The organism is Streptomyces sp. 378 (genome assembly GCF_030124145.1).
Lineage (GTDB): Bacteria > Actinomycetota > Actinomycetes > Streptomycetales > Streptomycetaceae > Streptomyces.
Genome location: NZ_JASKMS010000012.1, coordinates 1 through 115,343, shown reverse-complemented (window position 1 = coordinate 115,343; position 115,343 = coordinate 1). Strand labels below are relative to the sequence as shown.

Below are 115,343 nucleotides of genomic sequence, written 5' to 3'. Positions count from 1 at the left end.
CCAAGAAGGCGCTGCTGCCCACCCCGCAGAAAGCCCTGCCGAAGGTCAAGACGGACGGCACCATCGCCTCCCCGAAGGTCTCCAAGGACCCGGCCAAGGACCAGCAGGCCAAGAAGAAGGACCCCAACGCCCCGGCCGACCCGCTCCAGCCGGCGACGGCGGCCCCGCCGACGCCGGAGAACCGTGACACCCGAAAGCGGCGCCGCCGGGGAAGCCGGAGGTTGCCAGCATGACCGGCGGTGTGAACAGCTTCCAGGTCTCCGGCTACGGGCCCGAGCGCTCCGGCTGGACGCGACTGCTGGCCCGTGACTCGGTGGCGCGGCGGCTCGACTGGCCGATCCTGCTGTCGGCGACGGCCCTGTCGCTGCTCGGCACGCTCCTCGTCTACTCGGCGACCCGCAACCGCACGGAGCTCAACCAGGGCGACCCGTACTACTTCCTCGTCCGGCACCTGCTGAACACCGGCATCGGCCTCGCCCTGATGGCCGCCACGATCTGGCTCGGCCACCGCGGCCTGCGCACCGCCGTGCCGGTCCTGTACGGCCTCTCGGTCCTGCTGGTCCTGCTGGTGCTGACCCCGCTCGGCTCCACCATCAACGGCGCCCACTCCTGGATCCAGCTGCCCGGCGGCTTCTCGCTCCAGCCCTCGGAATTCGTGAAGGTCACGATCATCCTCGGCATGGCCATGCTGCTGGCGGCCCGGGTCGACGCCGGCGACAAGCAGTACCCCGACCACCGCACGGTCCTCCAGGCGCTCGGGCTGGCCGCCGTGCCGATGCTGATCGTGATGCTGATGCCCGACCTCGGGTCGGTCATGGTGATGGTCATCATCGTGCTCGGCGTGCTGCTGGCCTCCGGGGCATCCAACCGCTGGGTCTTCGGCCTGCTCGGCGCGGGCACGCTCGGCGCGGTCACCGTCTGGCAGCTCGGCGTGCTCGACGACTACCAGATCGCCCGCTTCGCCGCCTTCGCCAACCCCGAGCTCGACCCCGCCGGCGTCGGCTACAACACCAACCAGGCCCGTATCGCCATCGGATCGGGCGGCCTGACCGGCTCCGGCCTCTTCCACGGCTCGCAGACCACCGGCCAGTTCGTACCGGAACAGCAGACGGACTTCGTCTTCACCGTGGCGGGAGAGGAGCTCGGCTTCCTCGGCGGCGGACTGATCATCGCCCTCCTCGGCATCGTCCTGTGGCGGGCCTGCCGCATCGCCCGGGAGACCACCGACCTGTACGGCACGATCGTGGCCGCGGGCATCGTCGCCTGGTTCGCCTTCCAGACGTTCGAGAACATCGGCATGACACTCGGCATCATGCCGGTCACCGGCCTGCCGCTGCCGTTCGTGTCGTACGGCGGATCGTCGATGTTCGCCGTGTGGATAGCGGTGGGCTTGTTGCAGTCGATCCGGGTGCAACGACCGATGTCGGCATGACACCGCGCGGGGTGGCCCTCTGCCGCCCCGCGCCCCGGCCGACTAGATTCGGTGCATGGCGGACAGCAAGCGCGAGATCGAGCGGAAGTACGAATCGGCCGACAGCGGGCCACCCGACCTCACCGGAGCGGCCGGGGTCGCGGCCGTCGTCGACCAGGGGGTGTCCCACCTCGACGCCACCTACTACGACACTCTCGACGAACGCCTCGCCGCGTCGTCCGTCACCCTGCGCCGCCGCACGGGCGGTTCCGACGCGGGCTGGCACCTCAAGTTCCCGGTCGCCCAAGACGTCCGCGACGAGATCCACGCCCCCCTCTCCGACACTCTCCCCGACGAACTCACCTCACTGGTCCGCTCCCGAGTCCGCGGCGGCGAGCTGCTCCCGGTGGTCCGGCTGCGCTCCGACCGCGACGTTCGCCATCTGCTCGACGCCGACGGCCGGCTCCTCGCCGAGATGAGCGTGGACACCGTGCACGCCGAGCGGCTCACCGGCCGCGGCGGCGAAGCACGCTGGACCGAGATCGAGGTGGAACTCGCCGACGGAACGGACCCGGCCCTCCTCGACAAGCTGGAGAAGCGGCTGCGCAAGGCGGGCGTACGGCCCTCGGCGTCGTCGTCGAAGCTGGCCCGCGCCCTGCAGGAGACGGCACCGGTCGCTCGGCGCGCGACCGCCCCCGGTAAACCGGTGACCGCCGGAGACCATGTGCTCGCCTACGTGCGCACCCAGCGCGACGCGATCGTCGAGCTCGACCCCGCCGTCCGCCGGGACGCCGAGGACTCCGTGCACAGCATGCGCGTGGCCACCCGCCGGCTGCGCAGCACCTTCAAGTCGTTCGGCGAGATCCTCGACCGGACCGTCACGGACCCCGTCGCCGACGAGCTGAAGTGGCTCGCCGGCGAGCTGGGCCTGGACCGCGACCGCGAGGTGCTGACCGAACGGCTGACGGCGGCCGTCGACGAGGTGCCCGCCGGCCTGATCCGCGGCCCGGTCGCCGAGCGCCTGCGCTCCTGGTCCGGCGCCGAGCACAAAGGGGCCCGCGGCCGCCTCCTCGGCGTCCTCGACTCCCGCCGCTACCTCACCCTGCTGGACACCCTGGACGCGCTGATCGCCGACCCGCCGCTGCTGAAGGCGGCCGGCAAGGAGCCCCGCAAGCCGATCGCCAAGGCCGTACGGAAGGACTTCCGGAAGGTGTCCCGGCTGATCGAGCAGGGCACGGACCTGGGACCCGGCACCGACCGGGACATCGCGCTGCACGAGGCCCGCAAGAAGGCCAAGCGCACCCGCTACGCCGCGGAGGCGGCCGAACCCGTCCTCGGCAAGGCGGCCAAGACCATGGTCAAGTCCATGAAGTCGCTGCAAAACCTGCTCGGCGAACACCAGGACAGCGTGATGGCCCGCCGGACCCTCCGCGAGCTGTCGGCGGTCGCCCACGCCGCGGGGGAGAGCGCCTTCACCTACGGCCTGCTCCATGAACGCGAGGAGCAGCGGGCCGCACGCGTGGAGACCGAACTGCCCGGGTTCTGGGACGGGATCAAGGACGGTGCGGCGGACCTCTGACCTTCGGGCGTACGAAGGCCCCGCGCGATCGCGTTAGTCTGGATGGTCACCCCTGTCAGTTCAGTCCAGCTCACGAAGGTGCGCGACATGCCTGCCGAAGTCGCTGCGTCGGTTTTCCCGCAGCTCGAAGCTCTGCTCCCGCATGTGCAGAAGCCGATCCAGTACGTCGGCGGAGAGCTCAACTCCACGGTCAAGGCCTGGGACTCCTGCGACGTCCGCTGGGCGCTCATGTACCCGGACGCCTACGAGGTCGGTCTGCCCAACCAGGGCGTCATGATCCTGTACGAGGTGCTCAACGAGCAGCAGGGCGTCCTCGCCGAGCGCACGTACAGCGTGTGGCCCGACCTCGAGGAGCTCATGCGGGAGCACCACGTCCCGCAGTTCACGGTGGACAGCCACCGGCCCGTGAAGGCCTTCGACGTGTTCGGCCTGTCCTTCTCCACGGAGCTGGGCTACACGAACATGCTGGCCGCCCTCGACCTCGCCGGCATCCCCCTGGAGGCCAAGGACCGCGGCCTGGACGACCCGATCGTCCTGGCCGGCGGCCACGCCGCGTTCAACCCCGAGCCGATCGCCGACTTCATCGACTGCGCCGTGATCGGGGACGGTGAGCAGGCGGTCCTGGAGATCACCGCCATCGTCCGCGCCTGGAAGGCCGAGGGCCGCCCCGGAGGCCGCGAGGAGCTGCTGTTCCGCCTGGCGAAGACGGGCGGGGTGTACGTCCCGGGCTTCTACGACGTCGAGTACCTGCCCGACGGCCGTATCGCCCGTGTCGTACCCAAGCGCAGCGGCGTGCCGTGGCGGGTCTCCAAGCACACCGTCATGGACCTCGACGAGTGGCCGTACCCCAAGCAGCCCCTCGTCCCGCTGGCCGAGACGGTCCACGAGCGCATGTCGGTGGAGATCTTCCGCGGCTGCACCCGCGGCTGCCGTTTCTGCCAGGCCGGCATGATCACGCGCCCGGTGCGCGAGCGCTCCATCACCGGCATCGGCGACATGGTCGAGCAGGGACTGAAGGCCACGGGCTTCGAGGAGGTGGGCCTGCTGTCCCTCTCCTCGGCCGACCACACGGAGATCGGCGACATCGCCAAGGGCCTCGCCGACCGCTACGAGGACGACAAGATCGGCCTCTCGCTGCCCTCCACCCGCGTGGACGCCTTCAACATCGACCTGGCGAACGAGCTGACCAGGAACGGCCGACGCTCGGGCCTCACCTTCGCCCCCGAGGGCGGCTCGGAACGCATCCGCAAGGTCATCAACAAGATGGTCTCGGAAGAGGACCTGATCCGCACGGTCGCCACCGCGTACGGCAACGGCTGGCGCCAGGTGAAGCTGTACTTCATGTGCGGCCTGCCGACGGAGACCGACGACGACGTCCTCCAGATCGCCGACATGGCGACCCGGGTGATCGCCAAGGGCCGCGAGGTCTCCCGCTCGAACGACATCCGCTGCACGGTCTCGATCGGCGGCTTCGTCCCCAAGCCGCACACGCCCTTCCAGTGGGCCCCGCAGCTCTCCGCGGAGGAGACGGACGCCCGTCTGCAGAAGCTGCGGGACAAGATCCGCGGCGACAAGAAGTACGGCCGCTCCATCGGCTTCCGCTACCACGACGGCAAGCCGGGCATCGTCGAGGGCCTCCTCTCCCGGGGCGACCGCCGTATCGGTGCGGTCATCCGCGCGGTGTACGACGACGGCGGCCGCTTCGACGGCTGGCGCGAGCACTTCTCGTACGACCGCTGGATGGCCTGCGCCGACAAGGCCCTCGCGCCGTTCGGTGTCGACGTCGACTGGTACACCACCCGCGAGCGCACCTACGAGGAGGTCCTCCCCTGGGACCACCTCGACTCCGGCCTGGACAAGGAATGGCTCTGGGAGGACTGGCAGGACGCCCTCGACGAGACCGAGGTCGACGACTGCCGCTGGACGCCGTGCTTCGACTGTGGGGTGTGTCCGCAGATGGACACGGCCATCCAGATCGGTCCGACCGGGAAGAAGCTGCTGCCTCTGACGGTCAAGAACGTGGCGCCGGAGCCGAGCGGTCACTCGCACTGAGGTGAGCCACGCTCGCTGAAGCGTTTCTGGCGACTACTGAGCCCCCTCTGACCCGGAGGGGGCTCAGTGGCGTCGGCGGTCGCGCCTCACGCGCGGTCGTGGCGGGAGGTGAGAGACCCGTCTCGCGGGGGACCCGCTGGGCAGGTCGGGTTGGCGACGCTCCCCCGGGGGGCCCACCCGGCCAGGTTCCCCCGGTTCAGACGGTGTGCTGGGGGAGCCGTCCGATCATGGGATGCCCGTGTCGGCGTCTCCGGGTTCTCCTCCTGCGACGTGCGACGTGCGACGTGCGACGTTCGACGGGCGGCGGGCGGATGTCGGCCGCGTCGCAGCCGCCCCGCCGTCGTCCGGCCGTTCCGGTGCGGGTGCTCCAGCGTCATCGCCTCGACCGGGCGCACACCTTGATGTGTGCGCCCGGTGGTCCGCCTCTTGTGTCGTCTATCGAATCTCGATAGATTTCCATCGTGACTCGATCGAAGGAGTGGTGATGGGGAAGCTGGCCGTGGCGGCGTTGCGTGGGGTGCTCGTGGTGCTGATCGCCGGGTCGTTGTTCGTGCAGGGGGTGATGGTGCCGCTGCTGGCCGTCGACATGAACGGGCTCAAGCCCGAGTACGCCTATCTGCGGATCCCGATCCTGGTCATCACGGTCCTCGGTGTCGTGACCGCCCAGGTCGTCGTGGTGTGCGTGTGGCGTCTGGTGACGATGGTGCGGCGAGGCACGGTGTTCTCCACCGCCGCCTTCCGCTATGTGCACATCGTGATCGGGGCCTTCGTGGCGGCCGCCCTGCTGGTCTTCGCGCTCGCGGTCGTGCTCGCGCCGGGCGAGGCGGTCGCTCCCGGGGTGGTCCTGCTGCTGTGCGGGGTCGTCGTGGCGGTGCTGGGCGTCGCGCTCATCGTGCTCGTGCTGCGGATGCTGCTCGCGCAGGCCGTCGCACGCGACATCGAGGCGGCCCGGATGCAGGCCGAGCTGGAAGAGGTCATCTGATGCCGATCGCCGTCGACATCGACGTGATGTTGGCCAAGCGGAAGATGTCCGTGGGCGAACTGGCGGAACGCGTCGGCATCACCCCCGCCAACCTGGCGGTCCTCAAGAACGGCCGCGCCAAGGCGGTCCGCTTCTCCACCCTCGCCGCGCTCTGCGAGGTGCTGGAGTGCCAGCCGGGAGATCTGCTGCGCTGGGAGACGGACGGGGCCGCGGATCCGACAATGCCCTGATGGAGAACATCAGCATCCGCCCCGCCCGGCCCGCCGAACTGGCCACTGTGGCCGCCCTCCGATGGGAGTGGTTCGTCGAGAACGGCTCGGCGGACCTCGGTGAACGCGACGACTTCGTCCGGCACTTCGTCGCCTGGGCCGGGGAGAACGCCGGCTCACACCGTTGCATGGTCCTCGTCCGGGACGAGCAGGTCATCGGCATGGCCTGGCTCGCGGTGGTGCAGCGGGTGCCCACGCCCCGGGCACCGCGGCGGGCCTCCGGAGACCTCCAGTGCGTGTATGTCGTCCCCGAGGCGCGGGACGGCGGGCTGGGCGGGCGGCTCATCCGGGCCGTGCTGGACGGAGCCCGCGAGCTCGGGCTGGAGCGCGTGACCGTGCACTCCAGTCCGCGTGCCGTCCCCGCGTACGCCCGCAGCGGCTTCCAGGAGTCACCGCGGCTGCTCCAGGCGCAGGTCGGCCGCGCGTGAGCCGTATGACCACGCGGCCGAGCCGAAGGACTGCGGGCGAACGGGGCGGGACTGTGCGGTGCTGCATCCGAACGAGGCGCTGAGGCGTCTACGACGGTATGGATCTGGAGAAGCGTCCCCGCGAGAGTTCCGGCACGCGGGTCGGCCCGCTCGAGCGGCGCGCCGCCGAGTCGCCTGTCCGGCGGGAGCCGGAGGCGTCCGGGGGTTGCCTCGCCGTCGCGATCCGGATTCCCGTACGGATCATCGTGTTCGTGCTGGTCGTCCCGGTGCGGATGTTGTGGGACGCGCTCGTCGTGATCGGGCGGTTTCTGAACGACGTGCTGCTGCGGCCGCTCGGCCGGGCGCTGCTGTGGCTCGCGCGGGCGGTGTTCGTCTGGCCCTTCGTCGGACTGTGGCGCTACGTCGTCGTCCCCGTGGGCAAGGCCCTCGGATGGCTCGGGAACGTCCTGGTCGTCGTGCCCCTGGTGTGGTTGTACCGGCATGTGCTGACCCCGGTGGGGCAGGCGATCGCGTGGGTCGCCCGGGGGTTCGGGGCCGTACTCGGCTGGATCGCGCGGGGTGTGGGAGCCGCGCTCGGCTGGGTGTACACGCACCTGCTCACTCCCTTCGGGCACGCGGTGAGCTGGGTCCTGAAAGGGCTCGGCGCCGGGCTGGCAGCGCTGGGCATCGGTGTCTGGGCGGTCGTTGCCTGGCTGGCGAAGTACCTCGTCGCCGTACCCGCCGTCTGGCTGTACACCTGGGTGCTCGAACCTCTCGGCCGCGGGATCTCCTGGTGCGGCAAGGGCCTCGTGTGGCTGGTGAGCATGATCGTCACCGGGGTCGGCACGGCTCTTCACTGGATCGCCCGCGTCGTGCTCGTCCTGCCCGCGCTCGCCCTCTGGCGCTGGATCCTCACCCCCGTCGGACGAGTGCTCGCCGTCATCGGGAGGGAGGTGTGGGACGCCCTCGGCCACGCCTGGCGCGTCGCCGGGTACATCTCGCTCGCCGTCGGGCGGTTCCTCGGCACCCTCCTCAGGTGGATCTTCGTCGAACCGGTCCGGTGGGTGTACCGCAGCGTGCTGACGCCCGTCGGACACGTCGTGCGGGACACCGTCCTGCGGCCGGCCGCTCAGGCCGCCCGCGGTGTGGGGCGGGCCACCCGGCAGGCGCTGGCCGCCGCGCGGGAGTCCGTGCGGCAGACCCGCGCCGACATCCGCCGGATGCTCTTCGGTGAACCGCGGCAGCCGCTGCCGGCCGACCGGAGGGAACCTTCCGGGCGCGAGGCACGTACTCTTGGTAGGAGTACGACCGCTCTCACGAAGGACTGAACGACACTGGGCAAGCGACAGCCCGAAGGCCCGCCGCCCGCACCCGCGGTGCAGCGCATCCGACTGCGCTACACCAAGCGCGGCCGCCTCCGGTTCACCAGCCACCGTGACTTCCAGCGCGCCTTCGAGCGTGCGTTGCGCCGTGCCGAGGTGCCGATGGCCTACTCGGCGGGCTTCACACCGCACCCGAAGGTGTCGTACGCCAATGCCGCACCCACCGGTACGGGCAGTGAGGCGGAATACCTGGAGATCGCGCTCACCGCGCCCCGCGACCCGGAGCAGCTCAGGGCCCTTCTCGACGAGTCGCTGCCCACCGGGCTCGACATCATCGAGGCGGTCGAGGCCCGCACCTCGGGACTCGCCGACCGGCTGACGGCTTCCGTCTGGGAGCTCCGGCTGGACGGAGTGCCGCCGGAGGAGGCCCGCCGAGCGGCGGACGCCTTCAACGCGGCCGGGACCGTCGAGGTGCAGCGTCTCGCCAAGAACGGCGTGCGCACGTTCGACGCCCGCTCCGCCGTCGCGAGCCTGGAGGTTCGCGGGCTCGAGGAAACACACAGTTCGCAGGCTGATAGGCCGACCGACCAGCCCTGTGCGATACTGCGGCTGGTTGTTCGGCACGTGACGCCTGCCGTACGACCCGACGACGTCCTGTCCGGTCTTCGCGCCGTGGCCGACCTGGCGCCGCCGGTCCCCGCAGCGGTGACCAGGCTGGCGCAGGGGCTGTTCGATGAAGAGACCGGCACGGTGACCGACCCGCTCGCGCCCGACCGCGAGGCAGTCGAGGCCCTCACAACGGCCGAACCGACTGCCGCCGCGACGGCGCCGGCGTAAGGAAGGTCCCGCGAAGGGACGGACGTCGTAACGCCGCCCTCGGACTCGGGAGCCACCTGGGTCGGGCAGCGTACCGACCAGAAGACTTTCGCCAGGCCGTGCGCATTCGGCGTACGGAACCGGCGAGACAGGACACAGCGAGCTCCCGTGCGGCGCCCGCGCCCCGGACGGCGGCGAACGCGCACTGCGCGCGCCGCGGACGTCACCGGCATCGCCGGGCCAGGCGCGGCGCCCGGGAGCCTGACGGGAGATAAGCCCGCATGCTCGAACCGACCGAACCCACAGAGGGTTCCGAACAGAACACTCCGAGCGACACGCTGCCGCCGCGCCGGCGGCGCCGTGCCGCGTCCCGCCCGGCGGGTCCGCCCGTCGGCGGTTCCTCCGACGCGTCGGCGGAGACCGTCGCGCCGGCCGTACCGGCCGCTGATGCGGAGGAACTCGCGGCTGAGGCCGTGGAGACCGACGAGGTCGAAGAAACCGTCGCCGAGACGCCCCAGGCCGCCGCACCGTCGCCCGAGGCCGTGGAAAGCGACGAGGACGCCGTGCCCGCCGGGCGCAAGCGGCGTCGCGCCGTGCGCCGCGCTTCAGCGCCGGTCGGCGCTCCCGCGGACGCGGAGGCCGCCGAGACCGTGGTCCCGGTGACCGCCGGCGCTCCCACCGACTCCGGGGCGACCGAGCCGGCCCAGGCCGGCGCGCCCGCCGAGACGCCTGCGCCCGCCGAGACGCCCGAGGTCGCCGCCCCCAAGCGCACTCGGCGCCGTGCCACGCGCACCGTGACTTCGCCCGCCGCCACCGCGGCCGAGACGGTTGAGGCACCGGCCGAGGCCCGAGCCCCGGAAGCGTCGGTCGTGACCGACAGTGCCACCGCGGCCGAGGGCGCCGAGGCCGTTGAAGAGGCTGCTCCGCGTCGGACTCGCCGACGTGCCTCACGACGGGCGTCCACGCCCGCCGGGGCGCCTTCCGTCGCGGACGCGGTGGAGGGCGACGCCGAGGAGGCGAAGGCACCCGTGACCGAGAATTCCGCCGCCGAGTCCGCCCGCGCGTCCGAGGCCATGGCGTCGGAGACCCCCGCCGAGACCGCCCCCGCCGACGAGTCGGCCGAGGAGGCCGGTCCGCGTCGCCGTCGTCGAGTCGTGCGCCGGGCCGCCAGTGGCTTCGCCGAGCCCGCCCAGCCCGCCAAGGGCGCGAAGGCCTCGAAGGCCGCCGACCGGGCGACCGCGAGTGCGGCCGACAGCGACAGCGAGACGCCGTCGCGTCCGAGGCGGCCCGCCGTCGCGCTGTTCCAGGCGCCCGTCTTCACCGAGCCCCAGTTCCAGACGCCGGAGCGGGCCGCCGCGGCCGCCGCCGAGGCGGGCGGGGCGACGGAGCCCGAGGAGATCGAGGAGATCGAGGAGTCCGCGCCGGCCGAGGCCCAGCGCGAGGAGCCGACCGGTGGTTCGCGTCGCCGTCGCCGGCGCCGGGGTGCCGGCGACGAGTCCGAGGCCCCGGCCCCCGAGACCATTGCCGTCGACACCGCCGCCGACGAGCCGGAGGACGCCGACGAGTCCGCCGAGGACCAGGCCGACGGCGACGACCAGGAGGACGAGTCCGAGGGCACCGGCTCGCGCCGCCGCCGTCGCCGGGGCGGTCGCCGCCGTCGGCGTGGCGAGTCGGCCGAGTCCGACGGCGAGGACGCCGAGTCCGAGCAGAGCGCCGCGCAGGACCAGGACACCGAGGACGGCGCCGAGGAGGACGACGAGGACTCCGAGGACGCCGCCGACCGTGACGAGTCCGGCGGTGGCTCCAGCAGCAGCCGCCGTCGCCGTCGCCGCCGACGCCGTGCCGGGGACTCCGGCACCGACCCCGAGCCGTCCGACGACGACCCGGAGCGCACGGTCGTCAAGGTCCGCGAGCCCCGCCCCAAGGCCGAGCCGTCCGACGAGGTGCAGTCCATCAAGGGCTCGACCCGCCTGGAGGCCAAGAAGCAGCGCCGCCGCGAAGGCCGCGAGCAGGGCCGCCGACGGGTGCCGATCATCACCGAGGCCGAGTTCCTGGCCCGCCGCGAGGCCGTCGAGCGCGTGATGGTCGTGCGCCAGCACGGCGACCGCACGCAGATCGGCGTCCTCGAGGACGACGTGCTCGTCGAGCACTACGTCAACAAGGAGCAGTCGACCTCGTACGTCGGCAACGTCTACCTCGGCAAGGTGCAGAACGTACTGCCGTCGATGGAGGCCGCCTTCATCGACATCGGCAAGGGCCGCAACGCCGTGCTGTACGCGGGTGAGGTCAACTTCGAGGCGCTGGGCATGGCCCACGGGCCGCGGCGCATCGAGTCCGCCCTCAAGTCCGGACAGTCGGTGCTCGTCCAGGTGACGAAGGACCCGATCGGTCACAAGGGTGCCCGCCTGACCAGCCAGGTCTCCCTGCCGGGCCGTTACCTCGTGTACGTGCCCGAGGGCTCCATGACCGGTATCAGCCGCAAGCTGCCCGACACCGAGCGGGCCCGGCTGAAGACCATCCTCAAGAAGATCGTCCCCGAGGACGCGGGCGTCATCGTGCGCACCGCCGCCGAGGGCGCGAGCGAGGACGAGCTGCGCCGGGACGTCGAGCGGCTGCAGCAGCAGTGGGAGGACATCCAGAAGAAGGCCAAGAACGGCAACGCTCCGACGCTGCTGTACGGCGAGCCGGACATGACCGTCCGAGTCGTGCGCGACATCTTCAACGAGGACTTCTCCAAGGTCGTCGTCAGCGGTGACGAGGCGTGGTCGACCATCCACGGCTACGTCGCGCACGTCGCGCCGGACCTCGCCGAGCGGCTGTCGAAGTGGACCTCCGAGGTCGACGTCTTCGCCACGTACCGGATCGACGAGCAGCTCGCCAAGGCCCTCGACCGCAAGGTCTGGCTGCCCAGCGGCGGTTCGCTGGTGATCGACCGGACCGAGGCGATGGTCGTCGTCGACGTCAACACCGGAAAGTTCACCGGTCAGGGCGGCAACCTCGAGGAGACCGTCACCAGGAACAACCTGGAGGCGGCCGAGGAGATCGTGCGTCAGCTGCGGCTGCGCGACCTCGGCGGCATCATCGTCATCGACTTCATCGACATGGTGCTGGAGTCCAACCGGGACCTGGTGCTGCGGCGCCTGTTGGAGTGCCTGGGCCGGGACCGTACGAAGCACCAGGTTGCCGAGGTGACCTCGCTGGGGCTCGTGCAGATGACCCGCAAGCGGGTCGGACAGGGCCTGCTGGAGTCCTTCTCCGAGACCTGCGTCCACTGCAACGGGCGCGGTGTCATCGTGCACATGGAGCAGCCGGCGGCCCCCGGTGGCGGTGGCAAGCGCAAGAAACGCGCGCGTGCCGGTGCCGCCGAGCAGCCTCACGTCCACGAGGCCGTCGTCGAGACCGCCGAGGAGGAGGCCGAGACGGAGGCCGAGATCGGAGCCGAGGCCGCCGAGCCGATCGCGCTGCCCGAACCGGTCTTCGAGCCCGACGAGGAGCTGTACAGCAGCGTCGCCGAGGCGGAGGCCGCGGCCGGCCGCGGGCGGACGCGACGCCGGGTGAGCCGGCGGGCGTCGGCTCCGGCGGGTTCCCCGCGCGGTGAGGCGGCGGAGCCCAAGGCCGAGCAGGGCAGGGACAGGGCCCGGCGCGGCAGGGGCAGGGCCGAGCAGGCCGAGGCCGAGGTGCCGACGGCTCAGGACGTGACCGTCGCGCAGGAGGTCGCCCGTCCGGTGCAGCCGGAGTCGGCCGTCGAGGCGCAGGCCGAGCCGATGGCCGTCGAGGACCCGGTGGTCGAGGCGGCGCAGGCCGCTCCTGCCGCTCCGGCTGAGGAGGTCGCGCCCACGGGCCGTACCCGGCGGCGGGCCACCCGCAAGGTGTCCGCCCCGGCCGGTTCTCCGGCGGGTGCCGAGGCGGCCGTGGTGACGGTCGCCGAGACCGCGCCCGCGGTGTCCCAGGCCGCTGAGGTGCCCGAGCCGGCCGGACAGCCCGAGCCGGCGGCCGAGGCGCCCGCCGAGAGCGCCGCCCCGGCCCGCCCGCGGCGCCGTGCCGTGCGCAAGCCCACGGTGTCCACCGCCTCCGAGGAGACGGCCGTCGTGGTGGTCCCGTCTGCCCCGTCGGAGGCCGCGTCCGAGCAGGTCGCGTCCGACGCCCCGCAGGCGCCCGCGCCGGACGGTGCCGTCCCGCAGGAGGCCGCCGAGGAGCCGGCGCCCGCCAAGAAGACGGCCCGCAAGACGGCCAAGAAGGCCACGGCGAAGAAGGCCGCCACCACCAAGAAGACGGCGGCGAAGAAGACCGCCGCCAAGAAGACGACGGCCAAGAAGGCGGCTACCAAGACCGCCGCCAAGAAGGCCACGTCGAAGAAGACCGTGGCGGCGGAGCAGTCCGGGTCCTCCGGGTCCTCCGTCTCGGCCTCCACCGACGAGGGCTGACCGGCTTCGATGCCCCCGGGGCGTGCGCGAACCCCGCGTGCGCCCCGGGGGCGCGACCGGCGTGACCGGTCGCACAGGTGGCGGGCCCGGCTCGGTTTGACCCCTTCGGCCGCGGCCCCGTAACCTTGACCGTCGGCGTGTCGACTGACACGTCACATCCCCGTAAACCTCATCCTCCGGGCGCCGGGCGCCCAGGAGAGGCCGCTCGCTGAGCGGGCGGCTGGCCTGCGGGGGTGCCGTTTCCCGAGCTAGAGAGTGAGTTCCGCGTGTACGCCATCGTGCGCAGCGGTGGTCGCCAGCACAAGGTTGCTGTCGGCGACATCGTTGAGGTTGACAAGATTTCCACTGCCAAGGTTGGCGACTCGGTCGAGCTCTCGACCCTGCTCGTTGTCGACGGCGACGCCGTGACCAGCGACCCGTGGGTGCTGGCCGGCATCAAGGTCCAGGCCGAGGTCGTGGACCACCACAAGGGCCAGAAGATCGACATTCTGCGCTACAAGAACAAGACCGGCTACCGCCGTCGCCAGGGCCACCGCCAGCAGTACACGGCGATCAAGGTCACTGAGATCCCCGCGGCTGCGAAGTAAGGGACTGAGGAGAAATGGCACACAAGAAGGGCGCATCGTCCACCCGGAACGGTCGCGACTCCAATGCCCAGCGGCTCGGCGTGAAGCGCTTCGGCGGTCAGGTCGTCAACGCGGGTGAGATCCTGGTCCGTCAGCGTGGCACCCACTTCCACCCGGGCTCCGGCGTCGGCCGTGGTGGCGACGACACGCTGTTCGCGCTCTCGGCGGGTGCGGTGCAGTTCGGCACCCACCGTGGCCGCAAGGTCGTGAACATCGTTCCGGTCGCCTGATCGGAAACTTTCGCGAGGCGGACCTCACTTCCCTCACGGGAAGCGGGTCCGCCTTTCGCGTGTTACCCCAAGACATTCCCGCAGTAACTGGAGGCACATCCCATGACCACCTTCGTGGACCGCGTCGAGCTGCACGTCGCCGCGGGTAGCGGAGGCCACGGCTGTGCCTCCGTCCACCGTGAGAAGTTCAAGCCCCTGGGCGGGCCGGACGGCGGCAACGGCGGACGTGGCGGGGACGTGATCCTCACCGTCGACCAGTCGGTCACCACGCTGCTCGACTACCACCACTCCCCGCACCGCAAGGCCACCAACGGCAAGCCCGGCGAGGGCGGCAACCGCTCCGGCAAGGACGGGCAGGACCTCGTCCTGCCGGTGCCGGACGGCACCGTCGTGCTGGACAAGGCGGGCAACGTCCTCGCGGACCTCGTCGGGCACGGCACGTCCTACGTCGCCGCGCAGGGCGGCCGGGGCGGCCTCGGCAACGCCGCACTGGCCTCCGCGCGGCGCAAGGCGCCCGGGTTCGCGCTGCTCGGTGAGCCGGGAGACCTGCGGGACGTCGTCCTGGAGCTGAAGACCGTCGCCGACGTGGCGCTCGTCGGATATCCGAGTGCCGGCAAGTCGTCGCTGATCTCGGTGCTGAGCGCCGCCAAGCCGAAGATCGCCGACTACCCCTTCACCACCCTCGTGCCGAACCTCGGTGTCGTCACGGCCGGCTCGACGGTGTACACCATCGCCGACGTGCCCGGCCTCATCCCCGGGGCCAGCCAGGGCAAGGGCCTGGGGCTGGAGTTCCTGCGGCACGTGGAGCGGTGCAGTGTGCTCGTGCACGTCCTGGACACCGCGACGCTGGAATCGGACCGCGATCCGGCCTCCGACCTCGACATCATCGAGGAGGAGCTGCGGCAGTACGGCGGGCTGGACAACCGGCCGCGGATCGTCGTCCTGAACAAGATCGACGTACCGGACGGCAAGGATCTGGCCGAGATGGTGCGGCCCGACCTGGAGGCGCGGGGTTACCGCGTGTTCGAGGTGTCGGCCGTGGCGCACATGGGCCTGAAGGAGCTGTCGTACGCGCTCGCGGAGATCGTGGCGCAGTCGCGGGCCGCGAAGCCGAAGGAAGAGGCCACCCGGATCGTGATCCGGCCCAAGGCCGTGGACGACACCGGCTTCACCGTGACGCAGGAAGCCGACGGTCTGTTCCGGGTGCGCGGTGAGAAGCCCGAACGCTGGGTGCGTCAGACCGACTTCAACAACGACGAGGCCGTCGGATACCTCGCGGACCGGCTCAACCGGCTCGGTGTCGAGGCGGAGCTGATGAAGGCCGGCGCCCGAGGCGGCGACGGCGTGGCCATCGGCCCCGAGGACAACGCGGTCGTCTTCGACTGGGAGCCGTCCGTGACAGCGGGGGCCGAGATGCTCGGACGCCGCGGTGAGGACCACCGGCTCGAGGGGGAGCGGCCGGCCGCGCAGCGCCGCAAGGACCGGCAGGCCGAGCGGGACGAGGCCCAGCAGGAGTTCGACGACTTCGAGCCGTTCTGAGCGGTGTGAGGCAACGGAAAGCACCTGCGCAACGGACTGCGGCGCGGCCAAGTCGTCCTCGGGCAGAGCGAGTCGTATGGGGCGGGCGGAACGGATCTCGTTCCGCCTGCCCCAACCGCGTAGCGGGTCACCGGAGTCCACGTGCCTGATTCCATGAGCAGGGGCGGCCTCGTCACCCGGACGTGGTGACCGGCGTGCCCGGCGAGGATCTGGGCACGGTGTCGGGCGCGGGCGCGGTCGTCGTGCCGCGCGGCGGCGCGGACTGACTCACCGGCGCCGGTGCCCAGGCGGTCACGCAGGACATGCCCGACGTGCCGGGTGCCGCCGAGGCGGGCGACGCGTTCGGCAGGGCCGTGCACCTCGCGGACGCGAACGGTGACGGCCTGGCCGCCGGAGCGCCGGGGGAGAACGGCAACGCCGGATTCGTGTGGTACTTCAGGTCCGGCCCCACGACGGTCGTGAGCCGCAACGCCACCACGGCCTTCGGCAACTCGCTCCTCGGCACGACCGCCACAGGCGCATGGCTCGGCGCCGGATTCGCTCACTGAGCATCTGTCAGACTCGCCCCGGCAACGGCTTGTTCTCGTGCTGGCGGCGGGTCTCTCTTTGTCTGCTTAGTTGTCATGTACGCGAACCCCGGCGTTCAGCGGGCGGGCCGCCCGCGAGCGTGAAGCTTCCCCGTGTCCACGTGGCCAGCGAGGTAAGGGAGTCAGCCGATGACCGGAGCAGCATCCCCCGACAGACGCCGCTTTCTGACCGCCGGTGCCGCGGTGCTCGGCGCGGCGGCCTCCGCCCAGCTGTTGCTGCCGGACGCCGCCCGCGCGGCCGAGACGCCGCTGCCCGACGGAGTGTTCAGCCTCGGCGTCGCCTCCGGGGACCCACTCCCGGACGGCGTCGTGCTGTGGACCCGGCTCGCTCCCGACCCCCTCGCCGGTGGCGGCATGCCCGACCGGGTGGTGCCGGTGGAGTGGCAGCTGGCGGAGGACCCCCGGTGCAAGAAGGTCGTCCGCGCGGGGATCGCCCAGGCCCGGCCCGAGTACGGGCACAGCGTTCACGTGGACGTACGCGGGCTGCGCGCGGACCGTACGTACTGGTACCGCTTCCGCACCGGCGGGCAGCTCTCCCCCGTGGGCCGCACCCGCACCGCACCCCACCCCCACAGCTCCGGCGGCTCCCTGCGCATGGCCCTCGCCTCCTGTCAGAACTGGCAGCACGGTTACTTCACGCCCTACGCGGACATGCTCGACCAGGACCCGGACGTCGTGGTGTTCGTCGGCGACTACATCTACGAGTCCACGCCCTCGGCGACGGCCCTGCGGCGGCACGAGGGCACCGGCGAGCCGTTCGGCCTCGTGCAGTACCGCAACCGGTACGCCCAGTACCGCACCGACCCGGACCTCGCGGCGATGCACGCGAACGCGCCCTTCGTGGTCACCTTCGACGACCACGAGGTGGACAACGATTTCGCCGGCGAGATCCCGCAGGACCCGGGCAAGCAGCCGCACGACGCGTTCGTGGCCCGGCTGACCGCGGCCTACCAGGCGTTCTACGAGCACATGCCGGTCCGTGCCACCGCCGTCCCCACGGGTCCGCACATCAGGATGTACCGCCGCCTGGAGTTCGGCCGCCTGGCCCGGCTCAACGTGCTGGACACCCGCCAGTACCGCAGCGACCAGGCCACCAGCCAGACCGGCGCCCAGGACCCGTCGCTGACCATGCTCGGCGCGCGGCAGAAGCGGTGGCTGCTGAACGGGCTCCAGGGCTCGCCGGCCCGCTGGAACCTCATCGCCTCCCAGATCATGATGGCCGAGACGGACCTCCGGGTCGGCGACGGCAAGCTCTGGTTCTACGACGCCTGGGACGGCTACCAGGCCGAACGCAACCGGTTCCTCCAGGAGTTCAGGCAGGTCCGCAACCCGGTGGTGCTCTCCGGCGACCGGCACCTGACGATGATCAGCGACCTCAAGGAGGACTACGCCGACCCGGGCTCCCGGGTCGTCGGCGCCGAGTTCGTCGGCACCTCCATCTCCAGCAACGGTGACCAGGACCAGGATGCCTTCCGCAGGGAGTGGGACCCGCGGCGCCCGGACAACCCGCACTGGAAGCTGCTCGACGCACACCGCGGCTACCACCTCTTCGACGTGCGCCGCGATCGCATCGACGCGCAGGTCAGGGTGGTCGACACCGTCCGGCGGCCCACCGCGACCCCGAGCACGCTGGCCCGGCTGAGGGTCGAAGCCGGCCGCCCGGGCGTCGAGGTCGTCTGACCCCGTCCGCGAGAGGCGTGAGCCCGGGCTTCCCGCAGTCTCGGGCTCTTCGCCGTCCCGGGCTTCCCGTAGTCTCGGGCTCTTCGCCGTCCCGGGCTCCTCACGGTCCCCCGGGGGGGTATTTGAGCCGTGTGAGAAGTCCGACCCGCTCTCGCGGCGTATGACTCTCGCCGAGGCCGAAACGCCGCGAAATCTTGGCCGGGAATTCAGCGGCAATGAGCGGACGGGCGGGCCGTATTCGCGGCCGGACCGATGAAGAACGCGTACGGTGCCGCGTCCCGGGGCGTGCGGGTCCGCGCATCGAGGCCCTCGTGCCCGGCGCCGCGAGCGGCGGGCATGGTGCGCGGGGCACCCCCAAAGCGCGTACCGTGCACGGGACATCGTCCAAGGAACCGGTGAGGGTCCTCGGTCACCGCGGTCCCGGGCGCCTCGGCCGTCGCTGAACTTCTGTGCAGTTACTCACAGCGCATTTCCCGGGGAACGCACCGCAAGTCTCACCAATCACCAGGAGCGGGAGGTGAATGACAGGTGGCGCGCACATATGCGGCAGAGGTCGCTCACCTTGCAATGCGGTAACCACAAGTGGGACCATTTCGAGGTTCCCTGTCGTCCCAAGGTAGGTCACCTGTGTCCCAGCACATAGCCAAGCCCCGTACCACCGCAGTGATCCTGGCCGGTGGCACCGGTCAGCGGGTGGGTCTGTCGATCCCCAAGCAGCTGCTGAAGATCGCCGGCAAGGCAGTCATCGAGCACACGCTGGCCACCTTCGAGAACACCGACTCGATCGACGACATCATCGTGCTGATGGCGCCGGGTTACGTGCCCGACATCGAGAAGATCATCGCTAAGGCCGGATTCCAGAAGGTCTCGAAGGTCATCGAGGGCGGCTCCACGAGGAACGAGACCACCGAGCGCGCCATCGCCGCGCTGGGCGAGGGTTTGGCGGAGGGTGAGGACGCCAACGTCCTCTTCCACGACGCCGTGCGCCCCCTGCTCTCGCAGCGCGTCATCGACGACTGCGTCGTCGCGCTGGAGCGCTACCAGGCCGTCGACGTGGCCATCCCGTCCGCGGACACCATCATCGTCACGCGCACGCACGGCGAGGACGGCGAGTTCATCACCGAGATCCCGGACCGCTCCCGGCTGCGCCGCGGCCAGACTCCGCAGGCCTTCAAGCTGTCCACGATCCGGCGGGCCTACGAGGTCGCCGCCGGCGACCCCAACTTCCAGGCCACCGACGACTGTTCGGTCGTGCTCAAGTACCTGCCGGACGTGCCGATCCACGTCGTCGCGGGTGACGAGTACAACATGAAGGTCACCCAGCCCGTCGACGTCTTCATCGCCGACAAGCTCTTCCAGCTCGCCTCCACGGCTGCGCCCGAGCAGGTCTCCGAGGAGGCCTACCGTGAGCTGCTGACCGGCAAGACCATGGTCGTCTTCGGCGGCAGCTACGGCATCGGCAAGGACATCGCCGAACTCGCCGAGTCCTACGGCGCCAAGGTCTACGCCCTGGGCCGCTCCACCACCGGCACCCACGTGGAGAATCCGGAAGAGGTCGACGACGCCCTGTCCAAGGCGTACGCCGAGACCGGCCGCATCGACTATGTGGTCAACACCGCCGGCGTGCTGCGCATAGGCAAGCTCGCGGAGACCGACAACGCCACCATCGAGGAGGCGCTGAAGGTCAACTACCTGGCCCCGGTGCAGATCGCCCGGTCCTCGTACAAGTACCTGTCCGAGACCAAGGGCCAGTTGCTGCTCTACACCTCCAGCAGCTACACCCGCGGCCGTGCCGAGTACAGCCTGTACTCCTCCACCAAGGCCGCCATGGTGAACCTCACCCAGGCCCTGTCCGACGAGTGGGCCGGCGACGGCGTCCGCGTCAACTGCATCAACCCCGAGCGCACCGCCACCCCGATGCGCACCAAGGCGTTCGGCCAGGAGCCTTCGGGCTCCCTGCTGTCCTCCGAGGCCGTGGCCCGCACCTCGCTCGATGTGCTGCTCTCCGAGCTGACCGGCCACGTCATCGACGTCCGCCAGCAGGACCCCACGGCCGACGCGGCCCGTGCCTCCGGCTTCGAGCAGGCCCTGGCCACGGTGCTGGACCGGCAGGACGGCGTGTAATAATTGGCGGCACTCAGACTTCGGTAATTCAGGCCTCTGCGCCCTCCTGTTAACGGCATTCGTCGGCAGGAGTGTTCGCAGGGGCCTGAGTCCATACAGCCTCGCGAATATTCACAGACCAGCCGCATGGTTGAAACAAGACCGGCACCCCTCCCAAGAGCAGGTTTCTCCGTGATATCCACCGCTATTCGCGTCGCCCGGGTGGGCAGCGCGGCCGAGCTGGCCGCGGCGGTCCTCATGGTGGCGGGCTTCCCCGCCCTCATGCTGGCCGCGCTCGTCCCGAGCGTTCCCGCCTTCGCGGCAGCGGCCGCCGTGACGTATCTGGCGGACCACTATCTGCACCGCAAGGGCAGCTATCTGATCAACCGCCTGGGCAAGGTGCGGGCCGGCCTGTCGATCCGCTTCCTGATCCGGCAGCTGCTGCTCATCCTGCTGCTGGCCCGGCTGTCCCTGGCGGACAACCTGATCTACTACGGGGCGATCGCCTGCTTCATCGCCTTCTACGGTCTCCAGGCCCCGCACGGCGCGCTCGTCCAGCTGATCCGCAATCGCCGTCGCATGCCGGTCGCCACCCGCAACGTCGACCTGGCCTCCCGCATCCGCATCCCCGACGCCCCGCCGCGCGGGCTGCTCCACCGCTCCGCCGAGAAGATGCTGCACCTCGACCTCGCGGCGGTCGTCGGCGTCCTGCTCGCCGCGCAGCTGGAGTCGGCGCTGATCGGCTTCATCGGCATCGGCATCACGGTGGTCCTCGCCACCCTGTACGTCCTCGCGCTCGTGCCGTACGTGCGCGGCCGGAAGATCCCCCCGAACGCCGAGAGGGTCCTGGCCGCCGTCGACGACTGGCTGGGCGAGTACAAGCCGGAGACGGTCCTGTACTTCTCCGGTTCGAAGGACTCCGCGTACCAGGTCAACATGTGGCTCGACACCATGGAGCAGCTGGACTCCAAGCCGCTGATCATCCTGCGTGAGCGGGTCATCCTGAACAATCTGGCGCCCACCACGGTCCCTGTCATCTGCGTGCCCGGAGGGGTGCACCTGATGAACATGGACCTGTCCACGGTGCGGGTCGCGCTCTACGCGGCCAACGTCGGCAAGAACATCCACATGCTGCGCGTGCCCACCATCAAGCACGTCTTCATCGGCCACGGCGACAGCGACAAGCTCGCCAGCGTCAACCCGTACAGCAAGGTCTACGACGAGGTGTGGACGGCCGGCCGCGCGGGCCGCGACCGCTACGCCATCGCCGACGTCGGCGTCCGCGACGAGGACATCGTCGAGGTCGGCCGCCCGCAGCTCGCCCCGATCCGGACCTGGCAGGGCGTCCCCGAGGGCCGCATCCCGACGGTGCTGTACGCCCCCACGTGGGAGGGCTGGGACGGCAACCCGGGCAACACCTCGATCATGCTGGCCGGCGAGAACATCGTGAAGCAGCTCGTGCGGGCCGACCCGCCGGTCCGCGTCCTGTACAAGCCGCACCCCTTCACCGGCACGGTCAGCCAGGAGGCCGGCGCCGCCCACGGGCGGATCACCGCCCTGGTGGAGAAGGCCGCGGCGGAGCGTGCCATCAACACGCGGTTCATCGCCGACACCGCCGCCCAGGCGCAGGCCGAGGCCGAGCTGGAGCGGATCGAGGCCCGCCTCGCGCAGCTGTCCGGCTCGGGCGGCGACCGCGGCGACGAGGCCATGGCCAGCCGTGACGGGCTGATCGACGTCGCCCGGCACGAGGAGGCCGCCCGGCTGCGCGCCGAGTGGAACGACGCCTACTGGCGTTCCTTCCCGTCCTGGGAGCACCGCGTCATCACCGGTGCCGAGCCGCGGCTGTACGACTGCTTCAACGTCTCCGACGCGATGGTCTCGGACATCTCCAGTGTGGTGTCCGACTTCATCGCGAGCGGCAAGCCCTACGCGGTCACGGACTCCGCCGAGGTGGGCGTCGAGGAGTTCAAGCGGAACAACACGGCGGTGCGTGCCGCGGTGATCCTGTCCAACAGCGCGTCCGAGCTGGGCGGGCTGCTCGACGCGGTCCGCGCCCCGGAGGCCGACCCGCTGGCCGAGGACCGCAAGGAGCTCAAGCAGTACCTGCTGGGCCCGGACGAGCCGACCTCCCTGGAGCAGTTCAACACCGCCGTCGCGAACCTCGCGCTCAAGGCCGAGACGCGCAACGTCGGCCAGGCGTCGCGGGTGGCGGCGGCCGGTGCCGACGCCGAGCCGGCGAACGTCCTGCCGGGGCAGCGGGTGGCCGCCGCCGGTGACACGGACGGTGTCGGCACGATCTGAACTGCCGCCGCTGACCGAAGAGTTCGGCCCCGAGGAGCATCTCCTCGGGGCCGAACTCTTTCCCTTTCCGGCTCCCCGTGCGTTCTCCGTGTGACGTGACTCACGAACATGCATACGGGAGACAACCGCTTGCCTCGATCACCCGTCTACCAAGTAGCGAATGAGGAGATACGGGGGGAATATCCCATTGACTAGGGGGAAACGTGACCGCGCAGCCTGATGTGAGCGTGATCATCGGGGCGTACGAAGCGATGCCGTATCTGATCGAGTGCCTCTCGTCCGTCGAGGCGCAGACCATCGATCCGACACGCGTCGAGGTCATCGCGGTGGACGACGGTTCGACGGACGGAACGGGGGAGTACCTGGAGGAGTTCGCCGAGCGGGCTCCCATGCGCGTCCTGGTGATCCGTCAGGAGAACTCCGGCGGTCCCAGCGGCCCGCGCAACGTCGGCCTGGGCAAGGCGAGCGGACGTTACGTCTTCTTCCTCGACGCCGACGACCGGCTGGGCCCCGAGGCCCTGGAGCGGATGGTGGCCATGGCCGACCGTGCCGGCACGGACGTGGTGCTCGGCAAGGTCGAGGGCGTCAACCGCTCGGCGCCGAAGTCCATGTTCGGCAGGACGGTGGAGCGGACGGACGTCTTCTCCTCCAACATCAAGTTCACGCTCAGCGCGCAGAAGCTGTTCCGCCGCGCGCTGCTGGACCGGCACGACATGCGCTTCGACGAGTCGCTGTACACCGGCGAGGACGCGCTGTTCACCATGGAGGCGTATCTGCGCGCGGACGGCGTCTCCGTGGTCGCCGACCACACCTGCTACTACCTGGTCGGCCGGGACGACGGCAAGCATGTGACGAAGAGCGGCGGTTACGCGCTGCGCTTCGACTCCGCGCGGGCTCTGATGGGCCTCATCGCCGACCTCGTCCCCGCGGGCGGCCGGCGTGACCAGTTGATGCTCCGGCCCTTCCTCATCACGCTGTTGCCGCAGTTCGGGCCCACGTACCTGACGGACAGTGAGGAGATCCGCCGGCACAAGTTCGAGCTGGCCAAGCCGCTGATGGACAGCCACTGGAGCGAGGGCGTCGCCCAGCGCCTCAAGGTCCACGAGCGGCTGCGGCTGCACCTGGTCGCCGAGCAGCGCCCCGACCTGCTGCCGGACGTCGTGAAGTTCGTCAAGGACAAGAAGCAGGCGGCGGCCCTCCTGGAGAGGAAGGGCCGCCGTGTCTACCTGGCCTACCCGCACTTCCGCGACCGCGCCGCCGGTGTGCCCGACTCGGTCTACCTCGCCGGGCCCCGGGAGGCCCGTGCCTTCCCGGGCTACCGCGAGGGCGGGGGCGACACGTTCGTGCGCCGGGCGGTGCGCAAGGCGCGGCGGGTGCTGGCCTCCGGCGAGGTACGGCACGCGGCGTGACCGCGCCTGCCGCCGCTCAGCGCGGCGCGGTCGGGACCGAGGCCGGGGTGCGCTGACCGGGCACCGCGGCCAGCCGCTCCGCCACCCGTGCCCGATGGTCCCGGGCTTCCCCGCACAGGGCCCGGACGGCGTCGTTGAAGCGCTCCTGCGACGACGGCTCCGCCGGGCCGAGCAGGCGCAGCTTCAACTCGGCGCGCGCTCCGGCATGTTCGTCGCGCTCCGGGTGCCGGACGGCCTCCAGCAGCTCCGGGACCCCGGCGGCGTCCGGTGTCAGCACCGTGGCCGCCACCACCGTCGGGAACGCCGTACGGAAGGCGTCCTCCGACAACCCGCTGGTGTTGGCCACCGCGTACGGCTTCTCGCTCGCCAGGAAGTCGCTGATCACGCTCGACACATCACTGATCAGCAGGTCGGCCACGTTGAAGCAGGAGTACAGGGTGGGCCGGGCATCCGTGATGATCTGGTGCTCGCCCTCCGGCAGCGAGGCCCAGTACGCCTCCTCCCACGCGGCCGTCGCCCGCGCCACCGCCGCCGCGCGGCCCGGCTCCGGCGTCGACTGCACCAGCATCCGCTCCACGGTGTCGGACCCGGCCCGGAAGGCCGACGTGGTGAGCCGGTCCAGCTCGGCGGTGCGGCGCGCGAGTTCCGCGCCGTCCGAGGGGCGTTCCGCCGCCCGCTCCCGGTTGGCCGCCCGGATCAGCTCCCGGATCCGCAGATCGGCCGCGCCCGCGCGGGGGTCCACCGAGCCCGTCAGCGGATGCGGCTTGTACAGCAGGCGGACGCCCGGGTCCGCGAGGAGCGCCCGCACCAGGTTCTCACCGGCCGCGATCACCGACGTGTTGCCGGGGTTGCCGTCCCAGCCCTCCCAGGTCGGCGCGTACAGCACGGTCGTCCACCGCCCGGCCGGGGGGCCCGCGTAGGGCAGCACGCCGTCCAGCTGCGGGCGGCCCGTCTCGACCACGTCCTTGTCCTCGACCCCGACCTCGGCCAGCGCGTACCGCTCACGCGCTGCGGGCCCGGCCACCCACACCTCGTCGTACGCCTTCGCGTACGGGTTGCACGAGGACAGCTTGTCGCTCTCGCCGTGGTTGACGAAGGTGTGCTTGATCGTGGGAATGCGCAGCACCTGGGAGGTCTTGCCGGAGTTCGCCGGGTGGATGAGGACCTGGAGCGTGGAGTGCTCCAGACGCATCAGCGTCGACACCTTCGGCAGGCAGACGATCGGGATGTCCGTCGCCGCGATCTTCTGCACCATGAACCGCTCGCGCAGGATGATCACCGGCCTGCCCTCCAGCCCGGCGAGCGGCTCCAGCCACATGTTCGCCTGGTAGGCCGAGGCGGCGCCGCCGGAGAAGTACAGGCCGACGGTCGGCCGGTAGTCGGCCAGCCACGCGTCGAACCAGTCGAGCACCTGCTGCTCGTTCGCCGGACGACGGCCCGGCAGCAGCCGGATCAGCAGCGCGCCGAGACCGGCCAGCCCGAGGGCGAGCGAGAGCGCGATGCCCGCCGCCGCGTACACGGGCCGGTCGCCCGGAGCACTGGCCAGCAGTCCGGCCGTCGCCGGCAGGCCGAACACCAGCAGCCGGTGTCCGGGACGGCGCAGCAGCACGGACGTGGCCGGGGACAGCCGCAGCGCCGAGGCGTCGATGTTGCGGGTCAGCACCGGCAGGGTGCGGGTACGGCGCACCAGAACGGAGGCCGCCTGGATCGCGCAGTGCAGCGCGTAGAAGACGAGCAGCCCGGCCACCAGCGGGGCGTACACCGTCTCCCGGTCCTGCTCGCCCAGCCGCAGCAGTCCCACGACCAGCAGCAGGTCCCGCAGGACGTGCCGCACGGCGATGTCGGCGTGCGACTTGGCGAACAGCGACAGCACCCCACGCTGCCACCGGTACAGCACCCCCTCGGTGGCCAGGGAGACGACGGTCGCGGCGATCAGCAGCGGGACGTTCGGCAGCAGCGCCGCTACCGCCTGTGCGGCGAAGGCGGCGGCCAGGACTACGGTGACCAGCCCCTTGAGGAGGGCCTGCGGACGAGGGAGAGGTACGGGCACTGCGGTCACTCCAGGAGCGTCGGGTCGGCGCAGGTCGGCCGTCCGGGTTAACGCGCGGCGACCTCCCGACGACACGCGCGTGTCGTCGGGGTGTGGGGGTGGCTGTCGGTCCGCGTGTCGTGGACCGTAGCGGATGATCTCGTTCCTGTCTTGGCCGGGGCCGGAAAAGGGGCGGTGCCGTCCTGTGCGGGTTCTGGTCCGTGGCGGGGTCGGAAAGGGGGTGGTTGCCGTCCTGTGTGGTTCTGGTCCGTGGCGGGGTTGGAGAGGGGGCGGTTGCCGTCGTGCGGCGCGGGCGGAGGGGTGGTTGCCGTCCTGCGCGGGTTCTGGTCCGTGGCGGGGTTGGAGAGGGACGGTTGCGTCCTGTGACGCGGGCGGAAGGGCGGTTGCCGTCCACTGAGGGCTCTGTCCGTGACGCGGGCGGCACCGTCCGTAGCGTGGACCGGCGCCGCGCCCCCTCCGGCCGTCCCGTAGATTTCCCGGTGAGGGAGCGAATCGACGCGAGGGGACGGACGGCGACGTGGCAGGGGCAAGGCAGGCCGTGGGCGAGGCCCGCAGGATCGTCGTCAAAGTCGGGTCCTCCTCGCTGACCACCGCCTCGGGCGGCCTGGACGCGGACCGCGTGGACGCGCTGGTCGACGTCCTCGCCAAGGTCCGCAGCGGCGGCGAGCGCGAGATCGTCCTGGTCTCCTCGGGCGCCATCGCCGCCGGCCTCGCCCCGCTGGGCCTGCGCCGCCGCCCCAAGGACCTCGCCCGCCAGCAGGCCGCCGCCAGCGTCGGGCAGGGCCTCCTGGTCGCCCGCTACACGGCCTCCTTCGCCCGCTACGGCGTCCGGGTCGGGCAGGTGCTGCTGACCAGCGACGACATGAGCCGCCGCGCGCACCACCGCAACGCCTCGCGCACTCTCGACAAGCTGCTGGCGATGGGCGCCGTCCCGATCGTCAACGAGAACGACACCGTCGCCACGGACGAGATCCGCTTCGGCGACAACGACCGCCTGGCCGCCCTCGTCGCCCACCTCGTCCACGCCGACCTGCTCGTCCTGCTGTCCGACGTGGACGGCGTCTACGACGGGGACCCCGCGAAGCCCGGCACCTCCCGCATCGGCGAGGTGCGCGACCCGTCCGACCTCGCCGACGTCGAGATCGGCAGCGCGGGCAAGGCCGGAGTGGGCACCGGCGGCATGGTCACCAAGGTGGAGGCCGCCCGGATCGCGGCAGCCGCCGGTGTTCCCGTCGTCCTGACCAGCACCGTCCACGCGGCCGACGCCCTGACCGGCCAGGACACCGGCACCTTCTTCCACCCCACCGGCAAGCGCTCCGCCGACCGGCTGCTGTGGCTCCAGCACGCCTCCACCCCGCAGGGCGCCCTGACCCTGGACGACGGCGCCGTACAGGCCGTCGTGGACCGCCGTAAGTCGCTGCTGCCGGCCGGGATCGCCGCCGTCGAGGGCGACTTCAGCGCCGGCGACCCCGTCGAGCTGCGGGACGGTACGGGGCACGCGGTGGCCCGCGGGCTCGTCAACTTCGACGCCAAGGAGATCCCCCGGCTGATCGGCCGCTCGACCCGGGAACTGGCCCGAGAACTCGGACCCGCGTACGAACGCGAGGTCGTACACAGGGACGACCTGGTGGTCCTGCACCCGTAATGCGTCGAAACGTCCGCCCCCGGTCGTGGACGTTCCGCAAAACCGCCCCGCGATCCCTTGCGGCCTGCTCAACTTTGACCCAGGGAACTGTTCCGCAGCGCCATTGTGCAAAGGAGGCCGTCGTGAGACGAGTGCGCCCTGGGACTCAGACGTCCCACGGTGGTGCCGGCTCCCGCGCGGCCGGTGAGGAGCGCGCCCTGACGAGCGTGGCGGCCGGGGACCGGTTCCGGGGCGAGGAACCCGGCGACACTCCGCGGCTGTGGCACGTCACCCTCAGCGTCTCCGGCAAGGAGGCCCCGCTCCCGGAGGTCCGGCGCGCCCTGGAACAGCTCGCCCACGACCACCCGTTCTTCCTGACCAGCCGATACGCGGTCGACCACGCGGAGATCCGCTACTGGGAGGAGGCCCGCGACCTGCACGACGCGGCCGCCGTCGCCCTGCGCCTGTGGGGCGAGCACCGGCAGACGGCCGGACTGCCGCCCTGGGAGATCGTCGGCCTGGAGGTCATCGACCGCGCCACGTACCACCAGCGCATCGCCGAGGGGTACGGGCCGCCCCCGGCCTCACCGGTCGGAGTCCACCCGTTCTGATCCGGTCCGGGAGGTGTCTCGGGCTGTGAAACGCGCGATGAACGGATCCGCCCGGCGCACTACCCTTCCCTCATGACCACGCTTTCGCCGTACGACTCCATGTCCCCGGTCACCGAGGCCGCCTACCGCGCCAAGGCCGCCGCCGCGACCCTCGCGCCGCTGCCCCGGGCCGAGAAGGACGACGCGCTGCTCGCCGTCGCGGACGCGCTGGAGGTCCGTGCCGGGGAAATCGTCGAGGCCAACGCCAAGGACGTCGCCAAGGCCCGCGAAGCCGGCATCAGCGAGGGCATGATCGACCGGCTCACGCTCACCCCCGAGCGGATCCGTGCCATCGCCTCCGACGTCCGCGACGTCGCCGCCCTGCCCGACCCGGTCGGCGAGGTCGTCCGCGGCTCCACGCTGCCCAACGGCATCGACCTGCGCCAGGTCCGCGTGCCGCTCGGCGTCGTCGGCATCATCTACGAGGGCCGGCCGAACGTCACCGTCGACGCCGCCGCCCTCTGCCTGAAGTCCGGCAACGCGGTCCTGCTGCGCGGCTCCTCCTCGGCGTACCAGTCGAACACCGCCCTCGTACGCGTCCTGCGCGACGCCGTGGGCGGGGCCGGGCTGCCCGCCGACGCCATCCAGCTCGTCCCCGGCGAGAGCCGCGACAGCGTGCGCGAGCTGATGCGCGCCCGCGGCCTGGTCGACGTGCTCATCCCGCGCGGCGGCGCCTCCCTGATCAACACGGTCGTCCAGGAGTCCGTCGTCCCCGTCATCGAGACCGGCACCGGCAACTGCCACATCTACGTCGACGCCCAGGCCGACCTGGACATGGCCGTCGACATCCTGGTCAACTCCAAGGCCCAGCGGGTCGGCGTCTGCAACGCCGCCGAGACCCTGCTGGTGCACCAGGACATCGCCGCCGAGTTCCTGCCCCGCGCTCTGGACGCCCTCGCGGAGGCCGGCGTCACCGTGCACGCCGACGAGCGCGTGCAGGCCCACGCCAAGGACTCCAAGGCCACCGTCGTCGAGGCGACGACCGAGGACTGGGAGACGGAGTACCTCTCCCACGACATCGCGGCGGCCGTCGTGGAGTCGCTGGACAAGGCCGTCGAGCACATCCGGCTGTGGACCTCCGGCCACACCGAGGCGATCGTGACGACCTCCCAGCAGGCCGCCCGCCGCTTCACCCAGCTGGTCGACTCCACCACCGTCGCCGTGAACGCCTCCACCCGCTTCACCGACGGCGGCCAGTTCGGCTTCGGAGCGGAGATCGGCATCTCCACGCAGAAGCTGCACGCCCGCGGCCCGATGGGTCTGCCGGAGCTGACCAGCACGAAGTACATCGTCACCGGGGACGGCCACGTACGGCGCTGACCCACGGACGGCGTAACGGGGCATGCCGCTGCGCGTATACCTGTACGGCGTAACGGGGCATGCCAGTGCGCGTATACCTGTGCGGGCCGCGCGGACGGCGCATCCGGGTGCGGCAGGGGCGGACCGGGCGGACGCGCGCCTGTCCGCACCCCCGAGAGAGTCGCCCCGACCGGCGGATGAATTTCCATACCGTCTGCCCAAATTGACCCCTCAGGTCTACTCTGGATCCGTGCCGGAGGACGTGGGGGGCACGCCGTTTCCGGACGGCCGGGAGCCCGACGACGACCACGACCGCGGGGTGTCGGACGAAGAGTTCGCCTCCGTGGTCTTCGACGAGGCCTTCGTACGCGCGGCCGTGGTGCACGAGCCGAGCGCGGTGGAGCGCCTCCTGGCCGCGGCGCAGGCGAGAGCCGAGGCCTCCGAGGCGGAGGCCCGCCGCGCCCACTCCAGAGGCGAGCGCTACGACGACGGGTTCGGCCCGGACGGCCACGACCGTTTCGGTCATGATCCCGACCTCGACGAGCTGGACGACCCCGATGTCCTCGAGGACCACTACGGCTACCCGGGGCCGTACTCCAAACAGGTCCGCTGGCACCGGCCCGTCGCCTGGCTGCTCGCGCTGGTGATGGGGATCGGCATGGTGGCCCTGGCCTTCACGGCGGTCTACCGGGGAGCGTCCTCCAACCGCGAGGAACCCGTCCCGCCGCCGGCCTCGACCGGGCTGGAACAGGGCAGCGGGGCCGCACCCTCCGCTTCCGCCGACCACTCCCAGCCGGCCATGTCGGTGATCCCTCGCACCCCCTGACCGGAACCCGCCCGTCCTGGTGAGAACCTGTCAGAACTTGCGGTGCAGCGGGGCGTTTACCCGAGCTTCGCGCGACCTACCCTGAAGATATGGGCGGGCCTGGAAACCCACCTGAGGGGACTCCCGAGGGCGCCCCCGGAGGTGGCGAGGACGAGTACCGATCCGTCGTCTTCGACGAGTCGTTCGTCCGCGCTGCCCGCCTTCAGGAGTTCTCCGCCGAGGAGCGCATCGCCGACCACGCGCCCGCCGTGCGACGCAGGCCACCGCTGCGTCGGGGCCTGTCCCGGCAGGCGCTGGTCCTGGTCCTGCTGATCGCCGTCGCCTTCGGCACCGCGATCTACATGGGTGTACGACACCCCTACCAGACCCCGGCCGCCCAGGAGCGCGACGAGCCGCTGCGGATGACCGTCATCCCGCTCGTCCCCGAGGGGAAGGTCCCCGGCAGCGCCGACCCGGCGTACCTGTACGAGCACAGCCCCGCCGCACAGTTCAAGACCGGCGCGGAGGGCGTGCCGCTGCCCGCCTCGCGGCGCACCGCGCACTTCTCGGACAGCCAGGTCGTGAGCGCCCTGACCACGGCCAAGGACTACATCGTGCGCTCCGCCCTGGACCCGGCGGTGCTCACGGGCGGTGAGGTCCGGGCCGTCCGGGTGCTGCTCGACACCGACCAGCTGGACCAGTTCGACCAGAGCTTCGCCCGCCCCTCCGCCGACGGACGACACGCGCCCACCGGCTGGCTGGTCCGCTTCGATCCCGCACGGGCCGAGCTCGCCGACCGCAACGTCCGGGTCCAGGGCACGCTCCAGGCCGCCGAGACCGACGCGTCCACGCTCGAGGTCACCGCCGACCACACGTTCGTGTACGCGCTGCGGACGGCCGGGGCCGCGGACAAGGGCGGCAAGGACGAGGCGTCCCTGTTCACTCTCCGGCGCGAGCTGCACTTCCGCTTCGACCGCGACAACCTGCGGCTGCACCAGGCGCAGCTCGTCGTCTCCTACGTCCAGGCCGGCCCGCTGTCCTGCGCCGAGGACTCCACGAACCACCTCCGGCCCCTCCTGGCCGGCCAGACGGCCAAGGAGGGCGGCCCCGCGGGCACGGACCCCTACGCCACGGGCAGCGCGACGGCCCTGTGCGGCTCTCTGGCGACGAGCGCCCAGCCGAAGGTGTGAACGAACGAGCGGAGGCGCGCACGGGTCCCGGGTGAGGCGGGCTGGGGCGGCGCACCGGAGGACCGCGTGGGGCGGGCCGGGGCCGTGATGGGAGGGCCAGGGTGTCGCAGGGGAGGACCCCGCGTGGGGCGGGCTGGGGCGGCGCACGGGAGGGCTGCGTGGGGCGGGCCAGGGTGTGCACCGGAGAACCGCGTGGGGCGGGCCGGGGCACCGCAGGAGGCGCGCACGGGTCCCGGGTGAGGCGAGCCGGGGCGTGCACCGGAGGACCGCGTGGGGCGGGCCGGGGCCGTGATGGGAGGGCCGGGGCACCGCACGGGAGGACCGCGTGAGGCGGGGGCCCGGGCGCACCGGAAGCCGTGTAGGTGAGCTGTGGCGCCGCACGGGAGGGCCACGCGAGGCGAGCCGCGGCTCAGGGCTCCGCATGACGTGGCCCACCGGTTCCCGGCACCGGAGGGCCGATTTCCCGGCACCGGAACGCCCCGTGGGCCCGGTGGCGCCCCTGTCGGTGAGGGGAGGAGCCGCCTGGCGGCGGTGGCGCCTAGTTCCCGTCGCGCGGCGGCCGGTCGTCCCCCGGGGAATCCGACGACGCCCCCGTCTCCGGGCCCTGCGGCGGCTTCGGGGGCGTGGCGCCGAAGCCGCCGAAGCCGCGGCGGACCCGGTCGCCCAGGTCGCCGGCTCCGCCCGCGAGATCCGTGACCAGCTTCATCAGCGGATCCTTCGAGTTCTTCACATGCGTGGTGTAGTGGTTCGCCGAATCCCGCCAGGAGTCCCGAACGGAGGTGTCCTGGTCCTCGTCGCGCCGCGGGTAGTGGCCGTCCATGATCCGCTGGTAGTCACGCGACTCGGCCCACTTCTTCAGCTCGGCCGCCCGCACGGTGGTGAAGGGGTGGGAGCGGGGCAGCACGTTCAGGATCTTCAGCACGGAGTCGCGCAGATCGCCCCCGGCCTCGTACTCCTCGGCCTGGGCGAGGAACGCGTCCACGTTCATCTCGTGCAGGTGGTTGCCGCCGGCGATCTTCATCAGACCCCGCATGGAGGCCTGCGGGTCCTGCCCGACCAGCAGCCCCGCACGGTCCGCCGACAGCTCCGACTTGCGGAACCACTCCCGCAGCCCGGTCACGATCGTCATGATCGCGAGGTTGCCCAGGGGAATCCAGGCGACCCGGACGGCGAGGCTGGTCAGGAACAGCAGGATCGTCCGGTAGACGGAGTGCCCGGACAGCGCGTGCCCGACCTCGTGGCCGACGACCGCCCGCATCTCCTCCTCGTCGAGCAGCTCCACGAGACCCGTCGTCACGACGATGATCGGCTCGTCCAGACCGATGCACATCGCGTTCGGCTGAGGGTCCTGGTTCACGTACATCGGCGGGACCTTCTCCAGGTCCAGGATGTAGCAGGCGTCCCGCAGCATCACGTTCAGATGGGCGAACTGCTGGTCCGAGACCCGCACCGAGTCGGACAGGAACAGCAGCCGCAGACTGCGCTCGGGCAGCAGACCGCTGAGCGCCTTGAACACCGTGTCGAAACCGCTCAGCCTGCGCAGCGCCACCAGGGCGGAGCGGTCGGCCGGGTGCTCGTACGCGCGCGAGGAGATCCCGGGGAAGCGCCTGCGCTGCCTGCTCGGCACGTGCTCGTGCCCGTGGTGCTCGTGGCCGTCGGACATGTCTTCCCCCATGCGTCTGGTGTGACCTTTGCGGCCCTTTGTGCGGCCTTTTGCTTTCCCGAGGCGAAGCCCAGCCTAGGCGGAGTTACGGTGGTCGGGCAGTACAGCGAAGGAGACCACCGACATGGAGCACCACCCCGCATCCGGCTGGCTTGCCGGGGCCGCGAACGCCGCCGAGGGACAAGGGCCGGGGATGCTGCGGATCGTGCTCGTCGTGATGATCCTGGGCTGTGCGCTGACCGCGTGGTTCCTGTTGCGTGGCTACAGACGGAAGGACGACTGAGGTCACACGAAGGTTCCCCGCCGGGACCCCCCAGGGACCGGGGCCGGCGGCGGCACGTGCGACCGCCCGCGGCGCAAACAGACGGAGTCGGGGTGATGTCGGAACGGGCGCCCGCTTACGATGAGCCGACGTCTTTATCCCGCCCACACGCGATAGGTCCTGCCGAAGATGAGCTTCCACAGCACCGCTGCCCAGTTGGTCACCCTCGCCGCCGAGGGCGGAGAGCACGGCGGAGAGCACGAGAGCCTCAGCCCCTACCTCACCGGCGGCGCCGCCCTCTTCATCCTGCTGCTCCTGCTGTGGATCACCACCCGCTTCAACCGCGACCGCTGAGCCCGGCAGGGCGCCCCGCGGAGGGTGCCCCGGGGACCACGGGGGCGGCCGGAGCCCTCAGGCAGGGCCGGTAGGGTCTGCACGCATGGGAGAGCAGGACATGCCTACCGGTCCGGCGAACAGGACGCCGCGCGACCCGGCACCGGACACGGCGAGCGGCACCGAGCGACACTCGGAGCCCCGCCGTGCCGCCACGGTCGGGCGTCAGATCGACGGCCCCGGAAAGAGCCCGTCGCAGCCGGGCAAGCGCCGCCTCGGCGTCATGGGCGGCACCTTCGACCCGATCCACCACGGGCACCTGGTGGCGGCCAGCGAGGTGGCCGCGGCCTTCCACCTCGACGAGGTGGTCTTCGTCCCGACCGGCCAGCCCTGGCAGAAGAGCCACCGCAGTGTCTCCCCGGCCGAGGACCGCTACCTGATGACGGTCATCGCGACCGCCGAGAACCCGCAGTTCTCCGTCAGCCGCATCGACATCGACCGCGGCGGCCCCACCTACACCGTGGACACCCTGCGCGACCTGCGCGCGCTCAACCCCGACACAGACCTGTTCTTCATCACCGGCGCCGACGCGCTCGCCCAGATCCTCACCTGGCGGGACAGCGAGGAACTGTTCTCCCTGGCGCACTTCATCGGGGCCACCCGGCCGGGCCACCACCTGGACGACTCCGGCCTCCCGGAGGGGGGCGTCTCGCTCGTGGAGGTTCCCGCCCTCGCCATCTCCTCGACGGACTGCCGTGCGAGAGTCGCCAAGGGGGACCCCATCTGGTACCTGGTGCCGGACGGAGTCGTGCGCTATATCGACAAGCGCGAGCTGTACCGCGGCGAGTGAGCCGAGAGGGGCACCGGTGAACGACCGATACGACGCGGGGGCCGCAGGGCACGGCGCCGAACAGTACGAGCTCGTCGGCTACGACGAGTACGGCCAACCTGTCTACCGGCAGGTCCGGCCCCAGCAGAGCCAGCAGCAGGCGTACGACCCGTACGCCCAGCAGCACCAGCAGGGTTACGGCTACGACCCGTACGGGCAGCAGGGGCAGCAGTCCCCGCCCGCCTACGACTACGGCACGGGGCAGCAGCAGGCCGCCCCCTCCTACGGTGCCTACGACCCGTACGCCACCGGCCCGCACCAGGGCGGTCCGGCCCAGGGCGCGCCGCACGACCCCTACGGCCAGGCCGCAGCCGCAGCCGCCGGCGGGCAGCCCCGCGTCGCCGAGCAGACCGCCCAGCGGACGGCCCACATCCCGCAGCAGGCCGGCCCCGCCGACCACGAGGAACCCGCCGAGCCGCAAGGGGACTACCACACCGAGCAGTTCGCCTTCGTCGAGGAACCGGACGCCAACTCCGAAGACGTCATCGACTGGCTGAAGTTCACCGAGAACCGCACCGAACGCCGCGAGGAGGCCCGTCGCCGCGCCCGCGGCCGGATCGTCGCCCTGGCCGTCGTCCTCACGCTCGTCGCGGCCGGAGGCGTCGGCTACCTCTGGTACGCGGGGAAGCTGCCGGGCCTGTCCTCCGACGGCTCCAAGACGGGTACCGCGACGGCCGCGGGCGCCCAGAAGCGCGACGTGATCGTCGTGCACCTGCACGACACCAAGGGCGGCGGCACCTCCACCGCCCTCCTCGTCGACAACACCACCCTCCAGCGCGGCACCACCGTCCTGCTCCCCAACTCCCTCACCCTGACCAGCGACGACGGCACCACCACAACCCTCGCCAAGTCGGTCGAGGACGACGGCTCCGACGGCACCCGCGAGGCGCTCGACACGGTCCTCGGCACCGACATCGAGGGCACCTGGCGCCTGGACACCCCCTACCTGCAGAACCTGGTCGACCTCGTCGGCAACATCGACGTCGACACCGACGCCGAGGTGCCCGACCCGGAGGCGAAGAAGAAGGGCGAGGCCCCCCTGGTCGCCAAGGGCCAGGACCAGACCCTCAGCGGCAAGATGGCGGTCGCCTACGCCACCTACCGCGCCCCCGGCGAGGACCAGAACGCCCAGCTGGAGCGTTTCGGGCAGGTCGTGCACGGCGTCCTGCGCAAGATGTCCTCCGACCCGCAGGCGGCCACGACCACCATCCAGACCCTGGCGCAGATCCTGGACCCGTCCCTCACCGACAAGGACCTCGGCACCTTCCTCGCCGGGCTCTCCGACCTCGCCAAGGGCGGTGACGTCAAGACCGCCCTGCTGCCGGTCCGAAACGACGGCACGCTCAGTCCCCAGGCGAGCGCGGGTGTCGTCAAGAACGTCCTCGGCGGCAAGGCCAAGAGCCCCGACAAGGACGCCGCCGTCAGCGTCGCCGTCCAGAACGCCACCGGCGTCAAGGACAACACCGAGAAGGCCCGCGTCGTACTCCTCAACGGCGGCTTCACCTTCCTGGAGAGCGGCACCGCCACCGCGCGGGCCACCTCCCGGGTCGTCTACGCCGACGCCGCCGACAAGGCGGACGCCGCCGAGGTCGCCAAGACCCTGGGCCTGCCCGCGGGCTCCGTCACCAAGGGCAGCATCTCCGCGGGCGGCGACGTCTTCGTGGTCCTCGGCCAGGACTACACGCCGTCCGCCGGCTGACAGGGGGAGCGCGCTCCCCACGCGATCCCGTCGATCGCGTGGGGGGCCCGCCGCGGTCCGTGAGACCCTTGGTGACAAGTGCCCGCCGACCGAAAGCCTTGTAGTGACCGTGACCGACCGCTCTCACGAGCTGATCAACACCGCCGCCCAGGCGGCCGCCGACAAGCTGGCCCACGACATCCTCGCCTACGACGTCAGTGACGTGCTGTCCATCACGGACGCCTTCCTGCTGGCCTCCGCGCCCAACGACCGCCAGGTCAAGGCGATCGTCGACGAGATCGAGGAGCGCCTCTCGAAGGAACTCGACGCCAAGCCGGTGCGCCGCGAGGGCGACCGCGAAGCACGCTGGGTGCTGCTCGACTACGTCGACATCGTCGTCCACGTCCAGCACAGCGAGGAGCGTGTCTTCTACGCCCTGGAGCGGCTGTGGAAGGACTGCCCCGAACTGGAGCTGCCCGAGGAGGCCAAGGCCACCCGCGGCAAGGCCGAGGAGCACGCCAAGCTGCGCGCGGCCGAGGAGGCGGCGGAGCTGGACGGTGACTGGCGGTGACCTCCCCCGGTGAGGCGTCCGCCGGGAAGGGCCGGGGCCGCCGCGTCATCCTCTGGCGGCACGGCCAGACCCGGTGGAACGTGGAGCGCCGTTTCCAGGGCACCACGGACGTCGAGCTGACCGAGACCGGCGTCGCCCAGGCCCGCCGCGCCGCCCGGCTCCTCGCCTCGCTGAAGCCGGACGCGATGATCGCCTCCGACCTCCGGCGCGCCGCGGCCACGGCCGCCGAGCTGGCCACCCTCACGGGCCTCGACGTCACCCACGACGAGGCCCTGCGAGAGACCTACGCGGGCGTCTGGCAGGGCCTCACGCACGAGGAGATCATCGCCCGGTACGGCGAGGAGTACACCGCGTGGAAGCGCGGTGAGCCCGTCCGCCGCGGTGGTGGCGAACTGGAGACCGAGGTCGCCGACCGCGCCGCCCCCGTGGTGCTGCGGCACGCCGAGAAGCTCCCGGACGACGGCACCCTCGTCGTGGTCAGCCACGGCGGCACGATCCGCACCACCATCGGCCGCCTCCTCGGTCTGGACCCCCACCACTGGGAGAGCCTCGGTGGGCTCTCCAACTGCTGCTGGTCCGCCCTCGGTGAAGGTGCCCGCGGCTGGCGCCTGCTGGAGCACAACGCCGGCACCCTGCCGGAAGCGGTGCTCGGCGACGACGACTGACCCCGGATTTCACTTTCCGGCAGGTCGCAGGCTAAAGTTCTTCTTGTTCGCCCCGCCAGCGGGGAGACGCGAGGGGCTATAGCTCAGTTGGTAGAGCGCCTGCATGGCATGCAGGAGGTCAGGAGTTCAATTCTCCTTAGCTCCACATCAAGATCCCGTTCCCACCAGGGGGCGGGATTTTTCATGCTCCGGCTTGAGTCGCTCGGGCCCTTCCCGGCGTATACCTCTACGGCCCCGCCGGGGTGCCGTGTCCGGACTGGTACTGAGGCGTCGCTGACCGTATTGGTCCGGCCGTGGCAGAATCAAACGGCCGGAAGGGGGCGCGACCCGACGGGAGGAGTAGCGATGCCTGCGAGCATCCTCGAGGAGGCCGACCACCTCCTCGAAGCAGCGTTGACCCGGGAGATGTCCACCCGCCTCAGCTGCCCTTCCTGTGGTTCCGCGCACGTGGCCCAGATGCTCGGCGACAACGGCGGAGTTTCCTACGTGTGCACGGCCTGCGGCCACAGCTGGAGCTGATCGATGGGTGCACACAGGCGGAAGTGCGACTGGTGCGGCAGCGGGACTCCGATCGTCCGTGACATGGAACCGATCAATCCCGACTACCAGTACTGGTGCGAGGAATGCGCGCGGGCGCTGATCATAAAAGGCGACCCGATCGAGACATACCGCGAGTTGGAGGGTGAGCCGATCTACGGCCGGCTTCTGGAGGAGCACTGCACGCTCAAGCGGTTCTATTCGTTCGTCACGGCCTGAGCCCGCAGAGTCGGTGCGAAACCGACATAGCGGGCATCTCCGTACGGGGTGAAATCGATTTGGTGTTGGGCCCGGTGGACCAGTAAAGTTGGCGTCGCCGCCGGGGAAACCCGGAGGAACACCGGCAAGGGGCTATAGCTCAGTTGGTAGAGCGCCTGCATGGCATGCAGGAGGTCAGGAGTTCAATTCTCCTTAGCTCCACAGCAGATGAGAAGGCGGGCCATCCGATTCGGATGGCCCGCCTTCTTCGTGTCGCCTCGTGTGCGGATGCGGACGGCGGGCCCCCACGAGGAGCCCGCCGTATGTGCGTGTCGCGTTCGTCCTCGGCCTTCTCAGCGGCCCAGAGCGCGGCGGCCGCGGCCCTGGGAGAGGACCGGGAGGTTGCGCGACGGCCCGCCCTGCGCGCTCCCCTCCTCAAGGCGCAGCGCCAGCGCGGGGCAGCGGCGCACCGCGCGTAGAGCCTTGGCCTCGGCGTACCGCGGCACCTGCGCCTGCGCCACCGTCGGGAAGCCGTCGGCGCCCAGCTGGAACACCTCGGGCAGGATGTCCGCGCACAGCCCGTGGCCCCTGCACAGCGTCCAGTCGACGTAGATCTTCTGACGGCTCGGACCGTTCTCCTCGGACTCGCCGCCGCCCGGGATGCCCGTAGGGGCCCTGCCGCCCTCGAAGAGCGGCAGAACGCCCTCCACGGGCCGTCCGCAGCCGTTGCCGAGGACGTGGGCGGCCAGGTCGTCCGTGAACGCCTTGATGGTCGACTCCAGGAACATCGCGGAGCCGTCCGGGTGCGAGCACGCGCCGCGCCGCTTCACGTTCTTGGCGACCTGCTTGAGCGCCTCCAGGGCGGCCGGTCCGCCGCCGTTGAGGATGTCCTCCAGACCGCGTGCGGCGGCCGGCAGGCCGAGGTAGCAGGGGCCGCACTGGCCGGCGCTCTCCTCGGCCAGCCACTGGGCCACACGCAGCGACTCGCCCAGCGGGCAGGTGTCCTGAGTGATCGGCAGAATCGCGCCGGCGCCGAGCGCGCCGCCCACCGCGTCCAGGGAATTGCGGGAGACGATCGCCTCGTTGACCGTCGCCGCGTCGATCCACTTGCCGTGGTAGCCGCCGGTGAGCACACCCTGCGGCATCGGCGGAGCGCCGGCGAGCTGCAGGACGTACCGCAGCGGCACGCCCGTCGGGACCTCGATCACCATCGGCCGGGCGACCGCGCCGGAGACCGTGAGCATCACGGTGCCCGGCTCGTCGTACAGGCCGGTGTTGCCGTAGCGCTCCGGGCCGATGCGGGCGGCGATCGCCAGTTGGGCGAAGGTCTCGGCGTTGGACAGCAGCGTGGGCGCGCCGCCGACGCCGTTCTGCGAGGCGCTGACCTTGCGGCCGGACGGGATGGCCGGGCCCCCGTCGATCGAGCGGACCAGCGAGGCGGCGGCACCGGTGACCATACGGACCGGGTTGCGCTGCACCCGTGCGCGCAGCGCCGATCGACGGCCGTTGCTGAGGCCGCGTTCGGCGAGCGCGGCCTCCATGGAGCGCTGGGTCGACTCACGGGTGACCCCCACCACGAGCGTGCGGGCACCCAGGGCCTCGGCGCACAGCAGCGCGCCGTCCAGGATCAGATGCGGGGCACGGTTGATCAGCACCGTGTCCTTGCGGCAGGCCGGTTCGTCCTCGCTTCCGTTCACGACGACGACCGGCCGGACGCCGCGCTTGATCGCCGCCTCGGCGACCGAGCGCAGCTTCTTGTGGAAGGGGAACCCCGCGCCGCCGCGGCCCTTCAGGTTGATGCGTTCGGCGAGTTGCGCGAGCTGCTCGCCGCCCATCGGCTCGAGCGGCCCGTGCACCTTGAGGTGCATGGGCAGATCGAGCCGATCGACAAGGTCGAAGCCCGACGTGAGCTGGGGAAGGCCGACCACGCGGACTTCGGGTACGTCGGGCAGGGCCTCGTTCACTTAAAGCCTCCGGAAGGCGTGTTCCAAGGTTCGCCCGATCCCGGTGCGTCGAAGTCATAGGACGCACCGGGCGTTGTTTCAGTGGCGGGACCGCTGTTGTACGTGTCGTTCGGGTAGTACGTGTCATAGACGGCGTTCGTCTCACCCGTGTCGTACACGTCACTCGATCCATAGCCGGCGGCGCCTGGATTGCCATAGGCGGGGCTGTTTTGTCCGGTGTCCTGCAGGGGGTCGTAGGGCGGAATGTTGAAGCCCGTGTCCTGTAGGGGGTCATAGGCCGAGGGCGGGGCCTCGCCGACCGGCGGCGGCGACGGGATGGGCCAGTTGCCCGAGGTGCTCGAGGGGCCGTCCACGGTCGGGAAGGTCTCGGTGGGCTGCAGGTCCAGCGGCAGCTGCATGCTGGTGGCCGGCCCGGGCGCGAAGGGCTGCTGGCCCTGGGGAGGGCCCGAGACGGCTCGGTAGGCAGCGGCGAAGCCGTTCGCGGGTTCCCTGGCCGCGGGGCGTTCCGCCTTCTCGTACAGCGGCCCCGGCGCGGAGGCCGATGCCCTCGCGGGTGCCTCTCGGCCGTCGTAGCCGGGCAGCGCGAAGCCACCGGCCGCCCGGGCCCGGCTCTCCTCCAGATCCCTGCGGCCCTGGCTCTCACCGGGCCCGATCAGTGAGGCGATCCTGTCGGCGACCTCGCGCTTGACCTGGCGCGGAGCCGCGCGCAGGGCGAGGGCTGCGGCCACGCCCGCCAGGGAGAGGCAGTACAGGATGACGAAGATCGGCTTGGCCGAGCGACCCGCGTAGAGGCCGTGGACCAGCGCGGCGCACCAGGCCGGGTAGGCCAGCATGTGCATGGCCCGCCAGCGGGCCGCGACGGGCGCGGGGGACGCGAAGCGGTTGCGCAGCGCGCCGGTGATGCCCACAAAGATCATGAGCATGCTGGCCAGGGTGCCGAGGCCGATGAGGAACGACCGGCCGGTGACGACCTCGTCGTCGCTGAGGAGGAGCCCGAAGGGGATGAAGACCGCGATCCACGAGGTGTGGTCCAGCGCCAGCTTGACCCCGATGTGCACCAGCAGGAAGACGATCGAGGCGACGGCCGTGGTCCGGTGCACGGCCTGCGCCAGGATGCGCCTGCGGGTGTCCAGCAGGACCCGGTCCTGGGCGACCAGGCCCCAGATCACCGAGCAGGTGAGGCACACGAGGGACAGCACGCCCGCGCCGAAGTTGAGGTATTCGGCGAAGGAGTCGTCTGCCGTGGAGTCGTAGGGGTTCACGACCTGCCTCCCCACGTCCCGGTGTCCGGGGGTGGCGAGGTGTTACTGCGATGAGGGTTCATGGGGGCAACTCCGAGCGGTTCGGGAAAGCAGCGGTCCCGTGCCGAACTCTAAGCGCAGCCATACCGATGAGTACGAGGTTTGAGTTGTTGCGTTGTTATCAAAGGGCAATGTGGCTGTTGTGATGTCCCTTAGTAGCTGTTACGCGAAGTAACTATTGACCCTGGTTCAGTGTTTCGGGCACCGAGGCGGCCTTCGGAAGCGCGTCGCGACGCGCTGGGGGCCTGCGGTACCCTAGCGCCATGCGTGCCGTACGCCTTCTGCTTAGCGGGCCGCGCTGATCAATCCCGGCCACCGGGCGAGTCGAGTGGTCGGAATCGGCGCGGCGTCCCCTCCTGTGCGAGGGGATTTTTCGTTTCTCGAACCACACAGGCCGCAGGCAGAGACGATCGATGGAGCTTTGAGGATCATGAGCGAGACGAACCCCGCTGCCGCCGCAGCGGATGCCGCGCCGCACCGCTACACGGCCGCCGTGGCTGCCGAGATCGAGGCACGCTGGCAGGACTTCTGGGACGCCGACGGCACCTACGCCGCGCCCAACCCCAAGGGCGACCTGGCCGGGGACCCGGAGACCGCGGCCAAGCCCGAGAAGTTCATCATGGACATGTTCCCCTACCCCTCCGGTGCGGGCCTGCACGTCGGACACCCGCTGGGCTACATCGCCACGGACGTCTTCGCGCGCTTCCAGCGGATGACCGGCCACAACGTCCTGCACACCCTGGGCTTCGACGCCTTCGGCCTGCCCGCCGAGCAGTACGCGGTGCAGACCGGCACGCACCCGCGCGTGTCCACCGAAGCCAACATGGAGAACATGAGGGCCCAGCTGCGCCGGCTGGGCCTGGGCCACGACAAGCGCCGTTCGTTCGCCACGATCGACCCGGACTACTACAAGTGGACCCAGTGGATCTTCCTGCAGATCTTCAACTCCTGGTACGACCACGACGCCCGGCGGGCCCGTCCGATCGCCGAGCTGGTCGCCGCGTTCGAGTCGGGTGAGCGGCCCGTACCGGGGCACACGCGCGCGTGGAGCGAGCTGAGCGCCGCCGAGAAGGCCGACGTCCTGGGCGAGTTCCGGCTGGCCTACGCCTCCGACGCGCCGGTCAACTGGTGCCCCGGGCTGGGCACCGTGCTGGCCAACGAGGAGGTCACCGCCGACGGCCGCTCCGAGCGCGGCAACTTCCCGGTCTTCAAGGCCAAGCTGCGCCAGTGGAACATGCGCATCACCGCCTACGCGGACCGTCTGCTGGACGACCTGAACGAGCTGGACTGGCCCGAGGCCATCAAGCTGCAGCAGCGCAACTGGATCGGCCGCTCCGAGGGCGCCCGCGTCGACTTCCCCGTGGACGGCGAGCGCATCACCGTCTTCACCACCCGCCCGGACACCCTGTTCGGCGCCACCTACATGGTGCTGGCGCCCGAACACCCGCTGGTCGAGAAGTTCACCCCGGCCGCCTGGCCGGAGGGCACCCACGAGGTGTGGACCGGCGGCCACGCCACCCCCGGTGAGGCCGTCGCCGCCTACCGCGCCCAGGCCGCCTCCAAGTCCGACGTGGAGCGGCAGGCCGAGGCCAAGGACAAGACCGGCGTCTTCATCGGCGCGTACGCGACCAACCCGGCCAGCGGCGAGCAGGTCCCGGTCTTCATCGCCGACTACGTCTTGATGGGCTACGGCACCGGCGCGATCATGGCCGTCCCGGCCGGCGACCAGCGCGACTTCGAGTTCGCACGCGCCTTCGAGCTGCCGATCACCTGCATCGTCGAGCCGACCGACGGCCGCGGCACGGACACCGCGACCTGGGAGAACGCCTTCTCCTCGTACGACGCCAGGATCATCAACTCCACCAACGACGAGGTCAGCCTGGACGGTCTGGGCGTCGCCGAGGCCAAGGAGCGCATCACCGAGTGGCTGGAGCGGTCCGGCGTCGGCGAGGGCACCGTCAACTTCCGCCTGCGCGACTGGCTGTTCAGCCGCCAGCGCTACTGGGGCGAGCCCTTCCCGATCGTCTACGACGAGGACGGCATCGCCCACCCGCTGCCCGAGTCGATGCTGCCCCTGGAACTGCCCGAGGTCGACGACTACTCGCCGCGCACCTTCGACCCGGACGACGCCGACACCCAGCCCGAGACCCCGCTGTCGCGCGACGAGGACTGGGTGAACGTCACGCTGGACCTGGGCGACGGACGTGGCCCGCGCCGGTACCGACGCGAGACCAACACCATGCCCAACTGGGCCGGTTCCTGCTGGTACGAGCTGCGCTACCTGGACCCGCACAACTCCGAGAAGCTGGTCGACCCCGAGATCGAGCGCTATTGGATGGGCCCGCGTGAGGGCAGGCCGCACGGCGGTGTCGACCTGTATGTCGGCGGCGCCGAGCACGCCGTCCTGCACCTGCTGTACGCGCGCTTCTGGTCCAAGGTCCTGTACGACCTGGGGCACGTCTCGTCCGCCGAGCCGTTCCACAAGCTGTTCAACCAGGGCATGATCCAGGCCTACGTCTACCGCGACAGCCGTGGCATCGCGGTGCCGGCCGCCGAGGTGGAGGAGCGCGACGGCGCGTACTACTACCAGGGCGAGAAGGTCTCCCGGCTGCTGGGCAAGATGGGCAAGTCCCTGAAGAACGCGGTCACTCCGGACGAGATCTGCGCCGAGTACGGGGCCGACACCCTGCGCCTGTACGAGATGGCCATGGGCCCGCTGGACGTCTCCCGGCCGTGGGACACGCGTGCGGTGGTCGGCCAGTTCCGGCTGCTGCAGCGGCTGTGGCGCAACATCGTCGACGAGGCGACCGGCGAGGTGACCGTCGTCGACGCCGAGCCCGGCGAAGAGACGCTGCGTGCCCTGCACAAGGCGATCGACGGGGTCCGCGGTGATCTGGAGGGCCTGCGGTTCAACACGGCCATCGCCAAGGTCACCGAGCTGAACAACCACCTGACCAAGGTCGGCGCGGCCGTGTCCCGTCCCGTCGCCGAGGCCCTGGTGCTGATGGTCGCGCCGCTGGCCCCGCACATCGCCGAGGAGCTGTGGCGCAGGCTGGGGCACACGGACTCGGTGGTGCACCAGGACTTCCCGGTGGCCGACCCGGCATACGTCGTCGACGAGACCGTGACCTGTGTGGTGCAGGTCAAGGGCAAGGTCAAGGCGCGGCTGGAGGTCTCGCCGTCGATCTCCGACGAGGAGCTGGAGAAGGTCGCGCTGGCGGACGAGAAGGTCGTCGCCGCGCTGGGCGGTGCCGGGATCCGGAAGGTGATCGTGCGCGCGCCGAAGCTGGTCAACATCGTTCCGGCGTAGCCGCGAGGGTGTGCGGATCCCTCTCGGGGTGGTCCCCTACGGGCAGGTTCGGGGTTTTTCTGGAACTCCGGACCTGCCTGTTGCGTTTACCGTTGAAGAGCGACGAGGCGCCGTGACGTCCTGAGGAGGAGCCCTTGTGGAAGCAGTGATCGCAGTCTTCGCCCTGCTCTTCGTGCTCCTTGTGGGGCTCGGGGCGCACGCCACGGTGAAGGCGGTGGGCGCCGCCAAGCGCGGTGTGGACCGTGGCATCACCCAGGCCCGACGCACGGTCGAGGACCACACACTGCGCGCCAGGTCCTTCGTCCAGCCCGGCGCCGCGGGCGAAGTCGCCCAGCTCCGGCTGAAGCTGCGCACCTCGATGCGCGCCACCCAGGAAGTGCTGCACGCGGCGGTCGCCGAGGACGAGTCCCTGAAGGAGTCCGTCGGCCTCTTCGAACGGCTGAGCGCGCACGGGCACGAGCTGGACGACGAGCTGAAGCGCCTGGAGTCCGAGCCGGACCGTACCGCGCTCGCCGAGCGGCTCCCCGAGCTGCGCGAGCGCACCGAACGCGTCACGCACTCGGCGGACTCGCTGCGCTGGGCGGCACGCGACCGCGCCAGCCGCTTCGCGGAGGACGACCTCGACTCGCTCAGCGCGCAGATCGACCTGGAGTCCGGGGCACTGCGGCACTGGACGGCGCCCGAGCCGCAGTCCGCGTCGTCGCCGCCGTCCGGGTCGTCCCGGCAGCCGGCCTCGCCGCCGAGGCCCGCGACACCGCCGTGGCCCGAGGCATCGGCCGCCGACGCCGCCACGGCAGGGCAGACCTGGCCGGACAGCGCGCAGTCGAGCCCGGCGCAGGAGCCGGTGAGGCCCGCAATCACGCCGCCGGGACCCCGCCCGACCTACCCCTGGCAGAAGAAGCCCCGCCCCGAGAGCACCACTTGATCCCGCCACCCGCTCCGCGGGGCGCGGGGGCCGGGCTGCCGCAGCGGCGCTACGGCAGGTAACCTCCAGCTCATGTCCCGCCATGTCGCGATCGTCACCGATTCAACGGCCTACCTGCCGACCCGGACGATGGAGCGTCACGGCATCACGGCGGTCCCCCTGACCGTGGTCCTCGGTGACCGGGCGCTGGAGGAGGGCACCGAGATCTCCACCCGGGCCCTCGCCCAGGCTTTGCAGAAGCGGCGCCCCGTGACGACCTCGCGGCCCGGTCCCGCGGTCTTCGCGGAGACGTACCGCAAGGTCGCCGAGGCGGGCGCCACCGGCATCGTCTCCCTCCACCTCTCCGCCGAACTCTCCGGTACGCACGACGCGGCCGTCGTCGCCGCCCGGCAGGCGCCGGTGCCCGTGCGGGTGGTGGACACCGGAATGATCGCGATGGCGCTCGGGTTCTGCGCGCTCGCCGCGGCGAAGGCCGCGGAGTCGGGCGGGACGATGGACGAGGCCGTCGCGGCCGCGGAGAAGAGAGCCGCGGGCACCTCTGCCTACTTCTACGTCGACACCCTCGACTACCTGCGGCGCGGCGGCCGCATCGGAGCCGCACAGGCCCTGCTCGGCTCGGCGCTCGCGGTGAAACCGCTGCTGCAACTGACCGACGGCCGTATCGAGCCGCTGGAGAAGGTGCGGACCGCGTCCAAGGCGATCGCCCGACTGGAGGAGATCGCGGCCGACCGTGCGGGCGCCGCCCAGGTGGATGTCGCCGTTCACCATCTCGCCGCCCCGGACCGGGCGTCGGCCCTCGCCGACCGGCTGCGGACGCGGGTGCCCGGGCTGGCCGATCTGCACGTCAGCGAGGTCGGGGCGGTGATCGGGGCGCACACGGGGCCCGGTCTGCTGGGCGTTGTCGTTTCGCCCCGGTGAACGTTGCTGGAGGGCTCGGGTCATCCGTGTGAGTGACGGAGTTGTCCCCAACCGGGGGGCCGTCCCCGGAGATTGAGCAAGATCATCGCGGATGGGGCGAGGTGGCCGATCCTCGTCGCATGGCACTTCGATCACGTTCACGCACAGCGACCGCGACCAGTGGGCCGGGCCGCCCACCGGCGTCCGACGGGCGCGTCCGTCACCGCCGGTCCGTTCCGCGCGGGCGGGCCCGCCGGCATCATGCCTCGGCGGAGGAACTCCGGCGGCGCGCCGGAACGTTGTTCGGCGGGCATCGAACCGGGGCCGATCCGGATGAGCGGACCGGGCCGCCCGGACCTGCCGAACAGGCCGGAGAGCGGCGGGAGTCGGGGCAGGGACCGCCTGGGTGGTCGGGTTCCGTCGCTGTGGAGGAGCCCCGGCCAGGGCATGACGGCCGTACGGCGTCCAGGGCTCACAGGGGCGCTTTCGCCGAGGTGGATCACGAGGGAGACCTCGGAGACCAGCGTGCGGCGGAGGGAGCCTGGCGCGAGCGGGTGGGGCCGGCGCTGCGGGAGCGGATGCCGCTGTGGCTGCAGACGAGGTGTGGCCTGGAGCGGCGGAACGTGCTCGCTCTGACCGTCGTGCTCGTCGTCGCCGCGGCCTTCGCCGTGCAGCACTTCTGGACCGGGCGCACCCAGACTGTGCGGCCGCCGGAGGTGGTGCGGGCGGCGGTGCCGTTCGGGGAGGGGCAGGCAAGCGGGGAGGCGTTGGAGAAGCGAGGCCCGGGCGGTGCCGGGGTGCCCGCCGGGATCTCCGCCGGTCCTTCCGCCGGGGCCCGTACGGCGGGGGCGGCCGAGATCGTGGTGGACGTCAGCGGCAAGGTCCGTGAGCCCGGGATCCACCGGCTGCCGGCCGGCTCGCGCGTGGCGGACGCCCTGAGCGCGGCGGGCGGGGTGAAGCCGGGCACGGACACCGACGGGCTCAACCGCGCCCGGTTCCTCGTGGACGGCGAGCAGGTGGTCGTCGGGGGACCGGCGCCCGCCCAGGGACCCGGTGCGGGCGCCGGTTCGGCTGCCGGTGGTGCTCCGGCCGGGCCGGCGGCCCCCGTCTCCCTCAACACGGCCACCGCGGACCAGCTCGACACCTTGCCGGGCGTCGGTCCGGTCCTGGCGCAGCACATCATCGACTACCGCACCCAGCACGGCGGCTTCCGCACGGTGGACGAGCTGCGCGAGGTGAACGGCATCGGCGATCGCCGCTTCGCCGACCTGCGCGATCTCGTACGGCCATGAGGGGCGCCCCCGGCCCGCGGGTGCGGCGTGACGAGGCCGCGGCCGGGCTCCGCCCCGACCGGTCCGCCGTGCACGCTTCCTCCGGCGCGCGTCTCGGCGCCGCCCGGCCACGCCAGGAGGGTCCGACGGATCTGCGGCTCGTGCCACCCGCCCTGGCGGCCTGGGCGACGGCGGCGCTGGTGCTGGGCGCGTCCCCGACGTGGGCGCTCGGTATCGTGATCGGCTGCCTGGTGGCCGTCGCGCTGCTGCCGTCGGCCCGGCGGCGCGGGGCGGCGTCCTGGCCGCGGGCCTCGGCCGCCGCCCTGCTGTTGTGTGTGGCGGCGGCCGCCGCCTCGGCCGGGCTGCACGGGTCGGATCTGCGCCGGGGGCCCGTGCCCGGCCTGGCGCGGGACTACGCCACGGTGACCGCCGACGTCGAGCTCACGTCCGACCCGCGGCTCACCCGGCCGAAGGTCCGGGGCGATCACGTGGCTCCGACGGCCGTGCTGATCGACGCCGACGTGCGGCGCGTCCAGGAGGCGGGCGGCGCGGCGGTGACGGTCCGGACGCCGGTGCTGATGATCGTGGACGTGGACTCGTCCCTTCCGCGCCGGGTCGCGGGTGGGCCGGTGCGGTCCCCGTGGCTCGGCCTGCTGCCGTCGACGCGGCTGCGGATCAGTGCCCGGCTGGCTCCCGCGATGAGGGGCGGTGACCGGGTCGCGGCCGTGCTGCGCGTGCGGGGCCGTGGCGGACCGGACGTGACCGGCGAGCCCTCCGGACCGCAGCGGCTCGCCGGGCGGTTGCGCGCCGGGCTGCGGGAGGCCACCGACGGGCTGCCGGTGGACGCCCGGGCGCTTCTGCCGGGCCTCGTGGTGGGAGACACCTCACGGATCACCCCGGAGCTGGAGGAGGCCTTCAAGGAGACCGATCTCACCCACACACTTGCCGTGTCCGGGGCCAACTTCACGATCCTCCTCGCGCTGCTGCTCGGACCGCCGGGCCTGGCACAGCGCGTGGAGCGGCGGGGGCTCGCACCCCGGCTCGGTATCTCCCTGCGGGGGACGGCGGTGCTCGGGGGCGCCCTCTCGCTCGGGTTCGTGGTCGTGTGCAGACCCGACCCGAGCGTGGTGCGGGCCGCGGCCTGCGGGGCGGTCGCGCTGCTGGCCCTGGCGACCGGACGCCGGAGGTCGATGATCCCGGCGTTGGCGACGGCGGTCCTGCTGCTGGTGCTCTACGACCCGTGGCTGGCGCGCAGTTACGGGTTCCTGCTGTCCGTCGTGGCGACCGGCGCCCTGCTCACCCTCGCGCCGCGCTGGAGCGCCGGGCTGCGGCGACGCGGGGTGCCGGCGAGGTTGGCCGAGGCGCTGGGCGCCGCCGCTGCCGCGCAGGCCCTGTGCGCCCCCGTCGTGGCCGTGCTGTCCGCGCGGGTGAGCCTGGTGGCGGTGCCGTGCAATCTGCTCGCGGAGTTCGCGATCGCGCCGGCGACCGTGCTGGGGTTCGCGGCGCTGGCCACGGCGCCGGTGGCGATGCCGATGGCCAAGGCCCTGGCGTGGTGCGCGCAGTGGCCCGCCGGGTGGATCGCGCGGATCGCCCGGACCGGGGCGGCGCTGCCCGGCGGGGGGATCGACTGGCCGGGCAGTTGGACGGGTGCGGCGCTGCTCCTGGCCGTGACCCTGGTCGTGGTGCTCGTCGGACGGCGACTCCTCGGGCACCCCTGGTGGTGCGGGATCTGCGGCCTGCTGCTGGCGCTGGCGGTGGTGCAGCCGCCGCCGCTGACCAGGGTGGTCACGGGCTGGCCGCCGCCGGGCTGGCGGCTGGTGATGTGTGACGTGGGGCAGGGCGATGCGATGGTGCTCGCCGCGGGCGAGGGAGCCGGTGTGGTGGTCGACGCGGGGCCCGATCCGCAGCTCGTGGACCACTGTCTGCGCTCCCTGGGCGTCACCAGGATCCCGCTGGTCGTGCTCACCCACTTCCACGCCGATCACGTGGCCGGTCTGCCCGGGGTGCTGCGCGCCCGGGCGGTGGGCGCGATCGAGACGACGGGTTTCCAAGAGCCCGCGGACCAGGCCGCGTTCGTGGGGAGGTTGGCGGCGGCGCGGCGGATTCCCGTGACGCGGGCGACGGCCGGGGAGCAGCGGCGTACGGGGGAGCTGTCCTGGCAGGTGGTCTGGCCGCCGCCGGAGCCGGCGCCGGGGGTGCCCGCGGCCCACCCGGTGCCGGAGGGACCGAACGACGCCAGCGTGGCCATGCTGGTCCGTGCCGCCGGACTGCGCCTGCTGCTCCTGGGGGACCTGGAGCCCCCGGCGCAGCGGGCACTGGCGCGTTCCCCGGCTGCCGGGGCGCTGGAGGGGGTGGACGTGCTGAAGGTCGCCCACCACGGATCGGCCTACCAGGACCCCGGCCTCCTGCGCCGGGTGGCACCGCGGCTGGCCCTCATCTCCTGCGGCGAGGACAACTCCTACGGTCACCCGGCCCCCGGCACCGTGGCCGCTCTGCGCGCCGGGGGAGCCGCGGTGCTGCGGACGGACCGGGACGGCGCGCTCGCGGTCGTGGGAGGGGGCGGGGAGCTGAGCGTGGCGCGAGACTGAGGGCATGAACTCAGCACAGGTTGATGCCTATCTCCGCCGGATCGGGGTCGAGCCCCCGGCGTGGCCCACCGTCGACGCGTTGCGCGAGCTGCACCTGCGACACCTGCAGACCGTGCCGTTCGAGAACCTCTCGATCCATCTGGGCGAGGAGATCGTGCTGGAGGAGAAGCGGCTGCTGGACAAGGTGGTGGGCGCCCGGCGGGGCGGTTTCTGCTACGAACTCAACGGCGCCTTCGGGGCGTTGCTCGCCGCGCTGGGGTTCGACGTGGCGCTGCTGGCGGGGCGGGTGTACGGGGACGGGGAGCGGCTCGGGATTCCCTATGACCATCTCGCGCTGCGGGTGCGGACGGTGGACGGGGGCGACTGGCTGGCCGACGTCGGCTTCGGTGCGCACAGCCATCTGCCGCTGGCGTTCGGGGACCGGGGCGAACAGGAGGATCCGGGGGGCACGTTCCGGATCGTCGAGGCGGGGCCGGACGCGGCCGGGGTGCGCGGGCGGCACGGCACGGCGCAGGCGGCGGACCTGGACGTCTCCCGGGACGGCAGACCGCAGTACCGCCTGGAGGTGCGGCCGCGGGTGCTCGGCGACTTCGTGGCCGGGGCGTGGTGGCACAGCACCTCGCCGGTCTCGCATTTCACGCGGTCACCGGTCTGTTCGCGGGTGACGGAGGACGGGGGCAGGATCACGCTCAGCGGGCCCAGGCTCACGGTGACGGCGGCCGACGGCACACGCGACGAGCGTGAGCTGGGGGCGGACGAGGAGGTACTCGGGGCGTACCGGGAGCGGTTCGGCATCGGACTGGACAAGGTGCCGGTGGCGCGAAATCCCGCATAAGCGGCAATTCTCTCTACATGGGGCTACTCGTGCGTAGTACCAGCACATCTGCTGGTTTCCCGTGATGTGGTCCCGTGTTGCCTCGAAAGCCTCACCGGTGGTCGAATGCGTCTTCGCACCGTGTGATCAACAGTGATCAACAGGCGATTTTCGAGTCATTCAGGGAGTCGTGATGATCGGCCGCTGGCGGGGAAGCCGCACCGACCGGGTGCAACGGACGAGCCCCCTGGCGGGGGTGCCGACACCGCCGAGCGCCGGGGTGCTGGCCTGCCGGGTGCTGGATCCGGTCAACGAGCCGGTCACCCACGCCGAGTTCGCGGTCACGGACGCCGTGGGGCGGCCGGTGGTCAGCGGGGGAGCGGATCCGTACGGGTCGTTCATGACGACGCTACCCGCGGGGGAGTACCGGCTCGCGGTGTCGGCGGAGGGGTACACGCCGTACCGGGCGACCACGCAGGTCGCGGAGAACGCCCTGGCGTCGCTCGGGGACGTGACGCTGCACCTGGCCCGGCCGCCGGAGCTGCCCGATGCCGGTGACTGGGAGATCGAGCCCGCGCACTCCTCGGTGGGCTTCACCGCGCGGCACATCGGACTGGCCCGGATCCACGGGCGGTTCACGTCGTTCGCGGGCGTCATACGGGTCGCCGATCCGATGGAGCGGTCGGCGATGCACGTGGTGATCGACGCGGCGTCCATCGACACCAACATGAGGATGCGCGACGACCATCTCCGGTCGGCGGACTTCCTGGACGTCGAGAGGTTCCCGACCCTGGAGTTCTACAGCGAGCGGTTCGTGCACAAGGGCGGGAACCGGTGGGCTGTGACCGGGGCGCTGTCGCTGCACGGCGTGACGCGGACGGTCACGCTGGACACGGAGTACCTCGGGCTGGGCAACGGCATGGAGGGCGAGGTGCGGGCGGCCTGCCGGGCCACGACCGAGCTGCACCGGGACGACTTCACCATGAGCTGGCAGACGATGCTGGCGCGGGGCATCGCGGTGGTGGGGCCGAGCATCGGGGTCGAACTCGATGTGCAGGTCGTGCGCAAGGCCTGAGCGGCCGGGCCGCCGCGCGGTGTCGGACAATGTCCGGCGTGAGTGACGTGCGACATGTGCTGGTACTGCCCGACCGTGATGCCGCGGAAGAGGTGGTGGACGCGCTGCGGGAGAGGCTCGGGGTCGTCGAGGAGCCGCAGCTGGTGCGGGACGCGCTGGCCGGTGAGGACGACGCCGAGGACGCGCAGTGGCTGGTCGTCCTGCGGGACGAGGACGGACGCCTGGATCCCGGGGAGCTGGACCGGCTGGCCGGCCAGTGGGAGGGCTGGCGGGAGGAACCGTAGGCGCCCGGGTCGTGCGCGGGGGCGCCTCCCGGTCCGCCGGGGCCCGATGTCAGTGGCGCGTGGGATGCTTGTCGCGATGGCCAGGAAGACTGCGAACGACGACCCCCTCGCCCCGCTGACGCTCGCCGTGGGCCAGGAAGACCTGCTCCTCGACCGTGCCGTGCGGGAGGTGGTGGCCGCGGCGAAGGCCGCCGACGCCGACACGGACGTGCGGGACCTGACCCCGGACCAGCTGCAGCCCGGCACGCTCGCCGAGCTGACGAGCCCGTCGCTCTTCGCGGAGCGCAAGGTCGTGGTCGTACGCAACGCGCAGGATCTGTCGGCCGACACGATCAAGGACGTGAAGGCGTATCTCGGGTCCCCCGCCGAGGAGATCACCCTGGTGCTGCTGCACGCCGGCGGGGCCAAGGGCAAAGGGCTGCTCGACGCGGCGCGCAAGGCGGGGGCGCGTGAGGTGGCCTGCCCGAAGATGACGAAGCCGGCGGACCGGCTGGCGTTCGTGCGGGGCGAGTTCAGGGTGACGGGGAGATCCGCCACGCCGGAGGCTTGCCAGGCACTCGTCGACGCGATCGGCAGCGATCTGCGGGAGCTGGCCTCCGCGGTGTCCCAGCTGGTCGCCGACGTCGAGGGGACGATCGACGAGGCGGTCGTCGGGCGGTACTACACCGGACGGGCCGAGGCGTCGAGCTTCACGGTCGCCGACCGGGCGGTCGAGGGGCGGGCCGCTGAGGCCCTGGAGGCGTTGCGCTGGTCCCTGGCGACCGGGGTGGCGCCGGTGATGATCACGAGCGCTCTCGCGCAGGGCGTCCGGGCGATCGGGAAGCTGTCGTCCGCGCGCGGCGGCCGGCCGGCCGATCTCGCGCGGGAGCTGGGGATGCCGCCCTGGAAGATCGACCGCGTGCGGCAGCAGATGCGGGGCTGGACCCCGGACGGGGTGTCGGTCGCGTTGCGGGCCGTGGCCGAGGCGGACGCCGGGGTGAAGGGCGGCGGCGACGACCCCGAGTACGCCCTGGAGAAGGCGGTGGTCACCATCGCCCGGGCGGCCCGCTCCAGGGGCCGGGGCTGACCCGCCATCTGGGTGAAGGTGCCGGATGAGGCCCTCGTCGACCGGAAGAGGACGAACTCCGCGCCGCCGCACCGGTAGGGCAGCCCGCCGGGGGTTCGTCGACGGGATCCGGACCGTGCTTCTCGTCGGAAGAGGGCGAACTTCGCGCCGCCGCACCGGTAGGGCAGCCCGCCGGGGGTTCGTCGACGGGATCCGGACCGCGTTTCTCGGAGGAGGAAGCGCCGTGCCCGCTCCGGGTCCCGGGCGGGGAGCCCGGTCGCCGCGCGGACCAGGACTGGTGCGCTCGTGCCTTCCACGTCCATGTCTCCCCTGTGCCGTGATCGAGTCGCCCTCCTCCTGCAGAAGAGGAGAATCGGGTGTATCAGCCGTACGTCGCCAAGTGACGGAAAGGTGGCGAGGGTCATGGCTGAACACCCGCACGCAGCACTGGTCCGCAAGGGATTCGAGGCCTTCTCGCGCGGGGACATGGACACCCTGCGCGGACTGATGGCCTCGGACGCCTCACACCACGTGCCGGGAGATCACCCGTTGTCGGGCGACTTCAAGGGAGTGGACTCGATCATCGAGATGTACGAGCGGCTCGGCGCGGAGACGAACGGGACGATGCGCGCCGACCTCATCAGTATCTGTGTCGACGGCCGCGGTCACGCGGTCGGTGTGAACCGCTTCACGGCCGAGCGCAACGGCAAGCGCCTCGACGACACCGGCTGCATCATCTTCCGGATCGTCGACGACAAGGTCACCGACCTCGACGAATGCGTCGAGGACATCGACAGGAGCAACGAGTTCTGGTCCTGAACAGGCCGAAGGCCGGGTTGCCGTCCCATGGGGAACAGGAGGGCACCCGGCCTTCGATTCAAGCTGCTGGATCCGCGCCCGCGTGGCGAACGCAGGCCGCGCGCGGATCCGAGGGGTGCCGGACGGGAGCGGATGAGAGAGGGCCCGCTCGATTCCCTCCGGCGTCACATCAGATGTCAGCCCTTGAGCGCGTCGACCTTCGAAGCCAGCGCCGACTTCTTGTTGGCGGCCTGGTTCTTGTGGATGACGCCCTTGGAGACGGCCTTGTCGAGCTGACGCGCGGCGACGCGCTGGTACTCGGTGGCCTTCTCGACGTCACCCGCGGCAGCAGCCTCACGGGCCTTGCGGATCGCGGTCTTCAGGGAGGACTTGACGGCCTTGTTGCGCAGCCGCGCCTTCTCGTTGGTCTTGATCCGCTTGATCTGGGACTTGATGTTCGCCACGAATGAGCCTTCTCAGGTTCTGGCACGAGACCGCACGGATACCGCACGACGACCGCACCGGGTGATTTCTTGAGGTCGTGCCTCGTGCGAGAGGGCATGAGGCACAGCCACCCAGGCTACCAGTGGCCCCATCCACGGCCCAAACCCGTCCGTGGTCGCCACCCGTGGGACGATGGAGGCTACGTATCGATCCGACCCGAGACCGCAGACACTGCGGACGCCTCAAGAATCAGGACCCTGCGTGCCCGCGATCCCCAGCCACGTGCCCGAGCCGAGCCGTACCGACCCGGCTCTGATCCGCAACTTCTGCATCATCGCGCACATCGACCACGGCAAGTCCACGCTCGCCGACCGGATGCTCCAGCTGACCGGAGTGGTCGAGCACCGGCAGATGCGCGCCCAGTACCTCGACCGCATGGACATCGAGCGCGAGCGCGGCATCACGATCAAGTCACAGGCGGTGCGTCTGCCCTGGGCTCCGACCCATGACAAGAGCAACACGCACATCCTCAACATGATCGACACTCCCGGGCACGTCGACTTCACCTACGAGGTCTCGCGGTCGCTCGCGGCCTGCGAGGGCACCGTGCTCCTCGTCGACGCGGCCCAGGGCATCGAGGCCCAGACCCTCGCCAACCTGTACCTGGCGATGGAGAACGACCTCAAGATCATCCCTGTGCTGAACAAGATCGACCTGCCGGCCGCCCAGCCGGAGAAGTTCTCCGAGGAGCTCGCCAACCTCATCGGCTGCGACCCCGACGACGTGCTGAAGGTCTCCGCCAAGACCGGTCTGGGCGTCGAGGCGCTGCTCGACAAGGTCGTCGCCGAGGTCCCGGCCCCGGTCGGCGTCAAGGACGCCCCCGCCCGCGCCATGATCTTCGACTCGGTCTACGACTCCTACCGCGGTGTCGTGACGTACGTCCGCGTCATCGACGGGCAGCTCAACAGGCGCGAGCGCATCCGGATGATGTCCACCAACGCCACCCACGAGCTGCTGGAGATCGGGACGAACTCGCCCGAGATGCTCGCCGCGGACGGGCTCGGCGTCGGCGAGGTGGGTTACCTCATCACCGGTGTGAAGGACGTGCGCCAGTCCAAGGTCGGTGACACCGTCACCAGCCAGTCCAAGGGGGCCGAGGAGGCGCTCGGCGGCTACAAGGACCCCAAGCCCATGGTCTTCTCGGGCCTGTATCCGCTGGACGGCTCCGACTACCCGGAGCTGCGCGAGGCCCTGGACAAGCTCCAGCTCAACGACGCCGCGCTGGTGTACGAGCCGGAGACCTCCGCGGCCCTCGGCTTCGGTTTCCGCGTCGGTTTCCTCGGGCTCCTGCACCTGGACGTGATCCGCGAGCGGCTGGAGCGCGAGTTCGGCCTCGACCTGATCGCCACCGCGCCGAACGTGGTCTACCGCGTCCTGATGGAGGACGGCGGCGAGCACACCGTCACCAACCCCAGCGAGTTCCCCGAGGGCAAGATCTCGGAGGTCTACGAGCCGGTCGTGCGGGCCACCATCCTGGCGCCCAGCGAGTTCATCGGCTCGATCATGGAGCTGTGCCAGACCCGGCGTGGTGTCCTGCTCGGCATGGACTACCTCTCCGAGGACCGGGTCGAGATCCGCTACACCCTCCCGCTCGCCGAGATCGTCTTCGACTTCTTCGACCAGCTGAAGTCCAAGACCCGCGGCTACGCCTCGCTCGACTACGAGCCCACCGGCGAGCAGACCTCCAGCCTGGTCAAGGTCGACATCCTGCTGCACGGCGACAAGGTCGACGCCTTCTCGGCGATCACCCACAAGGACCAGGCGTACGCGTACGGCGTGCGGCTCGTCGCCAAGCTCAAGGAGCTCATCCCGCGGCAGGCCTTCGAGGTGCCGGTCCAGGCGGCCATCGGCTCCCGGGTCATCGCCCGCGAAACCATCCGTGCCATCCGCAAGGACGTCCTCGCCAAGTGCTACGGCGGTGACATCTCCCGTAAGCGGAAGCTGCTGGAGAAGCAGAAGGAGGGCAAGAAGCGGATGAAGATGGTCGGTTCCGTAGAGGTTCCGCAGGAGGCCTTCATCGCCGTCCTGTCGAGTGATGACAGCGCGGGGTCGGGCAAGGGCAAGAAGTAGTCGCGGATACCGTGGGTTACACCGCAATCCGGGTTGAACAGGGGCTCGCCGTGCGAAGTGCGGCGGGCCCTCGCGCGTCCATGGGGTAGCTCTCTGTACGAAGTGACAGGCCGCGGACCCTTACGCCGGGGCCGGTCGCCCTTTACTCTGATCCCTGCTCGATAGTTACTCGCGAGTTAAACAACGGGGTGCGCACCGCACCACGTGACGCCTCGTGAGTGCCCACCAGCCGCACCTGAGCCAGCCGCACCGTCGCGGGCCCCGGAGGATGTCGTGAGCGACACACAGACCCTGATCGAGAACCGTCCGCCCTCCGTGGCGGGCCTCTTCCTGGAGCGCGTGGCGGCCACGCCGGACGCCGAGGCCTATCGGTATCCGGTCCCGTCACCGGCGGGCCAGGGGCCCGACGAGTGGAAATCGCTGAGCTGGGGGCAGGCCGCCGTGCGGGTCTACGCCATCGCGGCGGGGCTCATCGAGCTCGGCGTGCAGCCCGAGCAGCGCGTCGCCCTCGCCTCCAGCACCCGGATCGAGTGGATCCTGGCCGACCTCGGCATCATGTGCGCCGGCGCCGCCACGACCACGGTGTACCCGCAGACCAACGCCGACGAGTCCGCGTACATCCTGTCGGACTCCGAGAGCCGGGTGCTGATCGCGGAGAACGCCGAGCAACTGGCCAAGGCGAAGGAGAAGCGCGCCGAGCTGCCCGAGCTGACGCATGTCGTGGTCGTGGACCCGGCCGGTGTCGAGACCGCCGACTGGATCCTCACCCTGGACGAGCTGGAGAAGCGCGGCGCGGCCCGGCTGGAGAAGGACCCGGACCTGGTCAAGGACCGGGTCGGCGCGCTCACCAAGGACCAGCTGGCCACGCTCATCTACACCTCCGGCACCACGGGCCGCCCCAAGGGTGTGCGCCTGCCGCACGACAACTGGTCGTACATGGCGAAGGCGATCGCCGCGACCGGGCTGGTCAGCACCGAGGACGTGCAGTACCTGTGGCTGCCCCTCGCGCACGTCTTCGGCAAGGTGCTCACCTCCGGGCAGATCGAGGTCGGGCACGTCACCGCCGTGGACGGCCGGGTCGACAAGATCATCGAGAACCTGCCGGTGGTGCAGCCGACGTACATGGCGGCCGTACCGCGCATCTTCGAGAAGGTCTACAACGGCGTGGCCGCGAAGGCCCGCGCCGCCGGCGGCGCCAAGTACAAGATCTTCCAGTGGGCGGCCGAGGTGGCCCGCGAGTACGCCAAGGTCTCCCAGGACAACTTCCGCCGGACCGGGACCGCGTCCGTGCCGTTCGGGCTGGGCGCGAAGCACAAGGTGGCCGACGCGCTGGTGTTCACCAAGATCCGTGACGCCTTCGGCGGGAACCTGCGGGCCTGCGTCTCCGGTTCCGCCGCGCTGTCGCCGGAGATCGGCTACTTCTTCGCGGGTGCCGGCATCCACATCCTGGAGGGCTACGGACTGACCGAGTCCTCGGCGGCGTCCTTCGTGAACCCGGGCGAGGCCTACCGCACCGGCACCGTCGGCAAGCCGCTGCCCGGCACGGAGGTGCGGATCGCCGACGACGGGGAGATCCTGCTGCGCGGCCCGGGCATCATGGAGGGCTACCACAAGCTGCCCGAGAAGACCGCCGAGGTGCTGGAGCCGGACGGCTGGTTCCACACCGGGGACATCGGGGAGCTGTCGCCCGACGGGTACCTGCGGATCACCGACCGCAAGAAGGACCTCATCAAGACCTCGGGCGGCAAGTACATCGCCCCGGCGGAGGTCGAGGGACAGTTCAAGGCGGTGTGCCCGTACGTGTCCAACATCCTGGTGCACGGGGCCGACCGGAACTACTGCACGGCGCTCATCGCGCTGGACGAGCTCTCGATCACCGAGTGGGCCAAGGAAAACGGGCTCGCGGGGAAGTCGTACGCGGAGATCGTCGCCGCGCCGGTGACCGTCGAGATGGTCGACGGGTATGTGAAGCAGCTCAACGAGGGGCTTCAGCGGTGGCAGACCATCAAGAAGTTCCGGCTCCTGCCCCGGGACCTCGACGTGGAGCACGGTGAGATCACGCCGAGCCTGAAGCTGAAGCGGCCGGTGGTGGAGCGGGAGTACAAGCATCTGATCGAGGAGATGTACGACGGCTCTCGCGAGCGGTAGGAGGGGGCCGCTCAGGCCTCCGGACCGACCCGGCGCCGCAGCTCCTGGATCTCCGCCCTGAGGCGTTCCACCTCCCGGCCTGTGCGGTAGAGGTCCAGGAAGACGCTGACCTTGGCCCTGAGGACCCACGGGGCGAAGGGCTTGGTCACGTAGTCGGCGGCGCCGGTCGCGTAGCCGCGGAAGGCGTAGCCCGCGTCGTCGTCCGCGCCGGTGAGGAAGATGATCGGCACGTTCCGGGTCTGGTCGAGGCGTCTGATGTGGGCGGCCGTCTCGAAGCCGTCCATGCCGGGCATGCGGATGTCGAGCAGGACCAGGGCGATCGGCTGCCGCAGCAGGGCCTTCATCGCCTCCTCGCGAACGGGCCCGTACCAGCGGCTCGTTGAGGCAGGCCAGGACGGCCTCCAGAGCCGTCAGGTTGTCCTCCATGTCGTCGACGAGGAGGATTCCGGCGCGTCCGGGGTGAGGGGCCGTGCCGCTCATGCCTCTTCTTCCGCGCCCTCGGGGTTTAGCAGTGCGCACACGACCGTCAGCAGGCCGTCGACGTCCACCGGCTTGGGCACGTAGTCGTTGGCGCCGCGGGCGATGGACTTCTCCCGGTCGCCGGGCATCGCCTTGGCGGTCAGCGCCACGATCGGAAGATCTGCCCAGCGGGGTGTGCGGCGGATCGCGGAGATGGTCTCGTAACCGTCCATCTCCGGCATCATGATGTCCATCAGGACCAGTTCGACGTCCGGGCTGCGCTCCAGTGTCTCGATGCCCTCGCGGCCGTTCTCCGCGTACAGCACGGTCACGCCGACCCGGCCCAGGACATGGGTGAGGGCGAAGACGTTGCGGATGTCGTCGTCCACGATCAGCACCCGCCGCCCGGCCAGGATCCGGCCCGGCCTGCCGGACGTCCACGCCTCCAGCTTGGTCGGCGTGGGCCACGCGTCGTCCGTGTCGTGCGCCACGGGGAGGGGCCCGGCGTCCGACCGGAGCGGCAGGGGCAGGTCGGGGCGCTCCTCGGGCAGCGGCACGGGAGCCGGGTGACCCGGGCAGACGACGGGGACGTAGAGGGTGAACGTGGAGCCCTTGCCGGGTTCGCTCTCGGCGACGATCCGGCCGCCGAGCAGGCCCGCGATCTCCCGGCTGATGGACAGACCGAGGCCGGTCCCGCCGTACTTGCGGTTGGTGGTGCCGTCGGCCTGCTGGAACGCCTCGAAGATCACCGGGAGTTTCTCCTGCGCGATGCCGATGCCGGTGTCGGAGACGGCGAACGCGACGACGTCGTCGGTGTCCCGGACTCCCTCACGCCCGGCTGCTCCGCCCCTCTCGGCTTCCCTCGACCGGGGGGACCCCCGTCGGTGCTCGGCGTCCTGCACCCGCTCCACCCGCAGCTCGACCTTGCCGTTCGCGGTGAACTTGATCGCGTTGGACAGCAGGTTGCGCAGGATCTGCTGGAGCCGCTGTTCGTCCGAGTACATCTCACGCGGTACGTCCTCACCCACCGCCAGCTCGAAGGCGAGCCCGCGGTCGATCGTGAGGGGGCGGAACGTCGCGTGCACGTAGTCGAGCAGCTTGATCAGCGGCAGCCGTTTGGGGCGTACGTCCATCCGGCCGGCCTCGATCTTCGACAGGTCCAGGATGTCGTTGATCAGCTGCAGGAGGTCCGAGCCCGAGCGGTGGATCGTCGCCGCGAACTGCACCTCCTGGTCGGTGAGATGGCCGTCCGGGTTGTCGGAGAGCAGCCGGGCCAGGATCAGCAGGGAGTTCAGCGGCGTGCGCAGCTCGTGCGACATGTTCGCCAGGAACTCCGACTTGTACTGCGAGGACGTGGCCAGCAGGGCGGCCTTCTCCTCCAGTTCGGCGTTGGAACGCTGGAGTTCGCCCTGCTGCTTCTGAAGTTCGTCCGAACGCTCCTGGAGCTGCGTGGCGAGGCGTTGGGACTCGCCGAGCAGGGACTCCGTCCGGGAGTTGGCGATGATGGTGTTGATGGCGACGCCGATCGTGTTGACGAACTGGTCGAAGAACGCCAGGTGCACATCGGAGAAGCGCGAGAACGAGGCGAGTTCGATGACACCGAGGAGCTTGTCCTCGAAGAGGATCGGGATGATGACGATCGTGGTCGGAGCCGCCTCGCCCAGCCCGCTGTTGATCTTGATGTAGTCGGGCGGGGCGTCCTCGACCAGGATCCGCTTCTTCTCCCGGGCCGCCTGCGCGACCAGACCGTGCACCGGCAGGCCGCCGGTCTCGACGGTCGTGTCCTGGGCGGCGCCGTAGCCGGCGATGAAGGCCAGGCCCTTGATCGGCGCGGTGGTGCGCACGGCCGCGCCGTCCTCGTCCGGGTCGGCCAGGTAGAACGCGCCGTACTGGGCGTTCACCAGCGGGGTCAGCTCGCGGAGTATCAGGTCGGCGACCTCCATCAGGTCCCGGTGGCCCTGCATCAGGGCGGCGAGCCGGGCCAGGTTGGACTCCAGCCAGTCCTTCGCGCGGGTCGTCTCGCGGAGGTTGGCCACCATCAGGTTGATGTTGTCCTTCAGCTCCGCGACCTCGCCCTGCGTCTCCACCGTGATCGAGCGGGACATGTCGCCCTGGGCCACGGCGGAGGCGACCTCGGCGATCGCCCGGACCTGGGTGGTGAGGTTGGAGGCGAGTTCGTTGACTTTCGTCGTCAGGCGCTTCCAGGTGCCGTACACGCCCTCGACCCGGGCCTGGCCGCCGAGCCGGCCCTCGCTGCCGACCTCGCGGGCCACGCGGGTGACCTCCGAGGAGAACGAGGACAGCGTGTCGACCATGGTGTTGATGGTGGTCTTCAGCTCCAGGATCTCGCCGCGCGCGTCCACGTCGATCTTCCGGGACAGGTCGCCCTGCGCCACGGCCGTCGCCACCTGGGCGATGTTGCGCACCTGGGAGGTGAGATTGTCGGCCATGGAGTTGACGTTGTCCGTCAGGTCCCGCCAGACGCCGGAGACACCCAGGACCTGGGCCCGGCCGCCGAGCCGGCCGTCGGTGCCGACCTCGCGGGCCACCCGGGTCACCTCGTCGGCGAAGGCGCGCAACTGCTCCACCATCGTGTTGACGGTGTCCTTCAGCTCCAGGATCTCCCCGCGCGCGTCGACCGTGATCTTCTTCGACAGATCGCCGTTGGCGACGGCCGTCGTCACCTGGGCGATGTTGCGGACCTGCGAGGTCAGGTTCAGCGCCATGAAGTTGACGTTGTCGGTGAGGTCCTTCCAGACGCCGGAGGCGCCCCGGACCTGGGCCTGGCCGCCGAGGTTGCCCTCGGTGCCGACCTCGCGTGCGACGCGGGTGACCTCGTCGGCGAACGCGGAGAGCTGGTCGACCATCGTGTTGATCGTGGACTTCAGCTCCAGGATCTCGCCCTTGGCCTCCACCGTGATCTTCTTGCCGAGGTCGCCCTGGGCGACGGCGGTGGAGACGAGGGCGATGTTGCGGACCTGGGAGGTGAGGTTGTCGGCCATGAAGTTGACGTTGTCGGTGAGGTCCTTCCAGACGCCCGAGACGCCCCGGACCTGAGCCCGGCCGCCGAGGTTGCCCTCGGTGCCGACCTCGCGGGCGACGCGGGTGACCTCGTCGGCGAACGCGGAGAGCTGGTCCACCATCGTGTTGATGGTCGACTTCAGCTCCAGGATCTCGCCCTGCGCGTCGACCGTGATCTTCTGGGACAGGTCGCCGTTGGCGACGGCCGTCGTCACCTGGGCGATGTTGCGGACCTGCGAGGTCAGGTTCGACGCCATGAAGTTGACGTTGTCGGTCAGGTCCTTCCAGACGCCGGAGACGCCCCGGACCTGTGCCCGGCCGCCCAGCCGGCCCTCCGTGCCGACCTCCCGGGCGACCCTCGTCACCTCGTCGGCGAAGGCGGAGAGCTGGTCGACCATCGTGTTCACGGTCAGCTTCAGCTCCAGCAGCTCGCCGGTCGCCTCCACCGTGACCGTGCGCGTCAGATCGCCGCGGGCCACCGCCGTCGTCACCGCCGCGATGTCCCGGACCTGGGCCGTCAGACGGGCGGCCATCGTGTTGACGGCCTCCGTCACGTCCCGCCAACTGCCCGACAGGCCCTGCACCTTGGCCCGGCCGCCGAGCCGGCCCTCGGTGCCGACCTCCCGGGCGACCCGGGTCACCTCGCCGGTGAACAGGGAGAGCTGGTCCACCATCCTGTTCACGGCCCGGCCGAGGCGCCGCAGGTCGCCGCGTAACTCCCGCGTGCCGTCGTGCAGATCGACCCGCTGGGTCAGATCGCCGCCGGCCACCGCGTCCAGTACGCGCGTGGCGTTCGCCGCCGGGGCGACCAGGGCGTCGAGCAGTTGGTTCACGTCGTCGACGCGGGAGGTCCACAGGCCCTGGCCCGGGCTGGCCGAGAGGCGCTCGTCGAGCCGGCCGTGCCGCACCAGCTCCCGTCTGACACGTCGTGTCTCGGTGGTGAAATGGATGCTGCGGTCCATGATCTGGTTGAAGACCGCGGTGAGTTCGGCCACCATCCCGTGGCCGGTTTCCGGCACCTTGGCGAAGTCGCCGTCCCGCGCGGCTGTCATGGCGGCGAGCAGAGGACGCAGATCGGATGCACGAATCTGACCGTCTTCGTGCCGGTCTTCGACCACAGGAGTAGCACTGTTCTCACTCATGGCGGCCCACTTCGGTAACTCGGCGCTTATGGGCGTGGTCAGTCTGTCACTCTGTCGGCATCGACTGTGGCGTATTCGTACGAACTGCCCGGGGAGCTGTCCATGGGGGCCATTCCGACGCAACGGGAGACCGCTTCCCGTGCCTCAGAGGCGCCTGCACACGCTGCGGAGACGCCCGTGCCCGTCCAGGAGGGGCCCGTTTCCGAGGAGCCCGCACCGCCCGCGGAGGTGGTCACACCGCCCGCCGGGGCGCTCGCCTCCGATACGCGTGCGCCCGCCCATGCGACGCCCGGGTCCGCATCCGAGGCGCCCGCACCGGAGCACGCGCGGGCGCACGCGACCCTGCCCGGCAGCCCTCTCGCGCCGGGCGCCGCCCGCGCCCTGGTGCGCGCGGCGCTCGCCGAGTGGACCGGGCTCGGCCTGCCCGGCGCCGGGCACCTCCCCGACCGCCTCGCCGACGACGCCGCGCTCGTCGTCAGCGAACTCGTCACCAACGCCGTCGTGCACGCCGGCACCGCCGTCGAGATGGAGTGCCGGCTCGAAGGCGGCACCCCGGACACGGCCGCGCTCGTCATCGAGGTCTCCGACCACCACCCCTCCCGCGCCCCGCGCGGCAGCGAGCCGGAGACACCGCACGACACCCCCGAGTACGGGCGCGGCCTGCGGCTGGTCGGCGCGCTCTGCGAGGCGTGGGGGATCACGTACCGCACGGGGCGCAAGACCGTGTGGGCGCGGCTGCCCGCCGCGGGCTGCGCGGCGGGCGAGCAGATCGAGGCGTACGCCGGGGAGCAGGCGCTGGCGCGTGGCCTGCGGGTGGCGGAGATCCTGGCGCCGGAACCACGCCAGGGCGTCGAGGCGGGGGAGACCGTCCTGGCCTGGCGTGCCGGGGGAGAACTGTGGGACTCGCGCGGGGGAGGGGAGACCTGGGACTCGCGGGAGGGCGGGGAGGCACGCGACTGGCCCGCCCTGCGGGAGTCCCGTGACCTGCGTGACTGGAACGACTTACGGGACTGGCGGGACCGGCACGAGAACGGCCACGGACGCCACGGTCCCGACGGCGCCTGGCTCGGCCGCGGCGCCCTCTCCTTCCTCGCCGAGGCCTCCGACCTGCTCGCCGGGCAGCTCGACGAGGACCTGGTCGCGGCCCTCGCCGGGCAGCTGATCGTGCCCCGGCTGGCCGACTGGTGCGCGGTGTGGCTGGAGGACGAGGCCACCGGCGACGGCTGGAGGGGCGGAGCCGGCGCGGGCGGCCCGCGCCTGGCCCGGGTGTGGCACGGCAGTGAGAACCGCATCGAGGAGCTGCGTCGCGCCCTGGAGAAGGACCCGCCGCAACCGTTCGACCCGATGGGGGCGGGCCCCTTCGAGCGCGGTCGGGAGCAGGGCGGGTCCGGGCCCGTCGCCTACCCCTGGCCCGCCGAGGCGCTCGGTGACGACGCCGGTGAGCCCGGCGCGGCCCTCGCGTACCGGCTGGTCGCCGGGGGACGTCCGCTGGGCACCCTCGTCATCGGCCGGTCCGGGGCGGCCGGCTTCCCCGACGAGATCACCGGCCTCGTCGAGGACCTCAGCCGCCGGGTGGCCCTCGCCATCGGCGCCGCCCGCCAGTACGCCCGTCAGGCCACGATCAGCGCCGTACTCCAGCGCGGGCTGCTGCCGGGCGCCGTGGCCGAGATCCCCGGCATGCGCAGCGCCCTGGTCTACGAGCCGTGCGACAAGGGCGGGCCGAGCGGTGACTTCTACGACCTGTTCCCGGCCGGTGACGGCCGCTGGTGCTTCGCCGTCGGCGACGTCCAGGGCAAGGGGCCCGAGGCGGCCGTCGTGATCGGCCTGGCGCGGCCCTGGCTGCGGCTGCTGGCCCGCGAGGGCTACCGGGTCGCCGACGTCCTGGACCGGCTCAACCAGCTCCTGCTCGACGACGCCACGGAGGCCGCCGACGCGGCGGCCCGGGCGCTGGTCGCCGCGGGCGCGCGGCCGACCCCGCCCGGCGACGGTCCCCAGACGCGCTTCCTGTCCCTGCTGTACGGGGAACTCGTCCCCTTCGACGGCGGTGTCCGCTGCACCGTCGCCTCCGCCGGGCACCCGCTGCCCCTGCTGCTCGGGGCGGGCGGCGAGGTCCACACGGCGGCGACGCCGCAGACCCTCCTCGGCGTCGTCGAGGACGCCACCTACACCAGTGAGACCTTCGAACTGCGGTCCGGCGACACGCTGCTGTGCGTCACCGACGGCGTGACCGAGCGCCGCTCGGGCTCCCGCCAGTTCGACGACGGGGACGGTCTCGCGGCGGCGCTGGCCGGGTGCGCCGGGCTGGACGCGGAGCTGATAGCCGAGCGGATCAAGCGGCTGGTGCACGACTTCGGGGCGCGGCCCCCGGCGGACGATCTCGCGCTGCTGGTGCTCCAGGCGGACTGACCGCCCGGGTGCTGGACAATGGAGGGCATGCCTTCCGCACTCCCCGACGGCGAGCCCGTCCCCGACGACGGCGCGCTGCCCGCTTCCGCCCTCGCCGGGGCCGCCGATCGTCCGCTCGGGTTCTACCTGCACGTCCCGTACTGCGCGACCCGCTGCGGCTACTGCGACTTCAACACGTACACCGCGACCGAGCTGCGCGGCACCGGCGGCGTGCTGGCCTCCCGCGACAACTACGCCGAGACGCTGGCCGACGAGATCCGGCTGGCGCGCAAGGTGCTGGGCGACGATCCGCGGCCGGTGCGGACGGTGTTCGTGGGCGGGGGGACGCCCACGCTGCTGGACGCCGGTGACCTGGTCCGGATGCTGAAGGCCGTCCGGGACGAGTTCGGGCTGGCGGAGGACGCCGAGATCACGACCGAGGCGAACCCGGAGTCGGTGGATCCCGCGTATCTGGCCGCCCTGCGCGAGGGGGGCTTCAACCGGATCTCCTTCGGGATGCAGAGCGCGCGGCAGCACGTGCTGAAGGTGCTGGACCGCACGCACACGCCGGGGCGGCCCGAGGCGTGTGTGGCGGAAGCCCGGGCGGCCGGGTTCGAGCACGTCAACCTCGACCTGATCTACGGCACCCCAGGCGAGTCCGACGACGACTGGCGGGCCTCGCTGGACGCGGTGCTGGGCGCCGGACCGGACCATGTCAGCGCGTACGCCCTGATCGTCGAGGAGGGCACGCAGCTGGCCCGCCGGATCCGCCGGGGCGAGGTGCCGATGACCGACGACGACGTCCACGCCGACCGGTATCTGATCGCGGACGAGGTCCTCTCCGGCGCCGGCTTCGCGTGGTACGAGGTGTCGAACTGGGCGACCTCCGAGGCCGGGCGCTGCCTGCACAACGAGCTGTACTGGCGCGGGGCCGACTGGTGGGGTGCCGGGCCCGGTGCGCACAGTCATGTGGGCGGGGTGCGGTGGTGGAACGTGAAGCATCCGGGGGCGTACGCGGCCGCGCTGGCGTCGGGGAGGTCGCCGGGGGCGGGGCGTGAGGTGCTCTCGCAGGAGGACCGGCGGGTCGAGCGGATTCTGCTGGAGCTCCGGCTGCGGGACGGGGTGCCGTTGTCGCTGCTGCGGGAGGAGGGGCTCGCGGCGTCTCGGCGGGCCCTGTCCGAAGGGCTGCTTCAGGAGGGGCTGTATGCGCAGGGCCGTGCTGTGCTGACCTTGCGCGGGCGGTTGCTGGCGGACGGGGTGGTGCGCGATCTCGTGGACTGAGGTGCTCGGGACCGGTGCTGCGGCCGGGCGGGTGCGCGGCCCGGCGTAGCGGGGTGCCTCCCCGAGCTCCCCGAGCGCTCCGGGCAGGGTCGCCCCCAGCGCCCACCTGGGCCGCCGCAGCGCCACGATGGCCCGCAGTCGAGTGCGGCTACGGGGCCGTGACGAAGTCGATCAGTTCCTCGACCCTGCCCAGCAGCTCCGGCTCCAGGTCCTTGTACGAGTGCACCCCCGACAGGATCCGCTGCCAGGCCGCCCCCGTGTTCTCCGGCCAGCCCAGGGCCCTGCACACCCCCGTCTTCCAGTCCTGACCGCGGGGGACGCGGGGCCAGGCGCCGATGCCCAGGGACGACGGCTTCACCGCCTCCCAGACGTCGATGTACGGGTGGCCCACGACCAGCGCGTGGTCACTGGTGACGGACCGGGCGATGCGCCACTCCTTCGAGCCCGGGACCAGGTGGTCGACCAGGACGCCGAGGCGGGCGTCCGGCCCGGGGGCGAACTCGGAGACGATCGAGGGGAGGTCGTCGACGCCCTCCAGGTACTCCACGACCACGCCCTCGATGCGCAGGTCGTCGCCCCACACCTTCTCGACCAGCTCGGCGTCGTGGCGGCCCTCGACGTAGATGCGGCCGGCGCGGGCCACGCGGGCGCGCGCGCCGGGGACGGCGACCGACCCGGAGGCCGTGCGGGCGGGACGCGCGGGGCCGCCCGGGGCCGGGCGGACGAGGGTCACCACCCTGCCCTCCAGCAGGAAGCCGCGCGGCTCCAGGGGAAACACCCGGTGCTTGCCGAAGCGGTCCTCCAGCGTCACCGTGCCCGCCTCGCAGCGGATCACCGCACCGCAGAAGCCGGTCCCCGGCTCCTCCACGACCAGACCCGGCTCCGCCGCGACCTCGGGCACCGGCTTGGGCTTCTTCCACGGTGGAGTCAGATCGGCGGAGTACTGGCGCATTCGCATGACGATAGGAGAAGGCGAACGGCGATCACCGCGACACGCCGAAACGCGCCGCCAGCGCGTCGCGTTGCGCCCGCACGAACGCCGCGTCCACCACCGCTCCGTGACCGGGTACGTACAGCGCGTCCTCGCCGCCCAGGCCGAGCAGCCGGTCCAGGGCGGCCGGCCAGTGCGACGGCACCGCGTCCGGGCCCGCCTGCGGCTCATCCGACTCCTCGACCAGGTCGCCGCAGAACACCACCTCCGGATCTCCCGGCACCAGCACCGCCAGGTCGTGCGCGGTGTGCCCGGGGCCGACGTTCGCCAGCAGCACCTGCCGGCCGCCGCCCAGATCGAGGGTCCACTCGCCGGAGACCAGATGGCCGGGCGGGGCCAGCCGCTCCGCCGCCTCCCCGGCCGTGTCCGCCGCCAGACCGTTGCGCACGGCGTCCGCGCGCAGGTCCTCCCGGTCCCGCACCCGCGTCAGCACCGCGTCCACGCCCACCGCGCCGAACACCTCGGTGTCCGTGAAGGCCGCCGCGCCGAAGACATGGTCGAAGTGGGGATGGGTCAGCGCGAGATGCGTCACACGGTGACCCGCGGCCGCCCGCGCCTGTGCCCGCACCTTCGCGCCCTCGGCGAGGCTCGATCCCGCGTCGATCACGAGGGCGGCGCCGTCGCCGACCACCAGCCCCGCCGTGCAGTCCCACACCGGCAGCCGGCACCGCCCCACCCCGGCGGCCACGCGCTCCCACCCGAGGTCTTCCCAAGTCACCGTCATACGGCGACGCTAGCGGTGCGCCCCGCCCGGGGCGCGGCGCCGCACGACCAGCCTTGCCGGGGGTGTACCCCACCGCCGTACACTGGGCCGGGGAATGCTGGCACTCGCACGCGCAGAGTGCCAGGCCGGACCGGCAGGGCAGCAGACGGAGACATCTGGAGGTGTGCGCGATGCTCAGTGAACGCAGGCTTCAGGTGCTGCGCGCCATCGTCCAGGACTACGTCGGCACCGAGGAGCCGGTGGGGTCCAAGGCCCTCACCGAGCGGCACAGCCTCGGCGTCTCCCCGGCCACCGTCCGCAACGACATGGCGGCCCTGGAGGACGAGGGGTACATCGCCCAGCCGCACACCAGCGCCGGGCGCATCCCCACCGACAAGGGCTACCGGCTGTTCGTCGACAAGCTCGCCGGCGTCAAGCCGATGACCGCGCCCGAGCGGCGCGCGATCCAGAACTTCCTCGAGGGCGCCGTCGACCTCGACGACGTCGTGGCGCGCACGGTACGGCTGCTCGCGCAGCTCACGCGCCAGGTCGCCGTGGTGCAGTACCCGTCGCTGACCCGCTCGACCGTGCGGCACGTGGAGTTGCTCTCCCTGGCACCCGCGCGGGTGATGCTCGTGCTGATCACGGACACCGGGCGGGTCGAGCAGCGGGTGGTCGACTGCCCGGCGCCCTTCGGCGAGGCCTCGCTCGCGGATCTGCGCGCGCGCCTCAACAGCCGGGTGGCGAACCGCCGTTTCGCGGATGTGCCCAGTCTGGTGGAGGATCTCCCGGAGGCTTTCGAGCACGAGGACCGGGGTACGGTCTCCACGGTGCTCTCCACACTCCTGGAGACGCTCGTCGAGGAGAACGAGGAGCGGCTGATGATCGGCGGCACCGCCAATCTGACCCGCTTCGGTCATGACTTCCCCCTCACGATCCGGCCGGTGCTGGAGGCGCTGGAGGAGCAGGTCGTGCTCCTCAAGCTGCTCGGCGAGGCGCAGGATCCGGGCGTGACCGTACGGATCGGTCACGAGAACGCCCACGAAGGACTCAACTCCACGTCCGTCGTGTCGGTCGGCTACGGTTCGGGCGGCGAGGCAGTCGCCAAGCTCGGCGTGGTCGGACCGACCCGCATGGACTACCCGGGAACGATGGGAGCGGTACGCGCAGTGGCACGGTACGTCGGACAGATCCTGGCGGAGTCGTAGTGGCCACGGACTACTACGCCGTACTCGGCGTGCGCCGCGACGCGTCGCAGGAAGAGATCAAGAAGGCCTTCCGGCGGCTCGCCCGCGAGCTGCACCCGGACGTCAACCCCGATCCGAAGACCCAGGAGCGGTTCAAGGAGATCAACGCCGCTTACGAGGTGCTGTCGGACCCGCAGAAGAAGCAGGTCTACGACCTCGGCGGCGACCCGCTCTCGCAGGCCGGCGGCGGCGCGGGCGGCTTCGGAGCCGGCGGCTTCGGGAACTTCTCGGACATCATGGACGCGTTCTTCGGCACGGCGTCGCAGCGCGGACCGCGCTCGCGCACCCGCCGCGGCCAGGACGCCATGATCCGTATCGAGGTCGAGCTCGACGAGGCCGCCTTCGGCACGACGAAGGACATCCAGGTCGACACGGCCGTCGTCTGCAACACCTGCAGCGGTGAGGGCGCGGCCCCGGGCACCTCCGCCCAGACGTGTGACATGTGCCGCGGCCGAGGTGAGGTCTCGCAGGTCACCCGTTCGTTCCTGGGCCAGGTCATGACCTCGCGCCCCTGCCCGCAGTGCCAGGGCTTCGGCACGGTCGTCCCGACGCCGTGCCCCGAGTGCGCGGGCGACGGCCGCGTCCGGTCCCGCCGCACGCTCACGGTCAAGATCCCGGCCGGTGTCGACAACGGCACGCGCATCCAGCTCGCCGGCGAGGGCGAGGTCGGCCCCGGCGGTGGTCCGGCCGGTGACCTCTACGTGGAGATCCACGAACTGCCCCACGCGCAGTTCCAGCGCCGCGGTGACGACCTGCACTGCACGGTGACGCTCCCGATGACGGCGGCGGCCCTCGGCACGAAGGTGCCGCTGGAGACGCTCGACGGCCTCGAAGAGGTCGACATCCGCCCGGGCACCCAGTCCGGCCAGTCGATCCCGCTGCACGGCCGGGGCATCACCCACCTGCGCGGCGGCGGACGCGGCGACCTCATCGTCCACGTCGAGGTCACCACCCCGACCAAGCTCGACCCCGAGCAGGAACGCCTGCTGCGCGAGCTCTCCAAGCTCCGCGGCGAGGAGCGCCCCACGGGCCAGTTCCAGCCGGGTCAGCAGGGGTTGTTCTCGCGGTTGAAGGACGCCTTCAACGGGCGCTGACGCGGTGCTGCCGGGGGTCCGGGGGTTGTCCCCCGGGTGGCATGGTCAGCCGGGTCAGCAGGGGTTGTTCTCGCGGTTGAAGGACGCCTTCAACGGGCGCTGACGCGGGTGCTCGGGGTCCGGGGGCGTCCCCCGGGTGGGCCTGGTCAGCAGGGTCGGCAAGGGCTGTTCTCGCGGTCGAAGGACGCCCGCAGCGGGCGCTGGAACGGGTCGTGCTTCTGGTCTATGCCAGTCGGCAGGCCGGTTTCGGGGTTGTTCGGAGGACGTGACAACATGCGGTCATGTCCTCCGCACTGACCGATCTCTTCCCCCTCCCGATCGTGCAGGCCCCCATGGCGGGCGGCGTCTCCGTGCCGCAGCTCGCCGCCGCCGTGTGCGAAGCGGGAGGGCTCGGTTTCCTCGCCGCCGGGTACAAGACCGCCGACGGGATGTACCAGGAGATCAAGCAGCTCCGGAGCCTCACCGGCAGGCCCTTCGGCGTCAACGTGTTCATGCCGCAGCCGGAGTACGCCGACCCCGGCGCCCTCGACGTCTACGCCCACCAGCTGGCCGGCGAGGCCACCTGGTACGAGACCGAGCTCGGCGATCCGGACAGCGGACGCGACGACGGCTTCGAGGCCAAGCTCGTGGTGCTGCGCGACAACCCCGTGCCGGTGGTGTCGTTCCACTTCGGTGTCCCCGGCCGTGAGGTCGTCGACACCCTGCACCGGGTCGGGACCTTCGTCCTGGCCGCCGCGACCACTCCCGACGAGGCCCGGGCGGTGGAGCGGGCGGGCGCGGACGCGGTCATCGCCCAGGGCGTCGAGGCGGGCGGCCACCAGGGCACCCACCGGGACATCCCCGAGACGGACGGGTCCGGCATCGGGCTGCTGTCGCTGATCGCCCAGGTCCGCGAGGCCGTGAGCATCCCGGTCGTCGCCGCGGGCGGCATCATGCGCGGCGGCCAGATCGCCGGGGTCCTCGCGGCGGGCGCGAGCGCGGCCCAGCTGGGCACCGCCTTCCTCGCCACGCACGAGTCGGGCGCGAACGCCCTGCACAAGCAGGCGCTGACCAACCCCCTGTTCGTACGTACGGAGTTGACCCGGGCGTTCTCGGGGCGTCCGGCACGCGGCCTGGTCAACCGGTTCCTGCGTGAGCACGGCCCGTACGCGCCCGCCGCCTACCCCGAGATCCACCACCTCACCTCGCCGCTGCGCAAGGCCGCCGCCAAGGCCGGCGACGCGCAGGGCATGGCGCTGTGGGCCGGGCAGGGGCACAAGATGGCCCGTGAGCTGCCCGCCGGGCAGCTGGTCGAGGTGCTGGCCGGTGAACTGGCCGCCGCCCGGGCCTCGTCGACGGGCGGTGGCGTGCTGTGACCGCGCCGGTGTTCGTCGTCGAGCACTTCGACGCGGGCGGCGGCGGCCGGTACGTCCTCGACGGGCCGGAGGGGCGGCACGCCGTCTCCGTGAAGCGGCTGCGGGCCGGTGAGGACATCGTGCTCACGGACGGGGCCGGCCGCTGGGCGGACTGTGTCGTGCTCGACACGGAAGGCAAGGACCGGCTGATCGTCCAGCTGGACTCGGTGTCCGAGGAGCCCGAGGAGCAGCCTCGGGTCACCGTCGTCCAGGCGCTGCCCAAGGGCGACCGGGGCGAGCTCGCCGTCGAGACGATGACCGAGACCGGCGTCGACGCGATCGTGCCCTGGGCGGCGGCTCGCTGCATCACGCAGTGGAAGGGCGAGCGCGGGGTCAAGGCGCTGGGCAAGTGGCGGGCGACGGCCCGGGAGGCCGGCAAGCAGTCCCGCCGGGTGCGCTTCCCCGAGGTCGCGGAGGCGGCCACGACCAAGCAGGTCGCCGCCCTGCTCGCCGGGGCGGACTTCGCCGCCGTGCTGCACGAGAGCGGGGACGCGCCGCTGGCCACGGCCGCACTGCCGGCCACCGGCGAGATCGTCCTGGTCGTGGGGCCCGAGGGGGGCGTGGCGCCGGAGGAACTGGCGCTGTTCGAGGAGGCGGGGGCGCAGGCGTACCGCCTCGGACGCAGTGTGCTGCGCACATCGACTGCCGGGACGGCCGCCGCGGCCGTACTCCTGGCACGCACCGGACGCTGGTCCTGACCGCTTGGAGGCACCGTGGAACTCGCCCAGGTTCGTCTGCTCGTGACCGACTTCTCCGCTTGTTACCGCTTCTACGGCGAGGTCCTCGGCCTCAAACCGCAGTCGGGCGCGGCGGACGGTCCGTACGAGAAGTTCAGCCCCGCCGTGGGCTCCGCGGGAATCGCGTTGCAGGACCGGTCGGTGATGGCCGAGGTGCTCGACGAACTGGGCGACACGGCGGCCGGTCACCGCTCCCTGGTCGTGCTGCGGGTGGACGGGCTGGACGCGTACTGCGAGGAGATCACGATGCGCGGCGCCACGGTGCTGCACGGCCCGGTGCTCATGACGGACCGCATGCGGGTGGCGCATCTCAAGGACCCCGAGGGCAACTTGGTGGAGCTCCAGGAGTGGCTGCTGCTGCGCGGCTGACGCCTTTGCGCCCTACCGCGCGGCCCCCGTCGGTGGCAGGCTCCCCTTCATGGGGGCTTCGAGGAGGAATCGGCTGGGGCCGCGCGGTCGGCGAGTGGCGGTCGCGGCGACGTTCGCCGCGATGGCGGTGGGCGGCGCTGTGGCCTGCGAGCCGGGCAGCATCAGCTCGGCGTCCGTCGCGTACACCACCGACGAGACGGTGACCAAGGAACTCAACCGGCAGAAGGCGGGCGTGCGTTGGCTCACCTGCACCGCCTCCTACGGGGAGAGCGGCGGGAAGTCGTCACCCTCGGCGCGTGAGCGGACCGTCGCGACCGTCGACTGCGAGGGCGAGACGAACGACGGCAAGGAGATCACCGTCGACGGCAAGGTCACCCACGCCGTGAACGGGGCCTGCGTGCGCGGAGACATCACCGCCAAGGTGGACGGCAAGGTGTGGTTCGAGGTCGACGGGCTCGGCGACTGCGACTCCACCAGCCCGTCGCCCGTCGGCGGGCCCGCGAACGGCGGACCCGGGCCGACCGTCACCGTGACCGTCACCCAGACCATCTGGTGCGAGCGGTACCCGGACTGCCGCCCCGTCGAGGGCAAGTGATCCGAACCCTGTCCGCGCGGCGGTGTCCCTGCATAGGGTGATCGGGTGACATCGCCTGCTTACCTCCGGTTCCCCCATGTGCACGGTGACCTGGTCGCCTTCACCGCCGAGGACGACGTGTGGCTCGCTCCGCTCGACGGCGGCCGGGCCTGGCGGGTCAGCGCCGACAACATGCCGGTGACCCAGCCCCGCATCTCGCCCGACGGCACCACGGTCGCCTGGACCTCCACGAGAGACGGCGCCCCGGAGGTGCTCGTCGCCCCGGTCGACGGCGGTCCCGCCCGGCGGCTGACGTACTGGGGGAGTGCGAAGACGCAGGTGCGCGGCTGGACCCCGGACGGTGAGGTCCTGGCCATCAGCACCCAGGGCCAGGCGAGTCTGCGCCGCACCTGGGCCCGTGCCGTCCCGCTGGACGGCGGCCCGGCCGCCGTCCTGCCGTACGGGCCCGTGGGCGATGTCGCCCACGGGCCGCACACGGTCCTGCTGTCCGCGCCGATGGGCCGTGAGGCCGCCTGGTGGAAGCGGTACCGGGGCGGTACCGCGGGCAAGTTGTGGATCGACCGGCAGGACGACGGGGAGTTCGTGCGCCTGCACGAGGACCTCGACGGCAACATCGAGTACCCGCTGTGGGTCGGGGACCGCATCGCCTTCCTCTCCGACCACGAGGGCACCGGCGCGCTCTACTCCTCCCTCGCCGACGGATCCGACCTGCGCCGGCACACGGCTCTCGACGGCTTCTACGCCCGGCACGCCGCGAGCGACGGCACCCGTGTCGTCTACTCCAGCGCCGGTGAACTGTGGGTGCTGGACGACCTGGAGGGGGCCGAGCCGCGGCGGCTGGAGGTGCGGCTGGGCGGACAGCGCGCCGATCTGCAGCCGTTCCCGGTGAACGCCTCCCGCTGGTTCGGGTCGGCCTGCCCGGACCACACCGCGCGCGGCAGCGCGGTCGCCGTACGCGGCTGCGTGCACTGGGTCACCCACCGCTCCGGCCCGGCCCGCGCCCTGGCCGCGACGCCCGGCGTGCGGGCCCGGCTGCCGCGGACGTTCCGCGCGGACGGCGAGGAGTGGGTGGTGTGGGTGACGGACGCCGAGGGCGACGACGCCCTGGAGTTCGCGCCCGCCACCGGACTCGCCCCCGGGGCGACACCCCGCCGGATCGCCGCCGGGCAGCTCGGCCGGGTCCTGGACCTCGCCATGGCGCCCGACGGCAGCCGGGCCGCGGTCGCCTGCCACGACGGCCGCCTGTTGCTCGTGGAGCGGGAGACGGGCGAGGTGCGCGAGGTGGACCGCAGCGAGGACGGTGACGTGTCGGGGCCCGTCTTCTCGCCCGACTCGTCCTGGCTGGCCTGGTCCCACCCCGGCCCGCGGCCCCTGAGCCAGCTGAAGCTCGCCAACACCACCGACCTGTCGGTCACCGAGGCCACCCCGCTGCGCTTCCAGGACTACGCGCCGGCGTTCACGATGGACGGCAAGCACCTCGCGTTCCTGTCGACCCGTTCCTTCGACCCGGTGTACGACGAGCACGTCTTCGACCTGGCCTTCGTGGAGGGCGCCCGGCCGCATCTGATCACCCTCGCGGCCACCACTCCGTCCCCCTTCGGGCCGCAGCGGCACGGCCGGTCCTTCGAGACGCCCGACCGGGAGGAGACACCCGACAGCGAGGGGACCCCCACCACCCGCATCGACCTCGAAGGCCTCGCCGACCGCATCGTGCCCTTCCCGGTGGAGGCCGCCCGCTACACCAACCTGCGCGCCGCCAAGGACGGTGTCCTGTGGCTGCGCCACCCGGTCTCCGGTGTCCTCGGCGCGTCCCGGGCCACCCCGGACGGCCCCGACCCCAAGTCGGAACTGGAGCGTTACGACCTCGCCCAGCAGCGCGTCGAGCATCTCGCCGTCGACGCCGACCACTTCACGGTGAGCGGCGACGGCAAGCGGGTGCTGCTGTGGACCGACGGACGGCTCAAGGTCGTTCCCAGTGACCGGCGCGCCTCCAACGACGACGACAGCGACACGAACATCACCGTCGACCTGAGCCGGGTACGCCAGATCGTCGACCCGGCGGCCGAGTGGCGCCAGATGTTCGACGAGAACGGCCGCATCATGCGGGACCACTTCTGGCGGCCCGACATGAGCGGCGTCGACTGGGACGGCGTCCTCGACCGCTACCGCCCGGTGGTGGAGCGGCTCGCCACCCACGACGACCTGGTCGACCTGCTGTGGGAGGTCCAGGGCGAACTGGGCACCTCGCACGCCTACGTCATCCCGCGCGGGGGACGCGGCGGCGGCCCCCGCCAGGGTCTGCTCGGCGCCGACCTCTCCCGTCACGAGGACGGCAGCTGGCGCGTCGACCGCATCCTGCCCTCCGAGACCTCCGATCCGGACGCCCGCAGCCCGCTGGCCGCGCCGGGCGTCGCGGTACGCCCTGGGGACGCGATCGTCGCCGTCGCGGGACAGCCGGTCGACCCGGTGGCCGGCCCCGGCCCGCTGCTGATCGGCACGGCCGACAAGCCGGTGGAGCTGACCATCTCCCCGTCCGGCGGCGGCGATCCCCGGCACGCCGTCGTCGTCCCGGTCGCCGACGAGGAGCCCCTGCGCTACCACGCCTGGGTCGCCGACCGGCGCGCCTACGTCCACGAGAAGTCCGGCGGCCGCCTCGGCTATCTCCACGTCCCGGACATGCAGGCCCCCGGCTGGGCCCAGATCCACCGCGACCTGCGGGTCGAGGTCGCCCGCGAGGGCCTGGTCGTCGACGTCCGCGAGAACCGCGGCGGCCACACCTCCCAGCTGGTCGTGGAGAAGCTCGCCCGCCGCATCGTCGGCTGGGCCGTCCCGCGCGGCATGCGCGCCTACAGCTATCCGGAGGACGCCCCGCGCGGCCCCGTCGTGGCCGTCGCCAACGAGTTCTCCGGCTCCGACGGCGACATCGTCAACGCGGCCGTCAAGGCCCTCGGTCTCGGTCCGGTCGTCGGCACCCGCACCTGGGGCGGCGTCATCGGCATCGACAGCCGCTACCGCCTGGTCGACGGCACCCTCGTGACCCAGCCCAAGTACGCCTTCTGGCTGCAGGGCTACGAGTGGGGCGTGGAGAACCACGGCGTGGATCCGGACGTGGAGATCGTCCAACGCCCCCAGGACCACGCGGCAGGCAGGGACACCCAACTGGACGAAGCAATCCGGCTGGCACTGGAGGCACTGGAGTCCAGTCCGGCGAAAACGCCCCCGGCCGTGCCGACCCTTTAAGGGGCGCGGGGCTGTGTCGATGTGCGGCTCCGCCGCGTGGGCGCGACAGGCCACAAACGGCCCGCACCCGACGACGATACGATGCCCGGCAAGACCGAGTTCGGCCGACCCCCGGAGGGAAAATGGCAGGGGAGCCCCAGGAAGACTGCCTGTTCTGCAAGATCGTCGCAGGCACCATCCCGGCGACGATCGTCCGCCAGACGGACACCACCGTCGCGTTCCGCGACATCAACCCCCAGGCCCCCACGCACGTCCTGATCATCCCCAAGGCGCACTACGAGAACGCCGCCGCCCTCGCCGCCGCCGATCCGGCCCTCACCGCGGACGTGCTCCGCGAGGCCCAGGCCGTCGCGGAGGAGGAGAAGCTCGACAGTCACCGTCTGGTCTTCAACACGGGCAGCGGCGCCGGCCAGACGGTCTGGCACGTGCACGGCCACGTGCTCGGCGGCCGCGGCCTCGACTGGCCCCCGGGGTAATCCGCCTTGTCCGTACGTGAACTCGTGGTCCTCGGCACCGCCAGCCAGGTCCCGACCCGGCACCGCAACCACAACGGCTACCTGCTGCGCTGGGACGGCGAGGGCATCCTGTTCGACCCGGGCGAGGGCACGCAGCGCCAGATGCTGCGCGCCGGGGCCGCCGCCCACGACCTGAACCGGATCTGCGTCACGCACTTCCACGGCGACCACTGCCTCGGCCTCGCCGGTGTGATCCAGCGCATCAACCTCGACCGGGTCCCGCACGCGATCACCGCCCACTACCCCCGCTCCGGGCAGCGCTTCTTCGACCGGCTCCGCTACGCCACGGCCTACCGCGAGACCGTCGGCATCACCGAGGCCCCGGTCGACGCCGACGGACCCCTCGCCCGCACCGACGGCTACACCCTGGAAGCCCGGAAGCTGTCGCATCCGGTGGAGTCGTACGGCTACCGGCTCGTCGAGCCCGACGGTCGCCGCATGCTGCCCGAGCGGCTCGCCGCGCACGGCATCGCGGGCCCGGACGTCGGTCGCATCCAGCGCGAGGGCTCCCTCGGCGCGGTCGGCCTCGACGCCGTCAGCGAGGTGCGGCGCGGGCAGCGGTTCGCGTTCGTCATGGACACCCGGCTGTGCGACGGCGTGTACGCGCTCGCCGAGGACTGCGACATGCTCGTCATCGAGTCGACCTTCCTCGACGAGGACGAGGAACTCGCCGTCGAGCACGGGCACCTGACCGCCGGTCAGGCCGCGCGGGTGGCCCGGGAGGGCGGTGTGCGCCACCTCGTGCTGACCCACTTCAGCCAGCGGTACACCGGTTCCGACGAGTTCGAGCGGCAGGCGCGGGCCGCCGGGTACGACGGCGAGCTGACCGTGGCCCACGATCTCCTGCGGGTACCGGTTCCGAAGCGTCGGTGAAACGGCCGTACGATGAATTGATGTCCCTCCCCAAAGCCGAACTGCACCTTCACATCGAAGGCACCCTGGAACCGGAACTCGCCTTCGAGCTCGCCACCCGAAACGGCCTCACGCTGCCGTACGCCGACACGGACGAGCTGCGCGAGGCCTACCGGTTCGACGACCTCCAGTCCTTCCTGAACCTGTACTACGAGCTCATGGCCGTCCTGCGCACCGAGCGGGACTTCGAGGACCTGGCGAACGAGTACCTCGCCCGGGCGGCGGCGCAGGGCGTGCGGCACGCGGAGATCTTCTTCGATCCGCAGGCCCACACCAGCCGCGGCCTGGAGCTCGGCACGGTCGTCGAGGGACTGTGGCGGGCGCTGGGGAGCAGCGAGGCGAACCACGGCGTCTCCACCCGGCTGATCCTGTGCTTCCTGCGCGACGAGTCCGCCGAGTCGGCCCTGGCCACGCTGGACGCCGCCAAGCCCTACCTGGACCGGATCACCGGGGTCGGTCTCGACTCGGCCGAGGTCGGGCACCCGCCGGTGAAGTTCCGCGAGGTCTACGAGAGGGCCGCCGCGCTCGGCCTGCGCCGGGTCGCCCACGCCGGTGAGGAGGGCCCGCCCGAGTACATCATCGAGGCGCTGGACGTCCTCGGGGTGGAGCGGGTCGACCACGGGCTGCGCTGCGTGGAGGACCCGGCGCTGGTGGAGCGGCTGGTGCGCGACCGGGTGCCGCTGACGCTGTGCCCGCTGTCCAACGTGCGACTGCGCACCGTCGACACCCTCGCCGACCACCCCCTGCCCGCCATGCTGGACGCCGGCCTGATGTGCACGGTCAACTCCGACGACCCGGCCTACTTCGGCGGCTACGCCGGCGACAACTTCGAGGCCGTGCGCGCCACCCTCGGCCTCACCGGGGAACGGCTGCGGGAACTCGCCCGCAACTCCTTCCTCGCCTCCTTCCTGGAGGACGACGAGGAGCTGCGGGCGCGGTATCTGGCCGAGGTGGAGGCCTACACCTTCGGCTAGACCCCTTCTGATGGATCTCAGTGGGAGAAGGAGCGGCGTTCGGTGCGGCGAGAGTGCGTGCCGGGCGTCGCGACGCCGCGGAGATCCATCAGAAGGGGCCTCGCTCCGGGCCGGACTCAGAGGGCCTCCGAACCCGCCTTGTCGTAGGCGCGCCGGGCGGGGACGGCGGCGGCCTCCACCGGGATCTCCACCACGGGCTGCTCCGGGGCGCCGATCTCGGGGACCGCGCCGGTGGGCGTGCCGGTGGCGGCGGCGAGCAGGGCGGCCGGGTGGCCGCCGCGGCGGCGGATCGCGCCGGGCAGCAGCGGACGTCCGCCGGTGTGCAGGGCGACCGCGGTCATCGGCACGGCGATCACCAGCAGCCCCCCGCCGAGCACCGCGCCCATGGCCGGGAACCCGGCCTGCGCCGCCAGCACGCTGCCGGTCAGCGGCCCGGCGGCGGTGCCCAGCGAGGACGCCGAGCCGACCAGCACCGCCCAGCGGCCGCGCGGGTCGAGCGAGGCGGCGAGCCCGATGAGGTACGACAGCACCACCGGGTAGAGCGTGTTCCAGGCGATCTCGCCGGCCGCGAAGCTCCCGAAGCCGGTCGCGGAGGCGCTGAGGACGATGCAGCCCGCGATGAGGACCGTGCCCAGGCCGATCGGCACCGCGCGTCCGAGGCGTGCCCCGAGGGCACCGGCCGCCAGGACACCGGCGAGCCCGGCGCCGAGCGCCACCGCGAAGACGGCGCCCACGGCGGCCTCGCCCAGGTGCGCCTGCTCAAGACCTATCCGGCCGCTCACACCCCACAGGGAGTTCTGGGCGAGCGACCAGCACACCATGGCGGCGGCCAGCACCAGCCCCGAACGGGCGTGCGGCAGCCGGGCCTTGGGGTGCCGGGTGGGCGCCGGGGGCGTCCCGACGGGGAGGCGGCCGGTCAACGGCCACACGACCAGGGCCGTGAGGGCGAGCGCGGCCAGGGGCAGACCGTGCCCGGGGCCGAGGTGCGGCACCGTCAGATACACCGCGCCCGCGAGGCCGGAGACGCTCAACAGACCGGCGGTGGAGGCTCGGTGCGGATCCCCCAGGCCCGCGATGAGGGTGGCGGCGACGGTGGTGGCCGTGCCCGAGCCGAAGCCGCCGACGACGGCGCCCACGACGACGGCGGGAATCGAGGTGGCCAGGGCGGCGCCGCCGTAGCCGAGGAGGGCCAGGGCGAGGCCGAGGCGGGCGAGTGTGCGGGCTCCGACCCGCTCGACCCGGGAGGCCAGGACGAATCCGGCGGCGGCCGAACTCAGCAGCAGGGCACTGCCGACGGCGCCGGCCTGCGTGGCGGAGAGCGGAAGTCCCGAGTCGAGCCGGCCGACGGTGGTCGGCAGCAGATACGGGGCGAGGTACCCGGCCGCGAAAAGGGCGACGAGGGGCCAGGGCGTGGTGCGAGGGGCGAACACGGGCGTTCCCAGGGCATGCGAAAGGAGCGGCAGAAAGGGGGAGGGGGCGACGACCGTCGACGGACAGGAACGCGCGGGCAATTTGTATCAAGCAAGTAGTCGGGCGCGTGAGCCGGGAGGGTGTGATGTGGAGCACGTTGCGTTTGGGGCGATGAAGCCCGGGTAAACGGAGCCCTTTCGCCTTGTTCGTCGAGGTGCGGGGAGCCGGTGACGGCGGTGCGGACCCAGCCGCGCGACGACCCCGGTGTCCGACATGCGCCGATGGTGATCGGGGGCGCCGGGGGCGGTTGACGTTCTCATACCCAACCGTCATTCTCATACATGGATGAGATCCCTCGAGATCGCCGACGCCTTCTTCACCGCCCCGCGCGACGGCGACTCACGGCATCGCCGACAAGCTGCCGCGCGACTTCCATGTGCCGTCCGCCGAACCGCGCGACCGCGTCCCCGGGTAGCTCACCGCCCCCTCGCCCGCCGACCGGGCGGCCCTCACCGCCGGACTCGACCTCGTGGGAGACACCCCCGTGAACCTCGCCATCACCGACGTGCGGCTCACCTCGATCCTGGTCGCGGACCCGCCGCTGCTGAACACCCAGGGCGTGCACCAGCCGTACACACCCCGGCTGATCGTCGAGGTCGTCACCGCCGACGGCGTCACCGGCGTGGGGGAGACCTACGGTGACGCCAAGTACCTGGACCTGGCCCGGTCCTTCGCCGAGCGGCTGAAAGGGCGCCAGGTCAGCGACCTGAACGGCCTGTTCACCGTCGCGGACCGGGTCGCGGTGGACGCCTCGCGCGTGCAGAACGCCGTCGACGTCGGCGGGCTGCGCGGCGTCCAGACCGCCGAGAAGCTGCGGCTGTCCGTCGTCTCCGGCTTCGAGGTCGCCTGCCTGGACGCCCTCGGCAAAGCGCTGGGACTGCCCGTGCACACGCTGCTCGGCGGCAAGGTGCGCGACGCCGTCGAGTACAGCGCCTACCTGTTCTACAAGTGGGCCCACCACCCCGAGGGCGTGCCCGCCGAGAAGGACGACTGGGGCGCCGCCGTCGACCCGGCCGGAGTGGTGGAACAGGCCCGCCGCTTCAAGGAGCGCCACGGCTTCACCTCCTTCAAGCTCAAAGGCGGCGTCTTCCCGCCGGCCGAGGAGATCGCCGCCGTACGCGCGCTCGCCGAGGCCTTCCCGGGGCACCCGCTGCGGCTCGACCCGAACGGCGCCTGGTCCGTCGAGACGTCCGTGCGGGTGGCCCGCGAGCTCGGGGACGTCCTGGAGTACCTGGAGGACCCGGCGCTCGGCACACCCGCCATGGCCGAGGTCGCCGAACGCACCGGGGTGCCGCTCGCCACCAACATGTGCGTGACGACCTTCGCCGAGATCGAGGAGGCGTTCACCCGCGGCGCGGTCCAGGTCGTGCTCTCCGACCACCACTACTGGGGCGGACTGCGCAACACCCAGCAGCTCGCCGCCGTCTGCCGCACCTTCGGCGTCGGCGTGTCGATGCACTCCAACACCCACCTCGGCATCTCCCTCGCCGCGATGACCCATGTGGCGGCCACCGTCCCGGACCTCCACCACGCCTGCGACTCCCACTACCCCTGGCAGTCGGAGGACGTCCTCACCGAGCGGCTCGCCTTCGAGGACGGCAGGATCACCGTGTCCGACGCCCCCGGCCTCGGCGTGGAACTCGACCGCGAGCGGCTGGCCGCACTGCACCGGCGGTGGCTGGACGACGACGGTGCCCTGCGGGACCGCGACGACGCGGCGGCGATGCGGGTCGCCGACCCGCAGTGGGTGACGCCCGCCGTGCCCCGCTGGTGACCCCGGCTCATGCCGGTGCGGGGGCGCGCGAGGGTCCTGCGCGAGCTGACGGGTCGGGTGGGTCCGGCGTGATCGGCGTCACGTCGTCGGTGAAGTGGTGCAGACTGGCCTGACCCGCACCACGTCAGGGAGCGCATCGTGACCGCGTCCACCGCCCCGGCCGGAAAGGGCCCGGGAAAGGGATCGCACCGCCAGAGCCAGGCCGATCCCCTCGCCCCGCTGCGCAGGCCGGACGACCCGCCCTGGGACGTCTATCTCACCGGCACCGTCTTCCTGGACATCATCTTCACCGGCCTCGACTCCGCCCCGGTGCGGGGCACGGAGTCCTGGGCGCGCGGAATGGGGTCGAGCCCCGGCGGCGTCGCCAACATGGCGACCGCCCTGGCCCGCCTCGGCCTGCGGACGTCCCTCGCGGCGGCCTTCGGCGACGACCACTACGGCGACTACTGCTGGGACGCCCTGGAGCACGGCGAGGGCATCGACCTCTCCCCGTCGCGCACGGTGCCCGGCTGGCACTCCCCGGTGACCGTCTCCATGGCCTACGAGGGGGAGCGCACCATGGTCTCGCACGGCCACGAGCCACCCCCCGAGGAACCCGCCCCCGCGTGCCCGCCCCGCGCCCGTGCCGCCGTCGCCTCCCTCGCCCCCGGCGTCAGCGCGCCCTGGATCGCCCAGGCCGCGAGCACCGGCACCCGCGTGTTCGGCGACGTCGGCTGGGACGACACCGGCGCGTGGGATCTGGCGGGCCTGCCCGACCTGCCGCACTGCGAGGCGTTCCTGCCGAACGCGGAGGAGGCCATGCGGTACACCGGCGCGGACTGCCCCCGGGCCGCCGCGCACGCCCTGACCGAGTACGTGCCGCTCGCGGTGGTCACCCTCGGCGCGGACGGTGCGTACGCCGTGGACCGGCGGACGGGGGAGACGGCGGAGGTACCGGCGATCGAGGTCGAGGCGCTCGACCCGACGGGAGCCGGCGACGTGTTCGTCGCCGGGTTCGTGGCCGGGACCCTGGCGGACTGGCCGCTGGCGGACCGGCTGGCCTTCGCCGGACTGACGGCGGCGCTGTCGGTGCAGGAGTTCGGGGGGTCGCTGTCGGCGCCGGGGTGGTCGGAGATCGCGGCGTGGTGGCGCAAGGTGCAGTCGGTCGCGGAGCAGTCGGCGGCGGCCCTGGAGAGGTACGGGTTCCTGGCGGGGCTCGTGTCGGAGGAACGGGTGCGGCCCTGGCCGCTGCGGCGCGCCGTGCCCACGATCGGCTTCCGCCGCTCCGCCTGACCCCCGGCCCTTCGGGCAGCTCCGCCCGGACCCCGGCCCGCGCCGCCGCCCCCCTTTCCAACCCCGTCCCCAAAACCCCTACGGCGATGTCACTCCCCCGTCGTACCCTGGGAATCGCGAGGCCGCCCTCAGCTACGCGGCCGTGACGAGGAGGAACCGCAGGCCTCAGCGCCGGCCCATGACTCAGACACCCACAGCTCACACCCCCGCGCAGGAGCAGGCGAGAGCGCAGCTCACCGTCCCCGCCCAGCACCCCATGGTGACCGTTCTGGGATCCGGCGACTCCCTTCTGCGCGTGATCGAGAAGGCCTTCCCGGCGGCCGACATCCACGTCCGGGGCAACGAGATCAGCGCGGTCGGCGACTCCAAGGACGTCGCCCTCATTTCGCGCGTTTTCGACGAGATGATGCTGGTGCTCCGCACCGGGCAGCCGATGACGGAGGACGCAGTGGAACGCTCGATCGCCATGCTCAAGGCGAGCGACAACGGCGAGAGCGACGGCCAGGAGACCCCGGCCGAGGTGCTCACGCAGAACATCCTGTCCTCGCGCGGCCGCACGATCCGCCCCAAGACGCTCAACCAGAAGCGCTACGTGGACGCGATCGACAAGCACACGATCGTCTTCGGCATCGGCCCCGCCGGCACCGGAAAGACCTACCTGGCGATGGCCAAGGCGGTGCAGGCCCTGCAGTCCAAGCAGGTCAACCGCATCATCCTGACCCGTCCCGCGGTCGAGGCCGGAGAGCGGCTCGGGTTCCTCCCGGGCACGCTCTACGAGAAGATCGACCCGTACCTGCGCCCGCTCTACGACGCCCTGCACGACATGCTCGACCCGGACTCGATCCCGCGGCTGATGGCGGCGGGCACCATCGAGGTCGCGCCGCTGGCGTACATGCGTGGTCGTACGCTCAATGACGCCTTCATCATCCTGGACGAGGCCCAGAACACGAGCCCCGAACAGATGAAGATGTTCCTCACCCGCCTCGGCTTCGAGTCGAAGATCGTGATCACGGGTGACGTGACGCAGGTCGACCTGCCCGACGGGACGAAGAGCGGTCTGCGCCAGGTGCAGGACATCCTGGAAGGCGTCGAGGACGTGCATTTCTCCCGGCTGTCGTCCCAGGACGTCGTCCGGCACAAGCTGGTGGGCCGTATCGTCGACGCGTACGAGAAGTACGACACCACGCACGGCACCCGGAACGGCGCGCACCAGGGCCGCGGCAAGTCCGGGCACAAGGGGAAGTAGACACACACAGCACCATGTCGATCGACGTCAACAACGAGTCCGGCACCGAGGTCGACGAGCAGGCGATCCTCGACATCGCCCGCTACGCGCTCGCTCGGATGCGCATCCACCCGCTCTCCGAGCTCTCGGTGATCGTCGTGGACGCCGACGCCATGGAGCAGCTCCATCTCCAGTGGATGGACCTCCCGGGTCCCACGGATGTCATGTCCTTCCCGATGGACGAGCTGCGCCCGCCCTCCAAGGACGACGACGAGCCGCCGCAGGGGCTGCTCGGTGACATCGTGCTGTGCCCCGAGGTCGCTCAGAAGCAGGGCAAGGAAGCCGACACGCAGCACTCCATGGACGAGGAGCTGCAGTTGCTCACCGTCCACGGAGTGCTGCACCTGCTGGGCTACGACCACGAGGAACCGGACGAGAAGGCCGAGATGTTCGGCCTCCAGGCGGCCATCGTGGACGGCTGGCGCGCGGAGCGGGGCCTGACCGGCCCGTCCCCGGCGCCGACGGTCTCGTAGCGCCGCCGATGAGTCCCCAACTGGCTCTGGGCGCCATCGCCCTGGTCGTCGTGGCCTGGCTCGCCGCCTGCGCGGAGGCGGGCCTCGCGCGCGTTTCCAGCTTCCGCGCCGAGGAGGCCGTGCGCTCCGGCCGCCGCGGCAGCGCCAAGCTCTCCCAGGTCGCCGCCGACCCGACCCGCTACCTGAACGTCGCGCTGCTGGTCCGCGTCGCCTGCGAGATGGCCGCCGCCGCGCTGATCACCTACGGCTGCCTGCAAGAGTTCGACGGCACCACCGAGGCCCTCCTGGTCGCCATCGCGGTCATGGTCCTCGTGTCGTACGTCGCCGTCGGCGTCTCCCCGCGCACCATCGGCCGCCAGCACCCCCTGAGCACCGCGACGGTCTCGGCGTACGTCCTGGTGCCGCTGGCCCGGATCATGGGCCCGATCCCGTCGCTGCTCATCCTCATCGGCAACGCGCTCACGCCCGGCAAGGGCTTCAGGCGCGGCCCCTTCGCCTCCGAGGCGGAGCTGCGCGCGCTGGTCGACCTGGCCGAGAAGGAGTCCCTCATCGAGGACGAGGAGCGCCGCATGGTGCACTCGGTCTTCGAGCTGGGCGACACCCTCGTGCGCGAGGTCATGGTGCCGCGCACGGACCTGGTGGTCATCGAGCGTTTCAAGACCATCCGCCAGGCCCTCACCCTCGCCCTGCGCTCCGGCTTCTCGCGCATCCCGGTGACCGGCGAGAGCGAGGACGACATCGTCGGGATCGTCTATCTGAAGGACCTCGTCCGCAGGACGCACATCAGCCGTGACGCCGAGTCCGAGCAGGTGTCCACGGCCATGCGCCCCGCCTTCTTCGTGCCCGACACCAAGAACGCCGGTGACCTGCTGCGCGAGATGCAGAAGGAACGCAACCACGTCGCCGTGGTCATCGACGAGTACGGCGGCACGGCCGGCATCGTCACCATCGAGGACATCCTGGAGGAGATCGTCGGCGAGATCACCGACGAGTACGACCGTGAACTGCCGCCGGTGGAGGACCTCGGCAAGGACCGCTTCCGGGTCACCGCCCGCCTCGACATCGAGGACCTGGGCGAGCTGTACGGCCTGGAGGCCTTCGACGACGAGGACGTCGAGACGGTCGGCGGCCTGCTGGCCAAGGCGCTGGGCCGCGTCCCCATCGCGGGCGCCTCCTCCGTCGTGGACCTGCCCGACGGCCGCGAGCTGCGGCTGACGGCGGAGGCCGCCGCCGGCCGCCGGAACAAGATCGTGACGGTGCTGGCGGAACCGGTGGACCCGGCGGAGCCGCCCGAGGAGGAGAAGCCGGAATGACTCCGCAGGAGCTGCGCGCGTTCTGTCTGTCCTTCGACGCGGCGGTGGAGGACTTCCCGTTCAGCCCGGAGCTCTCGGTCTTCAAGGTGCAGGGCAAGCTCTTCGCCCTGTCGCACCTCGACGCACGGCCGCTGAAGGCCAACCTCAAGTGCGACCCGGAGGAGGCGATCCGCCTGCGCCGCGAGTACGAGGGGCTGATCGTCCCGGGCTGGCACATGAACAAGCGCCACTGGAACACGGTCACCGTCGAGGGCGCCCTCCCGGACGAGCTGGTCCGGGAGCTCATCGAGGACTCCTACGACCTGGTCGTCGCGGGTCTGCCGCGGGCGGACCGCCTCCGCCTCGACCGCGCCTGACGCTTCCGTATGCTCGGATCATGACCGACAGCAGCGCGCTCGACCCCGAGGACCGCAAGATCGTCACCCTGGCCCGTTCCGCGCGGGCCCGCAACGGCGTGCCCGAGGGCGCGGCCGTGCGGGACGAGACCGGACGCACCTATGTCGCGGGCACCGTGGCCCTCGACTCCCTGCAGCTCAGTGCCCTGCGGACCGCTGTGGCGATGGCGGTGGCCTCGGGCGCCCGCTCGCTGGAGGCGGCCGCGCTGGTGACGGAGGCGGAGACCGTCTCCGCGCAGGACCGGGCGGCGGTGCGGGAGCTGGGCAGCGCCGAGACGCCGGTCCTGGTGGCCGGGCCGGACGGGACGGTGCGGACCACCGTCACCGCCGGCTGAACCTCACTGGGGGCGGCTCTCATTAGGCCGGTTCTCCCCCTTGCCGCCCCTGCTCCCAGGCGCATCAATGGAACCGTATGTTCCGACGGACCGTCAGGTTCGACTCTCGCGCAGCGTGCCCGCACCCACCTGCCGAGCGGTCCCCCCACACGGAAAGGGAGCCGGAATCCCATGAGATGCAAGCGAATCGGAGCAGGTGCGGCACTGGCGGCCGGGGCCCTCGCGGTCACCGGGCTCGCCTTCGCCCCCGCAGCCCTCGCCGTCACCCCCCAGACGGCGACGATCAGCGCGGACTGCGGCGGCTTCGGCAGCGGTGAGGCCACGCTCACGGCCACGCAGGACGGCACCGCCGCCACCGTCACGGTCACGTCCTCCGCGATCACGGCGCCCATCGCGCTGGGAGAGGACTCGATCTCCTCCGCCCTCACCCTGGTGAAGAGTGGCGGCGGAACCGTCGACTTCACCGGCACGGAGAACCCGGCGATGGCCGCCGGCGCCCCCGTCGAGGTCGGCCCTCTCAGCGGCACCGTGGCCTCGGGCGACAGCCTGGAGGCCTTCGGCGGCTCGCTGCGGATGACCGTCTTCGGCATCACCATCACCTGCACGGCGACCGGGCCGCAGTCACCGGGCCCGTTCGTCTTCGACTGAGACCGCGGCGGCGCGGCCCCGGCGTCAGAGCGCGTCGGGGCCGCGCTCGCCCGTCCGCACGCGCACGACCGTGTCGACGGGCAGCGCCCACACCTTGCCGTCGCCGATCTTGCCGGTGTGCGCGGCCTTCACGACCGCGTCGATGACGTCCTCGGCGACCGCGTCCTCGACGACGACCTCGATGCGGACCTTGGGTACCAGGTCGACCTGGTACTCGGCGCCGCGGTACACCTCGGTGTGGCCGCGCTGCCGGCCGTAGCCGCTGGCCTCGCTCACGGTCAGGCCGTGCACGCCGAGTGCCTGCAGGGCGTTCTTGACCTCGTCGAGGCGGTACGGCTTGACGATCGCGGTGATGAGCTTCATGCCTGGGGGGTGACCTTCCGGGCGGGGGAGACGACGGAGGAGGAGACCGGGGCGCCGTGGCCCAGGACCCCGTGATCGTAGGCCGTCCCGGCATGCGCCGTAAGGTCCAGGCCGGTCTGCTCCCGCTCCTCGTCGGCACGGAAGCCCCTCGCGGTGTCGATCAGCCCGGCGATGCCGTACGTCACGCCGAACGCGTACGCCGCCACGACGACCACGGCATGGAACTTCCGGCTCACGGCGTACGAGCGGACGGGGTGAGGGCGACCAGGTCGAGGGTGTTGGGGAACGCGGCGGCCGCGAGGCCGTCGGCGCCGAGGGCGGAGGAGCTCACCAGAGGCGTCCGGTACAGGGCGGCTTCGTGGATCAGGGACAATGGGCGCCATGAGCGTTCGTACCCAGTCATCCGAAGAGCCGGCCGGAGCTGTCCACAGGGCCGGCTTCGCCTGCTTCGTGGGCCGTCCCAACGCGGGCAAGTCCACCCTCACGAATGCTCTGGTCGGCCAGAAGGTGGCGATCACGGCGAACCAGCCGCAGACGACGCGGCACACCGTGCGGGGCATCGTGCACCGCCCGGACGCCCAGCTGATCCTGGTCGACACCCCGGGGTTGCACAAGCCGCGCACACTGCTGGGCGAGCGGCTCAACGACGTCGTGCGCACCACGTGGGCCGAGGTCGACGTGATCGGCTTCTGTCTGCCGGCGAACGAGAAGCTCGGTCCCGGCGACCGCTTCATCGCGAAGGAACTGGCGTCCATCAAGAAGACGCCGAAGATCGCCATCGTCACCAAGACCGACCTGGTGGACAGCAAGGCGCTCGCCGAGCAGCTGATCGCCGTCGACCAGCTCGGCAAGGAGCTCGGCTTCGAGTGGGCCGAGATCGTGCCGGTCTCGGCCGTCGCCGACCAGCAGGTGGGTCTGCTGGCCGATCTGCTCGTCCCCCTGCTGCCCGATGGCCCCGCGCTCTACCCCGAGGGCGACCTGACCGACGAGCCCGAGCAGGTCATGATCGCGGAGCTGATCCGCGAGGCCGCGCTGGAGGGCGTCCGTGACGAGCTGCCGCACTCCATCGCGGTCGTCGTCGAGGAGATGCTCCCGCGCGAGGACCGCCCCGCCGACAAGCCCCTCCTCGACATCCACGCCTTCGTCTACATCGAGCGCCCCAGCCAGAAGGGCATCATCATCGGCCCCAAGGGCAAGCGCCTGAAGGAGGTCGGCATCAAGTCCCGCAAGCAGATCGAGGCGCTGCTGGGCACGCCGGTCTTCCTCGACCTGCACGTGAAGGTGGCCAAGGACTGGCAGCGGGATCCCCGGCAGTTGCGCAAACTGGGGTTCTGAGAGCCCGCGGCCCGCTCCAAGGCCGTCCGCGGGCTCGCGCACATCTCCGGGAGCGGGCGGTCAAGCCGTGGGCCCCTGTGCCCGCAGCAGCTCCCGGTACCAGTGGTACGACGCCTTGGGGGTCCGCTCCAGGGTGTCGAAGTCGACGTGGATCAGGCCGAAACGGCGTGCGTAGCCCTCCGCCCACTCGAAGTTGTCGAGCAGGGACCACACGAAGTAGCCGCGCACGTCGACGCCCGCCTCCACCGCCCGGTGCAGGGCCCGCACATGGCCGTCCAGATAGGCGATGCGGTCTTGGTCGTCCACGCCCGGGTACGCGCAGCCGTTCTCGGTGATGACGACGGGTGGGAGCCGGTCGCCGTAGCGGTCGCGGAACGTGGTGAGCAGTTCGGTGAGGCCCTCGGGGACGACCGGCCAGCCGAAGTCCGTCACCGGGCGTCCCTCGATCTCCCGGACGGAGAAGGGCAGTTCGGCGGGCATCGTAACCCCGCCGAACTCGATCTGCGCGCCCTGCGGGGCACCCACCCTGGTCGGCGCGTAGTAGTTGATGCCGTACCAGTCGAGCGGCTCGGCGATCACCTTCAGGTCGGCCTCCACGTCCCCGGGCATCAGCTCGCCGATGCCGTCCGGGTACCGGCCCAGCAAAAGTGGGTCCGCGAACAGGCGGTTCAGCAGCAGGTCGTAGAAGTCGGCCGCCTCCACGTCCGCCGCCTCGGTCGAGGCCGCCCAGGTCGGGCCGTGCGAGTTGGCGATGCCGATGTCCCCGGCGCCCGAGGCGCGCAGGGCCCGGACGGCCAGGCCGTGGGCGAGCAGCTGGTGGTGGGCGGCCGGCAGCGCGTCGAACATCAGCCGCTTCCCCGGCGCGTGCACGCCCAGGGCGTGACCCAGCAGGGTGTGCTCGGCGGGCTCGTTCAGGGTGATCCACTTCGTCACACGGTCGCCCAGCCGGCCCGCGACCAGCGACACGTGCTCGGCGAAACGCGCGGCCGTGTCCCGCTCCAGCCAGTCCAGGTCCGCCGGCAGGTCCCAGTGGAACAGCGTCGGCACCGGGCGGACACCGGCCGCGCACAGGTCGTCCACCAGCCGGTCGTAGAAGTCCAGGCCCTTCTCGGAGCGCACGCGCGGCCAGGAGAGCGAGAAGCGGTAGGCGTTCACGCCGAGGCCGGCCAGGAGTGCCACGTCCTCGCGGTGGCGGTGGACGTGGTCGCAGGCCACCGCCGCCGTGGAGCCGTCCTTCACCCGTCCCGGCTCCGCCGTGAACGCGTCCCACACGGACGGTTCGCGCTCGTCCGCGGCGCCCTCGATCTGGTGCGCCGAGGTGGACACGCCCCAGAGGAAGCCGTCGGGGAAACGGGGGATCGCGGTGCCTGCGTCAGTCGCCATGCGCTGGATCATCCGTACCGACGGTAACGGAAGTCAACGCCCGCGCGGGAAGCGGCCGTTAGGCCCCTTCCTTCAGCACCCGCGAGATCAGCTTGCGCTGCTCCGCCGTCAGCCGGGGATCCGCGCAGTACACGGTCTTCCCGTCCACCGTGAGCTGGTAGCTGAAGCCGTCCGGCAGCCCGACCGGCGGCGTGCTCCGCCCGTCGGCGACCGCCTGCCCGGCCAGGGCGTGCCACTCGGCGGCATCGGGCCGGCCCGAGGTGTCCACCTCCGCGTGCCGCTCGATGCCCGCGAACCCGCCCGTGCGCCTCACCTGAATCCGCATGGGACCTGTCTAGTACGGAATTACAGGGTCCGCACCCCGACCCGCTCCCAGGCCTTCGACACGGCGTCCAGCTCCTCCCCGTCGCCGAAGCGCTCCCGGGCGGCCTTGACGGTGAGCGTGGCGAAGTCGGCGAACAGGGCGTCCTGCCTCAGCTCGCCGCCGGTCAGCACGTCGTACCAGACCTGCCCGGCCCGCTCCCAGGCGTGGCCGCCGAGGGCGGTGGCCGCGAGGTAGAAGGCGTGGTTCGGGATGCCCGAGTTGATGTGCACGCCGCCGTTGTCGCGGCCGGTGCGCACGAAGTCGTCCATCGTGGCCGGCTGCGGGTCCTTGCCGAGGACGTCGTCGTCGTACGCCGTGCCCGGCTCCTTCATGGAGCGCAGGGCCGTGCCGGTCACGCGGGGGGCGAGCAGGCCCGCGCCGATCAGCCAGTCGGCCTCGGCGGCGGTCTGCCCGAGCGTGTACTGCTTGATCAGGGCGCCGAAGACGTCCGACAGGGACTCGTTGAGCGCGCCCGGCTGGCCGAAGTAGGTGAGGTTGGCCGTGTACTGCGTGACGCCGTGCGCGAGTTCGTGGCCGATGACGTCGATCGGGAGGGTGAAGTCGAGGAAGATCTCCCCGTCCCCGTCGCCGAAGACCATCTGCTCGCCGTTCCAGAACGCGTTGTTGTAGTCGCGGTCGTAGTGGACCGTCGCGTTCAGCGGGAGGCCGCTGCCGTCGATCGAGTCGCGCCGGTAGGCCTGGAGGAACAGCTCGAAGGTGGCGCCGAGACCCGCGTAGGCGCGGTTGACGGTGGCGTCCTTGCCGGGCTTGTCGCCCTCGCCGCGGACCTTGTGGCCGGGCAGGTTGGTGCCGTGCCGGGCGTCGTGGACGGTGCGCCGCGGCTTGCCTTCGGGGACCGCGGCGACGGCGGTGGCGCCGATGACCGTGGTCAGGCGGCGCTGGGTGCGCTCGAAGGCGTCGCGCTGCAGGGTGCGGCGGGCGGGACCGGCGAGCGCGGGGTCCTCGGCGCGGGCGAGCCGGTCGAGGACATGGGGCGGGACGATGGTGCAGAAGACGGGCTCGAAGCCCCCGTGAGTCGTCATGCCCGGCACCTTTGCACTGCGTGACGATGCTGTCACTGCTCGCCACCATGATTGGTGAAATACCGTGACAACGCCCTTCACGCTCCGTGGCGGAGTGGTATAGCGCACTTTTTGTCCCGTATGTGCTTCGGGTCCCGCATACTGGAACGACCCCACGCGCCGGGAGGGGCTCGGCTAGCATGCTGCGCATCATGCGTTTCGGGCTGCTTCTCCTTAGCTGCCGCGGCGAGGGCCTGTAGTCGAGGCCGACTCCCTCCCCGCGGAGCTTGGTGCTGCGTCGTCGGCCGTCCTTCCCGGACCCCTTGAGGAGCCCCCGCATCATGGCGAACCGCCAGCAGCCCAGTTCCATGCCGATCCACAAGTACGGCCGCTACGAGCAGGTCGACCTCCCGGACCGCACCTGGCCTGAGCAGCGCATCACCACCGCCCCCCGCTGGCTCTCCACCGACCTGCGCGACGGCAACCAGGCCCTGATCGACCCCATGTCGCCGGCCCGCAAGCGCGCCATGTTCGACCTGCTGGTGAAGATGGGCTACAAGGAGATCGAGGTCGGCTTCCCGGCCTCCGGCCAGACCGACTTCGACTTCGTGCGCTCCATCATCGAGGAGCCCGGGGCCATCCCCGACGACGTCACCATCTCCGTACTGACCCAGGCCCGCGAGGACCTGATCGAGCGCACGGTGGAGTCCCTGAAGGGCGCCAAGCGCGCCACGGTCCACCTGTACAACGCCACCGCCCCGGTCTTCCGCCGGGTCGTCTTCCGCGGCTCCAAGGACGACATCAAGCAGATCGCCGTCGACGGCACCCGCCTGGTCATGGAGTACGCCGAGAAGCTGCTGGGCCCGGAGACCGAGTTCGGCTACCAGTACAGCCCCGAGATCTTCACCGACACCGAGCTGGACTTCGCGCTGGAGGTCTGCGAGGCGGTCATGGACGTCTGGCAGCCCGGCCCGGGCCGCGAGATCATCCTGAACCTGCCCGCCACCGTGGAGCGGTCCACGCCGTCCACGCACGCCGACCGCTTCGAGTGGATGGGCCGCCACCTCTCCCGCCGCGAGCACGTCTGCCTGTCGATCCACCCGCACAACGACCGCGGCACCGCCGTCGCCGCCGCCGAGCTGGCCCTGATGGCCGGCGCCGACCGCGTCGAGGGCTGCCTGTTCGGGCAGGGTGAGCGCACCGGCAACGTCGACCTGGTCACCCTGGGCATGAACCTGTTCTCCCAGGGCGTCGACCCGCAGATCGACTTCTCCGACATCGACGAGATCCGCCGCACGTGGGAGTACTGCAACCAGATGGAGGTCCACCCGCGCCACCCGTACGTGGGCGACCTGGTCTACACGTCCTTCTCCGGCTCCCACCAGGACGCCATCAAGAAGGGCTTCGACACCATGGAGGCCGACGCCGCCGCCCGGGGCGTCACCGTCGACGACATCGAGTGGGCCGTCCCCTACCTGCCGATCGACCCCAAGGACGTCGGCCGCTCCTACGAGGCGGTCATCCGGGTCAACTCGCAGTCCGGCAAGGGCGGTATCGCCTACGTCCTGAAGAACGACCACAAGCTGGACCTGCCGCGCCGGATGCAGATCGAGTTCTCCAAGCTCATCCAGGCGAAGACGGACGCCGAGGGCGGCGAGGTCACGCCCAAGGACATCTGGTCGGTCTTCCAGGACGAGTACCTGCCCAACCCCGAGAACCCGTGGGGCCGGATCCAGGTCAAGAACAACCAGTCGACCACCGACACCGACGGCGTGGACACCCTGAAGGTGGAGGCCACGCTCGACGGTCAGGACACCGTCCTGACCGGTTCCGGCAACGGTCCGATCTCGGCCTTCTTCGACGCCCTGCAGTCCGTCGGCATCGACGTGCGCCTGCTGGACTACCAGGAGCACACGATGAGCGAGGGCGCCTCCGCGCAGGCCGCCTCGTACATCGAGTGCGCCATCGGCGACAAGGTCCTGTGGGGCATCGGAATCGACGCCAACACCACGCGGGCCTCGCTGAAGGCGGTCGTCTCGGCCGTCAACCGCGCGGCCCGCTGACCAGCCGTACGGGTCTGCGTCCGAAGGCCGCTCAAGGACGCCACAGGGGCTCCGTCCGCCGACGTAGGCGGGCGGAGCCGCGTCGTATACCGGCCATTTGCTGTGGAGGTCACGGAAAGGTCTCCTCCGGGGTGCTGACTCCTCGTCTCCGATGTGGCTAACATCACGCAAGCGCGGCGGCGTTGCCGCGCGGCGTGACGGAGGTGCGACGTGCTGCCAGGACGGGGACGAAACGGCCATGCCGCCAGGTGTTCGCGCATCCTGGGCACCCGCACCGCGTGGACGGCCGCCGGTGACGGGGAGTTCTTCTGCCCCGGCTGCGGCGGCGACCGCAACTACCAGCGGCTGACCGGACAACGCCGCTTCACCCTGCTCGGCCTGCCCGTGCTGCCGCGCGGCGAGACCGGCCCGGTCGTGGAGTGCGCCGCCTGCCGCCGCCACTTCGGCACGGACGTCCTCGACCACCCCACCACCACGCGCTTCTCCGCGATGCTCCGCGACGCCGTGCACACGGTCGCCCTCGCCGTGCTGGCCGCGGGCGGCGCCGGTTCCCGTACGGCACTGGAGGCCGCCGTGCTCGCCGTGCGCGCGGCCGGCTTCGACGACTGCACCGAGGAGCAGCTGGCCGCCCTCGTCGAGGCGCTGGAGGCCGACACCGGCCGGATCACCGGTGGACCGTGCGGCGCCGGGCTCGCCATAGAGCTGCACGAGGCCCTGGACCCGCTCGCCCCGCACCTCGCCACCGTCGGCCGCGAATCGATCCTGCTCCAGGGCGCCCGCATCGCCCTCGCGGACGCGCCGTACACCCCGGCCGAGCGGGATGTGCTGGCGACGGTGGGTGCGGCGCTCACCATCTGCTCCGACGACGTGACCCGGCTGCTGGCGGCGGCGGCGCGCACGCCTTCGTAGGGCACGCCCCCACGTACTCCCCGGGGAGTAGCGCGCGGCCGGGGCCGCCCCCGGCAGCAGCCCCCGGCTCGACCTCACGCCCGACGAAACGGCACCCGGCGGACGGGAGTCCGGAGACCGATCCAGACACCCGACCGGAGGGAGCCGGACCCGACCTGGCCCGGGCCGCGCGGCTCGCCGGAGCCCGGGTCGAGCAGACCGTACGGATACGGCAGGCCCTCCGCCGTGGGCGCCGCCTACCGTACGGATACGGCAGGCCCTCCGCCGTGGGCGCCGCCTACCGTACGGATACGGCAGGCACCCCCGCCGTCGCCGCCGCCTACCGCATCGTGCAGGAAGCCCTGACGAACGCCGTACGGCACGCGGGGCCCGAACCGGCCGTCCGGGTCGAGCCGGCGGAGCGGGACGGCGCCCTGCACCTGCCTGTCCGCGACGTTGGCACCGGACCGGCCCCGGCGCAATCCCCGGCTTCGGGCTCGTCGGCATGCGCGAGCGGACCCGCGGCGTCGGTGGCACACCCGACGCCGGACCGCGGGTCGGGCATGGTCACGCCGGGAGCGTCTGACGGGCGGGCTCTAGAGCAGTCCGGCCGCCGCCAGATACTTCCCCACCCGCTCCACCTCCTCCGGCGACAGCGGGATCTGCGGCCGAGCCGTCGCCGGGCAGCGGATCACGCCCCGCAGGTGCAGGGCGGCCTTGAAGGCGCCGATCGCCGAGGAGTTCGGCCCCATCCGGGCCGGGTCGCCGACGGTCACCATGCCGAACAGCGCGCACAGGCGCTCCTGTTCGGCACGGGCCGCGTCCCAGTCCCCGGCGCGGCACAGGCGGTCCAGGCGGACGTAGCCGTGCGGGTCGACGTTGCCGAGGCCCGGCACCGTGCCGTCCGCGCCGATCGCGAGGGCCGCGTCGACGATCAGCTCCGAGCCGGTCAGCACGCTGAAACCGGTGACGCCCTGGCGTTCCCGGACACCGGTCACGACCTGGCGGAAGGCGGCCAGGTCACCGCTGGAGTCCTTGAGCCCTGCCACGACACCGTCGGCGGCCAGCTCCAGCACCACGTCGGCCGACAGCTTGGTGTGGACGGCGACGGGAAGGTCGTAGGCGATCACCGGGACCCGGCTCGCGGCGGCGACCGCGCGGTAGTGGCGGGCGATCTCCGCCGGGTGGGTCCGGGCGTAGAACGGGGCGGTGACGACGACCGCGTCCGCGCCCGCCGCCGTCACCGACGCGACATGGTCCAGGACCCGGGGCGTCGTCATGTCGATCGCCCCGGCCAGCACCGGCAGCTGCCCGCCCACGTGGCCGGTGACCGACTCGACGACCAGCCTGCGCTGACGGTCGGGCAGATACGCGGCCTCCGAGGTCGAGCCGAGCACGAACAGGCCGTGCACCCCGCCGGCCAGCAGATGGTCGACGAGTCCGAGCAGCGAGGGGACATCCACCTCGCCGTCCGGTGTCAGGGGCGTGCAGACGGGCGGGATGACACCGGTCAGCGGGGCGAAGGTCATGGCGCCTCCATCGGGTCGCGTCGGTGGACGAGGTCACGGGTCGACTCGTCCTCCCGGACAGGATGGTGGCAGCGGAAGCGGTGCGCGGGTGCCGACGCGGCGGAGAAGCCCGGCATCTCGTCCGCGCACGTGCCGTCCGCCTTCCAGCAGCGGGTGCGGAACGGACAGCCGCTCGGCGGCCGGGTCGCCGACGGGACCGGGCCGGCCAGCGGGATCGGGTCGATCGGGTCGAGCAGGCCGGGTGTGGCGGAGAACAGGGCACGGGTGTACGGGTGGCGGGCCCGGTCGGTGACCAGCGCGGCCGGGGACTCCTCCACGATCCGCCCCAGATACATGGTGATCACGCGGTCGCTCATCCGCCGCACCGTCTGGATGTCGTGCGAGACGAACACCAGCGCCAGGCCGAGGCGTTCCTTCAGGTCCAGCAGGAGGTTGAGGATCTGGGCCCGGACGGACACGTCCAGGGCGCTCGTCGGCTCGTCGGCCACGACCAGGTCCGGGTCCAGGGCCAGTGCCCGGGCGATCGCCACACGCTGGCGCTGCCCGCCCGAGAGTTGTCCGGGCAGGGCGTCGGCGAGGCCCCGGGGGAGGCCGACCAGGGACAGCAGCTCCCGCACTCTCTCGTCACGTCGGCCGCGAGTGCCCCGGTCGTGCACGTCCAGCGGGTCCCGCAGGATCTGCCGGACGGTCAGGCGGCGGTTCAGGGCCGTCGACGGGTCCTGGAAGATCATGCCGGTGCCGGCGCCGATGGTCCGGCGGCGCTCGGCGGCCGACATGGCCCACAGGTCCCTGCCCCGGAAGGACACCGTCCCCAGTGTGGGCCGCTCCACCCCCACCAGCACCTTCGCCAGCGTCGACTTGCCGCAGCCCGACTCCCCGACCACGCCGACGGTCTCCCCGGGCGCGATCACCAGGTCTGCGCCGGTCAGGGCGTACACCCGGTCGCGGGTGAAGAGGCCGCCGCTGCGGGCCCGGTGGACGACGTGGGCGTCGCGGAGCTCGACCAGGGCGGGCCGTCCGGTCATGACACCGCCTCGGTCTCGGTCGTCGCCAGCTCCAGGGCCGGGTGATGGCAGGCCGCCGTGTGCGCCGGCGTGCCGGCCAGGACGGGGGCCGTCGTCCGGCAGACGCCGCTCGCGCGCGGGCAGCGGCCGGCGAAGCGGCACCCCGCGGGGAAGTCGGCCGGGGACGGCACCACGCCCCGGATCTGCGTCATCCGCTCCTGCCCCGACTCCAGCGACAGCACGCTGCCGAGCAGGCCCCGCGTGTAGTGGTGGGCCGGGGCCTCCACCAGGTCGGCGGTCACACCCGCCTCCACGATCTGCCCGCCGTACATCACCACCACCCGGTCGGTGACGTCCGCGACCAGCGCCAGGTCGTGCGAGACGAGGATCAGCGCGAAGCCGAGCTCCTCGCGCAGCCGCAGCAGCAGCTCCATGACCTGGGCCTGCACGGTCACGTCCAGGGCGGTCGTCGGCTCGTCGGCGACGATCAGCTTGGGGTCGCGGGACAGGGCCATGGCGATGAGGACGCGCTGGCGCTGCCCGCCGGACAGTTCGTGCGGGTAGCTGCGCAGGGTGCGCCCCGGGTCGAGGCCCACCATCGTCAGCAGCTCCGCGGGGCTCCGGTGCCCGCCGCGTCGCACGACCTGCTTCAGCTGGGCGCGGATCGTCATCGCCGGGTTCAGCGACGACAGGGCGTCCTGGTAGATCATCGCCATCTCGTGGCCGAGCAGCCTGCGGCGTACGCGCATCGGCTCGGCGAGCAGGTCCCGCCGCTGGAAACGGACCTGGCCGCTGATCCGCGCCCCCTTCGGCGGCAGCCCCATGATCGCCAGCGCGGTCAGGGACTTGCCGCAGCCCGACTCGCCGACCAGCCCGAGCACCTCCCCGGGGCGCACCTCGAAGCCGATGCCGTCCACGATGTCGACGCCGCCGTGCCGCTGGTCGAAGCCGATCGTGAGGTTCTCCACCGCGAGCACCGGCTGCCCGTCGGGCAGCGGACGGGCTCGGGCCCGCAGCCGCCGGGCCGCCTCCGCCAGACCGGGCAGCCGCACGACCTCCCCGCCGCCGGGCTCCGGCGCCTCCACCGGATCATCGCCGGGCGCGTCGGCCTCCCGCGCCGACGGGGCCGCCCAGGCGTCGGACACGCCCTCGGACAGGATGTTCAGCGACAGCACGGTGACCAGCATCAGCAGCCCGGGGAACACCGTCGCCCACCAGCCGCCGGTCAGCACCATGTTCTTGCCGTCCGCGATGACACTGCCCCAGGACGGGTCCGGCGGCCGTACGCCCGCCCCGATGAACGACAGCGACGCCTCGAACACGACCGCCTCGGCGACCTGGACCGTGCAGAACACCAGCACCGGCGCCGCGCAGTTGACCGCCACGTGCCTCAGCACGATGTGCGCAGTCCGGGCGCCGATCACCCGTTCCGCCGTCACATAGTCCTCGCCGTACTGGTCGAGGACGTTCGCCCGGACCACCCGCGCCACCGGCGGCGTGAACAGGAACGCGATCGCGCAGATCAGCACCGTGATGCCACCGCCGAACACCGCCACCAGCACGGCGGCCAGCGCGATCCCCGGGAACGCCATCACGATGTCCAGGCAGCGCATCAGCGTCTCGTCCACCGCCTTGCGGGAGGTCGCCGCGATCGCCCCCAGCAGCGCGCCGGCCACCAGGGCGAGTCCGGTCGCGCCGAGCCCGATCGCCAGCGACCAGCGCGCCCCGTACATCAGCCGGCTCAGGATGTCCCGGCCGAGGCTGTCCTGGCCCATCCAGTGCCCGGCCGACGGATGTCCGGTGCCGTCCGCCGGCGGCTGCTGGTCGAGCGGGTCGTGCGGGGCGAGGAGCGGCGCGCACAGCGCCGCCACGGCGACGACCGCCAGGAAGCAGAGGGCGATCTTCGACGGCAGCGGCAGCCTGCGCAGGCCGCGCAGCCGGACACCGGGCCGGGACAGCGCCTGGGCCAGGCCCTTGCGGGTCAGCACGCGGGTCATCATGGGGGCGCATCCCTCAATCGCGGGTTGACCAGCAGGTACAGGACGTCGATGACCAGGTTCACCACGACGAACCCGGCCGCCGTGGTCAGCACCACGCCCTGCACCACGGCCGGATCGCCGTTCTTCACGGCGTCGATCATCAGCTTGCCCATGCCGGGCAGCGAGAAGATGGTCTCGATGACGACCGCGCCGCCCAGCAGATAGCCGACGCGCAGACCGAGCACGGTGAGCGGGGTGATGAGCGCGTTGCGCAGCACGTTGCGCCCCACGACCACCCGCGGCGGCAGCCCGCTCCCGATCGCCGTCCGCACGTAGTCCTTGTCCAGCTCCTCCACCACGGCCGTGCGCACGATCCGGGTCAGCTGCGCCGCCACCGGAAGGGACAACGCGAACGCCGGCAGGGTCATGGTCTTCAGCCAGCCGGAGAGGGAGTCGGCCGGGTTGATGTAACCGCCGGTCGGGAACCAGCCCAGGTCGACCGCCAGGTACTGGATCATCAGCAGTGCCAGCCAGAAGCCGGGCGCCGCGACACCGGTCAGGGACACCACCCGGATGATCTGGTCGGGCAGCCGGTCCCGGTGGATCGCCGCGGTCACACCGCCCACGAGGGACAGCACGACCGCGATGCCCAGACCGAGGAACGTCAGCTGGAGGGTGAGCGGCAGCGCGGTGGTGACCTGGTCGAGCACCGGCGCCCGGGTCAGCGCGCTGGTGCCCAGGTCGCCGTGGAGCAGATCGGCGACGAAGCCGGCGTAGCGCACGGGCAGCGGATCCAGCAGGCCGTGTTCCTCGCGGAAGTCGTGCAACTGTGCCGGCGTCGGGTTGGCGCCCTGGAAGAACGCCGACGCCGGGTCGACGTCCGAGAACCGCATCACCAGGAACACGAACAGCACGATGCCGAGCGTCAGCGGCACGAGGAGGGCGACACGGCGGAGCAGGATCCGCAGGACGGCCGTCATGGCGCTAGGTCCACCTGGCCTGCAGGAGGTTGAGCCCCGGGTAGGGCTGCGCCCTTATCCCGCTGAGCCGCGCCGGGTCCCAGGCGGTCATCAGCTCGTTGTGGACGACCGGGTAGAGCACGGCCTGTTCGGCGACGACGTCGATGCAGTCCTGGATCATCGTCTTCTTCTTCCGCGGGTCGGGCTCCCGGGTGGCCCGGTCCATGTCCTTGAAGAGCTGCCGGGCGACCGGGTCGGAGGCCCACCGCGTGTACCGCATCCACAGGTTCTCGGGCCCGTGGTTGTACCGCATGATCAGGTCGGCGTCGACGCCGAACTGGTTGGGGTTCGAGGCGGCGGCGACGACCTGGTAGTCCTGCTTTTGGTCCATCTTCGTGAAGACGGCCGTGGTCTCCTGCGGGGACAGGGTCGTCTTGACCCCGATCGCGTCCCAGGACGCCTTGACGGTGGGCAGGCAGTCGACGATCCAGCTGACGTTCACGGCGAGGAGGTCGACGCTCAGCCCCTTGACCCCGGCGGCCTTCAGCAGCGCCCTGGCCTTGTCGGGGTCGTAGTCGTAGACCGTCTTCGCCCGGCGGTAGGACGGATTGCCCTCGTCGAGGAAGGAACTCGACGGTTTCCCATGACCCTTGAGCGCCACTTCCACCATCTTCCCGGTGTCGATGGCGTAGTGCAGGGCCTGGCGCACCCGCACGTCGTCGAAGGGCTTGTGCCGGGTGTTGAACATCAGGAACAGGTTGTTCATCCCGGCCCCGCCGGCGACCGTCAGCCCGCCGCTCTCCAACTGCCCGATGTTGGCGTACGGGATGTTGTCCGCGATCTGCGCGCCCGCGCTCGAACCGGAGATCTTGGCGACCCGGGGTGCCGCGTCCACGATGGTCAGCCAGTTCATCTTTTGGAAGGCGGGCTCGCGGGGGCCGTTGTAGCCGTCGAAGGCTTCGAAGGTCGTGTTCGACTTCGGGTGGTGCGCGGTCTGCCGGTACGGCCCCGAGCCGATCGCCTTGCCCTTGATGGCGTCGTCCCAGCCCCCCGGCTTCGCGTACACGTGCCTCGGCATGATCTTGGCGAGCGTGAGCCGCGAAAGGCCGTCCGGGAACGGGAACTTCAGCACCAGCTCGACGTTGTGCGCGTCGATCTTCCGGACCTCCCGCAACCAGCTCGCGAAGAAGCCCTTGGCGAGGGTCTGGGTGCCCGGGTCGAGGATCCGGTCGAAGACGAACACCACGTCGTCGGCGGTGACGGGCCTGCCGTCGTGGAACGTCGCGCCCGCCCGCAGGCTGAACCTCCATGACGTGCTGTCCGGGTCCTTCGGCACCTCGGTCGCCAGCGCCGCGTACGGTTCCCGGGAGATCGGATCCGTGTCCAGCAGCCCCTCGTACACGTGGTTGTTGGCGGCCATGCAGAACGCCGACGCCGTCTGGGTGGGGTCCCAGCTGCCGTCGTTGCCGTAGCCGATGACCGCGGTGAGCGTCCGCTCCCGGCCACCGCCGGTGCCGGTGTCGTTGGTGGACTCCGGCCCGGACGAACAGGCCGACAGCGACGTGGAGGCGGCGGCGGTCGCGCCCAGCGCGCCGGTGTACTTCAGGAATGACCGGCGGTGCACTGCCGGCACGTCGGGGGTCACGTCGCGCACGGGTCCTCCAGCGAGGGTCCGGGGGAAGGGGCCGGCAGGGGAGGTACGACGTCCTACGTCCTGCGGTCGCGACCATAGGAGGGGGTGTGGGGGCGGTCAAGGGGTCGCACACGAATGGCGTATCCGCCAGAGGCCGGACCAATGGCGCCGACGACGGCGTGAGTTGGCCGATCGTCAGGGCGGGCCGGGTGCCGCCGGAGGTGGGGCGACAGGGGGAGTGATCGCGCCCCCGGCCGACGTGACATGGAGCATGATGGGGGCGTGAGCGAGCTGTGGAGCGAGAGTGACACCGGCGTCCTGCGGCTGCCCTCAGGCCGCTTGATCCGCGGCCGTGGCCTTCGCCATCCTCTGGACCCCGTCGCGCCCCTCCCCTCCTACGGCGTCTATCTGCTCGGTCGGCAACCGCCCGGGGTGCCCTGGGAGTCGAGCTGGATCCGCTGGCCCGACTTCCGCCTCCCGGCGGACCCGACGGACGCCCGCGCGACGCTGGCCGGCGTGTGGGAACGGGCCGCCGGGGAGCGGGTGGAGATCGCCTGCGGCGGAGGGCGCGGCCGCACGGGCACGGCCCTGGCCTGCCTGGCGGTGCTGGACGGGGTGCCCGCGGAGGAGGCGGTGGGGTACGTCCGCCGGCACTACGACCGGCACGCCGTGGAGACGCCCTGGCAACGGCGGTACGTACGCCGGTTCGGCGAGGGCTGAACCTCTCCTCCGGCCCGGCGCACCTCATCCGCCACTACGGGGGCGAGTTGCCGGAGGTCTTCGCGTCGGAGGGCCTGTACGCGGCGATGACGTTCGAGTTCGCCAGCCCGGACGCCCCGCGCCGCCCGGACGCCCCGCGCCGCCCGGACGAGCCGCGCCCGGACCTCGACTGGGTGGAGTACGCCCTCACCAAGGTCGTCAAGGACCGTCCGGACGACCCCGCCTCCGGCCGGCGCGTGGAGCCGGAGGAGGAGTTCCGCGCGGCGGCCCACCGGTACGGGGCGGCGGGCCACCGCACTCCTCGGCCGCACTCCTCAGCCGCAGTAGAGGTCGGAGGCGGGCCGTGTGCCGGTGGCCAGGAAACGGGAGACGGTCCGGTCGCCGCAGGCGTTGCCGTTGGCGAGGTAGGCGTCATGACCGGTGGAGTTCACGGTGACCATGACGGCCCGGTCACCGAGGGCCTGCCGCAGCTTCCGGGCCCCCGCGAGCGGGGTGGCGACATCCCGCTCGTTCTGCACGAGGAGGATGTTGGAGGGCCCGCGGTCGGTGACCCGCACGGCCGGCTCCCGCGGCTCGTACGGCCAGGCCGCACACACCATCGGCCCGCGCGGCATGCCCGCGGTCAGCGGGAAAGCGGCGCGGCTCGCGTCGACGTCCTTCTGGTACGCGGCGGCCGAGTCGGGCCAGTCGACGTCGTTGCAGATCGTGCCGACGCCGACCGCGGCGACGTTCTGCAGGACCGACTCGGGCGGCGCCTCGGGCACCGGCGGCACGGTGCCCTTGCGGGCGGCCCGGATGGTCCTGGCCAGGGTCGGGTAGTCGTCGGGGTCGTAGAGGCTGGACAGCATGGTCTGGCGCAGCGCGTTGCCGTCCAGCCGCGGCGGGTTGGCGCCCGGCCAGGGCAGAGGCGCGCGGTCCAGCCGGGCGGCGAGGCGCAGGAAGCCGGAGCGCACCTCGGCGGGCGTGCGGGCCACCCGGTGCGGATTGCCCGGCCGCGACGCCCACCGGGCGAACTCGGGGAAGTTGTCCTCGGCCCCGGCCTCGAAGGCGGCGAGCCAGTTGCGGGTCACGCGGGTGTGGTCGGGGTCGTTGTTGCTGTCCAGCACGATGCGGTCGGTGCGGTGCGGGAACAACTGGCTGTAGACGGCGCCGACGTAGGTGCCGTACGAGACCCCCCACGCGGAGATCCTCTCCTCGCCGAGGGCGGCCCGGACCCGGTCCAGGTCGCGGGCCCCGTTGGCGGTGCTGATGTGCCGGATCAGCTCACCGCCGTTGCGCACGCAGGCCGTTGCCGTACGCCGGGCGGTGGCCATGTTCTCGCCGACGGAACCGTCCGGGCCCGGCCAGGGCAGGAGCTTGGTCGGTCCGATGTCGGCGGGATCCAGCTCGCAGTCGACGGCGGTGGAGGGCGCCATCCCGCGCGGCGCGAACCCGATGAGGTCGTAGGCGTCCCGCACCTTCTGCGGCAGCTTCTGCCCCTTGCCGGAGGGATCGGCGAGACTGTCCCCACCGGGACCGCCCGGGATGAGTAACAGCGCGCCTCGCCGGGCGGACGGCTTCTCACCGGGGATCCGGGAGACGGCGATCCGGATCTCGGGGCTGTCGGGGTCGGAGTAGTCCATGGGCACACCGACGGTGGCGCACTGCTGTCGGGGATCGAGCCCTGAGCCCGCGCACGCGCCCCACTCGACCCGCTCCCCACCGGCCGCGGACGCCCCACCGGGTCCGGCGAACCCGAGGATCATTCCGGCGGCGGCGACCAGTACCGCGCATTTCGACATCTGCTTCATGCGCAGCAGCCTGGCCGAACCCGGCGGCGGACCACATCCGGGTAACCGCCTGATGTGTGCGGGGGATTACCCCAGGCCCGCAGACGGGGCCCGGCGCGAAGGCCCGCCCGTTCCCCTGCGCCGGCCCGTCGGCGGCCGCACCATGAAGACGTCGATCGCGTCCTGGGTGTCCACCGTGAAGCCGTGCCGTTCGTAGAGGTGGCGGGCCGGACTGCGGCGCAGGACGTTCAGGCGGACGAGGTCGCCGGTGGAGTCCGTCCTGTCCAGCAGGGTGCGCAGGACCGCCGAACCGACCCCGCGGCCCTGGAGCGCCGGAACGAGGTAGAAGTGCTCCAGCCAGTGACCGGTCCCGGACGGGCGCAGGGAGACGCTGCCCGCGAAGGCGCCGCCGGTCGTGATGATCGACGTGTGCCGAGCGGCGAAGCCGTCCCGCAGGCGCTGCCTGACCCGGTGTTCGTCATAGCGGCCCAGCCGCTCCAGGTCCGGCCGCATCACCACGGCCCGCAGATCCGCGATCGCCTCGACATCCGTCGGCCGCGCGGGGCGCATGCCCCATTCCGGCTTCGAGTGCCCCTTCGATGTTTCCACGACCGGATTGTCTCAACGGGTCGCCGGCCCACCTCTTGCCGGCACCGGCCTTTCCGCGAAAAGCCCGCCGACAGGCCGCTTTGCCGCACCGCGTGCCGAACCCCTTTGTGCCGCGCCGCAGTTGTACGACACAGACCCTTCCCGAGTGTAGACGCGGAGCGTGACCGAAGAGATGCGAAGAGTGAAACCGCGAAAGGAGGGGGAGCACGGTGGAGGCACGACACTCGGCGCTCTGCGCCGAAGAAGCGGAGGACGCGGTGAAAGAATTGCGGGCAGAACTCACCAAGGCCGGAATGAACTTGCACTCATCGGGGCTCGACCCGGAGAGTCTTGTGCGGGAAGCGCCCTGCCCGCTCCTCGGATCGGGCCGGAACCGCGTGCGGACCGCCGGTCGGCTCGTGGCGGTGCCGCGATGAAGCCTCCGGTCGGCGCGTACGTCGTGGACACCCGCAGCGGTCGCATCGGCATCGTGATGGGGCATGAGGGGCCCTACGTGCAGTTGCGGCCGTACGGCGGCGGCAAGGAGTGGGACGCCGACCCCGGTGCCGTCCGGCACGCCACCCCGGCCGAGCGGCTGCGCGCGGCCACCGCGTACGCCAACGCCCGCAGCAGGGGCGAGGTCCCTTGACGTGACGACCCTGCCAGAATGGCTCCATGAGTCTGTTCCGCGACGACGGCATCGTGCTGCGCACCCAGAAGCTGGGTGAGGCGGACCGGATCATCACGCTGCTCACGCGCGGTCACGGACGGGTCCGCGCGGTGGCCCGGGGCGTGCGCCGGACGAAGTCGAAGTTCGGGGCGCGTCTCGAGCCGTTCTCCCACGTCGACGTGCAGTTCTTCGCCAAGGGGAGCGAGCTGGTCGGGCGCGGCCTGCCGCTGTGCACCCAGAGCGAGACCATCGCGCCGTACGGCGGCGCCATCGTGAGCGACTACGCACGGTACACGGCCGGGACCGTCATGCTGGAGACCGCCGAGCGGTTCACCGACCACGAGGGGGAGCCGGCCGTGCAGCAGTACCTGCTGCTGGTCGGCGCACTGCGGACCCTGGCCCGGGGGGAGCACGCGCCGCATCTCGTGCTCGACGCGTTCCTGCTCCGCTCCCTCGCCGTCAACGGATACGCCCCGAGCTTCACCGACTGCGCGAAGTGCGGGATGCCCGGGCCCAACCGGTTCTTCTCGGTCGCGTCGGGCGGTTCCGTCTGCGGGGACTGCCGGGTGCCCGGCAGCGTCGTACCCTCGCCCCAGGCCCTGGAACTCCTCGGTGCCCTGCTTACGGGAGACTGGGAGACCGCGGACGCGTGCGAGGCGCGCCACGTCCGGGAGGGCAGCGGGCTGGTGTCCGCGTATCTGCACTGGCACATGGAGCGCGGGCTGCGCTCCCTGCGCTACGTCGAGAAGTAGCGCGAGCAGCCGGCACAGAGCACCAGAGAAGCAAGCGAGCACGAGGAGACGAGAAACACATGGCCGTACGCGGGATCCTGGGGCGCCAGCGCCGGGAGTACAGGACGCCGGAGCCGCACCCGTCCGGCGCGCGGCCCCCGAGATTCCCCGGGGAACTCGTACCGCGCCATGTGGCCATCGTCATGGACGGCAACGGTCGCTGGGCCAAGGAACGGGGTCTGCCGCGCACCGAGGGGCACAAGGTCGGCGCCGAGCGCGTGCTGGACGTGCTCCAGGGGGCCATCGAGATGGGCGTGGGCGCCATCTCGCTGTACGCCTTCTCCACCGAGAACTGGAAGCGGTCGCCGGACGAGGTGCGCTTCCTGATGAACTTCAACCGGGACTTCATCCGCAAGACCCGCGACCAGCTCGACGAGCTGGGCATCCGGGTGCGCTGGGTGGGCCGTATGCCCAAGCTGTGGCGCTCGGTCGCCAAGGAGCTCCAGGTCGCCCAGGAGCAGACCAAGGACAACGACCGGCTGACCCTGTACTTCTGCATGAACTACGGGGGCCGCGCCGAGATCGCCGACGCCGCCCAGGCGATGGCGGAGGACGTGAAGAGCGGAAAGCTCGACCCGTCGAAGGTCAGTGAGAAGACCTTCGCGAAGTACCTGTACTACCCGGACATGCCGGACGTGGACCTGTTCCTGCGCCCCAGCGGCGAGCAGCGCACCTCCAACTACCTGATCTGGCAGAGCGCCTACGCCGAGATGGTCTTCCAGGACGTGCTGTGGCCGGACTTCGACCGGCGTGACCTGTGGCGGGCCTGCCTGGAGTTCGCCTCGCGGGACCGGCGCTTCGGCGGTGCCATCCCGAACGAGGAACTGCTGGCCATGGAGGGCGACCAGCCGTAGCACGCCGAGGCCCGGCGGCCCCTCGGGCGGCAGCCGGGCCACAGCGGCGGCGTCCTGCGGCATGGTTTCCACTGCCGTCGGCACACCTCGGTGCACCGACGCCTTCCCAGAGGAGCCCCGGTCCCGGGCGCCCGGCGAGACATGCGCCTCCGCAGCACGTCAGGGGCGCGGGGAACTGCGCGAACGGCCCCCACACACACCCGCAGCGGTGGACGACGACGCGCCACTCTCCTCAGGGGCGCGGGGAACTGCGCGAACGCCCCCCCACACACACCCGCGGCCGACGACGAATCCCCACCCCCACGGCGAGGATCGGCTCAACCGCCGGAGGCAGCCGCACAATCCGCACACGTGCCGAAGATCTCCACCGTGTGGGCCACGTTCACATAGCCGTGCTCGGCGGCGATGGCCTCGGCCCACTTCTCCACGGCCGGGCCCTCGACCTCGACGGCCTTGCCGCAGCCGCGGCAGACGAGGTGGTGGTGATGGTCGTCGGTGGAGCAACGGCGGTAGACGGACTCGCCGTCCGCGGTGCGCAGGACGTCGACCTCACCGGCGTCGGCCAGGGACTGCAGGGTGCGGTAGACCGTGGTGAGCCCGACCGAGTCGCCCTTGTGCTTGAGCATGTCGTGCAGTTCCTGCGCGCTGCGGAACTCGTCGACCTCCTGCAGGGCCGCCGACACAGCGGCCCGCTGCTTGGTGGCGCGGCCCTTCACGGACGGTCCAGCGGTCGTCACCGTTGCCTCCTCACGTCTGCCTTGCCCGGGCCATTGTGCCAGCCCGGGACGGGAGCGGTCAGACGCCGACTTCGTCGGCCGCCTCCCGGCTGCCCGGAATCGCGCACTCGGCCGGGTCTGCCGGGGTGTGCGCGGCCGCCGCCGCACGGGCGCGGCGACGGGCCAGTGGGGCCGCGAGTGCCGTCAGCACGAGGAACGCGCCGATGGTCAGCAGCACGATCGTCGCACCGGGCGGCACGTCCTGGTAGTACGAGGTCATGGTGCCGCCGATCGTCACGCTCACGCCGATGGCGACGGCGATCGCGAACGTGACGGCGAAGCTGCGGGCGATCTGCTGGGCGGCGGCGACCGGCACCACCATCAGCGCGCTGACCAGCAGCAGGCCGACCACCCGCATCGCCACCGTCACCGTGACGGCCGCGGTGATCGCCGTCAGCAGGTTCAAGGCCCGCACCGGCAGGCCCGTCACGCGGGCGAACTCCTCGTCCTGGCTGACCGCGAACAGCTGCCGCCGCAGGCCCAGGGTGACCAGCACGACGAAGGCGGCCAGCACGCAGATCGCCGTGACGTCCGACTCGGACACCGTCGACAGGGAGCCGAACAGGTATGACGTCAGGTTGGCGCTGGAGCCCGTCGGCGCGAGGTTGATGAACATCACACCGCCGGCCATGCCGCCGTAGAACAGCATCGCCAGGGCGACGTCGCCGCGGGTCTTGCCGTACCAGCGGATCAGCTCCATGAGGACCGCGCCGAGGACGGAGACGAGCGTCGCCATCCACACCGGGGACCAGGACAGCAGGAAGCCGAGGCCGACGCCGGTCATCGCCACGTGGCCGATGCCGTCGCCCATCAGGGCCTGGCGGCGCTGGACCAGGTAGATCCCCACCGCGGGGGCCGTGATGCCGACCAGGACGGCGGCGAGCAGGGCACGCTGCATGAAGGCGTAGTCGAGGAAGTCCATCAGCTCAGCAGTCCCGTGCGGATCGGTTCGGCGCCCGCCGGTGCGTGCGGGTGCACGTGGTCGTGGCCGGGCAGGGCGTGCTGTCCGACGGCCTTCGGGGGCGGCCCGTCGTGCACGACGCAGCCGTCGCGCAGGACGACCGCCCGGTCGATGAGGGGCTCCAGCGGGCCCAGTTCGTGCAGCACGAGCAGCACCGTCGTCCCCCGCGAGACCTGCTCGGTGAGGGTGTGCGCGAGGACCTCCTGGCTGGCCAGGTCGACACCGGCCATCGGCTCGTCCATGATCAGCAGCTCGGGTTCGGAGGCGAGGGCGCGGGCGATCAGGACGCGCTGGTGCTGGCCGCCGGAGAGGGCGTCGACCGGGTCCTTGGCCCGGTCGGCCATGCCGACGAGCTCCAGGGCGCCCCGTACGGCCTCGCGGTCGGCCTTGCGCAGGATGCCGAAGCGGGCCCGGGACAGGCGGCCGGAGGAGACCACCTCGGTCACCGTGGCGGGCACGCCGCCGGCGGCCGTGGTGCGCTGCGGGACGTAGCCCACGCGGTGCCAGTCGCGGAACCGTCCGCGGTCCGTGCCGAACAGCCGGATCTCACCGGCACCGGTCTGCACCTGGCCGATGATGGTGCGCACGGCCGTGGACTTGCCCGAACCGTTCGCGCCGAGCAGCGCGACGACCTCGCCGCGGCGCACGGTGAGGTCGATGCCGCGCAGCACGGGGCGTGAGCCCAGGTCGGCGCGGACGCCGCGCAGGGATACGACGGGCTCGGTCATGCCGTCCTCCGATGGATCGGTCACTTGGCTCCCAGGGCCGTGCGCAGGGCCTTGAGGTTGGCTTCCATGACCTGGAAGTAGTCGTCGCCGCGGGACTTGTCGGTGATGCCCTCCAGCGGATCGAGGACGTCGGTCTTGAGCTTCGCGTCGCGGGCGAGGGTCTTCGCGGTCTTGTCGGAGACCAGTGTCTCGTAGAAGACGGTGGTGACGCCGTCGGCCTTGGCCTCCTGCTGGAGCTCCCTGATCCGGGCGGCGCTGGGCTCGCTCTCGGGGTCGAGGCCGGAGATGGCCTCCTGGGTGAGGCCGTAGCGCTCGGCGAGGTAGCCGAAGGCGGCGTGGTTGGTGAAGAAGACCTTGGTCTTGGTGTCCTTCAGGCCGTTCTCGAAGTCGGCGTTCAGGTCGTTCAGCTTCTTCACCAGGGCCGCGGTGTTCTTCTTGTAGTCGGCCGCGTGATCCGGGTCGGCCTTCTCGAAGGCCTTGCCGACGCCCTCGGCGACCTCGGCGTACTTCACCGGGTCCAGCCAGACGTGCGGGTCGCGGGCGTGCTCCTCCTCCTCGGCGTGGCCTTCCTCCTCGGCGTGGCCCTCCTCCTCCGCGTGGCCCTCTTCGCCCTCGTGGCTGTGCTCGGTGTTGCCGTGGTCCTCGAGGGTGGTCAGGCCGGCCGCGTCGATCTTCGTCTTGATGCCGGTCTGGCCGACGGCCTCGTCGACGGCGGGCTGGAGGCCCTTGAGGTAGAGCGCCGCGTCGGCCTCCTCCAGCTGCGCGCGCTGCTTGGTGCTGACCTCCAGGTCGTGCGGCTCCTGGCCGGGCTCGGTCAGGCTGGTGACGTTCGCGTGGTCGCCGCCGATCTGCTCGGCGAGGAAGGCCATGGGGTAGAACGACGCGACGACGTCGAACTTCTCCGTGTTGCCCGAGGCCGCGCTGTCGCTGGAGCAGGCGGTCAGGGCGCCGATGCCGAGAGCGGAGGCCAGGGCGGTGGGTATGAGGTGTCGTCGTACGTTCATGACAGTCATTTTCAACAAATATGGAAACCGTTGTCAACAAACGTCCTGACCGGGGCCTTGAGGACGCCGCAGGGGGAGCGATTTGATTGAGGGGGCGCCCCCGCCGGTAACCTGAGTCATTCGCTGGAAGCATCTCGCTTCGTCGCCCGTCGTCGTAATGAAGAGAGCACCGTGGCCGCCGACAAGATCGACACCATCGTCAGCCTGAGCAAGCGCCGTGGCTTCGTATTCCCCTGTAGTGAGATCTACGGCGGCCAGCGCGCCGCTTGGGACTACGGCCCCCTCGGTGTCGAGCTCAAGGAGAACCTCAAGCGCCAGTGGTGGCGCTACATGGTGACGTCGCGCGAGGATGTCGTGGGCATCGACTCGTCCGTGATCCTGGCCCCCGAGGTCTGGGTGGCCTCCGGCCACGTCGCCACCTTCACGGACCCGCTGACCGAATGCACCTCCTGCCACAAGCGGTTCCGCGCGGACCACCTGGAGGAGGCCTACGAGGCCAAGCACAAGCGCCTGCCGGAGAACGGCCTGGCCGACGTCAACTGCCCCAACTGCGGCAACAAGGGCCAGTTCACCGAGCCCAAGCAGTTCTCGGGCCTGCTGTCCACCCACCTCGGCCCGACCCAGGACTCCGGCTCCGTCGCCTACCTGCGGCCCGAGACCGCGCAGGGCATCTTCACCAACTTCTCCCAGGTGCAGACCACCTCGCGCCGCAAGCCGCCGTTCGGCATCGCCCAGATGGGCAAGTCCTTCCGCAACGAGATCACGCCCGGCAACTTCATCTTCCGCACCCGCGAGTTCGAGCAGATGGAGATGGAGTTCTTCGTCAAGCCGGGCGAGGACGAGAAGTGGCAGGAGTACTGGATGGAGCAGCGCTGGAACTGGTACACCGGTCTCGGCCTGCGCGAGGAGAACATGCGGTGGTACGAGCACCCGAAGGAGAAGCTCTCCCACTACTCCAAGCGCACCGCCGACATCGAGTACCGCTTCCAGTTCGGCGGCAGTGAGTGGGGCGAGCTGGAGGGTGTCGCCAACCGCACCGACTACGACCTCGGCGCCCACTCCAAGGCCTCGGGCCAGGACCTCACCTACTTCGACCAGGAGGCCGGCGAGCGCTGGACCCCGTACGTCATCGAGCCCGCGGCCGGTGTCGGCCGCGCGATGCTGGCGTTCCTCCTGGACGCCTACGTCGAGGACGAGGCGCCCAACGCCAAGGGCAAGATGGAGAAGCGCACGGTGCTGCGCCTCGACCAGCGCCTCGCCCCGGTGAAGGTCGCGGTGCTGCCGCTGTCCCGCAACCCCGAGCTTTCCCCGAAGGCCAAGGGCCTCGCCCAGGCGCTCCGCCAGAACTGGAACATCGAGTTCGACGACGCCGGCGCCATCGGCCGCCGCTACCGTCGCCAGGACGAGATCGGTACGCCGTTCTGTGTGACCGTCGACTTCGACACCCTCGAGGACAACGCGGTCACCGTCCGGGAGCGCGACACGATGAAGCAGGAGCGCGTCTCCCTCGACCAGATCGAGGGTTACCTGGCGGCCCGCCTGATCGGCTGCTGACCCTCCTTCTCCGCGTGATGGTGCCGGGTTCCTCCTCTGAAGGGCCCGGCACCGCCGCGTTTCACGGGTCCGGGTCGGCGTGGACCGCCGTGTGGTCCGAGGCGCGGTTCCACGTCGAGGTGACGGTGTCGAAGGACGTGATCGTGAACGGCGCCCGGACACCGCGCCGTTCGGCCTCCAGGTGCCGCGCCTGCTCCCACAGGGGCGGCGGGGGCATCGGGTGATCGATTCCGGTCCCCGGGGTCGCCCCGTGCCGTGGGCCCGGGGCGCCCGATGGGCGGGTGCCTCATCACGTCCCGAAGTCCCGTGCCCCGCAGGGCCCGACGCCTCGCCGGACGGCTCGTCGTTGAGGTCGCCGACGACCCCGACGTGCGGGGAACGCTCCAAGGCGGTCTGGTCGGTCGACGCCCCCGGAGGGCCCGGGGTCTCGGCCGCGAGAACCGTGTCGAACGGCGGAGCCCTTGGTGTCCTCGGGCCGCGGGGCAGTGGTCCCGGAGCGCCGGCGCCGATTGGTCCTGTTGCCCGGGGCGGCGCCCGCGCCAGGGTGGCGGCATGAGTATCGCGTTCCTGCTGACCACCCTTGTCGTCGTCGCCACGCCGGGTACCGGCGTCGTCTACACCCTCGCCGCCGCGCTCTCCCGGGGGCGGCGCGCGAGTGTCGTCGCGGCCGTCGGCTGCACGCTCGGGATCGTCCCGCACCTGCTGGCCACGGTCACCGGCGTCGCCGCGCTGCTGCACGCGAGTGCGACCGCGTTCCAGGTGCTCAAGTACGCGGGTGTCGCCTACCTGCTGTACATGGCGTGGGCGACCGTGCGGGACAAGCAGGCGCTCGCGGTGGAGGAGCGGGATACGGCCCCGGAGGTGTCGGCGCGGCGGGTGATCGTGCGCGGGGTGCTCATCAACATCCTCAACCCGAAGCTGACGATCTTCTTCTTCGCGTTCCTGCCCCAGTTCGTCAGCCCCGGGGAACCGCACGCGGTGATGCGGATGGCGGGGCTGGGCGGGGTCTTCATGCTGGCGACCTTCGTGGTGTTCGCCGCGTACGGGGTGCTGGCGGCGTCGGTGCGCCGGCACGTGGTGGGCCGGCCACGGGTGATGGCCTGGCTGCGGCGGGGCTTCGCGGGCTCGTTCGTGGCGCTGGGGGCGAAGCTGGCGTTCACGGCGCGCTAGGCCCCTTCTGATGGATCTCCGCGGCGTCGCGACGCCCGGCACGCTCCCCCGTTCTCGGCTTCGCTCG

97 protein-coding genes, 2 tRNA genes and 3 pseudogenes (1 of these 102 running past the window's edge) are annotated in these 115,343 nt (G+C 71.6%); 75 read left to right on the top strand and 27 right to left on the bottom strand.

Annotated elements, in window-relative coordinates:
- The 18 genes from mrdA to QNO09_RS18380 all read left to right on the top strand — a co-directional run.
- Positions 1-233, top strand: partial view of a penicillin-binding protein 2 gene (gene mrdA, locus QNO09_RS18465; protein ID WP_283971294.1) — the end only. 2,011 nt of this gene lie to the left of the window's left edge; 233 of the gene's 2,244 nt are visible here — the last part of the coding sequence; the start codon falls outside the window, past its left edge; the stop codon is at positions 231-233.
- Positions 230-1,432 carry a rod shape-determining protein RodA gene (gene rodA / locus QNO09_RS18460; RefSeq protein WP_283971293.1) on the top strand — a complete coding sequence of 401 codons (1,203 nt, stop codon included), beginning with the start codon at positions 230-232 and terminating at the stop codon, positions 1,430-1,432. Before mrdA ends, rodA begins: the two co-directional genes overlap by 4 nt.
- 55 nt (positions 1,433-1,487) lie before the next feature.
- Entirely contained in the window at positions 1,488-2,990 is a 1,503-nt protein-coding gene (locus QNO09_RS18455) for a CYTH and CHAD domain-containing protein (RefSeq protein WP_283971292.1), read from the top strand.
- 87 nt (positions 2,991-3,077) lie between these two features.
- Positions 3,078-5,042 carry a TIGR03960 family B12-binding radical SAM protein gene (locus tag QNO09_RS18450; protein ID WP_283971291.1) on the top strand — a complete coding sequence of 655 codons (1,965 nt, stop codon included), beginning with the start codon at positions 3,078-3,080 and terminating at the stop codon, positions 5,040-5,042.
- Positions 5,043-5,526: 484 nt separating this feature from the next.
- A complete protein-coding gene (locus QNO09_RS18445; protein WP_283971290.1) occupies positions 5,527-6,024 on the top strand; it encodes a DUF2975 domain-containing protein in 498 nt (165 codons plus the stop codon).
- Positions 6,024-6,254, top strand: coding sequence for a helix-turn-helix domain-containing protein (locus tag QNO09_RS18440; RefSeq protein WP_104780597.1), 231 nt, complete (start codon positions 6,024-6,026; stop codon positions 6,252-6,254). Before QNO09_RS18445 ends, QNO09_RS18440 begins: the two co-directional genes overlap by 1 nt.
- Positions 6,254-6,721, top strand: a complete 468-nt coding sequence (locus QNO09_RS18435; RefSeq protein ID WP_283971289.1) for a GNAT family N-acetyltransferase — start codon at positions 6,254-6,256, stop codon at positions 6,719-6,721. The genes QNO09_RS18440 and QNO09_RS18435 overlap by 1 nt, the downstream gene beginning before the upstream one ends.
- Before the next feature lie 98 nt (positions 6,722-6,819).
- On the top strand, positions 6,820-8,028 hold the full coding sequence (locus QNO09_RS18430) for a hypothetical protein (RefSeq protein WP_283971288.1): 1,209 nt from the start codon (positions 6,820-6,822) through the stop codon (positions 8,026-8,028).
- A 48-nt stretch (positions 8,029-8,076) separates the two neighbouring features.
- The gene (locus tag QNO09_RS18425) at positions 8,077-8,859 is read left to right on the top strand and encodes a TIGR03936 family radical SAM-associated protein (protein WP_283971287.1); all 783 of its coding nucleotides are present in this window, start codon (positions 8,077-8,079) and stop codon (positions 8,857-8,859) included.
- A gap of 260 nt (positions 8,860-9,119) precedes the next feature.
- The gene (locus QNO09_RS18420) at positions 9,120-13,262 is read left to right on the top strand and encodes an Rne/Rng family ribonuclease (protein WP_283971286.1); all 4,143 of its coding nucleotides are present in this window, start codon (positions 9,120-9,122) and stop codon (positions 13,260-13,262) included.
- Between the two features lie 266 nt (positions 13,263-13,528).
- A complete protein-coding gene (gene rplU, locus QNO09_RS18415; protein WP_031130898.1) occupies positions 13,529-13,849 on the top strand; it encodes a 50S ribosomal protein L21 in 321 nt (106 codons plus the stop codon).
- A gap of 14 nt (positions 13,850-13,863) precedes the next feature.
- On the top strand, positions 13,864-14,118 hold the full coding sequence (gene rpmA / locus QNO09_RS18410; protein WP_062926831.1) for a 50S ribosomal protein L27: 255 nt from the start codon (positions 13,864-13,866) through the stop codon (positions 14,116-14,118).
- 102 nt (positions 14,119-14,220) lie between these two features.
- Positions 14,221-15,657: a GTPase ObgE gene (gene obgE / locus QNO09_RS18405; protein ID WP_283971285.1), complete on the top strand. Its 1,437-nt coding sequence runs from the start codon at positions 14,221-14,223 to the stop codon at positions 15,655-15,657.
- Between the two features lie 302 nt (positions 15,658-15,959).
- Positions 15,960-16,205 carry a hypothetical protein gene (locus QNO09_RS18400; protein ID WP_283971284.1) on the top strand — a complete coding sequence of 82 codons (246 nt, stop codon included), beginning with the start codon at positions 15,960-15,962 and terminating at the stop codon, positions 16,203-16,205.
- A gap of 168 nt (positions 16,206-16,373) precedes the next feature.
- A complete protein-coding gene (locus QNO09_RS18395) occupies positions 16,374-17,924 on the top strand; it encodes an alkaline phosphatase D family protein (RefSeq protein ID WP_283971283.1) in 1,551 nt (516 codons plus the stop codon).
- Positions 17,925-18,551: 627 nt separating this feature from the next.
- Entirely contained in the window at positions 18,552-20,048 is a 1,497-nt protein-coding gene (locus tag QNO09_RS18390; protein ID WP_283971282.1) for a D-ribitol-5-phosphate cytidylyltransferase, read from the top strand.
- A gap of 201 nt (positions 20,049-20,249) precedes the next feature.
- Positions 20,250-22,328 carry a CDP-glycerol glycerophosphotransferase family protein gene (locus QNO09_RS18385; protein WP_283971378.1) on the top strand — a complete coding sequence of 693 codons (2,079 nt, stop codon included), beginning with the start codon at positions 20,250-20,252 and terminating at the stop codon, positions 22,326-22,328.
- 251 nt (positions 22,329-22,579) lie between these two features.
- The gene (locus QNO09_RS18380) at positions 22,580-23,737 is read left to right on the top strand and encodes a glycosyltransferase family 2 protein (RefSeq protein ID WP_283971377.1); all 1,158 of its coding nucleotides are present in this window, start codon (positions 22,580-22,582) and stop codon (positions 23,735-23,737) included.
- Between the two features lie 16 nt (positions 23,738-23,753).
- Here QNO09_RS18380 and QNO09_RS18375 read toward each other — a convergent pair whose 3' ends face one another.
- Complete coding sequence (locus tag QNO09_RS18375; RefSeq protein ID WP_283971281.1) at positions 23,754-25,787, bottom strand: CDP-glycerol glycerophosphotransferase family protein; 2,034 nt, start codon at positions 25,785-25,787, stop codon at positions 23,754-23,756.
- Positions 25,788-26,325: 538 nt separating this feature from the next.
- Between QNO09_RS18375 and proB the strand changes: the two genes are divergently transcribed.
- The 5 genes from proB to QNO09_RS18350 all read left to right on the top strand — a co-directional run bounded on the left by proB (position 26,326) and on the right by QNO09_RS18350 (position 31,355).
- Positions 26,326-27,432, top strand: a complete 1,107-nt coding sequence (gene proB, locus QNO09_RS18370) for a glutamate 5-kinase (protein ID WP_283971376.1) — start codon at positions 26,326-26,328, stop codon at positions 27,430-27,432.
- Between the two features lie 131 nt (positions 27,433-27,563).
- Complete coding sequence (locus QNO09_RS18365; protein WP_283971375.1) at positions 27,564-28,022, top strand: DUF8830 family protein; 459 nt, start codon at positions 27,564-27,566, stop codon at positions 28,020-28,022.
- A gap of 72 nt (positions 28,023-28,094) precedes the next feature.
- On the top strand, positions 28,095-29,381 hold the full coding sequence (locus QNO09_RS18360) for a glutamate-5-semialdehyde dehydrogenase (protein ID WP_283971280.1): 1,287 nt from the start codon (positions 28,095-28,097) through the stop codon (positions 29,379-29,381).
- 229 nt (positions 29,382-29,610) lie between these two features.
- Complete coding sequence (locus tag QNO09_RS18355) at positions 29,611-30,186, top strand: SCO2584 family spore wall biosynthesis protein (RefSeq protein ID WP_451520776.1); 576 nt, start codon at positions 29,611-29,613, stop codon at positions 30,184-30,186.
- A gap of 89 nt (positions 30,187-30,275) precedes the next feature.
- Complete coding sequence (locus QNO09_RS18350; RefSeq protein WP_283971278.1) at positions 30,276-31,355, top strand: SCO2583 family membrane protein; 1,080 nt, start codon at positions 30,276-30,278, stop codon at positions 31,353-31,355.
- Positions 31,356-31,893: 538 nt separating this feature from the next.
- Here the strand turns inward: QNO09_RS18350 and QNO09_RS18345 are convergent.
- Positions 31,894-33,018: a M48 family metallopeptidase gene (locus tag QNO09_RS18345; protein ID WP_283971374.1), complete on the bottom strand. Its 1,125-nt coding sequence runs from the start codon at positions 33,016-33,018 to the stop codon at positions 31,894-31,896.
- A gap of 124 nt (positions 33,019-33,142) precedes the next feature.
- Here QNO09_RS18345 and QNO09_RS18340 point away from each other — a divergent pair, with 124 nt between their 5' ends.
- The 10 genes from QNO09_RS18340 (at position 33,143) to QNO09_RS18295 (ending at position 38,373) form a co-directional block, all read left to right on the top strand.
- Positions 33,143-33,301 carry a hypothetical protein gene (locus QNO09_RS18340; RefSeq protein ID WP_283971277.1) on the top strand — a complete coding sequence of 53 codons (159 nt, stop codon included), beginning with the start codon at positions 33,143-33,145 and terminating at the stop codon, positions 33,299-33,301.
- 168 nt (positions 33,302-33,469) lie between these two features.
- A complete protein-coding gene (locus QNO09_RS18335; RefSeq protein ID WP_283971276.1) occupies positions 33,470-33,634 on the top strand; it encodes a hypothetical protein in 165 nt (54 codons plus the stop codon).
- A gap of 85 nt (positions 33,635-33,719) precedes the next feature.
- Positions 33,720-34,463: a nicotinate-nucleotide adenylyltransferase gene (gene nadD / locus QNO09_RS18330; protein WP_283971275.1), complete on the top strand. Its 744-nt coding sequence runs from the start codon at positions 33,720-33,722 to the stop codon at positions 34,461-34,463.
- Between the two features lie 16 nt (positions 34,464-34,479).
- On the top strand, positions 34,480-36,201 hold the full coding sequence (locus QNO09_RS18325; RefSeq protein ID WP_283971274.1) for an LCP family protein: 1,722 nt from the start codon (positions 34,480-34,482) through the stop codon (positions 36,199-36,201).
- A 103-nt stretch (positions 36,202-36,304) separates the two neighbouring features.
- Positions 36,305-36,751: a ribosome silencing factor gene (rsfS, locus tag QNO09_RS18320; protein ID WP_283971273.1), complete on the top strand. Its 447-nt coding sequence runs from the start codon at positions 36,305-36,307 to the stop codon at positions 36,749-36,751.
- The gene (locus tag QNO09_RS18315; RefSeq protein WP_283971373.1) at positions 36,742-37,416 is read left to right on the top strand and encodes a histidine phosphatase family protein; all 675 of its coding nucleotides are present in this window, start codon (positions 36,742-36,744) and stop codon (positions 37,414-37,416) included. The genes rsfS and QNO09_RS18315 overlap by 10 nt, the downstream gene beginning before the upstream one ends.
- Positions 37,417-37,488: 72 nt before the next feature.
- A tRNA-Ala gene (locus QNO09_RS18310) sits at positions 37,489-37,561 on the top strand.
- 200 nt (positions 37,562-37,761) lie between these two features.
- The gene (locus tag QNO09_RS18305; RefSeq protein WP_283971272.1) at positions 37,762-37,935 is read left to right on the top strand and encodes a hypothetical protein; all 174 of its coding nucleotides are present in this window, start codon (positions 37,762-37,764) and stop codon (positions 37,933-37,935) included.
- 3 nt (positions 37,936-37,938) lie between these two features.
- The gene (locus QNO09_RS18300) at positions 37,939-38,172 is read left to right on the top strand and encodes a hypothetical protein (RefSeq protein WP_006136074.1); all 234 of its coding nucleotides are present in this window, start codon (positions 37,939-37,941) and stop codon (positions 38,170-38,172) included.
- Positions 38,173-38,300: 128 nt separating this feature from the next.
- Positions 38,301-38,373: transfer RNA gene (locus tag QNO09_RS18295), tRNA-Ala, on the top strand.
- A gap of 131 nt (positions 38,374-38,504) precedes the next feature.
- On the opposite strand, the gene QNO09_RS18290 is transcribed toward QNO09_RS18295, so the two are convergent.
- Both QNO09_RS18290 and QNO09_RS18285 read right to left on the bottom strand, forming a co-directional pair.
- Positions 38,505-40,115, bottom strand: coding sequence for an NADH-ubiquinone oxidoreductase-F iron-sulfur binding region domain-containing protein (locus QNO09_RS18290; RefSeq protein WP_283971271.1), 1,611 nt, complete (start codon positions 40,113-40,115; stop codon positions 38,505-38,507).
- A complete protein-coding gene (locus QNO09_RS18285; protein ID WP_283971270.1) occupies positions 40,112-41,377 on the bottom strand; it encodes a ferric reductase-like transmembrane domain-containing protein in 1,266 nt (421 codons plus the stop codon). Before QNO09_RS18285 ends, QNO09_RS18290 begins: the two co-directional genes overlap by 4 nt.
- A 469-nt stretch (positions 41,378-41,846) precedes the next feature.
- Between QNO09_RS18285 and leuS the strand changes: the two genes are divergently transcribed.
- From leuS to QNO09_RS18230, 10 genes are all read left to right on the top strand, one after another.
- Complete coding sequence (gene leuS, locus QNO09_RS18280; RefSeq protein ID WP_283971269.1) at positions 41,847-44,726, top strand: leucine--tRNA ligase; 2,880 nt, start codon at positions 41,847-41,849, stop codon at positions 44,724-44,726.
- A 136-nt stretch (positions 44,727-44,862) separates the two neighbouring features.
- Complete coding sequence (locus QNO09_RS18275; RefSeq protein ID WP_283971268.1) at positions 44,863-45,651, top strand: hypothetical protein; 789 nt, start codon at positions 44,863-44,865, stop codon at positions 45,649-45,651.
- Between the two features lie 72 nt (positions 45,652-45,723).
- Positions 45,724-46,569 (top strand): DegV family protein, encoded by an 846-nt coding sequence (locus QNO09_RS18270; protein WP_283971267.1) that lies wholly within the window; start codon positions 45,724-45,726, stop codon positions 46,567-46,569.
- 119 nt (positions 46,570-46,688) lie between these two features.
- The gene (locus QNO09_RS18265; RefSeq protein ID WP_283971266.1) at positions 46,689-47,840 is read left to right on the top strand and encodes a ComEA family DNA-binding protein; all 1,152 of its coding nucleotides are present in this window, start codon (positions 46,689-46,691) and stop codon (positions 47,838-47,840) included.
- Complete coding sequence (locus QNO09_RS18260) at positions 47,837-50,407, top strand: ComEC/Rec2 family competence protein (RefSeq protein ID WP_283971265.1); 2,571 nt, start codon at positions 47,837-47,839, stop codon at positions 50,405-50,407. The genes QNO09_RS18265 and QNO09_RS18260 overlap by 4 nt, the downstream gene beginning before the upstream one ends.
- 4 nt (positions 50,408-50,411) lie before the next feature.
- On the top strand, positions 50,412-51,242 hold the full coding sequence (locus tag QNO09_RS18255) for an arylamine N-acetyltransferase family protein (RefSeq protein ID WP_283971264.1): 831 nt from the start codon (positions 50,412-50,414) through the stop codon (positions 51,240-51,242).
- 172 nt (positions 51,243-51,414) lie between these two features.
- The gene (locus QNO09_RS18250) at positions 51,415-52,296 is read left to right on the top strand and encodes a YceI family protein (protein ID WP_283971263.1); all 882 of its coding nucleotides are present in this window, start codon (positions 51,415-51,417) and stop codon (positions 52,294-52,296) included.
- Positions 52,297-52,334: 38 nt separating this feature from the next.
- Positions 52,335-52,580 carry a hypothetical protein gene (locus tag QNO09_RS18245; protein ID WP_283971262.1) on the top strand — a complete coding sequence of 82 codons (246 nt, stop codon included), beginning with the start codon at positions 52,335-52,337 and terminating at the stop codon, positions 52,578-52,580.
- 76 nt (positions 52,581-52,656) lie between these two features.
- On the top strand, positions 52,657-53,646 hold the full coding sequence (gene holA / locus QNO09_RS18240) for a DNA polymerase III subunit delta (protein ID WP_283971261.1): 990 nt from the start codon (positions 52,657-52,659) through the stop codon (positions 53,644-53,646).
- 402 nt (positions 53,647-54,048) lie between these two features.
- Entirely contained in the window at positions 54,049-54,444 is a 396-nt protein-coding gene (locus QNO09_RS18230) for a nuclear transport factor 2 family protein (RefSeq protein WP_283971260.1), read from the top strand.
- Between the two features lie 176 nt (positions 54,445-54,620).
- On the opposite strand, the gene rpsT is transcribed toward QNO09_RS18230, so the two are convergent.
- Positions 54,621-54,887, bottom strand: coding sequence for a 30S ribosomal protein S20 (gene rpsT, locus QNO09_RS18225; protein ID WP_053669127.1), 267 nt, complete (start codon positions 54,885-54,887; stop codon positions 54,621-54,623).
- Between the two features lie 241 nt (positions 54,888-55,128).
- Between rpsT and lepA the strand changes: the two genes are divergently transcribed.
- Together lepA and QNO09_RS18215 are read left to right on the top strand one after the other, a co-directional pair.
- Positions 55,129-56,997, top strand: coding sequence for a translation elongation factor 4 (gene lepA / locus QNO09_RS18220; protein WP_283971259.1), 1,869 nt, complete (start codon positions 55,129-55,131; stop codon positions 56,995-56,997).
- A gap of 273 nt (positions 56,998-57,270) precedes the next feature.
- Positions 57,271-59,145: an AMP-dependent synthetase/ligase gene (locus QNO09_RS18215; RefSeq protein WP_283971258.1), complete on the top strand. Its 1,875-nt coding sequence runs from the start codon at positions 57,271-57,273 to the stop codon at positions 59,143-59,145.
- 11 nt (positions 59,146-59,156) lie between these two features.
- Here the strand turns inward: QNO09_RS18215 and QNO09_RS18210 are convergent.
- A pseudogene (locus QNO09_RS18210) lies at positions 59,157-59,625 on the bottom strand (response regulator).
- Positions 59,622-63,767 (bottom strand): HAMP domain-containing protein, encoded by a 4,146-nt coding sequence (locus tag QNO09_RS18205; RefSeq protein WP_283971257.1) that lies wholly within the window; start codon positions 63,765-63,767, stop codon positions 59,622-59,624. Before QNO09_RS18205 ends, QNO09_RS18210 begins: the two are co-directional and overlap by 4 nt.
- Positions 63,768-63,869: 102 nt before the next feature.
- Here QNO09_RS18205 and QNO09_RS18200 point away from each other — a divergent pair, with 102 nt between their 5' ends.
- Positions 63,870-66,173 (top strand): SpoIIE family protein phosphatase, encoded by a 2,304-nt coding sequence (locus QNO09_RS18200; protein WP_502962312.1) that lies wholly within the window; start codon positions 63,870-63,872, stop codon positions 66,171-66,173.
- Positions 66,174-66,200: 27 nt separating this feature from the next.
- Positions 66,201-67,433, top strand: a complete 1,233-nt coding sequence (gene hemW / locus QNO09_RS18195) for a radical SAM family heme chaperone HemW (RefSeq protein WP_283971255.1) — start codon at positions 66,201-66,203, stop codon at positions 67,431-67,433.
- 148 nt (positions 67,434-67,581) lie between these two features.
- Here hemW and QNO09_RS18190 read toward each other — a convergent pair whose 3' ends face one another.
- The gene (locus tag QNO09_RS18190) at positions 67,582-68,385 is read right to left on the bottom strand and encodes a DUF3097 domain-containing protein (RefSeq protein ID WP_283971254.1); all 804 of its coding nucleotides are present in this window, start codon (positions 68,383-68,385) and stop codon (positions 67,582-67,584) included.
- A gap of 31 nt (positions 68,386-68,416) precedes the next feature.
- Positions 68,417-69,148, bottom strand: coding sequence for an MBL fold metallo-hydrolase (locus tag QNO09_RS18185; protein ID WP_283971253.1), 732 nt, complete (start codon positions 69,146-69,148; stop codon positions 68,417-68,419).
- Positions 69,149-69,318: 170 nt separating this feature from the next.
- Here QNO09_RS18185 and hrcA point away from each other — a divergent pair, with 170 nt between their 5' ends.
- From hrcA to QNO09_RS18135, 10 genes are all read left to right on the top strand, one after another.
- Entirely contained in the window at positions 69,319-70,335 is a 1,017-nt protein-coding gene (gene hrcA / locus QNO09_RS18180) for a heat-inducible transcriptional repressor HrcA (RefSeq protein WP_030836395.1), read from the top strand.
- The gene (gene dnaJ, locus QNO09_RS18175) at positions 70,335-71,468 is read left to right on the top strand and encodes a molecular chaperone DnaJ (protein WP_283971252.1); all 1,134 of its coding nucleotides are present in this window, start codon (positions 70,335-70,337) and stop codon (positions 71,466-71,468) included. Before hrcA ends, dnaJ begins: the two co-directional genes overlap by 1 nt.
- A gap of 281 nt (positions 71,469-71,749) precedes the next feature.
- A complete protein-coding gene (locus tag QNO09_RS18170) occupies positions 71,750-72,823 on the top strand; it encodes a nitronate monooxygenase (protein ID WP_283971251.1) in 1,074 nt (357 codons plus the stop codon).
- Complete coding sequence (locus tag QNO09_RS18165) at positions 72,820-73,560, top strand: 16S rRNA (uracil(1498)-N(3))-methyltransferase (protein WP_283971250.1); 741 nt, start codon at positions 72,820-72,822, stop codon at positions 73,558-73,560. The genes QNO09_RS18170 and QNO09_RS18165 overlap by 4 nt, the downstream gene beginning before the upstream one ends.
- A gap of 15 nt (positions 73,561-73,575) precedes the next feature.
- A complete protein-coding gene (locus QNO09_RS18160; protein WP_283971249.1) occupies positions 73,576-73,968 on the top strand; it encodes a VOC family protein in 393 nt (130 codons plus the stop codon).
- A gap of 49 nt (positions 73,969-74,017) precedes the next feature.
- Complete coding sequence (locus QNO09_RS18155; protein ID WP_283971248.1) at positions 74,018-74,563, top strand: hypothetical protein; 546 nt, start codon at positions 74,018-74,020, stop codon at positions 74,561-74,563.
- A gap of 45 nt (positions 74,564-74,608) precedes the next feature.
- Positions 74,609-77,803: a S41 family peptidase gene (locus QNO09_RS18150; RefSeq protein ID WP_283971247.1), complete on the top strand. Its 3,195-nt coding sequence runs from the start codon at positions 74,609-74,611 to the stop codon at positions 77,801-77,803.
- A gap of 122 nt (positions 77,804-77,925) precedes the next feature.
- Positions 77,926-78,279, top strand: a complete 354-nt coding sequence (locus QNO09_RS18145; RefSeq protein WP_283971246.1) for a histidine triad nucleotide-binding protein — start codon at positions 77,926-77,928, stop codon at positions 78,277-78,279.
- A gap of 6 nt (positions 78,280-78,285) precedes the next feature.
- Positions 78,286-79,191: a ribonuclease Z gene (locus QNO09_RS18140; protein ID WP_283971245.1), complete on the top strand. Its 906-nt coding sequence runs from the start codon at positions 78,286-78,288 to the stop codon at positions 79,189-79,191.
- A gap of 20 nt (positions 79,192-79,211) precedes the next feature.
- Positions 79,212-80,204 carry an adenosine deaminase gene (locus QNO09_RS18135; protein ID WP_283971244.1) on the top strand — a complete coding sequence of 331 codons (993 nt, stop codon included), beginning with the start codon at positions 79,212-79,214 and terminating at the stop codon, positions 80,202-80,204.
- A gap of 116 nt (positions 80,205-80,320) precedes the next feature.
- Here QNO09_RS18135 and QNO09_RS18130 read toward each other — a convergent pair whose 3' ends face one another.
- Positions 80,321-81,634: an MFS transporter gene (locus QNO09_RS18130; RefSeq protein WP_283971243.1), complete on the bottom strand. Its 1,314-nt coding sequence runs from the start codon at positions 81,632-81,634 to the stop codon at positions 80,321-80,323.
- A gap of 524 nt (positions 81,635-82,158) precedes the next feature.
- On the opposite strand from QNO09_RS18130, the gene QNO09_RS18125 reads away from it, so the two are divergent.
- The 8 genes from QNO09_RS18125 (at position 82,159) to QNO09_RS18090 (ending at position 89,169) form a co-directional block, all read left to right on the top strand.
- On the top strand, positions 82,159-83,448 hold the full coding sequence (locus QNO09_RS18125) for a glucarate dehydratase family protein (RefSeq protein ID WP_283971372.1): 1,290 nt from the start codon (positions 82,159-82,161) through the stop codon (positions 83,446-83,448).
- Positions 83,449-83,586: 138 nt separating this feature from the next.
- Entirely contained in the window at positions 83,587-84,720 is a 1,134-nt protein-coding gene (locus QNO09_RS18120; RefSeq protein ID WP_283971242.1) for a carbohydrate kinase family protein, read from the top strand.
- A gap of 178 nt (positions 84,721-84,898) precedes the next feature.
- Positions 84,899-85,966, top strand: a complete 1,068-nt coding sequence (locus QNO09_RS18115) for a PhoH family protein (RefSeq protein ID WP_283971241.1) — start codon at positions 84,899-84,901, stop codon at positions 85,964-85,966.
- Positions 85,967-85,980: 14 nt separating this feature from the next.
- The gene (gene ybeY, locus QNO09_RS18110) at positions 85,981-86,478 is read left to right on the top strand and encodes an rRNA maturation RNase YbeY (protein WP_283971240.1); all 498 of its coding nucleotides are present in this window, start codon (positions 85,981-85,983) and stop codon (positions 86,476-86,478) included.
- Between the two features lie 8 nt (positions 86,479-86,486).
- Complete coding sequence (locus QNO09_RS18105) at positions 86,487-87,791, top strand: hemolysin family protein (RefSeq protein WP_283971239.1); 1,305 nt, start codon at positions 86,487-86,489, stop codon at positions 87,789-87,791.
- On the top strand, positions 87,788-88,147 hold the full coding sequence (locus QNO09_RS18100; RefSeq protein ID WP_283971238.1) for an MmcQ/YjbR family DNA-binding protein: 360 nt from the start codon (positions 87,788-87,790) through the stop codon (positions 88,145-88,147). The genes QNO09_RS18105 and QNO09_RS18100 overlap by 4 nt, the downstream gene beginning before the upstream one ends.
- A gap of 20 nt (positions 88,148-88,167) precedes the next feature.
- Positions 88,168-88,521, top strand: a complete 354-nt coding sequence (locus QNO09_RS18095; protein ID WP_283971237.1) for a cytidine deaminase-like protein — start codon at positions 88,168-88,170, stop codon at positions 88,519-88,521.
- 171 nt (positions 88,522-88,692) lie between these two features.
- Positions 88,693-89,169 carry a hypothetical protein gene (locus QNO09_RS18090; protein WP_283971236.1) on the top strand — a complete coding sequence of 159 codons (477 nt, stop codon included), beginning with the start codon at positions 88,693-88,695 and terminating at the stop codon, positions 89,167-89,169.
- A gap of 24 nt (positions 89,170-89,193) precedes the next feature.
- On the opposite strand, the gene QNO09_RS18085 is transcribed toward QNO09_RS18090, so the two are convergent.
- Positions 89,194-89,532, bottom strand: a complete 339-nt coding sequence (locus tag QNO09_RS18085) for a P-II family nitrogen regulator (protein WP_283971235.1) — start codon at positions 89,530-89,532, stop codon at positions 89,194-89,196.
- Positions 89,529-89,753, bottom strand: a pseudogene (locus QNO09_RS18080) (ammonium transporter); the annotation flags it as partial. The pseudogene QNO09_RS18080 and the gene QNO09_RS18085, both read right to left, overlap by 4 nt.
- A gap of 151 nt (positions 89,754-89,904) precedes the next feature.
- On the opposite strand from QNO09_RS18080, the gene era reads away from it, so the two are divergent.
- Positions 89,905-90,867: a GTPase Era gene (era, locus tag QNO09_RS18075; RefSeq protein ID WP_283971234.1), complete on the top strand. Its 963-nt coding sequence runs from the start codon at positions 89,905-89,907 to the stop codon at positions 90,865-90,867.
- Between the two features lie 60 nt (positions 90,868-90,927).
- On the opposite strand, the gene QNO09_RS18070 is transcribed toward era, so the two are convergent.
- Genes QNO09_RS18070 through QNO09_RS18060 form a run of 3 tightly spaced genes read right to left on the bottom strand, consistent with a single transcriptional unit; the run spans position 90,928 to position 93,657 of the window.
- Entirely contained in the window at positions 90,928-92,250 is a 1,323-nt protein-coding gene (locus QNO09_RS18070; RefSeq protein WP_283971233.1) for a GH1 family beta-glucosidase, read from the bottom strand.
- 58 nt (positions 92,251-92,308) lie between these two features.
- The gene (locus QNO09_RS18065; RefSeq protein ID WP_283971232.1) at positions 92,309-92,575 is read right to left on the bottom strand and encodes a protealysin inhibitor emfourin; all 267 of its coding nucleotides are present in this window, start codon (positions 92,573-92,575) and stop codon (positions 92,309-92,311) included.
- Positions 92,576-92,595: 20 nt separating this feature from the next.
- Positions 92,596-93,657, bottom strand: a complete 1,062-nt coding sequence (locus tag QNO09_RS18060) for a M4 family metallopeptidase (protein WP_283971231.1) — start codon at positions 93,655-93,657, stop codon at positions 92,596-92,598.
- Between the two features lie 320 nt (positions 93,658-93,977).
- On the opposite strand from QNO09_RS18060, the gene leuA reads away from it, so the two are divergent.
- The 3 genes and pseudogenes from leuA to QNO09_RS18045 all read left to right on the top strand — a co-directional run.
- Complete coding sequence (gene leuA, locus QNO09_RS18055; RefSeq protein WP_283971230.1) at positions 93,978-95,699, top strand: 2-isopropylmalate synthase; 1,722 nt, start codon at positions 93,978-93,980, stop codon at positions 95,697-95,699.
- Between the two features lie 210 nt (positions 95,700-95,909).
- On the top strand, positions 95,910-96,608 hold the full coding sequence (locus tag QNO09_RS18050) for a TerB family tellurite resistance protein (protein WP_283971229.1): 699 nt from the start codon (positions 95,910-95,912) through the stop codon (positions 96,606-96,608).
- A gap of 149 nt (positions 96,609-96,757) precedes the next feature.
- A pseudogene (locus QNO09_RS18045) lies at positions 96,758-97,173 on the top strand (ATP-binding protein); the annotation flags it as partial.
- Positions 97,174-97,183: 10 nt separating this feature from the next.
- Here the strand turns inward: QNO09_RS18045 and QNO09_RS18040 are convergent.
- From QNO09_RS18040 to QNO09_RS18020, 5 genes are read right to left on the bottom strand one after another with little or no spacing between them, the layout of a single operon-like run.
- Positions 97,184-98,116 (bottom strand): dihydrodipicolinate synthase family protein, encoded by a 933-nt coding sequence (locus tag QNO09_RS18040; protein ID WP_283971228.1) that lies wholly within the window; start codon positions 98,114-98,116, stop codon positions 97,184-97,186.
- On the bottom strand, positions 98,113-99,141 hold the full coding sequence (locus QNO09_RS18035) for an oligopeptide/dipeptide ABC transporter ATP-binding protein (protein ID WP_283971227.1): 1,029 nt from the start codon (positions 99,139-99,141) through the stop codon (positions 98,113-98,115). The genes QNO09_RS18040 and QNO09_RS18035 overlap by 4 nt, the downstream gene beginning before the upstream one ends.
- The gene (locus QNO09_RS18030; protein ID WP_283971226.1) at positions 99,138-101,120 is read right to left on the bottom strand and encodes a dipeptide/oligopeptide/nickel ABC transporter permease/ATP-binding protein; all 1,983 of its coding nucleotides are present in this window, start codon (positions 101,118-101,120) and stop codon (positions 99,138-99,140) included. Before QNO09_RS18030 ends, QNO09_RS18035 begins: the two co-directional genes overlap by 4 nt.
- Entirely contained in the window at positions 101,117-102,079 is a 963-nt protein-coding gene (locus tag QNO09_RS18025) for an ABC transporter permease (RefSeq protein WP_283971225.1), read from the bottom strand. The genes QNO09_RS18030 and QNO09_RS18025 overlap by 4 nt, the downstream gene beginning before the upstream one ends.
- Positions 102,080-102,083: 4 nt before the next feature.
- A complete protein-coding gene (locus QNO09_RS18020; protein WP_283971224.1) occupies positions 102,084-103,712 on the bottom strand; it encodes an ABC transporter substrate-binding protein in 1,629 nt (542 codons plus the stop codon).
- A 243-nt stretch (positions 103,713-103,955) separates the two neighbouring features.
- Here QNO09_RS18020 and QNO09_RS18015 point away from each other — a divergent pair, with 243 nt between their 5' ends.
- Entirely contained in the window at positions 103,956-104,411 is a 456-nt protein-coding gene (locus QNO09_RS18015) for a protein-tyrosine phosphatase family protein (protein WP_283971223.1), read from the top strand.
- A 314-nt stretch (positions 104,412-104,725) separates the two neighbouring features.
- On the opposite strand, the gene QNO09_RS18010 is transcribed toward QNO09_RS18015, so the two are convergent.
- Both QNO09_RS18010 and QNO09_RS18005 read right to left on the bottom strand, forming a co-directional pair.
- Complete coding sequence (locus QNO09_RS18010; protein ID WP_502962317.1) at positions 104,726-106,192, bottom strand: alpha/beta hydrolase; 1,467 nt, start codon at positions 106,190-106,192, stop codon at positions 104,726-104,728.
- A gap of 75 nt (positions 106,193-106,267) precedes the next feature.
- Positions 106,268-106,750 (bottom strand): GNAT family N-acetyltransferase, encoded by a 483-nt coding sequence (locus tag QNO09_RS18005; RefSeq protein WP_283971371.1) that lies wholly within the window; start codon positions 106,748-106,750, stop codon positions 106,268-106,270.
- A gap of 451 nt (positions 106,751-107,201) precedes the next feature.
- Here QNO09_RS18005 and QNO09_RS18000 point away from each other — a divergent pair, with 451 nt between their 5' ends.
- From QNO09_RS18000 to QNO09_RS17990, 3 genes are read left to right on the top strand one after another with little or no spacing between them, the layout of a single operon-like run.
- Positions 107,202-107,417 (top strand): hypothetical protein, encoded by a 216-nt coding sequence (locus QNO09_RS18000; protein WP_086599578.1) that lies wholly within the window; start codon positions 107,202-107,204, stop codon positions 107,415-107,417.
- 26 nt (positions 107,418-107,443) lie between these two features.
- Positions 107,444-108,190 (top strand): DNA repair protein RecO, encoded by a 747-nt coding sequence (gene recO / locus QNO09_RS17995; protein WP_283971221.1) that lies wholly within the window; start codon positions 107,444-107,446, stop codon positions 108,188-108,190.
- Positions 108,191-108,249: 59 nt separating this feature from the next.
- Positions 108,250-109,083 (top strand): isoprenyl transferase, encoded by an 834-nt coding sequence (locus tag QNO09_RS17990; protein WP_283971220.1) that lies wholly within the window; start codon positions 108,250-108,252, stop codon positions 109,081-109,083.
- A gap of 317 nt (positions 109,084-109,400) precedes the next feature.
- On the opposite strand, the gene QNO09_RS17985 is transcribed toward QNO09_RS17990, so the two are convergent.
- The 4 genes from QNO09_RS17985 to QNO09_RS17970 are packed head-to-tail and all read right to left on the bottom strand — an operon-like array spanning position 109,401 to position 112,552.
- Positions 109,401-109,820 (bottom strand): Fur family transcriptional regulator, encoded by a 420-nt coding sequence (locus QNO09_RS17985; RefSeq protein WP_283971219.1) that lies wholly within the window; start codon positions 109,818-109,820, stop codon positions 109,401-109,403.
- A gap of 58 nt (positions 109,821-109,878) precedes the next feature.
- A complete protein-coding gene (locus QNO09_RS17980; protein WP_283971218.1) occupies positions 109,879-110,781 on the bottom strand; it encodes a metal ABC transporter permease in 903 nt (300 codons plus the stop codon).
- Positions 110,781-111,548, bottom strand: a complete 768-nt coding sequence (locus QNO09_RS17975) for a metal ABC transporter ATP-binding protein (protein ID WP_283971217.1) — start codon at positions 111,546-111,548, stop codon at positions 110,781-110,783. Before QNO09_RS17975 ends, QNO09_RS17980 begins: the two co-directional genes overlap by 1 nt.
- Positions 111,549-111,568: 20 nt before the next feature.
- Positions 111,569-112,552 carry a metal ABC transporter substrate-binding protein gene (locus tag QNO09_RS17970; RefSeq protein WP_283971216.1) on the bottom strand — a complete coding sequence of 328 codons (984 nt, stop codon included), beginning with the start codon at positions 112,550-112,552 and terminating at the stop codon, positions 111,569-111,571.
- A gap of 171 nt (positions 112,553-112,723) precedes the next feature.
- Between QNO09_RS17970 and QNO09_RS17965 the strand changes: the two genes are divergently transcribed.
- Positions 112,724-114,106, top strand: coding sequence for a glycine--tRNA ligase (locus QNO09_RS17965; RefSeq protein WP_283971215.1), 1,383 nt, complete (start codon positions 112,724-112,726; stop codon positions 114,104-114,106).
- 61 nt (positions 114,107-114,167) lie between these two features.
- Here the strand turns inward: QNO09_RS17965 and QNO09_RS17960 are convergent, their stop codons facing one another.
- The gene (locus QNO09_RS17960; RefSeq protein ID WP_283971214.1) at positions 114,168-114,323 is read right to left on the bottom strand and encodes a hypothetical protein; all 156 of its coding nucleotides are present in this window, start codon (positions 114,321-114,323) and stop codon (positions 114,168-114,170) included.
- 335 nt (positions 114,324-114,658) lie between these two features.
- On the opposite strand from QNO09_RS17960, the gene QNO09_RS17955 reads away from it, so the two are divergent.
- A complete protein-coding gene (locus QNO09_RS17955; RefSeq protein ID WP_283971213.1) occupies positions 114,659-115,276 on the top strand; it encodes a LysE family translocator in 618 nt (205 codons plus the stop codon).
- The last annotated feature ends 67 nt before the right edge of the window (positions 115,277-115,343 follow it).

Coding starts and splice junctions, on each gene's coding strand:
- rodA (WP_283971293.1), top strand. CDS start 230: ATGACCGGCGGTGTGAACAGCTTCCAGGTCTCCGGCTACGGGCCCGAG.
- QNO09_RS18455 (WP_283971292.1), top strand. CDS start 1,488: ATGGCGGACAGCAAGCGCGAGATCGAGCGGAAGTACGAATCGGCCGAC.
- QNO09_RS18450 (WP_283971291.1), top strand. CDS start 3,078: ATGCCTGCCGAAGTCGCTGCGTCGGTTTTCCCGCAGCTCGAAGCTCTG.
- QNO09_RS18445 (WP_283971290.1), top strand. CDS start 5,527: ATGGGGAAGCTGGCCGTGGCGGCGTTGCGTGGGGTGCTCGTGGTGCTG.
- QNO09_RS18440 (WP_104780597.1), top strand. CDS start 6,024: ATGCCGATCGCCGTCGACATCGACGTGATGTTGGCCAAGCGGAAGATG.
- QNO09_RS18435 (WP_283971289.1), top strand. CDS start 6,254: ATGGAGAACATCAGCATCCGCCCCGCCCGGCCCGCCGAACTGGCCACT.
- QNO09_RS18430 (WP_283971288.1), top strand. CDS start 6,820: ATGGATCTGGAGAAGCGTCCCCGCGAGAGTTCCGGCACGCGGGTCGGC.
- QNO09_RS18420 (WP_283971286.1), top strand. CDS start 9,120: ATGCTCGAACCGACCGAACCCACAGAGGGTTCCGAACAGAACACTCCG.
- rpmA (WP_062926831.1), top strand. CDS start 13,864: ATGGCACACAAGAAGGGCGCATCGTCCACCCGGAACGGTCGCGACTCC.
- obgE (WP_283971285.1), top strand. CDS start 14,221: ATGACCACCTTCGTGGACCGCGTCGAGCTGCACGTCGCCGCGGGTAGC.
- QNO09_RS18400 (WP_283971284.1), top strand. CDS start 15,960: ATGCCCGACGTGCCGGGTGCCGCCGAGGCGGGCGACGCGTTCGGCAGG.
- QNO09_RS18395 (WP_283971283.1), top strand. CDS start 16,374: ATGACCGGAGCAGCATCCCCCGACAGACGCCGCTTTCTGACCGCCGGT.
- QNO09_RS18380 (WP_283971377.1), top strand. CDS start 22,580: ATGCCGTATCTGATCGAGTGCCTCTCGTCCGTCGAGGCGCAGACCATC.
- QNO09_RS18360 (WP_283971280.1), top strand. CDS start 28,095: ATGACCACGCTTTCGCCGTACGACTCCATGTCCCCGGTCACCGAGGCC.
- QNO09_RS18350 (WP_283971278.1), top strand. CDS start 30,276: ATGGGCGGGCCTGGAAACCCACCTGAGGGGACTCCCGAGGGCGCCCCC.
- QNO09_RS18345 (WP_283971374.1), bottom strand. CDS start 33,018: ATGTCCGACGGCCACGAGCACCACGGGCACGAGCACGTGCCGAGCAGG.
- QNO09_RS18340 (WP_283971277.1), top strand. CDS start 33,143: ATGGAGCACCACCCCGCATCCGGCTGGCTTGCCGGGGCCGCGAACGCC.
- QNO09_RS18335 (WP_283971276.1), top strand. CDS start 33,470: ATGAGCTTCCACAGCACCGCTGCCCAGTTGGTCACCCTCGCCGCCGAG.
- nadD (WP_283971275.1), top strand. CDS start 33,720: ATGGGAGAGCAGGACATGCCTACCGGTCCGGCGAACAGGACGCCGCGC.
- QNO09_RS18305 (WP_283971272.1), top strand. CDS start 37,762: ATGCCTGCGAGCATCCTCGAGGAGGCCGACCACCTCCTCGAAGCAGCG.
- QNO09_RS18300 (WP_006136074.1), top strand. CDS start 37,939: ATGGGTGCACACAGGCGGAAGTGCGACTGGTGCGGCAGCGGGACTCCG.
- leuS (WP_283971269.1), top strand. CDS start 41,847: ATGAGCGAGACGAACCCCGCTGCCGCCGCAGCGGATGCCGCGCCGCAC.
- QNO09_RS18270 (WP_283971267.1), top strand. CDS start 45,724: ATGTCCCGCCATGTCGCGATCGTCACCGATTCAACGGCCTACCTGCCG.
- QNO09_RS18265 (WP_283971266.1), top strand. CDS start 46,689: ATGGCACTTCGATCACGTTCACGCACAGCGACCGCGACCAGTGGGCCG.
- QNO09_RS18260 (WP_283971265.1), top strand. CDS start 47,837: ATGAGGGGCGCCCCCGGCCCGCGGGTGCGGCGTGACGAGGCCGCGGCC.
- QNO09_RS18255 (WP_283971264.1), top strand. CDS start 50,412: ATGAACTCAGCACAGGTTGATGCCTATCTCCGCCGGATCGGGGTCGAG.
- QNO09_RS18250 (WP_283971263.1), top strand. CDS start 51,415: ATGATCGGCCGCTGGCGGGGAAGCCGCACCGACCGGGTGCAACGGACG.
- holA (WP_283971261.1), top strand. CDS start 52,657: ATGGCCAGGAAGACTGCGAACGACGACCCCCTCGCCCCGCTGACGCTC.
- QNO09_RS18230 (WP_283971260.1), top strand. CDS start 54,049: ATGGCTGAACACCCGCACGCAGCACTGGTCCGCAAGGGATTCGAGGCC.
- QNO09_RS18205 (WP_283971257.1), bottom strand. CDS start 63,767: ATGAGTGAGAACAGTGCTACTCCTGTGGTCGAAGACCGGCACGAAGAC.
- QNO09_RS18200 (WP_502962312.1), top strand. CDS start 63,870: ATGGGGGCCATTCCGACGCAACGGGAGACCGCTTCCCGTGCCTCAGAG.
- hemW (WP_283971255.1), top strand. CDS start 66,201: ATGCCTTCCGCACTCCCCGACGGCGAGCCCGTCCCCGACGACGGCGCG.
- QNO09_RS18190 (WP_283971254.1), bottom strand. CDS start 68,385: ATGCGCCAGTACTCCGCCGATCTGACTCCACCGTGGAAGAAGCCCAAG.
- QNO09_RS18185 (WP_283971253.1), bottom strand. CDS start 69,148: ATGACGGTGACTTGGGAAGACCTCGGGTGGGAGCGCGTGGCCGCCGGG.
- hrcA (WP_030836395.1), top strand. CDS start 69,319: ATGCTCAGTGAACGCAGGCTTCAGGTGCTGCGCGCCATCGTCCAGGAC.
- QNO09_RS18170 (WP_283971251.1), top strand. CDS start 71,750: ATGTCCTCCGCACTGACCGATCTCTTCCCCCTCCCGATCGTGCAGGCC.
- QNO09_RS18155 (WP_283971248.1), top strand. CDS start 74,018: ATGGGGGCTTCGAGGAGGAATCGGCTGGGGCCGCGCGGTCGGCGAGTG.
- QNO09_RS18145 (WP_283971246.1), top strand. CDS start 77,926: ATGGCAGGGGAGCCCCAGGAAGACTGCCTGTTCTGCAAGATCGTCGCA.
- QNO09_RS18135 (WP_283971244.1), top strand. CDS start 79,212: ATGTCCCTCCCCAAAGCCGAACTGCACCTTCACATCGAAGGCACCCTG.
- QNO09_RS18115 (WP_283971241.1), top strand. CDS start 84,899: ATGACTCAGACACCCACAGCTCACACCCCCGCGCAGGAGCAGGCGAGA.
- ybeY (WP_283971240.1), top strand. CDS start 85,981: ATGTCGATCGACGTCAACAACGAGTCCGGCACCGAGGTCGACGAGCAG.
- QNO09_RS18105 (WP_283971239.1), top strand. CDS start 86,487: ATGAGTCCCCAACTGGCTCTGGGCGCCATCGCCCTGGTCGTCGTGGCC.
- QNO09_RS18100 (WP_283971238.1), top strand. CDS start 87,788: ATGACTCCGCAGGAGCTGCGCGCGTTCTGTCTGTCCTTCGACGCGGCG.
- QNO09_RS18095 (WP_283971237.1), top strand. CDS start 88,168: ATGACCGACAGCAGCGCGCTCGACCCCGAGGACCGCAAGATCGTCACC.
- QNO09_RS18090 (WP_283971236.1), top strand. CDS start 88,693: ATGAGATGCAAGCGAATCGGAGCAGGTGCGGCACTGGCGGCCGGGGCC.
- QNO09_RS18085 (WP_283971235.1), bottom strand. CDS start 89,532: ATGAAGCTCATCACCGCGATCGTCAAGCCGTACCGCCTCGACGAGGTC.
- era (WP_283971234.1), top strand. CDS start 89,905: ATGGGCGCCATGAGCGTTCGTACCCAGTCATCCGAAGAGCCGGCCGGA.
- QNO09_RS18070 (WP_283971233.1), bottom strand. CDS start 92,250: ATGGCGACTGACGCAGGCACCGCGATCCCCCGTTTCCCCGACGGCTTC.
- QNO09_RS18065 (WP_283971232.1), bottom strand. CDS start 92,575: ATGCGGATTCAGGTGAGGCGCACGGGCGGGTTCGCGGGCATCGAGCGG.
- QNO09_RS18060 (WP_283971231.1), bottom strand. CDS start 93,657: ATGACGACTCACGGGGGCTTCGAGCCCGTCTTCTGCACCATCGTCCCG.
- leuA (WP_283971230.1), top strand. CDS start 93,978: ATGGCGAACCGCCAGCAGCCCAGTTCCATGCCGATCCACAAGTACGGC.
- QNO09_RS18040 (WP_283971228.1), bottom strand. CDS start 98,116: ATGACCTTCGCCCCGCTGACCGGTGTCATCCCGCCCGTCTGCACGCCC.
- QNO09_RS18035 (WP_283971227.1), bottom strand. CDS start 99,141: ATGACCGGACGGCCCGCCCTGGTCGAGCTCCGCGACGCCCACGTCGTC.
- QNO09_RS18030 (WP_283971226.1), bottom strand. CDS start 101,120: ATGATGACCCGCGTGCTGACCCGCAAGGGCCTGGCCCAGGCGCTGTCC.
- QNO09_RS18025 (WP_283971225.1), bottom strand. CDS start 102,079: ATGACGGCCGTCCTGCGGATCCTGCTCCGCCGTGTCGCCCTCCTCGTG.
- QNO09_RS18015 (WP_283971223.1), top strand. CDS start 103,956: ATGGAGCATGATGGGGGCGTGAGCGAGCTGTGGAGCGAGAGTGACACC.
- QNO09_RS18010 (WP_502962317.1), bottom strand. CDS start 106,192: ATGTCGAAATGCGCGGTACTGGTCGCCGCCGCCGGAATGATCCTCGGG.
- QNO09_RS18005 (WP_283971371.1), bottom strand. CDS start 106,750: ATGCGCCCCGCGCGGCCGACGGATGTCGAGGCGATCGCGGATCTGCGG.
- QNO09_RS18000 (WP_086599578.1), top strand. CDS start 107,202: ATGAAGCCTCCGGTCGGCGCGTACGTCGTGGACACCCGCAGCGGTCGC.
- recO (WP_283971221.1), top strand. CDS start 107,444: ATGAGTCTGTTCCGCGACGACGGCATCGTGCTGCGCACCCAGAAGCTG.
- QNO09_RS17990 (WP_283971220.1), top strand. CDS start 108,250: ATGGCCGTACGCGGGATCCTGGGGCGCCAGCGCCGGGAGTACAGGACG.
- QNO09_RS17980 (WP_283971218.1), bottom strand. CDS start 110,781: ATGGACTTCCTCGACTACGCCTTCATGCAGCGTGCCCTGCTCGCCGCC.
- QNO09_RS17975 (WP_283971217.1), bottom strand. CDS start 111,548: ATGACCGAGCCCGTCGTATCCCTGCGCGGCGTCCGCGCCGACCTGGGC.
- QNO09_RS17970 (WP_283971216.1), bottom strand. CDS start 112,552: ATGAACGTACGACGACACCTCATACCCACCGCCCTGGCCTCCGCTCTC.
- QNO09_RS17960 (WP_283971214.1), bottom strand. CDS start 114,323: ATGCCCCCGCCGCCCCTGTGGGAGCAGGCGCGGCACCTGGAGGCCGAA.
- QNO09_RS17955 (WP_283971213.1), top strand. CDS start 114,659: ATGAGTATCGCGTTCCTGCTGACCACCCTTGTCGTCGTCGCCACGCCG.